Raw genomic sequence first — 93645 nt, 5'->3', positions numbered from 1 at the left:
TTGGCTACTCTTTTTTTATTCTCATGTACACGGATTTCCCGTGGTAAGCTCGATGCAACGCTAGTGACACAGCCTCCGTTATTTAGGCGAAAAGCGGCTTTTTTTCATCTTGGCGGACCGAGAATCCGTTAAGGGACGAAAAAGAAGCCGCTGGAGCGCCTGAAAGATGAAATAACGTCCTCTGTGTCCGCGAAATCTGGAAAAAGGTCCAAAATGAGAAAATAACGGATCGTCAGTCCGGCAGCTTCCGAACCCTTCGCCCCTCCGCCCCTTCGCCCCTCAGCCCCCTAGGCATTCAAAAACTCCCCCTCCGCCCCTCCAGCCCCCGTCGGCTCCCCAGACTTCCTCGACCACCTCCCCTCCCAAAAAGGTGTTAGCGCTTCCGCACAGCTATAATACAGAAATATGGAAAAGGTATAACAGCCTATATCAAAGCTCGATATGTACCTTTTTTCACAAGAAAAATCAATGCTTTTTGGTTAAAAGTGACAACTTTTTGACGGAAACAAGGAATTTTTATCACTATAACAAATGAATTTTTTCACAATGTAGGAAAACGGTTCAACATGTGGAATTGGTGAAATATGGTGATAGCGGGGGGAGAATTTCAGATGCGAAGGACAGCGCCAGCCACTATTGCAAGCGCTATCATTTTTGGAATGATTCTAATCTGAAATGCCGGGTGCGGAGGAAGAAACAAGGTTTTTTTCCCGGTATGACAAACGGAGGTGCGTCAGATTGCTGCATGTGGTGGTTTGTGTCAAGCAAGTGCCCGACAGCAGGGAAATCCGGATTGATCCCAAGAACAATACCCTGATCCGCCAAGGGGTGCCGAGCATCGTGAATTTCTATGATATGCACGGGCTGGAAGAGGCGCTTAGGATCAAGGATGAGCTGGGAGCGAGAGTAACGGTAGTAACCATGGGCCCTCCCCAAGCGGAGAAGGGGTTGAAGGAGTGTATTTCGCTGGGGGCGGATGAGGCGGTGCTGGTGACAGACCGGGCCTTTGCCGGAGCGGATACGCTGGCTACCTCCTATGTGCTGGGAGCGGCCATCCGCAAGATTGAGGCGGCTTGGGGGCCGGTGCATATGGTCTTCTGCGGCAAGCAGACTCTGGACGGGGATACGGGTCAGGTAGGACCGGGGGTGGCATGCCGGCTGGAGATGGATCAGCTCACCTATGTCTGCAAGGTAGAAAAAGTGGATGAGGAGGCAGGCCGGGTCCGGGTGCGCCGCCAGATGGAGGATGGCGTTGAGGTGGCGGAGACCTCCATGCCAGTGCTCTTGACAGTGCTGAAGGAACTGAACCGCATCCGCCGGGCCACGCTGCCGGGGATGGTACGGGCGGCCCGCTACAAGCCGGTGCAGTGGACCATGGCGGATTTTCCCGAGATGGACCGGAGCAAAATCGGGCTGAAGGGTTCGCCTACCGTCGTGGGCCGCACCTGGGTGCCGGAGATCAAGAAGGCCAATACGGTGCATATTGGCGGCGCTGCGCCGGAAGCCCAGGCGGAGGAAGTGGCCGCTGCGCTGTGGGGAGGAGAGCTGCCCCGGAAGCTGGGATGGTTATGATAATCCCCCAAAAGTGAAGTGATGCTTTGAAGCTGATTCCGGGTACTTTTGGGGAAGCCCCCATATGATCGCATAAATAGAGATATATGCTCCGGCAACGGGGCAAGAGGAGGCATGAAGCATGAGTGAGGAACGAAAGGCCGCTCCGGAGCAGGACTGGTCTGCCTATCGCGGCGTCATGATCGTCATTGAGCACCGGCGCGGTGCGGCCAAAAAGGTCTCCTGGCAGCTCCTTGGCGAAGGCCGGAAGCTGGCCGACAAGCTGGAGACCTCTTTATTGGCGCTGGTCATCGGCCATGATGTGGAGCATCTGGCGGCGGAATCCATCCAGTATGGAGCCGACCGGGTGTATCTGTGCCAGGCGCCGGAGCTGCTGGATTACCGGACCCGTCCGTACAGCCGGGTTTGTTTGTCCGCCATTCACGAGATCAAGCCGGAGATTGTGCTCTACGGCGCCACCGCCACCGGCCGGGATCTGGCGGGAGCCATTGCCACCCATCTGCCCACGGGGCTCACGGCGGATTGCACGGAGCTGGATGTGGAGTCTCATCCCTCCCGGCTTCTGATGGCCAGCCGCCCGGCATTTTCCGAGAAGATGATGGCCACCATTCTCTGCAAGCAGTACCGGCCCCAAATGGCCACTGCCCGCGCGGGAGTATTCCAGGCCCTGGCCCCGGACCCGGGGCGCACAGGCGAGGTGGTGCATCTGGAGGTGCGGGAGGATTATGCCAACACGGCCGCCCAGGTGATCGCTTTCCTGGAGGAGAAGAGCAGCGTCAATCTGGAGGAAGCGGATATTATTGTGGCCGGCGGCCGGGGACTGGGCGGGCCTGAGGGCTTCGGCCTCCTGCGTGAGCTGGCGGAGGTATTGGGAGGCGAAGTAGGCGCCACCCGGGCGGCAGTGGATGCCGGTTGGATCACCCACGAGCATCAGATCGGGCAGACGGGGCACACTGTACGCCCCAAGCTGTATATTGCGGCGGGAATTTCCGGGGCGGTGCAGCATACGGTGGGGATGCAGGGCTCCGATGTGATTATTGCCGTAAACAAAGACCCGCAGGCGCCTATTTTCCAGATCGCCCATTACGCCCTGGCGGGAGACTTGTTCCAGATCATTCCGGCGCTGACCCGGGAATTTGCCAAACGCCGGGGGATCGGGTACAAAGCGGGAGACCCGGGAGCAGACCTCCCGGACGAAGCGATGACGCAAACAGCAGCGGGAAGAGGGGTATAGGCGGCCATGAATGAAAAATTCGATGCGGTAGTGGTCGGCGCGGGACCGGCCGGCAGCTCGGCGGCGCTGACGCTGGCCCGGGCGGGGCTGAAGGTAGTGCTTCTGGAGCGGGGCGAGTATCCCGGAGCCAAGAATGTGTTCGGCGGCGTTCTGTACCGGCAGCAGATTGAAGAGCTGGTACCGGATTTTCTGGCGGAAAAGAACCCGCCTGTAGAGCGGCATATTGTGGAGCAGCGGATTTGGATGATGGGCAAGGAATCCGCCGTCACCCTAGGGCACCGGAACGAGGCGTATAAGACGCCCTTCAACTGCTTTACCGGCATCCGCGCCCGGTTTGACCAATGGCTGGCCGACAAGGCGGTGGAGGCCGGAGCTATCCCCGTCTATGAGACGGCGGCGGTGGATGTGATCCGCCAGGGCGACAAGGTAGTAGGCGTCCGCACCGACCGGGAGGACGGAGAACTGTATGCCGACGCGGTAATTATTGCTGATGGGGTAAACTCCCTTTTGGGCAAAGCAATGGGTGTACACCGGGAATGGAATCCCGATGAGGTATCTCTGGCAGTGAAGGAAATCATTATGCTCCCCCGGGAAAAAATCGAGGACCGCTTCGGACTGGAAGGCGACGAAGGGGTGACCGTGGAATTTATGGGCGAAACCTCCCGGGGCATGGCAGGGATGGGCTTCATGTACACCAATAAGGAATCCATCTCCATCGGCATCGGCGTCATGGTGAACCATTTGCGGCAGAGCGGCGCCAAACCCCATGAGCTTCTGGAGGAGGCGAAGCGCCATCCCTCCATCCGCAAGCTGATCCAGGGCGGGGAAGTGAAGGAATACGCGGCTCATCTGATTCCCGAAGGGGGCTATCACTCCATTCCTCCGCTTTCCGGCAACGGCTGGTGCATTACCGGCGACGCCGCCCAGATGGTGAATTTTGTAAACCGGGAGGGCACCAATCTGGCCATGGTCTCCGGCAGGCTGGCGGCGGAGGCCGTCATCAAGGCCAAGGAGCAGGGAGATTTCTCCGCCGCTTCCCTGAAGCGCTACGACAATGCCATCAAGAGCAGCTTCGTCATGAACGATCTCAAAAAGTACAAAGGCATGCACAGCCTGCTGAAGGAATTTGATCCGTCGCTTCTGTTTGGAGCGCTGCCCCGGGCCATCAACGAGGCCGCCTACGAGATGTTCCTGGTGAACGGCGTCACCAAGGCGGAAAAGCAGAAGAAGGCCATCCGTCTGGTGAAGCAGGCGGCGGGCGGCACGATGAATCTGATGAGGCTGGGAGCCAAAGGCTGGAGGGCGATAAACGGATGAGCACGCAAACCATGACCGACAAGCTGTTTACAATCCGCTACAAATGCGATGATGTCTCTCACCTGGCCATCAAGGATGAGGCGGTCTGCGCCCGCTGCGCCGGAAAAAACTGCAACAGCTTTTGCCCGGCGGAGGTGTACAGCTGGGATGAAGCGGCCAAGGTGAACCATGTGGCTTACGAGAATTGCGTGGAATGCGGCACCTGCCGGATTGCCTGCGCCTCGGACAATGTAGCGTGGGTCTATCCCAAGGGTGGATATGGTATATCATACCGTTTCGGATAAATATAGGTAACTCTTATAGGTAAAAAAGAGGCTGTTCCGAACGGCAGGTGATCCTGCCCTCGAAACAGCCTCTTTGCCGTGCCGCTTCACGCTTTATGCGCGGCGGCGATTACTGGATGAATCCGGTTTTCACCAGGATGCGCTTCAGGATAACGGCGGCCTCCGCGCGGTTGGCGCTGGCTGCCGGGTCCAGCTTGTTGGATTCAGCGCCTTGGGACAGACCCAAAGCTACCACTGCTCCCGTTTCAATCTGCGCCCAGACCAGCTCCTCGGCATCCTCAAACCGGGCCAGGGTTGTAGCCAATTCCACAAGGGTGAAGTCTGCCTGGCCGCCGGCAAACCGGTAAGCCCGGTAGGCCAGAGCCAGCAGCTCCTCGCGGTTGATGAAGCGGTCCGGACGGAAGGTGCCGTCCTCATAGCCTTCAATCAGCCCGGCGTTTTTGGCGGCGAAGATGTACACTGCGTGCCAGGCGTCGGGGTCCACGTCAGGGAACTCGCCCACAGCTGTCGCCGGGGGGACGGTCAGCCCCAGGCCCTTCACCAGCAGCGCCGCGAACTCGGCGCGGGTAATGGCGCGGTTGGGCTCAAAGTTGCTGGCGGCAGTGCCTTCCACGATCTCCCTGCCGTTCAGCAGCTTGCTGGCCAGAAGCTCAATGTCCGCTTCCGCCCAATGGCCGTTCAGGTCGGCGAAGACGGTATTGCGCTCCAGCACCAGATAGATGCTGTTGCCGGGACGCTGGAAGGTGGCGGTGGTGCCGTTAATTACCGACGGAACGAAGGTCAATGCATCGGTGGCAGGCAAATACTGAACTACCGTAGCCAGACCGTCGCTCTCCCTTGTCATGGTGATGGTGCGCTTCACATAAGTGCTGCCGAAATTGTCCAGGGACAGCTTCTTGCCGTCGGCGCTTACCGCCAATAGCTCAAAGCGCACCGGATCGGACAGCGCGGTGCCATTGACTCTGGCTACCGCCGCCGCGACCTGCTCCGCCTCCTCGCCTGTCACCTTGGTGACGGTCAGGCTCAGGGTCAGGCCGGCTGCGCCGGTGTTCAGCATCTTGCTGATCAGCGGCAGATTCAGAACGGAGAGCGGAAGCTCATAGGTGCCGTGATCTCCGGTCAACGAAAGCATGGTGCCGGTCCGAGCCATGGCCTCGGTCAAGCCCGAAAAGGGAATTTCCATCGCTTCTTCGAAGCGCAGGGTTACCTTGTCGGAGCCGTGGAAGGCCTCCTTCAGATCATCCGCGTCAATGACGGTGACATCCGGATCAGTTTCCCCGCCGGGTGTGGGGGATGGCGAAGGTGAGGGGGAATATGTACCGGACCCGGAACCCGAACCGGACTCAGAACCATCGGAGCCGGAATCCCCGGAGTCGGATGATTCCCGGTATACGACCTGGGATACGTTGACGCTGTACTCCTCATTGTCGTACTGGAGCTTAATCGGATTATGCAGGGAATAGTTCGGGATCGCCTTCGGGTTGAAGGCATAATAATATTTTCCCTCGCTGTACGTGGCGTACGTGGCTGTAACCGGCGTCAGGAAATTCCCTTCGTTATCATAAACGGACAGGGTAACCGGTTGTCCCGAGGCGTATACGCTTGTTCCTACCGTACCGTCAAAATAGACCTGCCCGGTAACGGTGCCGTCGGCCTGGTAGCGCAAATCCTTGAAATATGCGTCAGCCAAAGCCAGAACAGGACTGAGCAGGGAAACCACAAGCATAACCGCCGTGACGGTAGCCAATTTTCTCAAAACCGTTCTTCGCATGTCTTTTCCTCCTGTTGGTAGATTGATATAAAAATGCCTGGCCCGGCGGCCTCACCACCTTTCATACTAGGAGAAAAAGTTGGATAGTGCTGACAGTTGCCCAGCTATCCTGAGCAAATTTCCAAATGTAAGCATATTTACCCGGCGCCGCGGTTTTGAAACAACTATTTTTGAAAAGGAAATGTAAGCGCTATTGTACATTGTCACGAGTTTTTTTGGTGCATTCGCAAGTAGCTTTTGAGACGAAGATTGACTATACTGAAAGTAATCCAAAAGTAAGTCAAAGAAGAGAGTTGATGACAATGTCCAGTGAACAAAAGGATGCTTATACCGTAGGCAGTAAAAGTTTTACGGCTGTTGCCATCAATACCGCAGCCAAGGCCGGCGAATGGATTAAGAGCAAGCTGGGGGACTTCTCCAGCCTTACCATAAAAACCTCCCCCCACGATCTTGTTACGGAAGTGGACAAAGGCACCGAGATGATGATCCGCAATTTGATCATGACCCATTTCCCCACCCATTCCATTCTGGGAGAGGAAGGTGTGGAGCCGGGAGCGGCGGCCTCCATCAAGGCGCTGGAGGAAGCCAGCGAGGCCGAATATCTGTGGATTGTAGATCCGGTGGACGGCACCACCAACTTTATACACGGCTTCCCGTTTTTCAGCGTATCTATCGCATTGGCCCATAAGGGTGAAGTTATCGTCGGCGTGGTGTATGATCCCAACCGGGATGAGTTGTTCGTAGCAGAAAAGGGCAAGGGCGCTTATGTCCATGGGCGGCGCACTTCCGTTTCCAGTGAGGAGCGGCTTCTGGACAGTCTGGTGGCGACAGGCTTTCCCACAGACCGCGGACCTAACATTGCAGGCAACATGAGAGGGCTGGAAGCAGTGGTGCCGCGGGTGCGCAATGTCCGCTCCGGCGGATCGGCAGCGCTGCACCTGGCTTATGTAGCGGCCGGACGGCTCTCCGGTTTTTGGGAGCTGGGCCTGAACGCCTGGGATGTTGCGGCGGGTATGCTGCTGGTGAAGGAATCCGGCGGCACCGTAACGGACACCAAGGGCAATCCGTACCATTTGGGTGTCCGCAATATTTTGGCTACCAATGGCCGCATCCATGATGAACTGTCGCAGCTGCTGCAGGAATCGGACGCAGCCGGGCACTAAGAATGAACTGAAAAGCCGTTCGGGGGGTTGATTCCCGGACGGCTTTTTCCCTTTTATGCGATGATGGGGGCGGGGCGGTCAATCAAAGATATTGCGGATGAGGCGAAACAAACCTCTGAAAAGAGCGGGGAACAGCTCAAAAATGATTTTCGGGAACCGTTTCCCGCCAGTAGGCGGAGCGGTGTTGTTTTTTTTCTTGGGACATATGGAAAACTCCTTCGGGGAGGAATGATATGTTCTTCATACGCGTTTTATGGAAAAAGGTTTCCAAATTCTTGGCGGGGGATGACGGTTATGTTTGACTGGTATGCGTTTGCCGACTATTCGGGGGCAAGAGAAGCCTCAGCCCAGCGGAAGGCCATTGCCTGGGCGGTGGATCGTGGGGAGGGCAAGGGTATTTCCGTTGCGCAAGGCCTGACCAGGCATGGCCTGCTTCATGAAGCTGTGGGCTTGCTGCAGGAGGCGGAAAGTAAAGGGAAACGGGTGTTGTTTGGGTTTGACCATAATTACGGGTTTCCCGCGGGCTTTTATGAGGCGTTATGGGGAGCGGAACCGGATAGCTGGGAGCAAATTACGGGAGCTTACTGCGGGAGCGTGGAGCAGTTTGCAGGAGAGCGAACAGACCGTATTGCCAGAGGAAACAGCCGCGGCCGCCTTGCCGGAGAAAACGACCACGATCGCATTGCTGGAGAAAACGATCGCAGCCGCATCTTGCGCCTAGAGCAATGGTCGCTGCGGGCCTGGGCCAAGGCGGCGAATGAGCAGATTGCCCGTGGGCTGGGGGTTGCGGCGGGACCGTTTTGGGGCAGCCGGTTCGGTCCGAAGCCGGACGGCGGTTTGTTTCGGGGCTTTGCCCTGGCGGATGGGCGGCCTTTTTTCCTCCATGACCGCAGGCTGGTGGAGATGCGTTACCGCCGTTTGAAGCCAGGCTATCAGGTGGGAGGCATCGGCTCCGTGGGCCAGCAGACGCTTTACGGTATCCTGTATTTGCGGGAGCTGCTGAAGTTATGCCGGGAAGCGGGGATAGCGGTTCATGTATGGCCGCAGCATGGCGCGCAGATTCCTGCCGCCGGGGGGCATGTGGCGGTGGAGGTGTATCCCACATTATCGCTGGCTTTGGAAGGAATCCGTGGGCCGCGGACGGATGCAGGCGATGCGGCAGCCTGCGTCAGCTGGCTGTCACGGCTGGACCGGGAGGGAGAGCTGGCGCAGCTCTTGGCGCTGCCCTTTGGCGAAGAAGAATGGCAGCGGGCCAGGCTGGAGGGCTGGGTGCTGGGGGTCAAACCGAACCAAGTCTGAGCGGCGGGGCGTGGTTCGCTTCATCAGTTCATCCCCGGACTGTTTCCACCTGGTTCGCAGCATGTTGGATATTATCCCCTTGGCTCAGGGGTGGGGGAGGCTGAGATAACCTGTGGAGATGCATGTCGTCCATTATCCCATTAGCTCAGGTGCAAGGAGGCTGGGTTACCGGTAGAGGTGCATGTCGCCCGTTATCCCATTGGCTCAGGTGCAGGGAGGTTGGGATAACCTGTAGAGGTGCATGTCGCCCATTATCCCATTAGCTCAGGGGACCCGAATAGCTTGGTTCCCAGAAGAGAGAAGCGTATAAAAGCTGCGGCTGCGGAGCCTGGTTAGTCTTAGAGTTTATGCGCCTCTCCCTCTCTCCTGAACAAAGGGGATAATAGGCGAAAAGGACTCTCCGTGCCACTCCCACGCCTCCTCTAGTGGAATTTATTTCTATGATTTTATAAATACAGCCGATTTATTTTTAAAGTTTATCTACCGCCTTTTTAATGCCATTACCATATTTTGTTTCATTAATATTGGGGGTTTGGGTAGAGGATTTACCGCTATCCTTGCTATAGTAAAGTACAAGATCATTCCCTGCTTGAAATAGTAAAGGAGCATGAGAGCTAAAAAGTAGCTGATGCTGTTGAAATTGCTTAACACCAAGCATACGTGCTTCTTCTGTTAAAAAATGATACGCCTTTATCTCGTCCCCATTTTCGAGAAAGTAACTTTCAGGAATTACTCCTTCCAACTCCATCTCCTTCATGGAATTGGAGAGGGTTGTAGTTATTCCTTCGGAATTAATCAGTTCCACTACACTTTGTGGTATTGTCGAGGAATTCTGGGCTTTTGAACACGCAGCAGCTATAAATAAACAACAAAGCGAGAGAATGATCGCTGATTTATGCAATAATATCAATCCTTTCTTACATAGAGTGGTTCTGTCAAAATATAGAGTGACGCACTATACAAAATCAAAGGTTTAGATGTGATGAAGCAAGCAATTCAAAGATTTTCTTGGCATTTCTAGGCTAAAAAGTAGAAATAGGGCTGTTGAGAAACTCTCAACAGCCTGAAAACTTGCGATATACATGTGTTCTTAGCCCGTACCCTAGTTGCGCAGCAGGGACAGCTTGCCGGTCTGCGGGTCCTGCAGAATCAGGGTGCCGCTGCCCGCTGTTTCGCTGTAAAAGGAAGTTTGGCCGGAGCGCAATAGGCTGGTGACCATGGTATCGTTGAGAGTGACGCCTAGTCCGGTGTCCTTCCATAGCACGAAGGTGCAGCCCTGGCGGAAATGGGTGCAGCCGTAGCCGGTGCTGCCGAAGATAATCCGCCCGCCGCAGCCCGGCCGCGGGCAATGCCCCAGCGCCTCCCGCATGGCCGGGCGGCTCGGGGAAACCGGCGGCGCCGCTGTCCCCGCCTTGGCGGCCGTTCGGCCCGCCGCGGCTCCGGCGCCGGAGCCTGCTGCCGGCGTCCCTCCGGCAGCCTCTACCGTGGCGGCGGTCCGTCCGCTGCCGGAGACTTCACCAGCGCCTGGGGAGGCTTCCGCCTTGGCGCTGCGCCGCTTCCTCGCGGGCGCAGCGCCTTCCGCGCCGGCAGCGGCCTGGCCGGCGCCAGCACTCTTGGCAGCGCCGCCGCGCTTGCTGCCCTTGCCGCCGCCAGCCGCAGGCTCCGGCTTGGCAAAATGCGCCTTGTCCGCCCGCGCCTGCAGGCGGACCTTGTCCACGATCAGCCGCGCAAACGCCCGCACCTTTTCCATAAACGCATCCTTCGACGCCTGGCCGCGGGCGATTTCGTTCAAGCGCCGCTCCCACTGGCCTGTCATCTCCGGCGACGCCAACAGCTCCACGCCTGCGCCGCGGACCAGCTCCACCGCCGCACGTCCCTTGGGCGTAATGCTGATCCGTTTGCCCTGCATGGCCACATAACCCACCTGCTTCAGCCGCTCGATAGTGGCGGCCCGGGTGGCGGGGGTGCCCAGCCCTGAATCTTTCATCACATCCCGCAGCTCGTCGTCCTCAATGGTTTTGCCCGCGCTTTCCATCGCCTTGAGCAGAGTGCCCTCCGTAAACGGCTTAGGGGGCTGGGTTTCCTTCTCCTTCACCTCCGCATCGGCGCAAAGCACACCTGTCTGCGGGTCTACGTGGAAAGGAGTGTCCATTTCCACCTCCAGCTCGGAAGGGCCGTTGTTTTCGTCTTTATCCCCATCTTTTTCTGGACCTGCGCCTTCACCATCGCCGGATTTTCCAGCTTTGCCTTTACCTCCGCCTTTGGCGGCGGCGCCCTTCTTCTGGTCGGGATACAGCACCTTCCAGCCCAGGGAGAGCAGCTCCTTGACGGTGGTTTTAAACCGGTCGACGGTCTCCCCTTCCCCCACCTCCGTGAACACCGTATGCACCTTGTATTCCGCCGCCGGATAGAAATGGGACAGGAAACGCCGCACAATAAGATCGTAAATCTTTGCTTCGTCCGGTGACAGGCCGCTGGCCTTCTTGAAGGTAGGCAGGATGGCGTGGTGATCCTCCACCTTGGCCGGGTTGCAGACGAACTTGTTGTTTTTGTGCACCAGCTTTTTGTCCGCACCCTGGGCGAAGGAGCCGTAGTCGGCGGAGCCCTTCAGCGACTCCAGAGTTTTGTGCATGTCCGGGATATTCTCCGGATTCACGTAGTTGGAGTTGGTCCGGGGGTAGCTGATGACCTTGTGTTTTTCGTACAGGGCCTGGGCGGTGTCCAGGGTTTTTTTGGCGGAAAAGCCCAGCTTGCCGTTGGCCTCCCGCTGCAGCAGGGTCAGATCATACAGCTTGAAGGGAAACTCCTTGGTCTCCTTCACCTCATAGGAGGCAATCCGTCCCGGCTTGCCCTTAACCCGGGCCACAACAGCCTCGGCTTTGTCCTTGGCCTTGAACCGGTCTCCCTGCCACATCCCGCGATAACCTGTTTCCCCCTGCTGAAAAGAACCCTCCACCTCGAAGAATTTCTCCGAGTCAAAGGCCTCAATCTGCTTCTGCCGGTCGTAAATCAGCGCCAACACGGGAGTTTGCACCCGGCCGACGGACAATAGCTCATTGTGCCGGGTAGTGAAGGCCCGCGACCCGTTCATGCCGATGAGCCAGTCCGCTTCGCTGCGGGCTCTGGCCGCCTGGGTCAGATTTTCATATTCGCTGCCGTCCTTCAGCTCCGCAAAGCCCCGCCGGATGGTCTCCGCCGTCAGGTCGGAAATCCACAGCCGCTGCACCGGCTGGCGCAGCTTCAGATGCTGCTGGATATAGGAGAAGATCAGCTGCCCCTCCCGCCCGGCGTCGCAGGCGTTGACGATCCGGTCGCAGTCCTTGGCCACTTGGGCAATTACTTTTAGCTGATCTTTGGTTTTCACATTGGGTAAAAGCTTGAAGGTATCGGGAATAATAGGCAGGTCGCCGAGATTCCACCGTTTGTACCGATCGTCGTAATGATCCGGCTCCGCCAGCCCGATGAGATGTCCGATGGCCCACGTTATGACGTAGCGTTCGCCTTCAATGTGGGTTCGTTTGTTCGCCGCCTTGGGCTCCAGCACCGCGGCGATGTTCCGGCCCATATCGGGCTTTTCCGCAATCACAAGGGTTTTCAATGGTCAAAATCCTTTCACGGGAGAATCGGGGCGCGCCCGGTAGAGCCGAAGAAGGCCCTTTACGATATAAGGGGCAACGAACAGAATAAACAGCAGCCGAAACATCTGGTAGGACACAATAATAGACAGATCGGCGCCCAAGGTTGCCCCGGTGACGCCCATTTCCGTCATGCCGCCGGGAGCCGTGCCCAGAAATGCGGATAACAGCGACATGGGATGCCACAGGGTCAGCAGATACCCGGTGCCCAGGGAAAAGAGCACAATGCCGACGGCTCCCAGCAGGGCGTAGGGCAAAAGCCTCTTCCAATTATCCAGGGAGGACAGGCTGGTAGTGACGCCCATATGCGCTCCGATCAGCACCTGCGCCGTGACGATGGACCAATGGGGCAGGGCGGGAGCATCCAGTCCGGCTACAGACAATATGGCCGCAGCCAGCATGGGACCCAGCATGTAGGGGGTGGGCAAATGGAGCTTGGGGCCCAACAGCAGCATGACGGCAACCGCCAGCACAAACCAAAGGGTGTTCCCGGACAGCCAGGAGACCGAAGCCGCAGCCGAGGCTGCGGCCGTAGCCGCCGCGCCGCCTGCCGTACTGCCAGAAGACAGGCCGTGGAAGGCCAGAAAGGGCACGATAAACACCACCGCCATCACCCGGATGGTCTGCATGAAGGTCACCACCGTCATGTCCGCATCCTCCACCTCGTCGCAGAGGACGGCCATTTGCGACAGCCCTCCGGGTACGCTCCCCAGAAGACCGGAGGCCATGCTGATTCCGGTGCGTTTGACGGTGACCCAACCGGCCACCAGAGCAAAAGCGACTGTCAAGAGCGTCGCCGCAGCCATGGAGGGAAGCTGCACGGCAATTTGGCCCGCCACCTCCGCGTTAAAGGTAATGCCCATCATGTAGCCCAGCACGCATAAGCCGACGTTGCGGAAGCCGCGGTGCCATTCGGCCTTCTTTTTGAATACCTCCCGCCAGACCAAAAGCATGCTCATCGGCCCCAGCAGCCATGCCAGGGGAATATGAAGCAGCTGGAAGATTGTTCCTCCGGCCAAAGCCAAAATCAAGGTCTTGCCTGTCTGTAAACCCATGCTGCAAAACTCCTTTTTTTCCAAACTGTAATATCAAACAATCCGTCCGGTCTCATACCGGAAAGTGTAGCATCCTTGGCTCCGGAGCGCAATGAAGGAAGGAAAATGGCCTCCCGATCTAAAAAAAATCCAAGAAATCGTCGTAGAAATGCCTGCCGCAAAAACTTGAAAGTGTGGTACAATGGGAAGCAGGCTGTAGCAGGAAACACGGCGCAAACAAGAGCGGAACACGTGTTCAATGGCGAAAATCCGATTATATCCCGTTTTGGTCTTGCGAGAAGCGGGAGCAGTGGAGGCGTAAAGATGACACAGGCAATGAATGAGCAGCAATACATCCCGGAGGTGCTGACCTTCGGTGAATCTATGGGCCTCTTGATGTCCACCGGCAACAAGGGGATTGAATACTCCGCTACCCTGGACAAGTCCTTCGGCGGCGCGGAGAGCAATTTTGCCATCGGCGTAGCCCGTTTGGGACATCGCGTGGGCTGGTTCGGCCGCCTGGGCAAGGACCCGCTGGGGCTCATGATCCAGAAGCGGATTCGCGGCGAGGGCGTTGACGTTTCCCGTGTGGAGCTGACCGACGAGGCTCCTACCGGATTGATGCTGAAGGAAGCCATCTCCGGCAAGTCCTTCGTATACTACTACCGCAAAAACTCCGCCGCCAGCCTGATGCGCCCCGAGCATCTGGACGAGGACTACATCAAGCAGGCGAAGATTCTGCATGTAACCGGCATTACCGCCGCCTTGAGCGAAAGCTGCCGGGAAACGCTGTGGGCCGCCATCCGCATGGCCAAGAAGCATGGCGTCAAGGTTTGCTTCGACCCCAATCTGCGGCTGAAGCTGTGGAGCCTGGAGGAAGCCAGAGCGGTGCTTTTGCCCATGGCCGAGGAAGCCGACTTCTTCCTGCCCGGATTGGATGAGCTGAAGCTGATGTACGAAACCGAGGACTTCGATGAAATCGTGGCCCGGCTGTCCAAGCTTCGTGCGGTTTCCATTGTGAAGGGCGGAGACGACGAAACCTATCTCATCGAAAACGGCAAGGTCACCGCCATTCCCTTCTTCAAGGCGGAGCGCGTGGTGGATACGGTAGGCGCCGGCGACGGTTTTTGCGCAGGCTTTATCGTGGGTGTGCTGAAGGGGTATGATCTGGCTGAAGCAGTCCGCCTCGGCAGCCTGATGGGCTCCCTGGCCGTTCAGATGGAAGGCGACTGGGAAGCATTGCCCACTTGGGAAAAGGCCCAGGCGGTGCTCCAGAATAAGAAGAGTGTAGAGCGTTAAACGGCATGAACCATTAACGTCCTTGACCATTAACGGGACGAAGAAAAGGAATGTGGAGAAAACCATGAAAAAATTAAAAGTGCTCCAACAAATCGCTGAACACGGCGTTGTAGCCGTACTGCGCGCGGATACTGCAGAGGATGTTGTGCGCATGGCCGAGCAGGCCATCGAAGGCGGCATCAAGGTAATTGAAATTACCATGACCGTTCCCGGCGCGCTGCGGGCCATCGAAACCCTGGCTGCCAAATATTCCAGCACCGCCAAGGACCCGGCCCGTTTCGCCATCATCGGCGTGGGCACTGTGCTTGATCCGGAAACCGCCCGGGCCGCTATTCTGGCTGGCTCCGAATTTGTGGTAGGCCCGAGCCTGAACCCCGAAACCGTGATGCTGTGCAACCGGTACCGCATTCCGGTAATGCCCGGCTGTATGACCATCAAGGAAATCCAGCAAGCCCTGGAACTGGGCGTGGACGTAGTGAAGCTCTTCCCGGGCAACGCCTTCTCCCCGGCCATGATCAAGGCCATCAAGGGTCCTTTGCCGCAAGCCAACATCATGCCTACCGGCGGCGTGTCCCTCTCCAACCTGGCCGAGTGGATCAAAGCCGGCGCTACTGCCGTAGGCATCGGCGGCGACCTGACTGCAGACGCCGTAAAGACCGGCGACTACAGCATCATTGCCAAAAAATCCGCCGAATACGTAGCTGCCTTCAAGGCCGCCAAAGCGTAAGCGGAGCTGATATAAGAACCGTAGGGAAGCCGGTGCGCTTCCTTGCGGTTCTTTTTTGTTGCCGCGGGATGGGGGGCGTAGTTGGAGTAACTGGAGCAGTTGGGTGGGAGGGGGGAGGGGGCGCCTGGCCGGCTGAGCCAGTCTATCCCGCCCAATCTCGCGGCGGAACATGCACCATTCGCCCAGCCGTGCATACACCATGATAAGGGCGGAGGTCTGCACGGATTCCTACTCCGCCGCAGGAGGAATTATGGGCTATTATTATTTGTTTTCCTATGGAACATTCATCGACCGGGAGGTTCAGCACATCCTGTTTGGCAGAAACGTTACTGTGGGCGCGGCCGTTCTTCCCGGCTACAGCAGATTCGCTGCTGAGGACGGCTATTATTATGTGCTGCCGGCCCCCGGCTGCTGCGTAAAAGGGGAGCTGCTGTGCCTTTCTGCAGATGATCTGGTAGTGGCGGACCTGTGGGAGGATGTGCCCAAGTATGTGCGCGCCCTGAAGACGGTTTTACGGGAAAATGGAACTGCCGTCACCGCTTATGTGTATTGCCGCAGCAACCCCCAAGCCCGTAAACCCGCGCCTCCGGGCACGTTGGCTGCGATTCCCCGTTCCCGGGTTATCGCGGCGGCCAAGGAGCTGGCGGCAGAGCTGTCCCCAGGGGACAGACGGTGAGGCAGGAGAGCAGCCCCCCGTAAGGCGAAGGAAACGGCGGGGGCAATAACCTTTTACTCCAGCGGACCCGAAAGGGTCTGTTTGTTTTTGGCCGCATAACAGCTTGAGAAGCCCGGCCTGAACAGGTATGATCAGGAAAACAATACTATTTTGCCGAAAAGAGGACAGGTGTTATGACATTGCAGCAGTTGCGCTACGTGCTGGAGGTAGCGGCCCGGGGCTCCATGAACGAAGCGGCCAAGCGGCTGTTTATCTCCCAGCCCAGCCTGTCCAGCGCCATCAAGGAGCTGGAGGAGGAGATTGGCATCACCATTTTCCAGCGGACCAACAAGGGGATTATGCTCTCCAAGGAAGGGGCGGAGTTTCTCGGCTATGCCCGCCAGGTGATTGAGCAGGCGGAGCTTCTGGAGGGGCGGTATCTCAATGCCAAGCCGTCGCCCCAGCATTTTTCCGTGTCCACCCAGCATTATGCCTTTGCCGTCAATGCCTTCGTCAAGCTGGTGCGCGAATACGGGCAGGAGGAGTACGAGCTGTCCCTGCGGGAGACCAAAACCCATGAGATCATCCAGGATGTAAAGGATCAAAAAAGCGAAATCGGCGTTCTTTACATGAACGATTTTAATGCCAAGGTCATCAGCCGCCTGCTGAAAAACGCCAATCTGATGTTCAACAGCCTGTTTACGGCCAAGGCCCATATTTTTGTGAGCGCCCATAATCCCCTGGCCTGCCATCCGGTGGTGACGCTGGAGCAGCTTCGGGAGTATCCGTACCTCTATTTTGAGCAGGGGGAGTATAATTCCTTTCATTTTTCCGAGGAAATCCTGAGCACTATCGCCCGTCCCAAAAGCATCCGCGTCAGTGACCGGGCCACCCTGTTCAATCTGCTGATCGGCTTAAACGGCTACACCATTTCCACCGGCGTGCTGAGCAAGGATTTGAACGGCAATGACATTATTCCGGTGCCGCTGGCCAGCGACGAAACCATTCATGTAGGTTGGATTTGCCATCAAAATGCAGCTTTGTCCCGATTGGCGGTTGCGTATGTGGAGGCGCTGCAGGAGGCGACCCGGTAGAATGGTTATAGATTTTGGCTATATCCAGCAATAGCTTAATGGTCTTATGCTATATCCGAGTAAATATGTTATCTTTCCTGTAATAACGGATTTGCGACAAGGAGAGATGAGCGGATGAAAAGCGGCAACCTGGGATATCCCCGTATCGGACTGGAGAGACAATGGAAAAAAGCGCTGGAAGCTTATTGGGCGGGGGACCTGGCCGAGGCCGAGCTGCAAACGCGGCTGAAGGACATCCGCCTGTCGAACCTGAAGGCCCAGCAGGAGCGGGGCATTGAGATCATTCCCGTGGGGGATTTTACGTATTATGACCATGTGCTGGATACGGCAGTGATGTTCGGGATTATTCCCAAGCGGTTCGGCTATGAAGGAGGCGCGCCTTCCCTTTCGGTTTATTATGCCATGGCCAGAGGAAGCAAGGATGCCGCCGCCTGTGAAATGACCAAATGGTTCAACACCAACTACCATTACATTGTTCCGGAGTTGGCCGGGGCCCATCCGGTGCTGACGGGAAACCGGCTTTTGGAGGCATATAAGGAAGCAAAGGAAGAGTTGGGGATTGAGGGCCGGCCGGTGCTGGTGGGACCGCTGACTTTTGTGAAGCTGTCCAAGGGTTATGCTCCCCATGAGTTGGCGGATTGGACCCGGCGTCTTGTTCCCTTGTATGCGGAGGTGCTGCGGGAGCTGGCGGAGGCAGGTGTGAAGTGGGTGCAGCTGGACGAGCCGATTCTGTCCACCCATGTTTCGGCGGAGGAGCTTGCCCTGGCAGAGGAGCTTTACGGGCAGCTTGCCCGTCAGGTGCCGGAGATCCGGCTGTTTCTGCAAACCTACTTTGAAGCGGTGGATCAATATGAAGCGGTTGTGGCGCTGCCGGTTCACGGCATTGGGCTGGATTTTGTCCATGACGGCGGCCGGAATCTGGAGGCAGTGCTGCGGCATGGTTTCCCGGCAGGCAAGCTGCTGGGCGCAGGGCTGGTGGATGGGCGCAACATTTGGGCATGTGATCCGGATGAAAAGCTGAAGGTGCTGACTGCTCTTCGGCAGACAGTGGCGGATGAGTTTTTGGTGGTGCAGCCCTCCTGCAGTCTGCTGCATGTTCCGGTGAGCACGGTGAAGGAGACGAAGCTGGAATCGGTGCTCCGTCAGGCGCTGGCGTTTGCCGACCAGAAGCTGGAGGAGGTAGCGCTGTTGACCAAAGCGGGCAATCTGGGCGCGGAAGCGGTGGCGGCGGAGCTGGAAGCCCTGCGGAGCGGGCGGGCAGCGCTGGCGGCATCTCCTTCCCGGAACCGGGCGAAGGTGCGCGAACGGATGTCCCGTCTCCAGTCCCAGCCGATTACCCGCGCCAGCTCCTTCGAGGAGCGGCGGGAGCTCCAGGAGAAGCGCTGGCAGCTTCCCCTTTTGCCTACCACCACTATCGGCAGCTTCCCTCAGACGCCGGAGGTCCGCAGCGCCCGCCAAAAGTGGCGCAAGGGCGACTGGAGCGAGGAGCAGTATCAGGTCTTTATCCGGGAGGAGATCGGAAGATGGATCGGCATCCAGAAGGATTTGGGATTGGATGTGCTGGTCCACGGCGAGTTCGAGCGCAACGATATGGTGGAGTTTTTCGGGGAAAAGCTGGCGGGTTTCGCCTTTACCGGGAACGGCTGGGTGCAATCCTACGGCTCCCGCTGCGTCAAACCCCCGGTGATTTACGGGGATGTGGAGTACACGTCGCCCATGACCGTCGCGGAAACGGTGTATGCCCAATCCCTGTCGGATGCTCCCGTGAAGGGGATGCTTACCGGCCCGGTGACCATTCTCAACTGGTCTTTTGTGCGGGATGATTTGCCCCGGAGGGATGTGGCTTTTCAGATTGCCCTGGCGCTGCGCGAAGAAGTGGAGGCGTTGGAGGCGGCGGGCATTGGCATGATTCAGGTGGATGAGCCGGCGCTGCGGGAGGGGCTGCCCCTGAAGCCGGAGCAGGGCCCGGCTTATTTGGAGTGGACGGTGAAGGCTTTCCGCCTGTCCACCTCTACAGTGAAGGATGAAACGCAGATTCATACCCATATGTGCTATTGCGAATTTCAGGACATGATCGATTCCATCCGGGCTCTGGATGCGGATGTGATCTCCATCGAAACCTCCCGCAGCCACGGCGAGCTGATCACCAGCTTCGAGGAGCAGACCTATGAGCTGGGCATCGGCCTGGGCGTCTACGACATCCATAGCCCCCGGGTGCCTCCCGTTGCCGAGATGGAGGGCATGATCCGCCGGGCGTTGCAGGTGCTGTCGCCCCGCCAGTTCTGGATCAACCCGGACTGCGGGCTGAAGACCCGGCGGATGCTGGAAACCGTTGCCGCCCTCGGCAACATGGTTGAGGCGGCCAAGCAGGTGCGGGCGGAGCTGGGCAGCGCAGGCGTCCGGGCATAAGTAGCGGGATAGCTGGCAGTGCGGGCGTGGCGAGTGCAGGTTTTGAGTAACCTTAATAGTACAAAAGCATAGTTTGGTGAAGGTGCACATGGACAGTCCCCTGAGGCAAATGCTGACGGAGGCTGTTTTTGTATGGTGCGCCCGCGGGAGGGGGGGGTATCCGGACCGTGGTTCCGTTATCGCAGGGAAAATCGCCGTTTTTCCAATTTGGCGGACTATGGTTCCGTTATGTTTGGAAAACAGGGGGTGTGTGCAGCTGAAATAGGGAGATAACGGAACGTAAGTCCGCGAAAATCAAAAAAGCGGGCAATTTGGCCAAATAACGGATTCAGGGTCCGCGGGGTAGGCAAATTGCATTTTACAGGTTGTCAACGTGACACACAATGGGTGATCGTCTACATATACTGTCGTTGTAAGCAAGACAAACGCACAGGAAGGAAGATGATCATGTATCGTCAAAATCCCATTCAAAATGTGCTGGGCGGGCTGATTGGCCAGCCCGGCATACCGGGCGGCCCCGGCTTTGGCCCCGGCGGCCCCGGCGGACCGGGAGGTCCCGGGTTTGGTCCCGGCGGTCCCGGTTTCCCTGGCGGCCCGGGCTTCCCGGGAGGCCCCGGGGGTCCTGGCTTCCCGGGTGGCCCCGGCGGTCCTGGGTTTCCGGGAGGTCCCGGCGGCCCTGGCCCTGGTCCGGGTCCCGGAGGAGCTGGCGGCACCGGCGCCCCCACGGGACGCCCGCCCGGTTATATCCCGCCTAAGCCGGGCAGCGGCGGATTTTCCGTCATGGCGGTAGATCCCGGCTCCATCGCCGCCTGCCGTTTCCGGTATGTATATATTTGGCAAAGAAACGGCGACGAATATTGGGCATATCTCACCTTCGTCGGCCGCAACTCAGTTGCCGGGTTCCGCTGGATCGGCTTCACCTGGGTCTACTTTGGCCTGGATCTGCGCTTCATTGACCAGTTCGTCTGCACCTGAGCGGAAAGACTGCCCCGTTAACCATAAAGCCACAACCTGCCCGGCCATGGCGGCCAAGCGGATTGTGGCTTTATGTCCGTTGTTTAAAAAGTTACTGCCAAAGCCCCAAAATGACGCCCATAATGGGAAAAGCCACCGCATGATAGCCCGCATTGATCAGAAACAGCTTGTATTTGCGGTAATCGTCGAACAGCATGGTAATGGCGAAGGCGGAGACCAAAGCCAGCCCGGCCATCAGTCCGGCGAAGATGCCGGGAACAAAGCCGCTGACTCCGGAAATCTCGAACAGGCAAGCCAAAGCAAAGGCGGCGAACACGGTCAGGATAAAGCACAGGATATATAGAAACGGATTAAGGCCTTTTTCATCCGTTTTGCCGGTCTCCCGCTTCCAAATTTCGGCGAAGAGCACGGGGGAATACCAGACCATGCCTACAAAAAAGTACACAATGGCCGAGACGACAATGGCTAACGCATTCATATCGCTAACGGAAAATTCCATAAGGGACTGCCTCCTGTTCGGTGTTCATGATCCTGTCAACATTGTACAACATATTGTGACATAGTCAAAGAAACACTTGGGAATTTCTTCCCTGAACAAATTGAAGTCACCTTTATCATCCTTTATGTAAAATATATTTGACATAAAGTATATCAAAGTATATATTGGTATCAAAGAGGTGACCGTATGGCCAAAAATTTGCGGCTGAAGGCAGCACGCGCTTCCCTGGATCTCTCCCAGAAGGATCTGGCCGAAGCGGTTGGGGTGACCAGACAAACCATCAATGCCATTGAGAACGGGGATTACAATCCCACCATTCATTTATGCATCGCCATTTGCAAAAGACTGGGGAAAACTCTGGATCAGCTGTTTTGGGAGGATGAGGAGAATGAATAAAAGCGTCAAGGTTCTTGACGAGATGCAGGTGCAGCGCCGGGACCATATCGGCAACCAGTCGTTTATGCTGCTGTTTTACCTGCTGCTGTTGGATATCGGGCTGCGGGGCTTGGGTGTGACCTGGCTGGAATATCCGGTGAATGTATTCCTGATTATGATTGTGGTCATGGCCATTTATCTGATCCGGCTGATCCTGGCCGGGGCCTATGTGGGAACCGTAGAGAAAAAAGCCAAATCCACCCGGGCGGCGTGGATCGCTTGCGCCGTATCCCTTGTTGCATGTGTAACGGTGATCGCCTATTCCTCCAAGCTGAAGGAGGAGACAGGCGGAGATGTGGGCGCTTTGTTGCTGCTGGGAATTTCCGCAGTGGTTCTGCTTGTTACCGTCTTCGTGCAGCGGTGGAGTGAACGGAGGAATAATCAGGGCGAGGATTGAGAAAAACGCGCTTTAGTGCTGTAAAGAGGTTAAACATTCTGATGTGGTAAAAAATCCCCCTGCCTCCGGATAACCGGGGCAAGGGGCTTTTCGGCAGGACCGGCTGGAACAGCCGCCTTCCGCCGGATTACCGGTTCATCTCGCGGAAAACTTCCTCCGCGGCGGCAATGGTGGCGTCCACATCGGCTTCCGTGTGGGCGGTGGTCAGGAACCAGGCCTCGTATTTGGAGGGGGCAAGGCAGATGCCCCGGTCCAGCATGAGGCGGAAGAAACGGGCGAACCGTTCACCGTCGGTATCCTGGGCGTCTTCATAGTTGCGGACTGGATGCCCGCAGAAGTGGGTGGAGAAGGCGCCGCGGATGCGGTTCACCGTCAGCGGTTCGCCGTAAGCCTCTGCGGCGGCGGTGATGCCGGCGGTAAGGCGGGCGGCCAGCGCATCCAGCCGCTCGTAGGTGCCCGGCTCCCGGAGCACCGAGAGGCAAGCGATGCCGGCGGAGATGGAGGCAGGGTTGCCTGCCATGGTCCCGGCCTGGTAGGCCGGACCCAAGGGGGCAACCTGCTGCATGATCTCCGCCCGCCCGCCGTAGGCGCCGATGGGCAGCCCGCCGCCGATAATCTTGCCCAGAGCGGTGAGGTCGGGCTCGATGGCGGCGAAGGCCGCCTTCCGGGCGGCTTCGTCGCCGCTTGCCCGCACCGCCTCCGGCAGAAGACCCTCGAAGGTCTGGGCGGAGCCGTAGTGGAAGCGGAAGGCGGTGATCACCTCGTCATAGATGACGACGGCCCCGTGCTTCCGCGTCAGGCTGCACAGCCCTTCAAGAAACCCCGGCTCCGGCATCACCATGCCGAAGTTGCCGACAATCGGCTCCACCATAACCGCAGCCGTTTCCGCACCCCAGCGGTCCAGGGCGTCGGAGAGCGCCGTCAGGTCGTTGAACGGCACTGTGATCACTTCCTGGGCAATGGTGGGGGGAACCCCGGCGCTGTCCGGCGTTCCCAGAGTGGAGGGGCCGGAGCCCGCCGCCACCAGCACCAGGTCGGAATGGCCGTGGTAGCAGCCGGCGAATTTGATGATTTTGCTGCGGCCGGTATAGGCCCGGGCCACCCGGATGGTGGTCATCACCGCCTCGGTGCCGGAATTGACAAACCGCACCTTGTCCAGGGAGGGGATGGCCTCCTTCAGCATTTTGGCGAAGGTGATCTCCAGCTCCGTGGGAGCGCCGTACAGGGTGCCGTTGGCGGCGGCCCGGCAGATGGCTTCGGTGACAACGGGATGGGCATGTCCGGTAATAATCGGCCCGTAAGCGGCCAGGTAATCGATATAGCGGTTGCCGTCCTCATCCCAGAAGTAGGCGCCCTCCCCCCGCTTCATAAATACGGGAGCGCCGCCGCCCACCGCCTTGAAGGAACGGGAGGGGCTGTTGACCCCCCCGACGATATGCTTAAGCGCCTCCTGATAGAGGGCCTCCGAACGATTGCGTGTTGTGGTCATAAGATGCAAGCTCCTTTCCATAGCGGTCAAACGATTTTCTGAGAGATTTACCGCCGGCTGTTTGTTCACATCCGTTTATTTTACCACTTTTCTCCCCGGGGGGACAGGGCTGCTCCTGGCGCTTCTTGCGACTTACCTTCCCGCCTTAAGCCTTATGGTGGAGACCACGCTGATCATGGTTGCCTCGTCCACCGCCGCTTCATTGAAGTAAATCCCATGCGTCAAACGTTTGCCCGGATCATTCCAATACCAGCGGATTTCATCGTAATGCCAGTCCGGGTCCAACTGCGCCGCCGGTTTGGTATGCACAAGTCTGATCCGGTAGAGAGATTGTCCTGTTTGTCCTGCGGCAGGCGCGGGCATATCCTTCACCTCAACAAAATCCGTTTGCTCCGTATGATTGGGCCGCAGATGGGTCCAGCTTTCGGCATCAAACCAGTCCAGAGTTTCCGTTTCCCCCATTTTTTCCCCATTTGCCGTAAAAATCAGCTCCTTGCCGTTTGGCTCCACGCTCCATCCCTCGGGAACAGCCAGGGTCAGGAGGGAGGTTTCCGCTTGCTTGAACCCCGGCGGGACTTGAAGGGGCTCCCCCGCACCGGAGGCTGCATTCTCCCCAATTATGCGCCAAGCCAGAGCCGATAAAGCGGCTGCCAAAACCAGTCCAAGCGCCGTCCACAGCAACCATTTTTTGCTCATATCCCAAGCACCTCTCCTAAAAAAATGCCCACCCGCCTGTTCGGCACGGATGGGCTGCTTTTGTTTGGACGCGGGCCTTCCCGGAAAAGTTCAATCTGGGATGAAATCAGGCTTGCTGCGCCGGAATTTCAAAATCGGCGGAAGCCAGCCCGGCGTAATACCGCCCCTTCCGCGCCGTAAACCGGTACACGCAGTAGTCGGGATCGGTGGGCCCCAGAGAATAGTAGCGCTCATCCCCTTCGCGCCAGATCAGCTCCTTGGACGCCTGGTCATGGAGCACCTCCATGGTGCCCAGCAGCATCAGCCCGTTAAACTTCTTCTGGTCGGCAAAATAGAGGCTGGCCTGGGGCCGCTCCTGAAACTGCGCGGTGCGGCGGGAGGAGGTATTGGTGGTGAAATAGAACACGGACAACCCCTCCCGGACCCGGGCGTTAAACATCATCTTCATATTGGGGAAGCCGTCCTCCCCGATGGAGCCTACCACCACATTGGCAGTGCGTTCAACCAGACTCAGCGCTTTTTTCTCAACCTCGGTCATTTGTTCTCCTCCTCATAACGGGTTAAATTGGCCAGAATATGCCGCAAGGTTGCCTCGAACCGGTCAATCTCCTCTTCGGCGAGGCCGTCGTAGAACAGGGCGAGCATATCCCCGGAAACCTGGCGATACTGCTCCATCATGTTTTTGCTGCTGTCGGACAGGGCGACTAACGTGCTTCTTTTATCCGCCGGGTCCGCCGTCCGCTCAATATGCCCGGCCTGCTCCATCCGCTCCAGCATGCTGGACAGGGTGGTTTTGCCAAGCGCCGTCGCTTGGGCCAAACGCCGGATGGGGATGCGATCCTCCTTCCACAAGGCGAACATAATCCGTCCCTGGGCATTATTGAGATCCTCAATGCCGGCTTTTTTCAGGAGCCGGTCGAATATCCGCCCCGATAGCTGCTTTACCATGGATATCAAAAATCCGCCTTCCCGCAGTGGGGGCATACAATGGGCAGCCTCCTTCGATTTAGTTCTATATGGTACTATATTAGTTCTATATGGGACTAAGTGTCAAGCCTTTATTTATGTTGGCGGGTTTATGCAATTTGTTCCGCCAGCTTCACCGCCGCCATGTAAGATGATAGAATCAAACAAAGAGAACAGACATTAGTCGACGGGAGTGGAAGCATGAGTTATAGAATTGTATTTTTCGATATTGACGGCACGCTGCTGGACGAGGATAAAAAAATACCGGAGGATACCCGCCGCGCCGTGGCGCAGCTGAAGGCCGACGGAATTGAGCCGGTTATTGCCACCGGCAGGGCGCCGTATTTTTTTGAGCCGCTGGCCAGGGAGCTGGGCATTGAATCCTATGTCAGCTTAAACGGAGGCTATGTGGTTTACCGGGGCAAGGAGCTGTATCACCGGCATATTCCGCTTCCGGTGCTGGAGCGTCTGGTGGGGCTTGCCGCTCAAAACAGACATCCGCTGGTGTACCAGGGAAAAAGCTGCTATCACACCAACAGTGTGGAGCACGCGGCGGTTCTGGCGGCCATTGATTCGCTGAAGGTTGGTTATCCCGGCGGGCATGGGGAGTTTTGGCGGGAGGAAAGCATTTACCAGGTGTTCCTGCATTGCCGGCATGGAGAGGAGCAGCCTTATGTAGCGGAGCTGCCCGAGCTGCGCTTCATCCGCTGGCATGAGGATGCCATGGATGTGCTGCCCCTGACCGGCTCCAAAGCCGAGGGCATTCAGGTGATGCTGGACGCTCTCTCCATTCCGCGAGAGGAATCCATCGCCTTCGGCGACGGTCTGAACGACAAGGAGATGCTGCAGCTGGCAGGTCTGGGCATCGCCATGGGCAATTCCCACCGGGAGCTGCTGCCCTATGCGGATTATATCACGGCCAATGCGGACAAAGGCGGCATCCTGGCCGGCCTCCAGTACGCGGGCTGCCTGGCGTAATAGAGGCCTGCGGTGCGGCTACGCCGAGCGGGGCAGGGTGAATCTAATGGAAGCCACAGCCCTTATTCGGCGAAAAAAGCAGCCTCCCCATTAAATCACCAAAAAGAGCATCCTCCCGCAGGAGAATGCTCTTTTTTATAATAGTTGGGCGGACAGAGAATCCGTTATTTTCCGAATTTGACCCGTTTTCGGATTTATACGGACAGAGGTTCCGCTATTTTGCTCCAGAAGCATGGATTCCCCCCGCTTCTTCACATTTAACGGATCGTGAGTCCGCGGGGGAGAAAAAAAGGCGGATTTTAGCGAAATAACGGAACCAGAGTCCGCCAAACTAAACTCCGAACGTCTTGCTAAACTCATAGCGCCAAACTAAACTCCGAACGTCTTGCTAAACGCACAGCGTCAAAGGAAGCTGCAGGCGGTCTTCTTAGTCTACGCCCGGCCTACAGGCGCGCCGTCACAGCGCAGTAGTGGCCGCGGCTTCTCCCCGAGCTGGGGGCTACTTAATCTACACTCAGCTGCGCGCCCCGTCAGGACGCAACAGCAGCTAGGGTTCATCTTAGTCTACGCCTAGCCTACAGGCGCCATCACGGCGCAGCAGTAGCCGCGGCTCCATCCGCGCCGGCGTTGACGCCGCCGCTTCCGTCGCCATTGGCTCCGCCTGCTTCGCTGCCGTCAGCGCCGGCGGCTGCATCTGCGGCGCCCGTGTCCGCGCCGCCGCTCCCGGCTCCGGCGTCCTCGCCGCTTGCCGCCGGGCCCAGATCAATGATGCCGGCGTCATCCCCCGGCAGCTTCACGGCTGTGCTGGCTGCCGGCTGGGGCGTCGCCGCAGGGCTGGGCGTCGCGGATACCGCCGCCGTGGGGCTGGCCGATGCCGCAGGCTTCACCGATGCGGCCGGCGGTGCAGTTGGCTTGACGGTGGGCTTCACCGTCGCCTTGGGCTTCGTGCTGGCCTTGGGCGATGCCGTTGCCTTGGGGGAAACAGACACGCCGCCGCTGGATGGCGTATCCGCCCCCTGGCTCAGCTTCCCGCCGGAGGTCAGCGGTTTTTCCGACGGTGAGGTGGAGATTTCTCCGAACAGCTGCTTCACAAATACCTTCAGCGCCGCCGGTTCCACACCCAGCACCTCCGCGCCGCCTACCCTTTTTTCCACCAGAAGATCGGTTGGCGGGATTTGCTGGCTGACCATGCCGTCGGTTTTAACCTCAAAACCCAACGCCGCCAGCTTGATCATTTGGTTCACGTTGAGGTTGGTCTCAATATACGGGTCGATGCTGCTCAGAATGGAGGGCAGCTTCAGAAGCGAGGTGCTGGATTGCAGCTTTTCCGCCAGAGCCTGCATAAACTTCCGCTGCCGCTCCGTCCGGGTGAAATCGCTGGTGGCATCATGCCGGAAGCGCACATACTGCAGCGCCGTATTGCCGTCCAGATGCTGGTAGCCCTTCTTCAAATTAATGTCGAACTGGTGATCATCCGCGGAATCGGTGTAATACATATCCTTTTCCACTTCCAGATCAATGCCGCCCAAGGCGTCCACCAGCGCGATAAAACCCTTGAAATCCGTATATACATAATACTGGATGGGAATCCCCATCAGATTGCTTACCGTCTTCATCGCCAGCTCCGGGCCTCCCCTGGTGATGGCGGTGTTGATCCGGTCGGAGCCCTCCCCGGGAATGTCCACATAGGTGTCCCGCAGAATGGAGAACAGATAGGACTTTTTGGTGACGGGGTCGAGGGAGGCGATCATCAGCGAGTCGGAGCGGGGAATTTCATTCTTTCCCATCCCCCGCGAATCTCCCCCCAGGAGGAGAATATTCACCCGTTCCTTGCCCTCCCACTTGGGAGGTTCCAGCTCGGCACCAGTTTTGGTAAAGGTGGGGTTGTTGAAGAAAATGGAATCCTCGGGAGCGGTATGGATGTTATCGGCAAAAGAATACAAGGAATAGGCATAATAACCGGTGACGCCAAATATGATCAGCACCAGCCCCGCCAGGGACCAGAGTATCTTTTTTCGGACGCTGATGGTCTTGGCTTTGCGCATCATGAAGCCCCTTTCGTCAGGTTGTTTGGACTGCACATTCTTTTTTCAAAGGGGATGAACAGTTACATAAGAAATTCCAGTTTGCATGAAAGACTACACCATTAGACGGGAAGCGGCACAAAAAAGTTTCATTTCGGACAAACTTCCCCCCAATGCTTCTTTATTGTGCATGAAAAGCTAATACGATTATACCCGATTTGCCGAACAAAATCACAGCATGTACATGTCCGCGCCACTCCTGGAGTTTCCGTTGGCGGCGGCAAGCGCCCGACTTGCCGTTTCCTAAGCATCCATAGTAAATTAAGAAGGTTATAACCGTAAGGAGAGGAGTCTCTACCGACATGTGGGCCATCGAAGTCAACAAGCTGCGCAAGGATTTCCGCGTCCAGCAGAATAGAGAAGGGCTTGGCGGGGCGCTGCGCGACCTGTTCAAGCGCGAATATAGAAGCATTACCGCCGTCAACGAGATCAGCTTCCGGATTCCCCGCGGGGAAATCTGCGGCTACATCGGGGAGAACGGCGCAGGCAAATCCACCACCATCAAGATGCTGACGGGGATTCTGGTGCCTACCTCCGGGGAGATCAGCGTTAATGGGCTGGTGCCCTACAAGGACCGGGAGGCCTTCGTCCGGGGCATCGGCGTTGTGTTCGGGCAGCGCAGCCAGCTGTGGTGGGACATCGGCGTTATTGAATCCTTCCGGCTGCTGAAGCGGGTATACCGGGTGAATGAGCAGGATTTCCGCAAACGGCTGGATGAGCTGGTAGACCGGCTCCAGCTTGCCGATATTCTGAACCGCCCTGTGCGGAAGCTGAGCCTGGGGCAGCGGATGCGCTGCGAGCTGGCGGCTTCTCTCCTGCATAATCCTTCGATTCTATTCCTGGATGAGCCTACTATCGGTCTGGATGTGATGGTCAAGGCGGAAATCCGGGATTTCCTGAAATCCATGAACCAGCGCTACGAAACCACCATTCTGCTGACCACCCATGATCTTCAGGATATTGAAGCCCTTTGCTCCCGGGTCATTATGCTGGACGACGGGAATATCATCTATGACGGCGGCCTGGAGGAATTGAAAACAAGATGGGGCCGCGGCAAGGAGATTGTGCTCCAGCTGTCCCGACCTGCGGAGCCGGACTTCCTGTCCCGTCTGACCGTCGATCTGAATGTGGAGTGGAGCATGGAAAACGATCTGGTAGCCCATATCTGGGTCCCCTTTGGGCAAACCAATGTGTCCGAGGTGCTGGGCCGGGTGGTGGGCGCCGTGGAGATTGAGGATATCCGCATTATTGAAACCCAGACAGATGACATTATCCGGGAGATTTACAAGACGGGTCATGCGTCCGCCGACCATGCGGAGCTTGCCGCAGCCGGAGTCGATCCGCTTGCGCCGCAGAAGGCGGGGCCGTCCGCGCAAGGGGAGTCCTCGGCTTCGGCGGCACAGCCCGCCGGGCAGAAGCAGGATCTGGCTGCCGCCAAAGGGAGTGACGGGGCATGATCGGCTTGTATGCGGAGTTCATCCGCATCCGTTTTCTGTCCATGCTGGCATACCGGATGAACTATTACACGGGAATCGTGATTTATCTGGTGAATATCGGGGCCCAATATTTCCTGTGGAGCGCCATCTATTCGGGAGCCGACGGGCTGGGCGGCATGAATATGGCCCAGATGACCACTTATGTGGCGGTGGCCTGGATGGCGCGGGCGTTTTATTTCAACAATCTGGACCGGGAAATTGCCAATGAAATCCGCGACGGCAGTGTGGCAATCCAATTCATCCGGCCCTATCCGTATCTGGCGGTGAAGATGATGCAGGGACTGGGCGAAGGCCTCTTCCGGCTGCTCCTGTTTTCCACCCCGGGCATGCTGCTGGTCTGGGCGCTGTTCCCTATCCAGTTCCCTAAGGACCCGCAGGTGTGGGCGGCTTTTTTCCTGATGCTTTTCTTCAGCTTCGTAATTAACTCTCAGATTAATATTATGACAGGCCTGTTTTCATTCTTCATGGAAAATAGCGAGGGGATGATGAGGTTCAAACGGGTGATGGTGGACCTGTTCTCCGGCCTCATTATTCCCGTTTCCTTCTTCCCCGGCTGGGCGGAGACGGTGCTGCGCCTGCTGCCGTTTCAGGCCATTACCTACCTGCCCAGCGCTGTTTTCTCCGGCAAGGGCGGGGGCATCGGCATTGCCAATGTGCTGGGGGTACAGACCCTGTGGCTGATTGTGCTTTGCATTCCGATTCTACTCATGTGGCGGCTGGCCAGAACGCGGCTGTTTGTGCAGGGAGGGTGAGCGGACATGTTTTATCTGTCTCTTGGATGGGACTACTTGAAGACCTATATGAAGATTCGCCTGGCGTACCGGATGGACCTGCTGGTGGAAATCTTGTCCGACTTGATGTTTCAGGGAGTCAACCTGTTCTTTCTATTGGTGGTGTTTCTTCACACCCAGCTTCTGGACGGCTGGACGGAATCCCAGATGCTGTTTGTCTACGGGTATTTTATGGTGCCCTACGGCATTTTCAACTGCTGCTTCAATCTCTGGAACTTTACGGAGCGCTATATCGTCAAAGGGGAAATGGACCGGATTCTGACCCGTCCCGCCTATAACCTGACCCAGCTGGCTCTGGAAAATCTGGACCCGCCGTCCCTGGCCGGATCGGTGGTGGGACTGGTGATTATGGCCCTGACCTGGCCCTCGGCAGGTCTGGAATTTGCCTGGTACGACCCGTTGGTGCTGGCGGTGCTGGTGCTGGGCTCCATTATGGTATATGCCGGTATCTATATTGCTTTTACCGCCATCTCCTTTTTTACGGATGCTCCTACCGGAATTCTGCCGCTGGTGTGGAACATTCAGAATTACGGGCGCTATCCGGTGACCATCTACAACCGGGCCATTACCGTGCTGCTGACGGGGATTTTGCCCTTTGCTTTTGTGGGCTTCTATCCGGCGGCGTATTTTCTCGACCGGGCGGCCTGGGGGCATATCGCCCTGCTGACTCCGGTGGTGGGCGGCGTATTCTTCGCGGGAGCCCTGGCCTTCTGGAACTTCGGCGTCAGCCGGTACCGCGGCGCAGGGTCGTAGAGGGAAATTTGAATGAATTTATAACGTAAAAAAATTACGGTATATTCCATCTGTGGTGTATAATAATTACACGTGGGTATATGATAAATGTAGAAGGGAAGGGGTGGTGTTTACATGTTAAGAAGTATTGAAATGGAGAACTTCAGATCATTCAAGAATAGAACGAAGATTGATATGACCGCTACCGGCTACAAAAGCCTCTCAGGCACCAATGTGCATAAGGATATTGTTAAGGGATGTTTTCTTTTTGGTGCGAACGCATCAGGGAAGACTAATGCAATTCGTGCTCTTGAGATTTTGCTTGACCTTTTATTTGCTGAAAAAATATCCACCTTAACCTCTGACCGCTGTCTTTTTTCAAGGAAGAAAGAAATATTTATAAAGTATGAGTTTGATGTTGAAGGGGAAACAATCCAATATATCCTGGAATTTCATATTGAGAAGAAACATTTTATTGAAAAACTCCTTGTAGATGGAGAAACGGCAATAGATCGGATTGGAAGCAACGCCACTTCAACCATAACGGAGAATAAAGTCTTTGAAGACATAACCCCCGAAGGACTTCTTTTAAGGGAGATTTTTTTTAATACCAAATTTCGGATGCAGCCCCTTCTCAAAAAGTGGTTCGACTTTTTACTAAATTCCGTGTTTGTGGATGGGTATAAGGAAAGGGTATTCTCACCAGGAAAATTTTCTCTGAATATTACTGATTACCTGCAGGAAATCGGAGTGAAAACGATCAATCAGTTTTTCGAGCAATTTGGATTTAACCAAAGAATTGAATATGGCCAGGAAAGCAAGGGGAAGATCGTTACGATCAAGTCTGTGAATGAAGCGGAGATTTTTTTCAAGCGCGAGGGAGTAGGGGAACCCATTCCTTTTCCTTGGGAATCCTTAGGAAATCAAAAGCTGCTTCGTTTGCTGCCGCCTTTCTTCCATGTGGTTCAGAATGGGGGAATGCTAATCATTGATGAATTCAGCAGTGGGCTTCATAATTTTTTGGAGGAGCTGCTGGTCCGATACTTTATGAACAATTCCTCCAATGCGCAACTTTTTGTTGTGACTCACTCAACCAACTTGCTGTCCAACTCCTTGTTAAGACCTGATCAGATTTACGCAGTGGATTTTAATGGGATGGAAGGGAGCTCCCTTAAGCGCTTTTCTTCAGAGCAGCCGCGTGTAGCGCAGAACCTGGAGAAGATGTATACAGCAGGCGTGTTCGGAGGGGTGCCTCAATATCGTGATGACGACTATACACATACACAAGGATAAGAATATCGGGAAGATTCTGCTGGTTGTAGAAGGGGAACGGACAGAATTTTATCTGCTTCATAAGATTTTTACACAAGTTTTTGATTATCAATATGAAAAGTTGGACCGGATGAACCGGTATCAAAAATATAATGACAAGGACGGCATCCCGTCCTCCATTTTCGTCGTGAACTCGGAGCAGTCCGCACTTTCCACAGTTTCGAACAGCAACGACTATCTGGATACTCTGTTTGAACGGCTGATCGAAGAATATAAATTTCCAGTTGACCGGGCAGCCATTTATTATCTGTTTGACCGTGATGTAAAATCGAATACAGACGCCAGACATATTGCCAACCTTATCCGTTTATTGGCCAATGCAAGAGACAATGGCATGGAGCGCCAAGGGCTGCTGCTTTTGAGTTACCCCTGCATTGAAAGCTTTACGGCCTCCGCTTTTATTGATGATGTTTTTGACCAGGAATTCGAGTTGGGGAAGCAGCTTAAGCAATATTTGGATATGTGCAAGCATAACCAGAGCAGGCTGGATGAAGCTTCTTTGATTCACGCCGTTGCGGAAATGAGTAGGGCCTTTGCGCAACTGGGAATAGCAAGCTATGACCTGGATCATTTTTCCGATACGAACCTGTTTATTTTTGAGCGGCAAGAGCTGAATTATGCTGCAAATCATAAATACCGTTTATTAAGTTTATTATGTATTATGCTGCTGGATTTGGGCCTAATCGAATTAAGAAAAGATTAAGTTGTCCACTTGGCCATAGGGGAGGTGAGGCCATGAGCGGCACGGAGAACGCCCAGGAGAAAATCGGCAAGCGGGCTTGGGAGCGGGAGGCCATTCTCCTGCTGATCCGGGAGTATAACCGTCTGGGCCACGGGCCAGGCTACCGGCTGTTGTTCCAGCAGGAGCGGCCGGATGCGGTGCTGGAGGAGAAGGGGGGAGCGCGCCGCAAGCTGGGGGTGGAGATCACCCATCTGTTTGCCAGCCAGCAGGAGGCCATGGATGTGTTTAATAAGCGGATTCCCGAGCCCCGGCAGGAGGGCGTGACCATCGACCATCTTCTGAAGGAGCTGAACCATCTCATCCGCAAAAAGGTGGGCAAACGCAGCGCCTACAGCATGAGCTATCCCATTGCTCTTTTGATCCGCAACGCCTCGCCCGTCTTCGGCATGTCGGATTTCCTGCCACGGCTGACGGAGGTGGATCTGCCGGCAGGGGTGTTCACCCATATCTGGTTTTTGTCCCGGGACGGCTCCCCGGAGTGGAAGCTGGCGGAATTGTTGTAAGATCAAGCCCCACCTGCGAAAATTTCGCATGGTGGGGCCTTTTTGCAGCTCAATGCCGGGGGAAGGGCGGTTTGCTAGTGCGGCTCCTCAGCCAGATGGTCCTCGATCAGAAAAACCGCAATCCGGCCGGGGCCGTGAACGCCGATGGTCAGATCCATCTCGATGTCCGAGGTGCGGCTGGGGCCGGTGATGATGTTGACGCAGCTGTAGTCCAGGGCCCGGCCGGGCAGACCGGCCAGCACCTGGGTAATCCGCGGCACCACGGTGCTGCCCCGCACCGCCACCAGGAGCTGGTTGGGCAAAAGGCTGACCACCCGGCCCCGGTCCCCGCGGTTGTAGAGGACAATAGACCCTGTCTCGGAGATGCCGTGAGCCGCATACACCAGCCCGGCATGGGCGGACTCCGCGGCGCGGACCAGGCTGTCCCGGTCCCCAGCGGCGCTCCAGCGGGTTACCTCATACCCCTGCTCCGCGAATACGTCGGCCGGCTCGCCGCCGTCCAGCTCCTCCCCTGCGGGCCATACGATCAGCTTCTTGAATTCGGCCTCTGTCAGATAAGCATTGACAGCCTTGGGCAGCAGCTTCCCGTTGGCTACGGGAATTACCACGCCGCCCAACTTCATCAATTCGTCGGCGAATTGGGCCACCAGCCCGGCTTGATCCAGGTCCTTGTGAAGATGGTCCCAAGGCTGGGTGTCCCAGCGGGGGCGGGGAGCCTCATACATCCGCTCCCGTCCCAGCTTGTTTGCCAAACGCTGCAAAAACTCCTCCTTAGCGGCCATCCGCATCCCCTCCTTTTGGCCTATCGCCTTCCTGTCTGTGGCTCGGCCCGTTAAGCGGTTCGGCCGGTTCATCCTTGCCTGCCGCTTCACCCTTGCCCTCCCGTTCCCACCACTCCCGGAAGCTCTCCATGGGAGGGGCAGGCAGATCCCGGGCTTTGGTCCACTTGCCCAGCAGGCTCGGCCCCTTGCGGATGAAGCCGTCCTTGGACAGGGGCTTCAGCCCGTACTTGGCCAGCTTCAGCCCGGCGCGGTACACCCAGGGGTTGGCCATGGCAGCACCGAAGCCCTTGAAGATTACCTGCTCCACCGGATGGGTCCGCTTCTCCTCCACCTCGTCCTTGCGCAGCTCCAGGAGATAATCGTGGAGGGGTATCCGCACGGGACAGGCATCGGTGCAGGCGCCGCAGAGGCTGGAGAGATAAGGCAGCTTCTCCCAGCTCTCAAAACCCTTCAGGATGGGAGTCAGCACCGCGCCGATAGGTCCGGGGTAGACGCTGCCGTAAGCATGGCCGCCGATATGCCGGTAGACGGGGCAGACGTTCAGGCAGGCGCCGCAGCGGATGCAGTTGAGAATCTTCTGGTATTCCGTGCCCAGGGCGTTGCTGCGCCCGTTGTCCACGATGACCACGTGCAGCTCCTCGGGGCCGTCCACGTCATCGCTTTTGCGCGGGCCGGTAATGGCTGTGACATAGCTGGTGATCTTCTGCCCGGTGGCGGAGCGGGGGAGCAGGGAGAGCACCGTGTCCAGCTCCTCCCAGCCCGGGACAATCCGCTCCATGCCCATTAGGACCACATGGGTTTTGGGGATGGAGGTGGACAGGCGGGCATTGCCCTCATTGGAAACCAACACCACAGAGCCGGTCTCCGCTACCGCGAAGTTGCAGCCGGACAGCCCGATGTCGGCGTTCTGAAATTTATCCCGCAGCACAGTGCGGGCGTAGCGGGTGAGCTCCGTGGTATCCTCCGGCAGAGGCTTCCCTGATACCCGGGAGAACAGCTCCGCCACCTGCTTCCGGTTCTTGTGGATCGCCGGGACAATAATATGGGAGGGGGTTTCTCCCGCCAACTGGATAATGTATTCCCCCAGGTCCGACTCGATGGCCTCCACGCCGATTTCCGCCAGCCGGTGGTTCAGGTGGATTTCCTCGGAGACCATGGACTTGGCCTTGATGACGGTTTTGGCGTTTTTGGCTTTGGCCAGATCAAGAATGTACTGCACCACTTCCTCATCGCTCTCCGCAAAAAACACCTTGCCCCCGTTTTTCTCCACATTCGTAGAGAACTGGTCCAGGTAAGCATCCAGATGGGCCACCGTATGGCTGCGGATGGCCTCCGCCCGCTCCCGCCATTCCTCGATGTTGCCCAGCACCTGGGCGGCATTCGCCTTGTTCATCCGGAAGCGCTCCTGGGCTACGGCCAGGGACCGCTTGAGGAAAGGGTCCTTCACGGCGTGCTCTACCCGTTCATCGAGAGTTGGCTGCATGTCTGGCTTCATAGCGCCTCACTCCTTCCTCCAGCAGCTCGGCTACATGGTACGCCTTGATAGGAGAACCCAGCCGGCGCAGCCGCCCTTCAATATTCATCAGGCAGGCCATATCCGAGCCCAGCAGCACGGTGGCCCCGGTGTCCATAACCCGGTGGGCCTTCTCATCCACCATTTCCCCGGAGATTTCGTGCATCTTCACCGCAAAGGTGCCGCCGAAGCCGCAGCAGTCCTCCTTGTAGGGCAGCTCCACGTACTCCAGCCCTTCAATGCGCCGGAGCAGCTGAAGGGGCTCCTCGGTCACGCCCAGACTGCGGGTCATATGGCAGGAGCAGTGGTAGGTTGCCGTGCCCTGAAACTCTGCCCGCAGAGCATCCACACCCGGCGTCCGGACCAGGAACTCGGAGAATTCATAGGTTTTGGCGGCCAACTGCACCGCCTTCTCATGCCATTCCGGCTCATCCGCCAGTAGAATCGGGTAATGATGCCGGATCATGGCGGCGCAGGAGCCGGAGGGGGTCACCACATGCTCCGATTGGGCGAAGGCCCGGATCAGCTGCTTGGCGGCTTTTTTGGTATCCTCGTGATAGCCGCTGTTGTAGGCCGGCTGGCCACAGCAAACCTGGCCCTCGGGAAAATCCACGGTACAGCCGCATTGGCGCAAAAGGCGGACCACCGCTTTGCCCACCTGGGGATACATGGCATCGGCCACACAGGTAATAAACAGGGAAACCCGCATATCCAACTGCTCCTTTCATTAAATAAATGTCTGCTGCAGTGCAAGTCATCTGATGACCTGATGACTTTGGGGGGATCAATCCGTTGTTTCGTCCGGCCAATGGCGGAGGAGGAGCTGCTCCACCTTGGACAGATGGGCCAGCATCAGCTGTCCGGCCAAAGGGGCGTTGCCTTCCTCGATGGCATCAAATATGGCGCTGTGCTCCTTGTGCAGCCTCTCCAGCGTCCGGTCCTCGGAAAACAGCCATAAACGCCGGCTTTCCTTCATGGTCGCCTGGAGGGTATCGGAGATTTGCAGCATCAGCCCCGCCAGCATTCGGTTCCCGGTAGCGTCGGCTACCGCCAGATGAAACTGGGCGTCGGCCTCCTCGCCCAGATGGTCATCCCGGACGGCGCTCTGCATGGCTTGCAAAGCCTCCTTCATGGCCGCCAAATGCTCCGGCGTCCGTTTGGCTGCGGCGGCGGAGGCGGCCCCCGCTTCCACGATTTTGCGGACCTCGAAAAATTCCAGCACCTCCTGCCGGGTAAGACCCGCCACCAGCCGCAGCGGCCCGGGCCCTTCAAGGGATTCCGCCTTGGCGACAAAGGTGCCTTCCCCTTGGCGAATTTCCACCAGCCCGGTGGCGCGGAGGGCGGATAAGGCCTCACGGATGGTGGAGCGGCCTACCTGAAAGCGTTTGCCCAATTGCTCGACGGAATCCAGCCGCTCTCCCGGCTTTACCAAACCGTTCTTAATGCTCTCCTCGATCTGCTCCGCTACCAGCTCACAGCTTTTGCGGCGCTGGACCCGGGAATATGGCATAAGCTCACCCCGCTACATATATAGACTGCCATCCAATAATCCGGTCATCAGATGGGTTTATATTTAAGTATATATTCATTCACAATTTCGTCAATAATAATTCTAACAATTAAATAAAAATATTTTTGGCATAGCTTGTTTCAAATAACCCCGGGAGAGGTATATGAACTCTTGTAATAAAACAAATGTCTATTCCCAGTGGGCGCCGGAAGTGGAGGGGGCTACTTCTGCAGAAAGGTCCCCCGGAAAGCGTTTTCTGCAACGAACAGGACGCAAAAGCATTTCTTCATGGAATTGTCGAAGGACTTGGATAGGGGTCGGACAATACTCGGGGAATTTTAAAAAATGGAGCAATCCTGTGTCGAAATGTGGATAAATAACAGAAGGGGATACTCATTATCAATAACGAAATATAGCCTTTTAATAATATATATAAGCATTTTTTCTATATAGAACAAGGGTTTTGAACAAAGTCCAATAAAAATCTGGGTATTCGACAAAATGAGGCGGTTTACAGGTTCGTTTTAACGAAGTATAATCAAAAACGTCAAGAAAAATTCATAATTGATCGCGACAGCAGGAGAAGCTTGACTTTTACAGTGCGAGGATCTTTGAAAAGGACGGAGCGCTGATGAATCTGTGAAGAGGAGCGGTTAGTTATGAAGATGGTTCTTGATCTGGATCATATCGTCAGGGAGTTGGGTATCTCCCAAGACGCCTTTGCACAGTGGAAAGCCGCCAACCTCGAAAATGCCTCGGCTAGCGGCTCTGCGTCATGGTCAGCGCTGGAAGAAAGCGGGTTTCACGGCAAAAGCTACTCTAAAGCGGCGGATTTGATGACCGGCTGAGTATGAAAAAAGAAATTTAGCGATTCATGGAACGGTCAGCGCGGATAAAGGCGATGAAACGTCTTGATTCTTCCGGGGTAAGCTTTCTTCCGTCGACGGTAAAGGAGAACTTATCCAGAAGCTGCTCGTCTGACAGTTCCAGATTTTCGCTGAAATCCCGGATGGCCATATCCGTAACTTGAGTAGGTTCGGAAGTGCGGCCCAACAGATAGTCGACCGATACATGGAAGAAGTCGGCCAATTTGGTCAGGGTGGTATAATCCGGTTCGCGGCGGTTTTTCTCATAGTGGGAAAGAGAAGCCCGGGATATGCCGATTTTGTTGGCCAAGTCCTCCTGGGTAAGTCCCCGTTTTTCCCGTAACAAGGCGATTTTATCTCCACATGTAAACATGAAATAGCTCCTTTTTCCTCGGTGTGCCTCGCTTTTTACAGGACCCTTTGTAAGATACATTATGAATCATAACCGATTTTTTTTCAATGATACGTTACATTGTGTATCTTAATTTTGGCGGATAACCTTTTTAGGCAAATTTTAACGGAAATTATCATAATGATTTGGAAATATTATTTATAAAATGTCACATAATGTAACCATTATGGGCGAATGTCAGGAAGGGGGAACTCTATGGCAAACCGGGATCGGCGTTCTCCTTCACGGCCTGCGCAGGAGAAGTCTCTCCACATCGGCCAGAAAATCCGGCAGATGCGGCAGGAACGGGGGCTAAGCCTAACGGCCTTGGCGGCGCGGGCGGGCATTGCCAAATCCTATCTTTCCAATATTGAGCGCCGGGTCCAGTCCAATCCGTCCATGCTGTTTTTGGAGAAGCTCAGCCGGGTTTTCGGCGTTGAGGTGGAAACCTTCGTCAAGGATATGGGCATCCGGCCCGAGTTGGACGGGGAATGGGTGGAGCTGGTGCAGGAGGCCGTAAAGGCAGGGGTGGAGAAGCGGGAGTTCCGCACCCTCATCGAATTCAAGAAATATCTGAAGCAAACCGACAGCAGCTCCTGATCACCACCGGTACACCCGGCAGCCCATCGGCAAAGCAAATGATTGCGGGGCTGCGGCGGGAGCGCCTTTTTTTTTCTTTCCTCCCCTCCCGGGGGAACCCGGCTCTCCTCGGCTCTCCCCGAACTCCGGCTCTCCACCAACTGCGTCCCCCCAGTAACCGAGTTTAGTCTTATGGCCACGCGCACCCAGCCTTCTTGGCTGCTGTAACCTCCCTGAAAGTAACCCCTTTTTTGTAACGGAACTATTCGGACCTTATGAGGCAAAATCAGGCGTTGTCTGCTCCTTGCGGAACTGAGCGACGCTTATTCCGGCTGACAACGCTGGAAACGGCTAAAAGTGGCGGTATCCCCTCCCCCAAGAGCTTCTCAGTTCCGTAAGCGCGCCAAACATGTGTTCTTAGGCTCATAAGCGTCGTTTAGTTCCGTTAGCGTAGAGAGCCCCAGGAAGATGGCGGACGAGCGCCCCCATAGGGATTTGGAATTGAATTGGCTTGCCGGATTCTGGTATGATCGTCACAAAGCGGCGCCGGGTGCTCCTTCGGGAGCAGCTTGGTCCACGGGGAATTTTTCTCATAAACCGAAGAGGGAGTGTTGGCAAGTGGCGAAGGACGCTAAAGCAGATAATGAGGCCAGGACGGGAGCCGAGACTAGAGCGGAGACTGGAACGGAAGCTGTAACGGAGACGGGGGCCGGGACTGGAGCAGAAACGGGAGCGGAAGCTGGAGCGAAGGCCCCGGATTTCCGCCTGGAGGCGGCTGACGGCCGGGAATACAGTCTGCAGGATTATGCGGGGAAAATGGTGGTGCTCTATTTTTATCCCAAGGACAGCACGCCGGGCTGCACCCAGGAGGCTTGCGATTTCCGGGATTATAACGGAAGGCTCACAGCCGAAGGCGCGGTAATCCTGGGCATCAGCCCGGACAGCGTAAAGTCCCACGGGAAATTTGCGGACAAGCACAGCCTGTCGTTTCCTCTGCTGTCCGATCCGGAGCATGAGGTGTGCCAGCGCTACGGGGTTTGGCAGCTGAAGAAAATGGCCGGGCGGGAGTACATGGGCGTGGTGCGGACTACGTTTCTCATTGACGGAGAGGGGCGCATTGTCCGGGAGTGGCGCAAGGTGAAGGTAAACGGCCACGTAAACGAGGTGCTGGAGGCTATTCTGGCGGTGAAGCGGGAGCAGTACTGAAGGCAAGTTTCTATGGCGGGGATGCGGCCTGTGTCCGGATAGCGCGCACAGTCCCGGATTTCGGAAGGCGAGTACGGCTTGTCCTGTCGAATATGGTTTGTCATAAGGGTAGAAGGCCTCCCATATACTCTATCAGAACGATCTGGTAGAAATGACGGGAGGCCTTTTGCATGGCGCATAAAGAGTTGCTGATCAGAGGTATGCAGAGCATGGGACGGCGGGGCCGGAAACGGGCAGGCTGCCTTCTGGCGGCCGTATGGCTATGGGTTGAACTGACGGGCGCTGCCGCAGCCAATGCGCAAGCGGCTCCGGCAGACCAGGCCGAGGCGTATGCCATTCTGGCAGGGGGCAGCCGCATCCGGGCGGAGCGGGAGTACACCGTTCCGGACCAGCCTACGGTGTATCTGACCTTTGACGACGGGCCCAGTAAATATACGGAGCAGGTTTTGGATATTTTGCAAAAGGAAGAGATCAAAGCGACGTTTTTTGTGGTGGGGCAGCTTGTCCCGGACCGCAAGGACGTGGTGGCCCGCATCGCCCGGGAGGGCCATGCCATTGGCAATCATACCTATAACCATGTATACAGCGAGCTGTACAGCAGCTTTCAGGGGTTTTGGAGCCAGACGGTGAAAACAGACAATGCGCTGGAGGAGGTTCTGGGGGAAAAGCCGTTTTTGCTGCGGGCGCCCGGGGGAACCGCCACCAATTTCGATCCCTTCTATTTCTATTATCTGGAGCAGGCGGGGTATACCATTGTGGACTGGAATGTGGATTCCCGGGACGCCATCCGGCAGGGGGTTCCGGCGGAGGAGATTGTGGCCACGGTCAAAAAAAGCCCCCTCAAGCACCAGCTGACCGTGCTGATGCATGACGGGGCGGGACACGGGGAGACAGTCAAGGCGTTGCCGGAGATTATCGCCTATTACCGGGAGCAGGGGTATGCCTTCGCCGCGCTGGACAGAAGCGTAAAGCCGGAGCAATTCTCCCTCTACCGCAGCAAATGGGCCAGAAGCTATTCCGCGGAAAGCTTCGTGGACTCCGCCGCCCTTGCCGCCGGGCGCCAGGAGAAGGTACGCCACGCAGAGCAGGAGCGGCTCCTGGCGGAGCAGACCCGGCTGGCGCAGGAGGAGGCAGCCGCGGCGCTGGCTGCCCTGGCCCGGCAGCGGGCGGAGGAGGTTCCCCTGTCGGTAGCGTTTGCGCCGGACAGGGAATGGGTGCTTGCGCCGGGCGGCTACTCCTTTGACCACGGCCGGTTTGCCGTGCCTCTCCGGGGGCTGGTGGAACGGCTGGGCGCCCAGGTGGCCTGGGATGAAACCAAACGGACGGCCACAGTCCGCTTGGGGCTTCTAACCGCAGAGATCGACCCGGTGCGGCGGACCATCACGGAAGCCCGGCCGGGCCGCATGCCTGTCGTTCGTTTCCTGGCGGATGTCAGTCTGACGGACGGTGAAATCCGCATTCCCCTCCGGTACGGCGCGGGACTTCTGGGCAGCCGGGTGGAAAGCTATGATCTGGACCCGGCAAACCGCAATGTGCAATTAGCTTCAAAAAGCGGCGGGCCTGCCGCTATTCTTCACCCTTTTGCCGGCTGGCCCCGGGTCTAAATCTCTTACTTGCATGTCTAAAACACTAGGAATCCGGAAAAACTAGAGATACAAGAATCCGGATTTGGAGGTTTTATTCATGTCAAGCTTGTCCCATAGCATGCCGTTTGAGGAGCCGCTTCTGCAGTTGGAGCGTGTGATCGCCAATATTGAAAAAGTAATGGTCGGCAAACGCCGTCCCGTAGAGCTGGTTTTGACATCGCTGTTGTGCGGCGGCCATGTGCTGCTGGAGGATGTTCCCGGCGTCGGCAAGACCATCCTGGTCAAAGCGCTGGCCAAAACGGTGGATGCCGGCTTCAGGCGCATCCAGTTTACCCCTGATCTCCTGCCCTCGGATGTAACGGGCGTGTCTGTCTACAACAGGGGACTGTCGGCGTTTCAGTTCCGACCCGGCCCGCTTTTTACCAACATTGTCTTGGCCGATGAGCTGAACCGCACCTCCCCCAAAACCCAAGCCGCACTGCTGGAGGCCATGGAGGAGCGGCATGTTACCGTGGATGGGGAAACCTACCCCCTGCCCCGCCCCTTCCTGATTCTGGCCACCCAGAATCCGCTGGACCATGCAGGCACCTACCAGCTGCCGGAGGCGCAGCTGGACCGGTTCTTCATGCGTATTCGGCTGGGGTATCCCGACCGCGGGCATGAGGTGGAAATGATGGGCCGGATGCAGGAGACCTCGCCCTTGGACACCCTGAAGCCGGTGCTGATGGTGGAGGAGCTGCAGGTGCTCCAGCGCCAGGTGCGCCATGTCCATGTGGACGAATCGCTGAAGGAATATATGGTGGAGCTGGCCGCAGCCACCCGCAAGCACAAGGATGCCGTGCTGGGGGCAAGTCCCAGGGCGGTGCTGGCGCTGATGCTGGCTGCCCAGGGCACGGCCTACCGCAAGGGCCGCAGCTATGTGGTGCCCGACGATATCAAGGATATGCTGGAGCCGGTGCTGGCCCACCGGATTCTCCTCACCCAGGAAGCCCGCATGGCCGGACGCGTCTCCGAGCTGATCCTCCGGCAGGCGATTGCCGAGGTGCCGGTGCCGGGTCTGCGCTATGCGCCGGGTTCGTAGGGGCGTGAGGGGCATGATGATCCGCAGCCTATACCGGCTGGCGTTTTTTTTGCTGTTGGCCGCAGGCGCTGCCGCTCTGGCCGCGCTGCGGGGCGGGCAGGCGGCCTGGTTTTTGGCCTGGCTGCTGACAGGGGCGGGAGCGGTGTCCCTGTCCGTCTTTTTGTTTAGCTTAATGAAGGCGGAGGTTGTCCGCAGCGGAGACAACCAGACCCTGTTTCCCCGGGACGAGCTGACGGTGGAGCTGAAAATCCGGCATATGTCCCTTTTGCCCGTGCTGTGGATGTCCGTGGCCGACCGCTTCGTCCGGGAGGCGGACGGGCAGCTGTATACGGTGCGGAAGCGGGTGTATCCCGGGTGGAGGGGGCGCTTTACTGTACGCTACCGGATTTCCGGCTTGGAACGGGGAAGCTACCGCTATACGGGAACGGAGCTGCTGGCAGGGGATTGCTGGGGGCTTGTCCAAAAAAGACGCCTTCTTCCCGGCTCCGGGGGTTTTACGGTGCTGCCGGAGGGAAGGGCCGTTCTGCCCGTTGGCCTTCCCAAGGGGGCAGGCGGCGATGAAACGGAAGGGGCCTCTCCCTTCCGGCCTTCCATCCCCGGGCATGGGGTCCGCCCGTATGAAAACGGCGATCCGCTGCACCGGGTTCACTGGAAATCCACCGCCCGCCGGGACGGGCTGATGACGCGGGTGGACGAGCCTGCCCTGGAGCGGCGGTTCCAGGTTATGCTGGACGGGAGCGCGTCCGCGTATCAAGGACGGCCTGAGCTGTTCGAGCAGGCCATCCGCTGGGCGGCGGGGATTCTCCAGGCGGCGGGGGACATCCGGGCCATGGCGGGTTTGGCCTGCAACGGCAAGCAGCCCATCCGGCTGCCGCCCCATCTGCCGGACAACGGCCTGCCGGCGCTGCGCCTGCTTGCCGTGCTGGAGACCGGCGGGGAGCAGTCCTTCGCCGAGCTGCTGATGGACTGCGGCAGCCGTCCAGGGGGCAGAGACGATGCGGTGGTGGCCGTGACGCCGGTCATAGATTTTGCGGTGGAGCGGGCTTTGGCCCAGCTCTGCCAGGGAGGCCGGCAGGTATTCGTCTATCATCTGCTGGGAGCCCGTTTGGCGGGAGAACGGGAGCTGGAGCAGAAGCGGCGGCTGGAGTCGGCGGGCTGCCGGGTGCATCAAATCCGCGAAGCCCGCATAGAGAGGACGGTGAGGCTTCATGCCGAATCGGAAGGAGCTTGAAGCTTTGCGGCTCCGGCGGCGTGGCGTGGCGGCATCCGGCGGTTCCTATAGCGGAGGCGGTTTTGCAAGCCCGGAGCCGGATGCAGCCTCGTCGGCCTCTTCAGCCCCGTCGGCATCCGCTGCCCCCGCTGCGCCTGCGGCCGTGGCGGACCACGGGCCGCCCCCGGCCTTGCCCGCTACCCGGTGGGCGGCAGGCTTGCTGTTCCTGGTGCTGCTGTGGGCGTGGATCAAGCCCATTGCCATGCTCTCCGGCTGGACGGAGCCGGATAAGCTGTGGCCGCTGCTTGCGGCAGTGGGCATCTGTGTGCTTCTGGATGTGGCCAATATTTCCGCCTGGGCAAGTGTGCCCTTGAAGGGACTGGCCGCCTGGCTGGCGGCGGGCTGGATTTTCTATGAAGGCGGCGGAAGCGCATCCTTCCTTCCCGGCTGGCTCCGGCAGTATGGCGGTGTGCTGAGCCGGGATGCGGAGGCTTTTCTCTCCGGAAATGCCGCAGCCATCAGCGGGGAGCACCGGACCCTGATCTTTCTGGCAGGCTGGATGGTGCTGGCGGGGGTGGTGCAGGCCCTGCTTCTGCACAGCAGAAGGGCATTGTGGCTGTTGGCCGTCACATGGGCATATCTGGCCGGGCTGCAGCTTTGGCCAGGGACGGACACAACTGGGGAGCTGATGGCCTCCGGTGCGGCGGGGCTGGCTTTGTTGGCCATGCTGAATCTGGACCGGATCGGCACAGCAGGCAGGCCGGAATTAACCCGGACGGCGCCGATTAACCGGCTGTCCGGCATGGCGCCGCCGCCCCCGGCAAACCCGGACGCTTCAGAGACTGCGCCAAATCAGGCAAGCCCGGCGGCTTCCCCGGCAGGTTCGGCGGCAAGCCAGGCCGCTCCGCCTTCGCCGGGCAGCCCGGTGCGAATCGCCTACGACCGCAAAGGGAATCTGTATGTACCCCCCTGGGCATACAGTTTGGCTCTTACGCTGACCCTGGCTCTGTTTCTGGCGGCATGGATCGGCAGCAGCGGGCAAAAGGACGCTTTACGCCCGCTGGATGCAGGATATTTGAACAAATGGGCGCAAACCCTTGTATCCTTGTGGTCCGACCGCGGAGAAAGCGGCGCGGATGCCAGAACCGTCTTCGCCGGCGGGGGCGGCGTCACCGGCTACAACAGCGGCGATTACCGGTTGGGCGGACCGCTGGAATTGCGGGATGAGCCGGTGTTTGCCGCCCGTTCTCCCATCAGCACCTATTGGCGGGGAGAGAGCAAGGACTATTATGACGGCACCGGCTGGAGCAGCCGCTCCGGCAGCGCCGGCGAAGCTGCGGATGGGCAACCGGCAAGCTCCGCCGCACTCACCGTTACCCAGGAGCTGCTTTACAGCGGGCGGCAGGAGATGAATCTGCTGTTTGCCGGAGGAATAATCGAACAGGTGGAAGCCCTGTATGCTGCCGACGGCAGTCTGGTCTCTGCCAACAGCGTGTCCCGGGATGAACGCTCCGGCAAGTATGAATTTCTTTCCTCCGGCAAGCAGCTGGGTTATGCCCGTTTTAAGGCCACGCTTAACGGTTATTCCGAAGCGGAGCTGATGAATGCGGCAGGAGACATTCCCCCGGGGATTGCCGCCGCTTATCTGCAGCTTCCCGACAAGCTCCCGGAGCGGGTCAGAGAGCTGGCCCTTGCCGTCTCCTCCCCGGGAGCAACGCCTTACGCCAAAGCGGTTCTGCTGCAAGCCTATCTCCGGGAGCACTACCGCTACAGCCTGACAGAGGTGGCTATGCCGGCCAAGGGCCAGGATTTTGTGGACGCCTTCCTGTTCGGCTCGGCGGGAGGATATTGCGACTACTTCTCCACCTCGCTGGCGGTTCTGCTTCGGGCCTCCGGGGTTCCTGCCCGCTGGGTCAAGGGCTTTGCCCCGGGGGAAGCGACCCCGGACGAAAACAGCGCTGTCCAGACCATTGCCGTCAGCACCCGGAACGCCCACTCCTGGGTGGAGCTGTATGTTCCCGGCGCAGGCTGGGTAGCCATGGACCCCACTCCGGGTTTCGCCGGATTCCGGCTGGCAGATTCCTCTGCCGCTCCGGCGTTGGCTCTTGCGGATAATGAAGCGGGAGCACAAGCAAAGTCGCCGAATGGACCGGACAGCAGCCTCTTGTCCCGTTTGGAGAATAGCTTCAGGCAGCTTACCCAAGCCGTTGGGGAGCCGGCCTCCCGCTGGAGCAGCCAGGCGCTGAACACCCTGCAAAAGCATAGCCCCACCGCTGCTCTCCTCACAATGGCCGCCGCACCGGCGATATATGGGATATTCCGCCGCCGCCATCTGCTCCGGCTCATGTTCAGCCTGCGCTTCCGCTCCCGCGGGCGGAAGGGGGGCGAGATCGGGCAGCGGTTAGTGGAGCGGCTGTGGCAGCGGGTTTTTCAGCTTTACGGCTCCCCGTTGCCCGGTCAGACCCTGCGGGAATATGCCATGGAAACAGGCCGGCGCGCTCCGGGACAGGCCGATGCGCTCTGCGAGCTGACGGATCTGGCGGAGAAAATGCAATTTTCCCGCGAAGGCCCCGCCTGGATCAGCGGCAGAAGGCTGGAGCGGCTGTGGCGCACATTCTTCGGACCGCCCGGCGCTGCTTCCGCAACGAAGCATCCGGTTTCCGGACAGCCGGGAATGGAGCCTCCCGTCTCCAACTAGAAACGATTCCCTGGGTAAAACGCTATCCTTTCGCCCATGGCGGAGGATAGCGTTTCTACATTTTGGAGAAAATCAATATGGAGAGCCTCTATCTTGATAAAAGGGTGGTCATATATGGCAATGCTGCTTGATTGGATTCTGTTTTTGCCCCCTTGGCTGCTGCTGGCCTTTCTTAAGCCGGAGCGGAAAAGGCGGTTTATGTCCGGCACCTTTCTGGTTATTGTGCTGGCTGTGATTTGTTACGAAATATCTGAAAAGCTGGATTGGTGGAGAGTTAAGGAAAGCACCCTTTTCTTTACCAATATCTCCTCCTTTGTGTTTGGCTTAATGCCTGTGGTTGCGCTGTTCGTATTTTACCTGACCTTCCCCAACCCATGGCTTTACTTTGGCGCGAACCTCATCCTTGATGCGTTTCAATGCTTCATTTTCGCTCCGTATGTGCTGGAAAAAGCAGGCTTGTACGAAATGGGAACCATGAGCTATTTCGAGGTGTATCTTTTGCAGACGGCGGTTGCCGCCGCTATATATTTTTATCAGAAATGGTATGAGCACGGCATGTCCTATGACACCGAGGCCCCGCTGGAAAGGTGGTTCCGCAGCCTGAATTTCCGGCAAAAGGCCAGGTAAGGCATTGCATACGAATAGAATAGAGAGGTGAGGTGCAACGTGTCTACATGGCTTGCATGGCTTTTATTTTTGCCGCCTTGGCTGCTGCTAGTGTTTTTGGAGCCGGAACGGAAACGGCGGTTTATTCCTGTTGCGCTTCTGTCCTGCCTGATTTCCACAATTCTTTTCCAAATGGCGGTGAGTCTGAACTGGTGGTCGGTGACCAGCAATATCTTTTATTTCACGCACATATCCGCCTTCGTATATGGTTTTCTGCCGGTGGGGGCGTTGATCTCCTTTTATTGGACCTACCCCAATCCATGGATTTATTCGGGTTCAATTTGGTTATCGATGCTCTGCAAGCGTATGTGATCAGCGTGTATATCTTTGAAAAAGCAGGCTTTTACCAACTGACCGGAATGAACCATACCGGCCTGTTTGCACTGCAAACCATTTTCTCCATTATATTGTATGCTTTCCAAATGTGGCTGGAGCGCGGCCGGCAATTGGACAATGAGGAGGTGCCCATGGCCAGGTGGCTGGGCAGATGGTTTTTCCGGACGGGGGCAAGATAAGCAAATTGCCCTTATTTTGCAGCGGACAGCCCCTTTACAAGCTTGCTATGGAACGTTTAGAATATTAGGCATCAAATATGTGGGCGCTGCCGTGTTGGACGGGCGTCCTGGAAAGCGCAGGTAAATGATGAAGCCGAATGAAATCGTTGTCGTGCTGGACTTTGGCGGCCAATACAACCAGTTGATTGCAAGACGTATCCGGGATTTGGGAGTGTACAGCGAGCTGCTGCCGTACAATGTTTCGCTGGACAGGCTCAAGGCGCTGGCGCCCAAGGGCATTGTATTCTCCGGAGGACCTTCCAGCGTATATGCGGAGGGAGCGCCTCATGTGGACCCGGCTATTTACGATCTGGGCATTCCGGTGCTGGGGATCTGCTATGGCATGCAGCTGATGGCATTCCAATTGAACGGCAAGGTGGAACGGGCCGCCAAGCGGGAATACGGCAAGGCCGACGTGGAATTCGCCGCCGGCAACAGACTGGCGCAAGGGCTGGAGCAGAAGCAGACGGTTTGGATGAGCCACGGAGATATGGTATCCCAGGTTCCGGAGGGCTTCGTCATTGATGCTTTTACCGCACATGCCCCGGTGGCCGGCATGAGCCACGCGGCGCGCAATATGTACGCCGTGCAGTTCCATCCCGAAGTGGTGCATTCCGTTTACGGCAATGAGCTGATTCATAACTTCCTTTATAATATTTGCGGCTGCCATGGCAATTGGAGCATGGAAACCTTTATCGAAGATACGGTAAAAAGCATCCGCGAGCAGGTGGGCAGCGAAAAGGTGCTGTGCGCCCTCTCCGGCGGCGTGGACTCTTCCGTAGTCGCCATGCTGATCCACAAGGCCATCGGCGACCAACTGACCTGTATGTTCATTGACCACGGCCTGCTCCGCAAGGATGAGGCGGAAAGCGTCATGGAAACCTTTGTCGGCAAGTTCGATATGAAGGTTGTGAAGATTGACGCCAGGGAGCGGTTCCTGGGCAATCTGGCGGGTGTGGACGACCCGGAGAAGAAGCGGAAGATCATCGGCAACGAGTTTATCCGCGTGTTCGAGGAGGAGTCCGCCCAGTTTGACGATTTCGCCTATTTGGCCCAAGGCACCCTGTATACGGATATTATCGAAAGCGGCACGGCTACGGCCCAAACCATCAAGTCCCACCACAACGTGGGCGGGCTGCCGGAGGATATGAAGTTCAAGCTGGTGGAGCCCCTGAAGGAGCTCTTCAAGGATGAGGTGCGCAAGGTAGGCGAGGCCTGCGGTCTGCCCAAGGCTATCGTGTGGCGCCAGCCGTTCCCGGGTCCGGGTCTGGCCATCCGGGTGTTGGGTGAGGTTACCGAGGACAAGCTGCACATTGTGCGGGAATCCGACGCCATCCTGCGGGAAGAGATCGCCGCGGCGGGTTTGGACCGGGAAATCTGGCAATACTTCACCGCGCTGCCCAACATGAAGTCCGTAGGCGTCATGGGCGACGAACGCACCTACTCCTACACCATCGGCATCCGCGCCGTCACCTCCATCGACGGTATGACCGCCGATTGGGCCCGCATCCCCTGGGACGTGCTGGAGAAGATCAGCGTACGCATCGTCAACGAAGTCGAAAACGTCAACCGCGTGGTCTACGACATCACCTCGAAGCCTCCGGCTACCATTGAGTGGGAGTAAGTAGTCAAAAGCTGTAAAACCTTGCTACAAGCGAGCTTTCGGTGCGTCTAATCGGTCATTGATACTGATTTGATACTAACTTTTATCCCGTGGTAAATTTTGACAGAGTGAAAACTCCCGTCTGAACGTTAAGTTCAGACGGGAGTTTTTTGCGTTTGTTTTGAAAGGGGTTATTTGTCAGATAGATTTTCTTTTTCGTCTCGTATCTTGTCAAGCGCGGCTTTTGTCCGCTCGACTTCGCTTTTTGGGTAGTTGTATCGCCAAGCGTTGTATTCGTCCTCCGTGATTTCGCCGCTTTTCAACTTTTCGGATTCGTTGTGCCACGCGCTGAACATATCAACATGGAGGGATATGATGTACCTTTGGATTTATCAAGTGTTATGCAAAACTCACTTTAGGCAAGTTATGTGGCTGCCCTTTTCAAAGGGCAATGAGCATTGGGGAACCGTCCACAGATGGCGGGGCAAAGCCCCTTCTACCCCGTAGGAGCGCAATGCGTTTTTGATACGGAGTGTCAAAAGTGCTTTTGCGTTACTTTTGACGAAAGCAACAAAATCCTGGCTTGCGCCGGATATGCCACTCGAAAAAGAAATGAGGGCGAAAACTTTGCAACGGACAATCAGCGTTATGGTAGGAAAAGGCTCGGTCAACCACAATAGCCGCCAATTCCACGCCGCCAATACAGCCCCTGAGCGTTCCGGCATAAACCGTTCCTATTGCATCGAAAATATACGGCAGGTCTATAATGAAATGTTTGAAAGTGCGGTCAGCCGTCACAACGACAAGCAGACCCTAAGTGACCGCATGATTGATGATTATTACGAAAAATACGCTCCGGCAAACAGGAAAAACCGTTTGACGAAATCATTTTGCAAATCAGGAACAAAGATGAGATGAACGCTCAAACCGAAAGCGGCGAACTTGCCACAAAGGTGCTTGATGAATATAATGCAATCGTTTCAATCCCGCAATCTGAACGGGTACGGAAAGTGGCTGGGCGAGGAAAAGACAGACAAGCATTATTAGCAGAGCAAAAGCGGAGGAACAGGCGTAAAACGCCATGTGAGGTCAAGAGATTATATTATGAAAGATAGTCCCCTTCAAATATTTGAGAGGGACTATCTTGGCTTCATCAAAAAAATCATTTATACTATCAATGTGAGTTTTTATTTGAACGAGGTGGTGCGTATGACAGTTTCAGAACAGATAAAAATATTGTGTGTGCGTTCAAATATCAGCGTTGCTGAGTTAGCGCGCAGAATTGGAAAAACCCCACAAGCATTAAATTCAAAGATGAAAAGGGACAGCTTTACTATTGAAGAATTAGAAATTATTGCTGACGCTGTACACGCGAAATTTAAGCGGGAGTTTGTTTTATCAAGTGGCGATTCGATTTAGCAAAGGTGGTGAGGGCTGTGACTTACAAGCAATACTACAAAAATAGAGATGTCATTTCCTTTTTTTCAGGCGCGATGGGCTTAGACATCGGATTACAAAATGCTGGACTGAATGTGAAAATCGGGCAGGATTTTGATATGGCTTGTTTGGACACCATGCAAGCAAATGGTCATAAGGTAATCGGCGGCGATATTCGCAATATCGCACCGGAGGATATGCTGAACGCCGCAGGACTTTCCATAGGCGAACCGTTTTTAGTTTGCGGCGGCCCACCTTGCCAGCCGTTTTCTACTGCGGGAAAACGGTTAGGAATTAACGATCCGCGCGGCAGCTTATTTATGGATTTTATCCGTATGATTGATTACATACGCCCTCGTTTTTTTATCATGGAAAATGTAAAGGGATTGATGTCCGCACCGTTAAAGCATATTCCTCATGCGGACAGGAGCAACGATAAAATCACCGATGAGGAAAGATTGGGAACGGTTTTAGATGTTGTTTTGGGAGAGTTTAAACGCCTTGGATATAAAACTGTTTATGGAATTTTAGATGCTGTGAATTATGGCGTTCCGCAGTTTCGTGAGAGATTTGTCCTTATAGGCAGCCGGGATAGCGAGGAAATTTTCCTACCAATTCCCACACACTTTCAATTCCATCAAGATAGGCAGTATCAATGGATAACATTAAAAGAGGCTATTGGGGATTTGGAGAATGAAACCGGGGAATGTGCCAGTTTCGGTGCAGAGCGCACACGCTTGTTAGAGTTAATTCCGCAAGGCGGTAATTGGCGCGATTTGCCGCTTGATTTGGTTGAACAGGCAATGGGCGGCGCATATCAATCCGGCGGCGGCAAGGTTGGATTCTATCGGCGTTTATCTTATAGCCAGCCAGCTCCCACGCTTGTGACTTCACCGATACAGAAAGCTTCCATGCTTTGCCACCCTACGCAGAATCGTCCCTTATCAGTAAGGGAATACGCAAGGATTCAGCAATTCCCCGATAACTGGCGATTTACAGGAACGGTTGCGGCAAAATACCGCCAAATAGGGAACGCTGTACCTGTGGGTTTGGCAAAGGCACTTGGACAAGCGATTTTATCCGTTGCGGACGAAACCGCAGAAATAAAGACAAAACGGGTTCGCGGTACAGATGTACACAATAAAATCAAGCAAGCAATGGTATTGGGAGGGTATGCAAATGCCAATTAATGAATCATACAGCGAGGAAGCGGTTGTTTCTGCAATCGCAACAGCATTGGATAATTTTTACACGACCTTGATTTCTAAGGTGGATAATATCAATATCAGAAATATCATGCGCCGGAAAAATCCGTATCTTTTCCGCGCAAAGGCAATGAACGGCGCGGCGCAGATTGTTGAGGCGATTTTAGCCGCATTTATTTCTTCTTCCGAGGAAACGGTTTTTGGTAATGTGTTTTTTGAGCCGATTGCCACCGCCGCAGGGCAAGGGCAAAAGGCACTTGCCGAGGGTGTTGATGTTATGGCAGAGCGCGGCGATACGATTTATGCGGTTGCGGTGAAATCCGGACCGAGCGTATTCAATGCCGACAGCAAGAAAAAGCAAGAGCAAAATTTTATGGCTGCTGGAAAATTGGCGCAACAGGCAAAGAAACGGTTTGTGCCTATTATCGGGTACAGTTACGGCAAGAAGAAGTCTACGGGCAGGGGCTTGCCGAAATTCTATACGGAATGGGCGGGACAGCAATTATGGTATGAGCTTACGGGCGATGACCAGTTCTATGTAAAACTGATTCGGTTTATGGACAAGCTGCCGGAAAAGTATGCTGAGGATTTTGAGCAGGCGTATCAAAAGGCGTCTAATCGGCTTGTAAAAGAGTTCACCAATGAATTTTGCCTTGAAGATGGCAGCATTGATTGGGAAAAGCTTGTAGAGTTTAATTCGGGGAGATAAGGAGTACTTTGCCATGATTCATCATGTTGAAAAACACGGGGAAGTGATTCCACAAGACACAAGAGATTTATTGGCGTTACGTTATCGCACGGTTACGAGCACTATTAACCGTGATTTTTGGAATGTTCAAAGTGAAACACAACATAGCTTGCTTGTTGGCTCTTATGGACGAGGACAGCTATAAGCACAAGTGATAGTCAATTACAAAAAGAAAGTCAATTACTCAAATATTAAGCCCCAGGCTATGCTTGGGAGAACTGAACAGGAAGAGCCGTGAGGGGTGATGAAAAAAAGTCTCCGTTTGCTATACTGAGAAGTGGTTTCGCCAGCCACATTCGTAAGCAAAGGGGGACGGTACCCATGGGGATAGCAGTCTAGCCCGAACCCGGTGGGATTGTAGTTATCATATCATATTCATCCCGAAACAACGCCGAAAAATCTTTTATAAGGAGATCAGGAAAGAAGTCGTGGAAATTCTGAGGACATTATGTGAGTACAAGAATGTAGAGTTGGTAAAAGGGAGCATCAGTGCAGACCATGTACATATGTACGTGAAGATCCCTCCGAAACTGAGTGTGTCCGAATTTATGGGGTACCTCAAAGGCAAAAGTGTCCTGATGGTGTTTGACCGCTTCCCACAAATGAAGCAAGGGAGCGGGAGACATCTGTGGGCAAGGGGATATTTCGTAAGTACGGTCGGTGTCAATAAAGATGTGATTCGAGAGCATATCCAGAAGTAGGAAGAAGCGGATATCATCGAAGACAAGGCAGAGAAGTAACCCTTTCAGGGGTAGCCAGTGATCAGGGCTGGCGAAACCGCGCCTTTAGGCGCAGCCAGTACCATGCCCCTTACAGGGGAGCGATATCAAGCCACCCGTTGAACGGGTGATCCTGTGACTGGAGCGGATTGGAAAATGGGCTGACGTGTCTCAAAGTAAAACCCCTGCATCCATTGGACAGGGGCTTTAGCTTTTACCCGGGGGAGGTTATTCGAACTGGCTCGCCGGGATTGCAAATTCTGGGAAGCCGGCGGCATAGGCCGTATATTCGTAAGGCTCGAAGTAGACGACAATGTCGTTATTCTGCAGAAAGTACGGCTGATCCGCGGAGATGGATTCAAAGGGTGCCAGGACCATCTCCCGCGTGGCAAATTCCTCCTTGACAATCATGTTAATAATGGCGGCGTAATCCGGGTTATTCCCGGCTGCTTGCTGCAGCGTCAGCGTATCTCCAGTCGTCAGGTCAAAGGTCAGCGGAACCCGCCCCGGCATGCCGTGGGCCCCGCCGGTATAGAGGTAGGATTGCAGGTAAAGGCTGAGCTTGCCGCCGCTGTTCTGCTTGACGAAATAATAGACGGTGTAGCCGTTGGGTATGGTTCTTTCGCTGTCGCCGGCCTGCTCCAGATCCTTGCGCGCTGCTTCGGCCAGCCGGGTTATCTCCGTCTGGATGGTGCCGTTTATTTTATCCTGGACCGCCTTGTCGGCCAACCCGGCAATCTGCGGATACTGAAGCTTGAACTCCAGCTTGTCGGTGGTTTCGTCGAGGATTCCGGTGGTGATGGTCAGCGCATTTACGGGCAAAGCTGTAATTGCAGTTACGCCGGTTGCTTCATCGGTGACAGCGGTATAACCAAAGGTATCCAGGAAAAATAAGGCCGGGAGATAGGTGGTGCCATCTACCAGCAGCGGCTCGGCTCCGTATAGCTTTTGTCCATTGATGGTATAGGGCTCCGGATTACTTACTTTGGTGACAAGGGTGACGTTGCGGCCGCTCACTGTGGAGGCTTCATTCTGAGGGTCCCAGGCTACCTCCAGCCCCAGCTTTTCGCTAAGCGTGCGGATGGCTACATAAGTTGTTCCGCCGTCAGGGGAAACAGCGCCGGGTACAGATTCTTGCTGCCCGTTTATCTCCATTATGAAGGATTTGAATAACGTGGTCTGCTCCGCTTGCTGTTGGGCTTCTGCGGCATAACCGGAGGCTTCGGCTTGCGCAGCCGGAACGGCTACGGGGAGCAGGGTAGTACCCGCCAGCAAAACGGCGGCAAGAGGCAATGTGATAAACCGTCTGGCGCTCGGTGCCAAACGGGGGACGGAGACGGCGGCAGTCTGGTTGGGATTAGGTTTCATAAAGCTTCAGCTCCTTTTTGTGTCAGAGATGATGAATATATACCCGCTTTTTCTCCAGGGTCAATCATAAAAATAGACGGCAGGATGCGGAAAATGGTTTAAAAAGGTTAAAACGGATTTGTCGATTCGGTCGGAAATAGAATTGGGATTAGAATTAGAATCCGGAATTAGTACCAAGTTCTAATACTAAGTGCTATAATAATCACAATAGCTCTTATGAGGGGCAACTTGGGGAGGGATCATAACCATGCTTCAATCCAAATCGAAAATAACGGCTTTGGGAGCGTATGTGCCGGAGCGGATTCTAAGCAATGCCGATCTGGAAAAAATGGTGGATACCAACGATGAATGGATTGTGCAGCGCACGGGGATGAGAGAGCGGCGGATTGCCGCAGAGGGGGAATATTCCTCCGAGCTGGCCGTTCGGGCAGTGGAGGATTTGGTCCGCCGTTATGGGGCTGCGGTGGAGGATGCGGATATGATTCTGGTAGCCACCAGCACACCGGATTATACCTGCCCCAGCACAGCCTCCCGGGTGCAGGCGGAGCTTGGCATTCCCCATGCCGGGGCGCTGGATATCAATGCCGCATGCGCCGGGTTTGTGTATGGGCTGCAGCTTGCCGACGGAATGGTGAGCGGCGGCATGTACCGCAAGGTGCTGGTGATTGGCGCGGAAGCCTTGTCCAAAATCACCGACTATACGGACCGCTCTACCTGCATCCTGTTTGGGGATGGCGCGGGTGCCGTTCTGGTGGAGCGGACGGAGGGGGAAGGCGAGTTTGCTGCTGCTTTATCCGGCACCTTCGGGGAGGGGGGCATCCATGTTTACGGCAGCGGGCTGTCCTCCGAGCTGATGGGAGTTCCCCTGCTGGGCGGCGGCTGCCTGGTGCAAAACGGCAGAGAGGTCTATAAGTGGGCGGTGCGGACGGTGCCGGAACAGCTGAGGGCGCTTCTGGAGAAAGCCGGGTGGGAGGCAGAGGAGGTGGATTGGTTCGTTCCCCACAGCGCCAATTTGCGGATGATCGAGGCGATTTGCGAACGTGGCCCTGTCCCTATGGAGCGCACATTGACCAGTGTGGAATTTCGGGGAAACACCTCAGCGGCCTCCATTCCGCTGGCCTTGCAGCTTGCTTTGGACGAGGGCAGGCTGAAGCAGGGGCAAAGGCTGGCGCTGCTGGGCTTTGGCGGAGGGCTGACTTATGCCGGTTTGGCGCTGCGGTGGGGTGCCCCGGGGCAATGAAAGCAATAGGGCCTGATCCAAGACGGCTGATCCGAGTGTTTCGGAGGGGCTTGACTATTCTGGCAATGCCAAGGTATAAACAGAATTAACCGGTCTTTGAGCAAAATGGACTGCTAGTCTGGAGGAGAATGAGCCATGAAACAGCTTTTGGAATCCGTAAAATATAATAACCGCCGCTTTCCCAAGGATCAGCTTCTGCAAATTATCGAGCGAAGGGAAGAGGCCGTTCCGCATTTATTGGAGATTGTGAAGGAGTTCCTCCGTGAACCGGAGGCGTATAATGCGGAGGAGAGCCGCATCGATTTGCTGTACGCGTTGTACCTGCTGGCACAATTCCGGGAAAAGGCGCTTTTTCCCGATCTGCTTCAGATCCTGCAGCTGCCGTCGGAAACCCTTGACTTTGCGCTGGGAGATACGGTAACGGAAGGCGCGGGGAGGATGCTGGCCTCCGTTTTCAATGGAGATGTGCAAGGCCTGCATCAACTGGCCGAGAATACCGGCGCGGATGTATACGCCCGGGAGCAAGGTCTGGTGGCCTTGGTGTCTCTGGTGCTGTGCGGAGAGCTTGAACGGGGCGGGACGGTTGAATATTTGGGCAGTTTGTTAACCGGGGACAAGCTGAACGCGGAGGATTATACCTTCAATGCGTTTGTGGTGCGCTGCTGCAGGGATTTGCATCCGGCAGAAAATGCCGCTGTCATCCGGGCTGCCTTTGAGAAGGATGCCGTAGATCAATTTTTGATTGGTCTTAAGAACGTGGAGGCCGAATTAAGCCGTTCTATGGACGAGGTGCTGGAGGAAAGCAGGCAGGATATCAACTACCGGCTTATTCTGGACACTATTGAAGAGCTAGAGCATTGGGCTTGCTTTCAAGAAATCTCCTCCGATCAACCCTTTTCGGATTTGTTTGGCACTAGCCGTATGAAACCGGTCCCTGTGGTAAGCCCGCCGAAAATAGGCCGCAACGATCCTTGCCCCTGCGGCAGCGGGAAAAAACATAAAAAATGCTGCGGCAAATAGCCAGCTGCGGATATCGGCCGGCTGGGGGCATAAGCGGCTAAACGGCTGGAAAAGGGAGACAGCCTATCCTCAGACAGAGAGGCCGAGTGGGCAGCGGCAGGAAGGCCGGGAAGGCCCGCCTGGCCAGGCGGCAGATCAAGACTCGCACCAGGCCAGAGCGGGGGCCGGGCATCAGCCCTGCCGCGCCGCTCCCGCCGCCAGCTCCAGGGCCAAGGCGGCAGCGCCCGCCGCGGCATGGAGGCGGGGCGGCACAATGTGCATCTGCGGCAGTGCTTCCGCCAGCTGCCGGTCGAAGGCTGCGCGCACATACGGGTTGCGCAGCAGCACGCTGCCCGACAGGGCCAGCGGCCCCGACCGCATCGCCAGGCGGGCCGCCAGGGCCGCAACCAGCTCCACCAGCGCGGCGGCGCTCTCCGAAGCAAGCCGGAGAGCGGCTTGGTCGCCTAACATGCAGGCCTCCTCCAGAAGGGGGGCCAGGGCGGCAATGTCTTTTTTGCCTGTAGCCGGGTCATAGGCGAAGCCGACAATTTCTCCCGGCCCGGAGAGCTGCTGCCGCTCCCGGAGCAGGCGGCTGATGACCGTGGGCGGCTCCCGGCCGTCCCAGGCCCGGACCGCTGCGGCAAGCAGGCCGCGGCCGATGCTGTAGGCGCTGCCTCCATCATCGATGAGGTGGCCGAAGCCTCCGGCCCGGCCTGTTTCTCCGGCAGCGTTGCGGCCGAAAGAGACAGAGCCGGTTCCGGCGATGAGGAGCAGCCCCGGACCGCCGCCGAAGGCGCCGTGGAGGGCGGCTTCGTGGTCGCCGATAATGCGCAAGGGTCCTTCGTAGCCATTGCTGCGGACAGCGGCGGTGAGCCTTCCCGGTATAGCCGGGTTGCTGACGCCTGCCGCACCGATCACCATGTGCCGGATTTGCCCCAGGCTCCCGCAGTTGGCGGCCAACTCCGCGCAGATGCCATGGAGCGCCTGCTCCACCTCGGTTTCTTTCCGCCCATTGTAGTTGATGCCGCCGGCGGTAAACTCATGGACTGTATTCCCCTGCGCATCCATAACCGTTACGGTGGTTTTGGTGCCTCCTCCATCCATGCCTGCCACAAAGCCCGGTAGTAGATTTTTCCCCAAGCGGCTGTTTTCCTGGTTGGTCCTCATGCCCTCACCCTTTATACAAATGGTAAATGCTCTTTTCCCCGGCAAAAGCTGCACTTTCCTCCCGAAGCTGGTCCAGCAACTCCTCCACCCGGAAAGCTCCTTCCCGCAGCACACTGTCTCCCCAGAGAAGATCCATAAAGGGACGGCCGCCCTCCCGGACAGGCGGCAGGAAGGCAAACTCCTCCCAATTCCGCCGCAGGGTGTCGATGAGCCGGATGCCCGTTTCCACAGGCCGCAGGGTCCGCAGGTCAGTAATATGAAGCTGTACGCCGTGGCACAGCTCTCCTTGGTGCTTGGAGGCAGCTGGTTTAAAATGTGCGGGCCGGAACCGGACTCCCGGCAGCGAGAGCCGGTTCATCTCCGAGGCCAGCCGGTCTGCGTCCAGGTAAGGCGCGCCGATCAGCTCGAAGGGCAGGGGAGTGCCTCTGCCCTCGGACAGATTGGTGCCCTCGATGAGACAGGTGCCCGGATAGAGCAGCGCTGTCCCGAAGCGCGGCAGCCCCATGGACGGCGGCACCCACAGCTGTTCCGTGTCGGGAAACAGCATGCTCCGGGACCAGCCCTTCATTTGGACCACATGCAGCTCCGCATTGAGCTTTAATTGGTCGTTGGCCATCAGTGCCAGCTCTCCGGTGGTCAAGCCGTAGCGGATGGCGAGGCCGGGATAATTGCCCACGAAGGAGCGGAAAGGGGCCTTGAGGCGGTTGCCCTCCACTACGGCGCCGCCCAGCGGATTGGGCCGGTCCAGCACCATGAAGGCTTTGCCGGCCTTGGCGCAGTCCTCCAGCGCATACAGCATGGTATAGATGAAGGTGTAGAAGCGGGCCCCTGCGTCTTGAATATCATAGACCACCATATCCACCTGCTCCAGCATCTCCGGGATCAGCCGTTTGGAGTCCTGTCGGTACAGGCTGTAGACGGGAACTCCGGTCCGCGCATCCCGGTAGTTTTCCACCAGTCCTCCCGCCTCCTGGTCTCCCCGCACCCCATGCTCGGGGGAAAACAGCGCCGCCAGATGGAACTGCTCATGCAGCAGATCCACCGTCGAAACGAAGTCCCGGGTCAAGCCGGTGGGCGAGGTGATCAGGCCCAGCCGTTTGCCCTTCAGCAGATGCTGCCGCTCCTGCAGAGTTTCCACGCCGCATTGCACCATGCTATAGCTCCCCTTGCCGCAGCCGAAGGGCTTCCTCCGGGATCATGAAGGTTTCCGCATATTGCTTGCGGGCCTCAATGCCCCGGACTCTGGCCAAATGCTTGTAGTATTCCAGATAGGGGAAGGATTTGCTTCCGGTCACGAACCAATGCAGGGACACCGCCTCTACCCACAGATCATAAGCCTCCGGGGAAAAATCCACATATACATAAGGCCGGTAGCCTACGGCGTCCTCCCAATTTTCCGCATAATACAGCTTTCCGGCGAAGGCGGCGGGCAACTCACGCTGGAAGGAGGCCAGCCCGGCAAAGAAACGGGCATCGTTCACAATCCGGTGGGTGGTGCTATGATCCTTGTGCATGCTGTTTTTGAAATGGGTGATGAGAATGGAGGGACGGACACGGCGGATGATGTCGCAGACCTGAAGCCGCACCTCCATGTTGTCCGGCAGTTCCCCGTCGGCATAGTCCAAAACAATGGCTTCCCCGTTCAGCTTGGCGGCAAACGCCTCCGCCTCCCGGACCTTCTGGGCCCGGTAATCCGCCATTTCCTGCCCGGCTGGAACACCGCGTTCCCCGGCGGTCAGCGCCAGCGTAACAATCCGGTCGCCCTTCAGGGCGTGGCTGGCCAGCACCCCTCCGGCGGTCAGCTCCATATCTCCCACGTGGCCGCCGATGGCCAGAATGGTTTGCGGTTGTGATTGGGATTGAGATTGCGTCATGACTGATGCAGCTCCTTTGCTCGTTTGTCTAAGTCCTTCCGCAGCACGCCAAACTGCTTGACCGTGCGGAACCCGGCTTTATGGTAAATCTTCAGGGCAGGGTTGGTTTCCCCGGTAAACAGGGACATGTACTCCGTTCCGATCCCCCGGAAGGCTTCGCATAGCCGGAAGAAGAGAATGGAGCCCAAGCCCTTTCCTTCATCTTCCGGATTCACGCCGATTCCGGCAAAATACCCCCGCCCGCTTGGTTCCCTTATGACCGGTCCGGCAAAACCTGCCGCCCTGTCCAAATGGGCCGCCACCAGGAAGGGGATTCCCTCGTCTGCGCACCGGCTTATTTCTTTTTCCCAGGCGGGGTTGCCCAGGGCGGCAAGCAGCTCCTTGAGCCCGGTGTGCCGCTTCCCGTCGAACCATTCTACACGGTAGCCCAGCCTGGCTGCCTGGTTTTCCTTCTCTTGGATGTCGGTCGGAATGGTGAATCCGGCCAAATCCAGATACATGCCGTTCTGCCGGGACCGCTCCGCATACCCCTGCTTCAGGAGAAAACGGTGCAGCGCGCTGTCCACGGGAATGCCCGGGGCATTGTTGTGCTCATGGCCGGGAGTTTCGGGAATGAGCCAAGGCAGCCGCATGGGATTGAAAAACAGCGCCTCCGCCTGCTTCTTGCCCAGGTCGCGGAAGCGCTGCTCCACAACGTCCAGCAAGACGGAATAGTGGTGATCGTCAGCAATGTCTTCATCCAGCAGCAGAATGGTCAGGTACCCGGCATCGGCCCCCAAGGGCAGGTCCCCGCCGGTTACTCCGCAGGCGAAGCCGCGGACAGTGGGGGAGGCGGAGGAGGCGCTGTTGCTGGCAAAACCCTCACTCGTCTTGTCCCCCGCTATGCTCCAATCGGGTGTTATCTCTCCCGCTTCCGCTTTTGTCTCCTCCTGTGCCTCCGTCCCTGCAGCCGCCGCGGTTTCCAGCAAGAGAAAGGTGCAGGCCGGGTCAAAGTAAGGGTTTTGCAGGATGATCGAGCGGAAGGAGGAGGCGGTCATCTCCTTGTAGCCGTCTTTTACTGCGGCGCGGTTCCATAGGGCCACTGTTGACTCCAGGGCATGATCTTGCCAACTGCTAAGTGTAAGCTTAAGCATAGGATGGCATCCTTTCTTTTTGAAAAGATACGGCTTTGGCGGCGGCGGATTTATACGAAAATGTGATGCGTACGCTTGGCATTTTCAATTCCTGCTGTCCGAACGGGCCTAAACGGACACAGAATCCGTTATCGGCCCCCGAAACGGCGCTTTTTCAACTGAGCGGACAGAGGAGCCGTTATTTGCCGGTAAAGAGCCGGTTTGGGCGGAGTGGGGAGGAGATAACGGAACGTGTGTCCGCGAAATCGGCAAAAGTGCCTATTTTGGGAAAATAGCGGCTCCCCGGTCCGGATAACCGGATGTCCAGCAGCAGAGTAGGGCAGCACGGCAGCTCAGCCTGGAGTTCCGCAGCAGAATAGGGCAGCGAGGCGCTCAGCCGGGAGTTACGCAGAGAGAATCGGGCGGCACGGCAGCTCAGCCGGGAGTTCCGCAGTGGAATCGGGCAGCGCGGCAGCCCAGCCGGGTGTTCCGCATCAGCCGGCTCAGCCCCTACGGCCGCTGCCGATAGGGCAGGGACAGCTTGCCCAGCACCGCCGGGTGGCGCGCGCCCGTCACTGCCGGGAGGCTGCCGGGCAGCCCGGCCCGGGTGCAGTCCGCAAGCAAAGCGAAGGCCACCGCCTCCTTGGCGTCGCTGTTCAGGCCGATTTCCTCCTGGGTAACCACCGGCACAGGAGCCAGCTCCTCCCGCAGCTCCCGGAGCAGCGTCGGATTGTAGCTGCCTCCGCCGCCCACGATCATCCGGTCTGCCGGATGGCGGTCCCGGATGAAGCGCCGGTAAGCGTCGCCGATGGACCAGGCGGTGAGCCGCGTCACCGTGGCAGCCAGATCGGCGCCGCTTACTTCAAGCTCCTCCCGCCAGCCCATCAGCCGCTCCACATAGCCGTCGCCGAACAGCTCGCGGCCTGTGGATTTGGGCGGCGGCAGGCGGTAATACGCCTCCGCCTGGAGCCGCTTCAGCAGCTCCGCGCAGCAACGGCCGGAGGCAGCCATTCGCCCGCCTTCATCCATCCCGATCCGTCCGCCTCTGAGACAGCGCATCACGCCGTCGATGAGCATATTGCCGGGACCGGTGTCGAAGGCGAAAACCCGGCTGCTGTCCGCTCCCGCGGGAATGACGGTAATGTTGCCGATGCCCCCGATATTTTGCAGCAGCAGGGTTTCTGCCGGATTGCGGTACAGCAGGTATTCCGTATACGGCACCAAGGGTGCGCCCTGGCCTCCCGCGGCCAAATCAGCGGGGCGGAAGTCGGAGACGCAGGGAATGCCGGTCAGCTCGGCGATGACGGAGCCTTCCCCGATCTGGACGGTATATCCCTGCTCCGGCGCGTGCCAGATGGTCTGTCCATGGGAGCCGATGACGCTGACCGCTTCCGGGGAAATCCCCGCCTCCGCCGCTACGGCCAAAGCAGCCTCCGCATAAAGCCTGCCCAGCCCCACATTCATTTCGCCTACCCGATCCACGGTAGCCTGCCGGGGATCGAAGAGGCGGAAGATAGCTTCCCGGGTTTCCTCCGGATAGGGCAGGTTGAGGAAGGCCAGGAGCCGGACGGACAGTCCTTCATCCCCAGGCTCGCCTTCCTCTGCACTCCTGCTGCCGCCTCTGCCTCTGTCGGTGTCATCGCCTATACAGCTGTCATCGTCGCTGCCCCTGTCGCCAGCATTGCCGCCGTCGCTGCCGCCAGTCCGGTGGCAGTCCTCCCCCGGACGGCCCGCGATCTCCACCAGCGCGGCATCGATGCCGTCCACGGAGGTGCCGGACATGAGCCCGATGGCGTAGCGCCTGCCGCAGTTCTCTGCCGCCCGCTCCGCAGTGTTCCCTTCCCTGGTATGCCCGTTTCCTTGTCCTGCTTCAGCCCGCCTGCTTCTCCACTTTTCAGCTGCAGCCTGTTCCCTGCGCCTCCTCATCCCTTCACCGCGCCGACGGTGACGCCCTCCAGGAAGTAGCGCTGCAGGCTGAAGAACAGGATGAACATGGGCAGCGCGGAGATAGTCGCCCCCGCCATCATGGGCGAGAAGTAGGTGGTGTTGGCGAAGCGGAAATTTTTTAGCCCCACCTGAATGGTTTGCATATCCATGGTCTTCGTCACCAGAAGCGGCCAGAAGAACGTATTCCAACTGTCCATAAAGGTCAGAATGGCAATCACCGCCATGACCGTCTTCGAAAGCGGCACAATCACCCTGAAGAAAATCATGAACTGGCTGGCCCCCTCCACCTTGGCGGACTCGATGATTTCATTGGGAATGCTGCCCATAAACTGCTTGGCCAGGAAGATGTTGTACACCGTAACCAGGCTGGGCAGGATGAGAGCGGTGTAGGTATTTTCCATTTGGAACATGTTTACCACCAGAATGTACAAGGGCACCTGGGTCACCTGATAGGGAATCATCATGGCCGCCAGAAGAATGGTGAACAAGAGCGCCCGCCCCTTAAACCGCACCTTGGAAAAGGCATACCCCGCCATAGTGGCAAACAGCACGTTGGTCACCGTAATGCTTCCCGCCACAACCAGGGAATTGAGTATCCAGCGGTACGAATATTTGCTGTACTGGAAGAAGAAGACGAAGGAATCCAACGTAATTTTACCGGGTAAAAGAGAGTAATTCACCGCACCTGCCTCCACCGGATCGCCCAGGGAGGAGATCAGCATGAAGTAGATGGGAAACAGCGTCGCCAAAGCAAATACCAGAAGGAAGAAGCTTAAGACGCCATTGCGGGCCACGCGAACTTTGGGATTGCCGATATGATTGTTGTATAAGGCCACGGTGGGCTCCTCCCCTCTAGTATTCGATCTCTTTGCCCAGGAATTTGAACTGGATCAGGGACACCAGCGCGATAACGGCGGCCAACACCAGGGATTGGGCGGCGGCGCGGCCGAATTCGAAGTATTTGAAGGCATTGTCAAAAATCAGGAGACCGACCATGGTAGTGGAATGGTTGGGGCCGCCCCCTGTCATCAGGTAGGCGTTCTGGAACACCTGGAATGATCCGATCACCGCCGTAACCAGCAGGAACAGGATAGTGGGTTTTACAAAAGGAACCACAATATGCCGCAGCTTTTGCAGGAAAGTGGCCCCGTCCAGGTCTGCCGCTTCATAATAGCTGTTGTCAATGCCGATAAGCGCCGCCAGGAAAATAATAATCGCCGAGCCGTGGCTGGACAGCCAGCTCATCATGACCAGGGCCAGCATGGCGGTGGAGCTTGCGCCCAGCCAGTTCTGGTTGGAGATGCCGAAGAAGCTGATGAGTCTGTTGAAAATCCCTGCAGGCAGCGGATCATAAATCCACAGCCAGACTACGGACAGGGCTACGCCCGAGGCAACAGTGGGCAGGTAGTAGATGCCCTTGAAGACATTCTGCACCTTCTTGCGCAGAGGCAGGATCATGATGGCAATGATGAAGGAAAGGAATAAATTGAAAGGCACGGTCAACAGAGTGTACATGATGGTGTTGCGGATGGACTTCCAGAACAGGGAGCTTTCGAAGGTCGCCGCATAGTTTTCGAATCCGATATAGGTGGAGCCCAGCGGCTTGTAATCCTGAAAGCTGATGATAAAGGCCTTGATGACCGGATAGGCGGTAAACAGCGCGTACACCACCAGGGCGACGGCAATGAAGACATAACCGGGAACATTATCGGTGTGCTTCCTCCGTCTTCCCGCCGGTTTGGCTGCACGTTCGTTGGATGTGGACACGGCCATGGCGAAACTCCCTTCTCTTTCATGAAGCTGGTCAAAAAAGCCGGGGAGAGGCCCCTGCGCCGGACCGCCTGCGAGGCAAACGGTCCGGATGCGCGAAGCGGGGCGCTCTGCCCGCGGGCGGATTAATCCTTGACGACGCCGGTGTCTCCGAAGGCCTTGACAGCCGCTTCGGTAATCGCCTTGTGCATGTCTTCCGGCGTGATTTCCCCGGCCAACAAAGCCTGCATCTTGGGAATGATCACCTCATTCTCCAGCTTGGTGGCCTTGGCGCCCAGCTCTACCGGAATGTCCGGACGGGCGGGAGCGGCGTGGGAGAGCAGGACCTTAACGGCGGCTTCGTTCTCCGGGCTGCGGGTGATGGTGATGCTCTTGGCGGCTTCGGCGGCGGTTTTGCTGATTTGGGCCACGAACAGCTCGCTGTTGGTTTCGGCGGCTACCTTGCCGCTGGCCAGGAAGTAGGCGGCTTTTACCACGTTGGCTTTATGCTCGGCGGTGGGCTCTTTTTTGCCGCGGAAGGTGACATAGCCGTCTACGACAGTGCTGGAAACCGCGGGCTGGCCCAGGAAGCTGGGCACCGGCAGCACGATGTAATCCACCTTGATGCTGTCCTTGACGGCGCTGCCGTCCTTGGCGTCGATCTTGGCATTGTTGGTTTTGGCGGAGTTTTCAAAGGTGGCCAGACCCTTGCCGGTAATCATGGTTTGGCCGGTCAGGAACATGTTCCAGCGTTTGCCGGCATCGATGGAGCCCAGCTCCTTGGGCATGGAGCCGTCGTCGATCATTTCACGGACGGCCTTCAGGACGCCCAGGTAGTTTTTGCTGGTATAGGCGTATTTCAGATCCTTGGTGAAGGGGGAGGGCATGCCGGCGTTTTTCACCAGAATGCCCAGATAGTCCTTGGAGGCCACGCCCGAGGTGGCGAATACGAAGCCGTAGCGCTTGGTGGCGCTGCCGTCCTTCACGACGCCCTTCTTGATGGCCTCGCGGAACTCTTCATAGGTCCAGCCGGATTGCTGCACTTTTTTCCAGTCGATGCCTGCCGCCTCCAGAAACTCCCGGTTGCCGCCGATGGCATGGGCCTCCATGTAAGCGGGGAAGCCGTAAAGGCTCTTGCCGTTCTTCATATATTCCAGAGGCACCGGATCAAAGTCGGATACCATGCTGGCGTCGGCCAGGTCCGTAATATCCATGAGCATGCCTTGCTGCACATACTTGGAGATGCCGTCGGAGCCGATAAAGGCAATGTCCGGCGGGCTGCCCGCGTTGACCTGGGTGTCCAGCTTCTGGGTCATATCCTCCCAGCTGGCCGGTTCGATTTTCAGAGTCAGATTGGGGTAAAGGGTGTTGAAATCCTTGGCCATCTGCTCGAATTTCTTCTGGAAGTTGGCCGAAACCGGGGGAAGCAGGGCGGTGATGGTGTCCTTCTCGCCGGAAGCGGCGGCGGTTGCGGCGGGAGAGCCTCCGGCAGATGCGGCTGGAGCGGGAGAAGAGGCGTTTTCCTTACCGCCGGAACAGGCGGCCAGGGGCGCCAGGGATAAAACGGCGGCTAACATGAGGGGGATGGACTTTCTTTTTGTAATCATACCTTGCTTCCTCCTTTAATGGTTAAAAGTATGGGATAAATCAGAACTTCCTGCTGGAGCCCAATGGGGGCTGCCGGGAGATGCGGCGGTGCAGCGGATGCCGGTTCTTACAGCGAAACTTCCTGCGGCCGGAAAAAGCTGCTTTCTCTATTGGGCGGTGTCGCTGCCCTGGTGCTTGCGGATGGCCTGCTTCAGCATCCCTTTGGTTTCAGCCAGAAGCTGCTGTCCGGCTGCGGCGTCCAGCCCCGCCGCCAGCATCAGGATGGCCAGCTTGCAGCTGCCTTCGGCTTCGGCCAGCGCTTTGGCCGCTTCCGCCTCCCCGGCTCCGCAGGCGGCGGTAATGATCCGCACCGCCCGGTCCCGGAGCTTGGCGTTGGTGGCCTTCAGATCCACCATGAGGTTGTCATAGGTTTTGCCAAGCTTGACCATGACGCTGGTGGTGAGCATATTGAGCACCAGCTTCTGGGCTGAGCCGGACTTCAGCCGGGTGGAGCCCATGATCACCTCCGGCCCCACCACCGGAGCGATGGTGACCTGGCAAACCTCTGCCAGCCTGGAGCCTTGATTGTTGACGACGCCGATGGTGGCGGCGCCCAGCTCTCCCGCCTTTTTCAAGGCGGCGATGACGAAGGCGGCGCTGCCGCTGGCGGAGATGCCCACCACTGCATCTTGGGCGGTGACGCCGCAGCGTTCCACGAGGGCGATGCCCTCCTCGGCCAGATCCTCGAAGCCCTCCACCGCTGTGCGGAGGGCGGTATCTCCTCCGGCGATATGCCCCTGGATCAGCTCCGGCTCCACGCCGAAGGTAGGGGGGCATTCGGAAGCGTCCAGCACCCCCAGCCGCCCCGAGGTTCCTGCTCCGATGTAAAATAATCTGCCGCCGTTCTCCAGACGGCTGTGGATCATGTCCACGGCTTGCGCAATGCGGGGAATTTCCTCCGCCACTGCCGCCGGCACCTTGGCATCCTCCCGGTTCAGAAGCGCCAGCATCTCTTCCGTTGTGCATTCGTCAATGGTCCGGGTTGCCGGATTGATCTTCTCCGTCGTTAGGCCCGCCAAATATTCATTCATGCGCATTCTCCTACCTGGTTGTGTGTTAGGCCGTGTCTGAAAACCCGCTTGAGGGCAGCCTTCACCGCCTTTTCGCCCCATGCTGCGTTACTTCCGCTTGACGTACCTCCGGTACGCCTTCACGAAAGTGCCTTGCCTGGAACGAAAATTCTGCAAAATCTGCTCCCCTCGGAGTTATCAGACACGCCCTAGTTTTCAGCATAGCGGATGCTTGCGAAGCTGGATTTCCTTTGGAAAGCTCTTAAGCGTTAGGGATAGTTTCTTTGTTTGTTAGATTATCTGTCATGTGGTTGTTTTAAGCATAGTACCATCACGGGGATTCGTCAATCACTTTTTGAAATAAAATTTCGGATTAAAAAAATAAATTGATGGTTATGCTCCAAAATTATATGGGAATTGGAGAAAAATATTCCTTGAAAACGATATCTTTATGAGCCGGACAAGACCTTATATCAAAACATATATTGTTCGATGGGGTGGGTTATGTCCGGGGCGGTGTGCGGAGGCGCAAAAAAACGGCGCTTTCACTTGGAAAGCGCCGCGGCAGCCGGTGAGAGGGGGGCTTAGCCCCTTCTGTGTTTGGAAGAAAGAATGTTGTGGGTTTTCAGAAGGTATTTTTTGATGGAGGCATACTCGGCGCTGGCGACGCCGGCAAAAAGAATGTCAATCACGGTAAGCATGGCAATGCGGGAGCCCATGGCTCCGCTGCGCATGGTCACCTCCTGGGAGGAGAAGGTCAGCACAATATCCGAGCGCTGGGCCAGCTCGCTTTTGCCGAAGCGGGTCAGGGCAATGGTGGTGGCGCCGTTCTTAAGGGAGATGTCCAGTGCGTCGAGTATTTCCTCCGTGTCCCCCGAATTGGAGATGAAAACTGCCACATCCCCGCGCTCCAAAAGGGTGGCGGCAGTAAGCTGGCTGTGCCCGTCCGTATAGGCATGGCACATTTTGTTGATCCGGGAGAATTTCTGCTCCCCGTCCCGGCATACCAGGCCGGAGGCGCCTACTCCGAAGAAGACGATGCGGTTGGTTTCCCGCAGGGCTTTCACCGCTTTGCCCACCTCATCGCGGTCGATAATGGCCAGGGTGTCGTCGATGGACTTGGCATTGTTGCGGGATACGTTGGAGATAATCACGTCCAGCTCGTCGCCGGGCTGGATGTCGGAATAATGGGCCGGCTGCTCCTCATCATGGGAGCCTAAGGCGGCGGACAGGTTGACGATGAAGCTGCGATAGCCGTTGTAGCCCATGGTTTTGCAGAAGCGGAGCACCGAGGCGTCGCTGGTGCGGCTGAACAGGGCCAGGCTTTTGATGGAGAGGTGGGGGATCTCTCCCGGGTTGGCAAGGATATACTCGGCGATCAGCCGCTCCACGGGGGTCAGGCTTTCCTGCACATCCCGGATTTTGAGCAAAAGATTGTTCTGGATGGCCATAAAGGGTACCTGCGCATTCTTTTTGGATTTACTTACATAGTAAAGGCGGCGGATAAGGTTGGCAAGCATTGGAATATAACGGATAATTTAAAATATATTTTCGTTGTTATTATATCATTCTGAAATAAAATTTTAAACAACGTATTGTTGTTTGGAAAGCCCGATGCTATAATGGCGGCAAATACGGACAAAAGTTTTAGGGTTTATGTCATATAATATAACATTTGATTTGGGGGGTGTGAAATGGAATTGCTCACTCATACTGCTTTACGGGAGCAAATCGGCCAAATGGTTATGTGCGGCTTTTCCGGAAAAGCGCCTACGGAGGACATTTTGCGGCTCATCCGGGAGTACAGTCTTGGCAACGTGATCTACTTCCGGGATAATATCGGAACGCCGGAGGAGGTGCGGGAGCTGTCCGGCATGCTTCAGGAGGCGGCAAAGCAGGCGGGGACCGGCCCCCTGTGGATTGCCGTTGACCAGGAAGGCGGCATGGTGGCAAGAATCGACCGGCAGGTTGCCCTGATGCCGGGGAATATGGCTCTTGGCGCGGCCGGTTCTCCGGAGCTGGTATATGAAACGGCCCGGATTTCGGGGGCAGAGCTGCGGAGCCTGGGTATTACTCTGAATTTCGCGCCCTGTGTGGATGTGAACAATAACAAGGCCAATCCGGTGATCGGCGTTCGCTCCTACGGCGAGGATTCCCATATGGTTGGGATCATGGGGGCCCAGGCGGTGCGGGGTTATCAGGACTCGGGGGTCGGCGCCTGCCCCAAGCATTTTCCCGGCCACGGCGATACAACGGCGGATTCCCATCTGGAGCTGCCACTGGTGCCCCACAGTGTGGAGCGGCTCCGCCGGATAGAGCTGCCGCCTTTTCGGAGCGCCATTGCCGCCGGTGCGGATGTGGTGATGACCGCCCATGTGCAATTTCCCGCTTATGACTCCAGCGGATTGCCGGCCACGCTGTCCCCGGCTGTGCTGGAGGGACTCCTTCGCCAGGATTTGGGCTATGACGGCGTAATTGCCACGGATTGTCTGGAGATGAAGGCTATCTCCGGCACGGTAGGCGTTGGCCGTGGAGCCGTTCTGGCGGTAAAAGCGGGGGCGGATCTGGTCCTGGTCAGCCACACGCCTGAACTCCAGCTTGAAGCGCTGGAGGCTTTGTACCAGGCTGTGCTCTCGGGAGATCTGCCGCAGGACCGTGTTGCGGTCTCCGCCCGGCGCATCCGGGAGGCCAAGGCCCGCCGGGAGGAGAGCTGGCAGCGGCTGGTCCGCGGGAAGGGACTGCCGGCGGTGGGCAGCCGGCAGCATGTGAAGGTTGCGGAGCAGGCCGCGGAACGGGCGGTGACGCTGGTGAAGGCGGAGCCGGATTCCCTTCCCCTGGATGCTGCCGCGCCAACGCTGGTGATCTGGCCCCGGGTTGAAGCCCGGACGGATGTGGAGGAGGCTATCCGCCAGGAAATAACCCTGGGCAAGGCCTTGAAGCCCTATCTTGCCGATGTGCAGGAGCTTGAGGTGGGCCTAACGCCGGAGGTGGCCGAGGTGGAGGCGGTTATGGCGGCGGTATCGGCCGGGCGCCTGCAGATTGTGGCGGGCACCTACAACGCCGCCTTCAATCCGGGCCAGGCCCGGCTGGTGCAGGAGCTGCTCGGGGTGCCCGGCGCCAAAGTAACTGCGGTGGCCCTCCGCAGCCCCTATGATTTGCTGGCCTTTCCCGGAGTGCATGCGTATCTGGCCTGCTACGAAAACCGGCCCCTGATGCTCCAGGCTGCCGCCAAGGTGCTGACGGGCCGATTGCCTGCCATGGGCAGGTTGCCGGTGACGCTGTCGCCGGACTATCCGGCAGGTTGGGGCTGTACCCTCTGACCCTTGGAGCTGCATACAATAGGTCTTTGACCACAAGCCAGTCTTTACTTCCTGACCTTGACATCAGGCAGCGCAATAATGCTATGATGAGGTGAACTGATACCGGCAAGCGGAGCACCTGTGGTCTGCCGCTTCATTAAATGGAGGTTATTTCATTGAGCCAGGAAATTTTGTCTGTGATCCAGCACTATACTCCCGCTTACCTCGCTACTGTCGATGATGGCAAGCCGAGAGTACGGCCCTGGGGCCTTCCCCATCTGGATGCCGAAACCGGCAGACTGTACTTCAGCACGGCCAGCACCAAAGCGGTGTATGAGCAGCTGCTGGCGGTTCCCTATGTGGAATATTCCCAAACCTCTCCCGACAATGTGTGGGTGAGAATCAGCGGCACCGTCCAATTCGACGAATCCCCGGAGGCCAAGGAAGCGCTGTTCAAACATGAGCCCCAACTGGCCAACATCTACAAAACCCCGGATAATCCGGTGTTCAAAATTTTCTACCTGGAGGAAGCGCGGGTTACCGTGGATGATTACTCCCCCAACCCGCAGCGGGTGTACGAGTTCAAAAACGGCAGCTTCACCCTGCTGGCGTAACATAATTCCCAAAGCAGGCAAAGCTGCTTGGGGCAAGGCTCGGGTGTCGAGATTGGCAGAGCAGATTAGTTGAACAGATGGTTAAGCAGGTTGGTTGAGCAGATTGGTTAAGCAGATTAGTTGAGCGGTACGGTCCATTAGACTGGTGCAGCAAATATAGAGGACGGAACCTGCCAATGGCGGGGGACCCAGGCCACGGCGCTTATTCGGCCGGGCCGGGGTTCCGCCGGCCGTTGGCGGGTTTTTGTTTTGCGCTGAGGCGGAAGGCGGCACAGTGGCGGAGACGAGGGCTGCTACAAATCTTGGTGCTGTCACGAATCCGCCGCTGTTGCCACGAATCCTGCTACTACTGTCCCCAATCCCGTTATTACCGCGCCCCTCGCTGTTGCCACGAATCCCGCCACTGTTGCCAATCTCGCTACTGCCATGAATCCCGCTGTTTCACCCACTCTAGCCTCCCGTTGCGGAACTCAGCGACTCTTACGGCGGCAAAAGCGCTAATTTGGTTTTTTTGCGGAACTCAGAAGCGCTTATGTGCCTCGTGAGGCGAAAATAGAAGCGAAATGAGGCTGCGGCGGGGAATAAGCGCTTCTCAGTTCCGTTGCGATGCGAATTGGCTGCAAAAGCGGCTTTAAGAGTCGCTCAGTTCCGTTGCGCTCCTTCGGGCACAAGGCTAAGGCAATCAGGGAAGTCGGCAACTTCCGGGCGCCAGGCTAAGGCAGCCAGGGAGGCGCCGCACCAGGCCGCGCCCGTCCACTCGCCCGCATCCAGCATCGCCCACTCGCTCTACACCAGCATCGCCAACAGGCGCCGCACCAGGCCGCGCCCGTCCACTCGCCCGAAGGCAGCATCGCCTACTCGCTCCACACCAGCTCCGCCAATAGGCGTCGCACCAGGTCATCCGCCGCCTGGGCGGCTTCCTCTACGGGGATCTTCATGCTGACGCTTTTGTCCCGGGCAACGATCTCGCAGCAGCCGGTCTGCAGATTCCGCGGGCTGACGATAACCCGGACGGGAACGCCCAGCAGGTCTGCGTCGGAGAACATCACCCCCGCGCTGACGGTCCGGTCATCATAGATGACCTCGATGCCCAGCCGCTGCAGCTCCCGGTACAGCTCATCGGCGCAAGCCCGGGCCGCCGCATCGTCCGCCCGCACACAGCACAGCTGCACCTGCCACGGCGCAATGGAGATGGGCCAGATAGGCCCGTGCTCATCCCGGTGAATCTCGCACACGGAAGCGGCCAGCCGGCCGATGCCGATGCCGTAGCAGCCCATCAGGGGATAGCTCAGCCCGCCGGATTGATCTGCCGCCTGCATCCCCATGGCGCGGGTATATTTGTCCCCGAGCTGAAAGATATTCCCCACCTCGATGCCTCTGGAAAGGGTGATGGTATGTTTGCCGCAGGCCGGACAAATGCCGCCTTCCTTAATTTTGGCCAGATCATGATATTCCGCCCCGCTGCAATCCCGCTCCATGTCCAGACCGGTGTAATGGTGATCCGGCTTATTTCCGCCGCAGCACAGCCCCGCCGCCCCTTGCAGCGAACGGTCGAACAGCACCGCAGCTCCTTCCCCGGGCTCCGCCAACCCTACCGGACCGATAAATCCGGCAAACAGCCTGCCATCCGCCTCCAGAACGGCAGGGCGCACATCGCCGCCCAGCAGATTGGTCAGTTTGGTTTCATTCACCTCCAGGTCGCCCCGGATAAAAAGAATCACCAGCCGCCCGTCGGCTTCCGTCCGGTACACCACCGCCTTGCAGGATTGCTCCTCCCGCAGTCCGAGAAACCCGCACACCTCATGGATGGTATGCATGCCCGGAGTATGGACCAACGCAAGCTTCCCGCTGCCGGAGCTTCCTTCCCCAACCGGCGCAAAAGGCTCCACCACATTTTCCGCCGCCTCCATATTGGCCTTGTAGCCGCACTCGGGGCATAGCGCCAAGGTGTCCTCCCCCACAGGCGTCGGCAGCATAAACTCATGGGAGACATTTCCGCCCATCATGCCCGAATCCGCAGCAATGGCAATCACCTGGGGAAGCCCGACACGTGCGAAAATCCGCTCATAAGCGCGGTAACATTGGCCGTAATAATCGGCCAGATCCTCCGGGGAGAGGTGGAAGGAATAAGCATCCTTCATGGTGAATTCCCGTACACGGATCAATCCGCCGCGGGGACGGGCTTCATCCCGGAACTTGGTCTGGATCTGATAGACCATAAAAGGATAACGCAGATAGCTGCTGCCGTATTCCCGCACCAGCTGCACCGCCGCCTCCTCGTGGGTCATCCCCAGCAGGTGGGGGCTGCCATGCCGGTCCCGGAAGCGCAGCAGCTCGCTGCCGACGCTGGCCGCCCGGCCAGATTCCTGCCACAGGCTCTCCGGCATCACCACAGGCAGAAGTACCTCCTGGCCGCCGATGGCTTCCATTTCCTCCCGGATAATCTCCTCGATTTTCCGGATGATCCGGCGAAGAGGGGGCGTCTGGGTATAAATCCCGCTGCCCACAGCCTTCATATATCCTCCGCGGACCATCAGCGCATGGCTGTCGATCACGCAGTCGGAGGGCCTTTCCCGGAACCGCTCGCCTACAAGCTTTGCCATTTTCATAGATGCAGCCTCCTTAAGAAAATAAAAAAGCCCCAAGCCGAAAAAACGGCTTAGGGCCTGTCTTCAAACCCGCTTGAGGGCATCTTTCACCGCCTTTTCGCCCCATGCTTCGTTACTTCCGCTTGACGTACCCCCCGGTACGCCTTCACGTAAGTGCCTTGCCTGGAACGAAAATTCTGCAAAATCTGCTCCCCTCGGAGTTTGGAGACAGCCCCTAGGGCGAACAGACAGTCCGCGGTACCACCTAAATTCCACAGAACATCACTGCTCTGTGCTTTTCAAGTACGGGGCTCCGTTAAAGCCCGATACCTTTCCCTTGTGACGGAGGGAATCCGATAAGCCCTACTACAGCATGATTCAGGCCACAGCTCCAAGAGGGGGTTCCGCATCCTGTCCGTGAAGATTCGCACCAACCATCTTCTCTCTGGGACATCCAGCATGCGTACTGGTTCTTTTCATCGCTTTTGATATTCAGTTACGTGGAAGTGTAGCAAACTTCCAGCTGGCTGTCAATTGGGAAACGGCAACCGGAGTTTATTTTTTGCCGGATATTCGCGGCGCTGGTCGGGACGCCGATCATGGCCTATGTGACCCGGCGCAAGCTGGAATTTGCCTTGTATGACCTGTCCCAGGGCAGGAAAGTCATTGATGTGGCAATGGATTACGGGTTCGGCACCCACGCCGGCTTTACCAAAGCATTCAAAAAATGCTTCGGCTATCCGCCATCCCTATTCCATATGCATGTCAGCGCCCAACCGCCGGGCAAGCCGGCTATAGGGTTAATCCAATCCAACATCGGAGGAATGAAGAATATGCATGTGCAAATTGTGGAAAAGGAATCCTTTCTGGTGGTCGGCTTCGAATCCCGCCACACCATGCCGCAGGTCAAGCGGGTCAGCGACATCCCCGCTTTTTGGAACACGCTGTCCCTGGAATTTGGCCCGCTCCTGTCCCGCCTGCACCACACCTTTACCCTGTCGGAGCACTGTGAATACAGCGTTTGTTATAACGTGGATGAGAGTACAGGGGAGTTCTCCTGGTTATTGGGGGTGGGAGTGGACAACCGGGAGGACCTGGGGAAGATAGAAGCGGATATGCGCCAAAAGGAAATGCCCGGCGGACTGTATGCCGTATTCACCACGCCGAGGGTTCCCGAGCAGGAGTATCCGCAATCCATTGCCGATACCTGGCGGGAGATTCTGACAAAATGGCTGCCCGATTCCCCCTATGAATACGATGAGTCCAGGTTGGATTTTGAACGGTATGACGAGCGGGACCACGCTTGGCTGCATGAGGGCACCTGCCAAATGGAGATTGCCATACCTGTCCGCAAGCGGTCGTAACGGCAGCGGTTTGTGAAGAATCGGCCAAAGCCGGGTATAATGAAGTATTATACCGGCAAAGGATGATGGCAATGCTCTATGAGTACAGGCTGAATACGGATGCGGAAAATTTCGTCGACATTACGGCGATGGTTCGGGAGGCATTGGCCAAAAGCGGCGTGCGGGACGGCGCCTGCCTCGTCTACTGCCCCCATACCACCGCCGGAATCACCATCAATGAAAATGCCGATCCCGATGTGGTGCGGGATATGCTTCTGGGGCTGGCCAAGGCATTCCCCGACCGGCCGGAATTTCGCCATGCGGAGGGCAATTCTTCCGCACACTTGAAGGCAAGCTGCGTAGGCTCCAGCGCAACCGTCATCGCCGATGGCGGAAGGCTTCTGCTGGGCACCTGGCAGGGAATTTACTTCTGCGAATTCGACGGTCCGCGCTGCAGAAGCTTTTATGTGCAGATCACCGGGCAATAATCCGGGAAAACAGGGGAATAATAGACATAAAATGTCTATCTTCCCCTGTTTGAGTGCCGCAAACTGATTATTTATGGAAAATTACGAACAAGACAAAAAATTAACCTCTGAAATATTCGGATTTTTATTGACACTGTTCGACCCGCGTTTTACAATAATGAACGTCAAGGCAAACTAACAACAAATGTTACTTCGTATAAATCCGGGGATTGGCCCGGAAGTCTCTACAGGATCACCGTAAATGATCTGGCTACGAAGGGAAACACCACTACGGCAGCGCAAGCGGGCCGCCAGGAGCATCTTGCCTGGCCGGATTCCCATGCACCGCCGGGCGTTGTCTTTCCTGAAGAGCCGGAGTCGAGGACTCCAGGCTTTTTTTTGTTGTTGCAGCCGCGCATGAAAAAAAAGGAGGAAGCAAGCAGAATGGAACGTTTTTTCAAGCTGAAGCAAAGCGGCACCACGGTTAGAACGGAAATTATGGCCGGTTTGACCACGTTTATGACCATGGCCTACATTCTGGCGGTCAATCCGGACACCCTGCATGCCTTCGGACGGACCGGGATGGATTGGTATGCTGTGTTCCTGGCTACTGCCATCGCCGCAGGTATCTTTACCATCGCTATGGGCATCTTCGTTAATTTTCCGGTGGCGCTGGCGCCGGGCATGGGGCTGAACGCCTATTTTGCCTCGGTTGTGCTGTCCTCCGCTGCAACGGACAAGCCTTTTACCTGGCAGATGGGTCTGACCGCGGTATTTATTTCCGGCATCATCTTTATCATTCTGACCGTGACCAAGGTCCGGCAAATGCTGATTGTCGCCATTCCCGACAGTCTGAAGCACGCCATTACCGTGGGGATCGGCCTGTTCATCACCATCATCGGCCTGAAGAACAGCGGCCTGCTCACTGTTGGCGTAGAAACCCTGAACAATGTGGAAAAGGGCAAATACACCGACCTGCTTTCCTTTGAAACCATCTTCCATCTGGGCAGCCTGGAAAACCCGACTGTACAGCTGACCATCATCGGTCTGGTGCTGATCGCCGTCCTGATGGTGCTGGATGTGCCGGGAGCCATCCTGTTCGGTATTCTGGGCACAACTGTAATCGCCATGCTGATGGGCCAAGTGAACTTCGACGTGCTGACCGGCGACAAAACCCCCTGGGTTCCGGATCTGGGCCAGCTGCAGTTTATGGCCTTTGACTGGGATGGCGTTATCCATACCGGTATTATCTCCGTCATTGTTACCTTTACCTTCGTTGAATTGTTCGATACCTTCGGAACGCTGGTGGGCACCGCCAACCGCGCCGGATTCATGAAGAATCCGGAAGAAGGCAGAAAGCGCGTGGGCAAGGCCATGTTCGTGGACGCCATCGGCGTTGGCGGCGGCGCTATGCTAGGTACCTCCACCATTACCGCTTATGTGGAAAGCGCCGCGGGCGTTGCCCAAGGCGGACGCACCGGTCTGACCTCCGTAACCACCGGCGTATGCTTCCTTCTGTCCCTGTTCCTGGCTCCTGTAGTGGCCCTGATTCCGGGCTCCGCTACTGCGGCGGCTCTGATCGTCGTCGGCGTGCTGATGATGCAGTCCGTCAAGGATATCGACTTCCAGGACATGGTAGTGGCGATTCCGTCCTTCCTGACCATTACCTTCATGCCGTTTACCTATAACATTGCCAACGGGATTTCCTTCGGTATCTTCTCGTATGTGATCCTGGCCTGCGTGGCCAATATAGCCGGCAAGAAAAAATACAATATTCACTGGCTCATGTGGATTCTCGCCGTTCTGATCATACTCCGTTATGTGCTGGTCGGCAGCCAGGGCTAAGAAACGCATCTGCCGCGGCAAAGCGCCTTCCCTTCATCGGGGAGGCGCTTTTTTCCGTTTCCATTCCCCCCGTTTGGCCTTATAATGAAGGCGACGGACGATCAGAGGAAATAGGGGGAATTATATGAGGTTGTCCAAACAGCCCTGGAAAAAAGCCACGTTGACGCGGCTGATTTTTTCGCTCATTTGCATCATGCTGCCCATGTATATCCTCAGCGCCATTATGAACAATTGGAGCATCCGGACCCTCCAGTCGGAAATCTCCAAGTCCATGACCTCGCAGGTATCCCAGTATCTCGCCGATCTGGAGAAGGAGTTTCAGCGAATCCAGACCTTGCAGTACGACTGCCTGAATGACGAAAATCTGAACCGGCTGGCCGGCATCCCCGAATCCTTGGACGACATCGACAAGATGCAGAACATTCTGCGGCTGCAGCAGCGGCTCAACGCCATCAAAAACAGCAGCGCCTACATTCAAGATGTATACGCTTTCATTCCCGGTATTGACAAGAATGTGTCGGCCATTACGATAAACTCCTTCGACCGTCAGGAGTATGTGGCGTTGATGAACAGCCCGCTGTCCTTTGAATCCCGGGTAAGAGTGGTAAAAAACAAGCTGTTCCTGAGCGTGGCGTATCCGTTCAGCCTAAGCGGCAAACGGGAGCCGCTGTTTCTGATCGCCGTGGAGCTGTCCCTGGACAAGCTGGAGGACACGCTGCAGTCCATGAAAAACTCGGCAGACGAGGGCCTGATTCTGACCAGTCCCCAGTTTACCCTCAGCACCGGCGGGGATGCCGCTTTCGACTCGCAATTGGTGGAGCTTCTGGGCAAGCCGCAAGGTAAAGCCGGCGCACAAACGGTGGACATTAACCGTAATTCTTATCTGGCGGTTACTACCTCATCGGATTTTTTCGGAGCGGTGCTGAGCAAGTATGTGCCCGAGGATGCGGTGTTCCAGCCGCTGGCCCAATTCCGCAGATGGTTCTTTACCCTGGCGGGTATAGCTCTGGTGGTTATTATTGTCTATTCCCTTTATGCTTATAAATATATCCACAAGCCCCTGACCAAGCTGGCCAAGGCCTTCCGCAAAATCGAATACGGCGATTTCAGCGTCATCATCGGCCATAAGCAAAACGACGAGTTCCAGTACATTTATACCCGGTTTAACGGCATGGTGGAAAAGCTGAACTCCCTCATCGACCAGGTGTACAAGCAGCAGATTCTCACCCAGCGGGCGGAGCTGAAGCAGCTCCAGTCCCAGATTAATCCGCATTTTTTGTACAATAGCTTTTTTATGCTGAATACAATGACGCGGGTGGGGGATTATGAACAGTTGGAGCAGTTCACCAACCAATTGGGGGAATATTATCAGTTTATTACCCGCAGCAGCTCCGATGAGGTGCCCCTGGTCAAAGAAGTGGGCCATGCCAAGGTGTACACGGACATTCAGGCCATGCGCTTTTCCAACCGGATCAAGGTAAGGTTTGGGGAGTTGCCGCCGCAGACGGAGCATATTATGGTGCCACGGCTGATCCTCCAGCCCATTATCGAGAATGCCTTCGAGCACGGGCTGGAGAAGAAGCGGTCCAACGGGCTTTTGTGCGTGAGCTTCGAAAAGGACGGGGACAGGCTGCTGCTGATCGTGGAGGACAACGGGGGGCAGATGGACGACCTCCAGGCGGCGGCCTTAAACCGCGAGCTGAACAGCCATGACGGAACGGTGGAAACCACGGCGCTGCTTAATATCCATCAGCGGATTCGGATGAAATTCGGCCCCCGGAGCGGCCTGCATTTGGAGGCGGGGGAGCAGCAGGGCTTGCGGGTAATCATGACCATTTATCCAAAGGATGGGGGAAGCTAGGATGTACCGGATGCTGATCGTGGATGACGAGGCGATTATAACCGACGGTTTGTATGAGGTGTTTGAAAATTTGCAGCATCTGGAGCTGGACCTGTACAAGGCTTATTCCGGCCCGGAAGCGCTGCAGCTATGCCATCGGATGCGTCCGGATATTGTGCTGAGCGATATCCGCATGCCGGAAATGGACGGCCTGCAGCTCCTGGAGCGGATTCGCGCCATGTGGCCCAAGTGCCGGGTGATTTTTTTTGACGGGACATAACGAGTTTTCGTATATCTACACCGCCATTCAGTACGACAGTGTGGGCTACCTGCTGAAAACCGAAGGCTACGACCGGATTATTCAGGTGGTGGAGCAAACCCTGGCGGATCTGGATTCGGAGCTGAAGGCGGAGGCGCTTCTGGAGCAGGCGGAGGACCGGCTGAGCGCGGCGCAGGAGCTTCTGCAGCGGGACTATCTGCACGGAATTGTCAAAGGGCTGCACCACAGGAAGGATATCAGCCGGGAGCAATTCGCGGAGCTGGGCATTCCCCTTGATGCCGACCGCCCGGCGCTGATGATGCTGGGACGGCTGAACAGCCTCCCCGACGGGCTTTCCTATTCGGAGAAATCCCATCTCCTGTTCGGCATCCGGCTGATTGCCGAGCAATATTTATCCGCCCGGGCCAAGCTGGCCCATGTGGCGGTGGATAACACCGATCTGGTCTGGCTGATTCAGGAGCGCCGGGACAGTGGCCAGACGGCTGGGCTGGAGGAGGGCTGGGAGGCGCTTCGCGTGTTCGTGACGGGGAATGTGGAGCTGATTCAGGCGGCCTGCCGGGAATCGGTGGGGGCGCTGATCTCCTTTGCCCTGGACGACAGCCTGGTTCACCTGGATCAGGCGGGCGAGCGTTTCTCCATGCTCAATATGCTGGTCAATTACCGCATTGGCCAAGGCAGCGGCATGCTGCTCCTGGACAAGCATATCCTGGAGCGGGAGCTGCAGCGTCCGGCCCAGCATCCGCGGGAGATGAAGCATGTGCGGCTGGCGCTTCTGGACAAGCTGTCCGATGCCCTGGAGCATGGGCAGAAGGAGGAATTTGGGCGTCTGCTGGCTGAGCTGACGGACGGCCAGGCGGAAATCGACATGCAGCATATTCCCAGCCAGGAGCTGTACTTCTCCATCGCTTTAATCTGCCTGTCCTACATGAACCGCTGGAATCTGGCGGAGCGGGCGGCCGCCCATGCGGAGCTGAACCGGCTGATGAAGCCGTGCAGCCACAGCTCCTGGCCGGATGCGGTCCGGTATCTGGCCTCCGTCGGCAATATGCTGTTTGACCTCCAGGACGTGGAGCAGGAGCGCCGCGCCAAGACCATCATCAGCGCTGTCCAGCGCCATGTCCAGCAGCATCTGGATAATCCCGACGAGCTCTCCCTGGTCCGTCTGGCGGAGCTGGTTTACTTCAATCCCTCCTATCTTTCCCGTCTGTTCAAGCAGGAGACGGGGCTGAATCTGTCCGATTACATCAACTCCTCCCGCATGAACAAAGCCATGGAGCTGCTCCGCAATCCCGATGTGAAAGTTCAGGAGGTGGCCGAGCGGGTAGGGTACAATTCCGCGGCCAATTTCACCCGTTCTTTCCGCAGATATACCCAAATGACCCCCCAGGAATATCGGACTTCGTTAACAAGTCAATAGCGGAATGGAATGTCAACAGGTGATTGTTGTGGCGCCGGCCGGAGGGGACGTATGATGAAAGTGTCACCACTACACATGAATTGGGGAGGTCAATAACAAATGGCAAACAAAACGAAACCGATTGCACTTGCCGCCACGGCAGGGCTCCTGCTTCTGAGCGCCTGCGGCAAAAGCGACGGGGAAGGCAAGTCGCCTGCCGCTTCCTCCGGCGCTTCCGCAGCTCCTGCGCTGGATATCAGCAAGAAATATGAGCCGCCCGTAGAGATTAGCGCCTGGCGCTATACAGAGGCCAGCTACCAGTATGAAAACGGCGACACCATCGACAACAATATTTACACCAAAATGTACGAAGACGAGCTGGGCATCAAGCTGAAATACAAATGGACGGTTCCCGTGGAGCAATTTGACCAGAAGCTGAGCGTCTCCATTGCCTCCGGCGATACAGCCGACATTATGTGGCTGAAGAACAAGCAGCTGACGGATCTGGCGGAAAACGACATGCTTTATGATCTTACCGATTTATTCGAAAAATACGCTACCCCCATTACCAAGAGCATTCTCCAGCAGGACATGAAAAGCTTCAATACCGCCAAGATCGGCGGCAAGCTCATGGCCATTCCGCAAACGGCCTCTGCCGTAGACGGCCTGCCCATCCTGTATGTGCGCACCGACTGGCTCACCAAGCTGGGGCTGTCCGAACCCAAAACCCTGCAAGACGTATTCGCTGTTGCGGAAGCGTTTACACAGAAGGACCCGGACGGCAACGGCAAAAACGACACCTTTGGCCTGGCCTTCACCAAAACCTTCCTGACGGATTCCCACTTTGGCACCTCGGGCTTTTTCTCCGGCTATCATGCGTATCCCGGCAAGTGGGTGAAGGATGACAAGGGCAATTTGGTTTACGGAAGCACCCAGCCCCAGGTGAAGGAAGCGCTGCGCCAGCTCCAGACCATGTATAAGCAAGGTTTGCTGGATAAGGAATTCGGCATCAAGGACCGGGCCAAGGTGACAGAGTCCGTTGTCGGCGGCAAGGTGGGCATTTTCTACGGCTCCATGTCCGCACCCCTCTCTATTACCCAGAAGAATATCGACAATGATCCCAAGGCCGAGTGGAAGGCCATTCCGCTGGTTTCCATTGACAGCAAGAAGGCTGTTCCCATGGGCAAAATGCCGGTTACCATCTACTACGGCGTCAGCAAAAACAGCAAAAATCCGGAGGCCATCATCAAGATCCTCAACTCGGTTATGGCAGGTTATGATCCTGCTATTCCCGCCAGGCCCGAATTTAGCCACAGCAAGACGAATGTTCCGGTTTGGCTTTACGGGATTCTGCTTCCCCAACCGGCCAACAAGAATCTCATCGCCCACCAAAATGTGGTGAAATCCCTCAGCTCCAAGGATGCCTCCAAGCTCAGCGCGGAGGAAAAGGGCTATTATGACAAGGTGCTGGATTTCCGCCAAGGCAACAAGGCTAACTGGGGTACGGAGCGGGTATTCGGCTCGCCCAGCAGCTTTGAAGTCATTGAGCAGTACGTGAAAGAGGATAATTATTTGCTGGATGCCTTCTACAGCTCGCCGACGGCTACCATGGTGGAGAAAAGCGCCACTCTTCAGAAGATGGAGGAGGAAGTGTTCACGAAGATCCTCATGGGCGAATCCGTAGACTCCTTCGACAAGTTCGTGGATGACTGGAAGAAGCTGGGCGGCGATCAGATCACCAAGGAAATCAACGAATGGGCCGCCAAAAACAAATAAAGCTTGCCGGATGCGAATAAACGGTTGCGGAGGGGAACAGTTCCGGTTCCCCTCCGTCTCTTCACAACGGCAAATACGGATGGAGGGAGCCATATGGCAAGCAATACCCGCAAAAAAAGGCTGCAGGAACTCCCGCTGCATATTATGCTGCTGCCCGGTGTGATCCTGTCGGTGCTGTTCCACTATATCCCCATTGGCGGCATCGTGATTGCCTTCCAGAAATTCATACCGTCCAGAGGAGTCTTCCGGTCCAAATGGATTGGCCTGGACAACTTTCATTATCTTTTTAATCTGCCCAATTTCACCAGTGTCCTCTGGAATACCGTCTTTATCGCCGTGATGAAAATTATCGCAGGACTGATCGTGCCGATTATTGTGGCTTTGATGCTGAACGAGGTGATCAGCAACTCCTTTAAGCGGACGATTCAAACCATTATCTACTTTCCGTATTTCCTGTCATGGGTTATTCTCGGGGGTATCCTGATTGATATATTGTCGCCTACCAGCGGTATCGTCAACCAGGCCTTGGGGTTCTTCGGCATTGAGCCGATCTTCTTTCTCGGCAATGAAAACTGGTTTCCCTTCACGCTGGTCCTCTCCAACACCTGGAAGGAATTCGGCTACAGCACCATTGTGTATCTGGCGGCGCTTACGGCTATCGACCTCCACCTGTATGAAGCGGCCATTGTGGATGGGGCCAACCGCTGGAAGCAGACCCTGCATGTCACCCTTCCCGGCATTATGCCGATTGTGACCTTGATGGCCGTGCTAAGTCTGGGGAATGTTCTGAACGCCGGCTTTGACCAGGTGTTCAACCTCTACAGCCCCATGGTATACAGCACAGGGGATATTCTGGATACCATGGTATACCGGATCGGCCTGATCGACGCCCAGTACGGGGTAGCCACGGCAGTAGGCCTGTTCAAATCGGTGATTGCCCTTGGGCTGATTACCTTATCCAATTTCCTGGCGGGCAAATATGCCGGCTACCGGATCTTTTAGGAGGGGGGGAGAAACGTGCACAAGCTGACGGCTGGCAGAAGGGTTTTTCTTGTATTCAACTGTGTGGCATTGGCCGTTATGGCCATCGCGTGCATCCTGCCGCTTATTAACGTGCTGGCGGTTTCCATGAGCGCGAGCAGCTCCGCCGCCGCAGGAGAGGTGAAATTGTGGCCGGTGAACTTCACCATGGCCTCCTACAAGCACGCTCTGGGCAAGGCTGAGTTTATGACTGCCGCTTTTGTATCGGTGCAGCGGGTGGCCTTGGGTTATGTCATCAGCATTGTCGTAACGGTGCTGACGGCATTTCCGCTGGCCAAGGAAAAGCGGGCTTTTGGCTCGCGGACGGTGTACGCGTGGTTCTTCATTGTTACGATGATGTTCCACGGGGGGCTGATTCCCTCCTACATGACCATCAAGGCGCTGGGAATGCTGGATACCATGTGGGCCTTGGTGCTGCCTGGGGCGCTTTCGGTCTTTAATGTGATCCTCCTGATGAACTTCTTCCGGAATTTGCCCAAGGAAATCGAGGAGGCCGCTTATATCGACGGAGCGGGACACTGGAGGGTGCTGTGGAATATTTATTGCCCCTTGTCCAAACCGGCCATCGCCACCATTACCCTGTTTATGATCGTGGGCCACTGGAACTCCTGGTTTGACGGCCTGATTTATATGAACTCGCCGGCCAATTATCCGCTGCAAAGCTATCTGCAAACCATTGTCATCGGCAATGACCCCAGCATGATCCCTACCAATGAGCTGCTGGATATTTCCAAAATCTCCGACCGCACCTTTAAGGCCGCCCAGGTGTTCCTGGCCGCCTTCCCGGTTCTGGTGCTGTATCCCTTCCTGCAAAAGTATTTCATGAAGGGTTTGGTCATGGGCAGCGTCAAGGGATGAAGCAGATGGGAGGATTTGCAGCATGAATGAGAGTATATTGAAGCGGCTGCGGGAGCTGTCCGTGGAAGAGCGGTTGGGCAGCCTGCCGAAGGCTTCGGACAGGCAGGTGCTGGAGGAGTGGCTGCTGTCCGGAGTCGGATTCGCCGCTGCGGGCGGCCCTCTGGAGGATGCCTATTACCGGGCGCTCCGCAAGCTTTTCGATTGCATTGCGCCGATGGTGGATGAATCGCCGGTGCTGTTTGAGGGGGGCGGCTATTCCGGCTGCTGGATGGAGAGCACGGGGACCATCAACAGCGAGCTGCTGTCCCGGTTTGTGCCGTCTGTGGCCCGGGAAAGCTTCCTGCTGTTCGCCCGCTACCAGAAGGAGGACGGCCAGCTGCCGTATAAGGTGACGGCGGCAGGTCCGGCTTACCGGCAAATTCAGATGGTGACGCCGCTTGCCCGGTCCGTGTGGAACCACCATGAGCTGAACGGGCGGGATGACGGATTTCTGCGGACCATGTACGAGGCCATGGCGCGGTATGATGAGTGGCTTGCCGCATACCGGAATACCCGGGGCAGCGGCTGTGTGGAGGCCTTCTGCACCTTTGACACGGGACATGATCTGTCCCCGCGCTTCTGGCATGTGCCCGACACCTGCCATCAGGATGACGCCCGGCAGGTTAACCCCGACTCGCCGCTGGCGCCATACCTGGCGCCGGATTTGACGGCCAACGTATATTGCCAGCGCCTGTATCTGGCGCGGATGGCCCGTTGGCTGGGAGAGGCAGGGGCAGATGGCGGCGGGGAGGAGAAGGCAGAGGAGTGGAAAGGGAAGGCGGAGGAGTGGGAAGGGAAGGCAGCGGAATGGGAGAGTAAGGCGAGGGAATGGGAGAGCAAGGCCGGGGAGACGCTAGAGAGTCTCTACCGCTGGTGCTTTGATGAGACGGACTGGTTCTTCTATGACCGGGACCGCCAGAACCGCTTCGTCCGGATTCAGTCGGATGTATTGCTGCGAGTGCTTGCCTGCGAGGTGGGGGACCGGGAATTTTTCGACGGGATGCTGGAGCGTTATCTGCTTAACACCCGCAAGTTTTTTGCCAAATACCCCTTTACCTCCATTGCCATGGATGATCCCCGCTTTGATCCTTTTTCCGGCTACAACAGCTGGGGAGGCACCTCCAATTTCCTGAGCCTGATCCGCGCTCCCCATGCCTTCGAGCATCATGGGCGGTTTGTGGAGCTGACCTGGGTGCTGAATCCCATTGTGTCCGCTCTGACGCGGATGGACCGTTTTCCCCAAACCTTGAGCCCGTGGACCGGGGAGGCGGGTTTTACCGAGACCTATTCCCCGTCCATCCTTTGCCTGCTGGATTATGTGGAGCGGCTGTGCGGGATTATGCCCCGGCCGGATGGTGAGTTATGGTTTACCGCTTGTCTGCCCTATCCCCAGGATCACGGCGGGACGGTTGCGGCGGAAACGGCTTACCGCCGGAGAGTGGATGGGGTCTTGTACGAATGGACGGTGACCGTGGAAGGCGGGACGGCTTACCGGAATGGTGAACCGCTGCTGAGTATTCCTGCCGGAACAAGAGCGGTAACCGACCGGCAGGGCAAATTGAAGCGTGTGGTCGGCATGAGTGTGCGGCCTGTGGAGGGGCATGTGCGCTGCCAAGGGATGGAGCTGCCGCTTGCTATTGAAGGCAATGAGCAGTTGGAGCTTTCGGAGGAAGGACTTGTGCGTGTGTTGAAGCCGGGCATTGTATTTCCGGCGTATGGATAATTCCGGGAGGTGGATGTGGAGTTGACGATGCGGACGGAAGAAATTCAAATCCGGGACCCGTTTGTGGTGACTGTCCCGGAGGAAGGACGTTATTATTTGTTCGGCAGCACAGATTCCAATATATGGGGAAAAGGCACAGGCTTCGACATGTACACGGGCCGGGATTTGCAGACCTGGGAGGGTCCGGTTCCCGTGTTCCGGCCTGAGCCGGGATTTTTTGCCGAGCGGAATTTTTGGGCGCCGGAGGTGCATCTATACCGCGGGAGGTATTATATTCTGGCGACCTTCCGCAGGGAAGATAATAATCTGCTGGGAACGGCGGTGCTGGCCGGAGACAGTTTGGCGGGCCCTTACCGCCTGCACAGCAGCGGTCCGGTTACGCCGGAGGGCTGGTGCTGCCTGGATGGCACCCTGTTTATAGATGAAGAAGGTTTACCCTGGATGGTATTCTGCCATGAATGGCAGCAGGTGACCGATGGGGAAATCTGCGCCGTCCGGCTGACGGAGGACCTGCGGGCTGCCACAGGGGAGCCGGCGCTGCTGTTCCGGGCGTCAGAGGCGGGGTGGCCCACTCCTTACCGCTCGGAGCGGTTTCCCGGCAAGGACAACTATGTAACCGACGGTCCCTTCCTGTACCGGGCCGCAAGCGGGGCGCTCCTGATGCTGTGGGCCAGCTTTATCGGCAACACCTATGCCCTGGGCGTGTCCCGCTCTGCGTCCGGGAGTGTGCTGGGGCCCTGGGAGCATGAGGAGGAAGCCCTGTTCAAAAGCGACGGCGGACACGGCATGCTGTTCCGCACCCTGGACGGCCGTCTGATGCTGACGGTTCATTCACCCAACAAGACTCCCCATGAGCGCCCCTATTTTCTGGAGGTGGAGGAGCGGGACGGTTATGTGCGCCTGCTTGGGGAGAAAGGAGTGTAGAGATGCCTGCGAATATGTTCTTTAATGCCCACCATTCGCCGGTTGGCGCCTTCGCCAGCTTCACCCTGGGATTTCCCGGAAGTGGGGGAGGCCTGGAAATGGAGCTGGGACGCTCTCCCCGGCAGAATGTGTTTATCGGGGTGGAATCGGCGGAGAAGCAGGGTATCTATGATGTGCTGCCCTTCTTCAAGCCGCGGGAGGATGACAGCAAACGCTACGATGTGGAGAATGCCCAGAAGAAGCCGCAAAAGCCCCAGCTGCTGTTTTCTTTCCCCAAGGAGGCGGTGAAGCGTGACTTCCGCCTGTCCACGGACACGTGGCGGGCAGGGGATTTGACGTTTACGGTCTACACGCAGACGGAACCGGTTCCCGAGCCTGAGGTGTGCGCTGCCGAGGAGCTGAAGCGGGTGATTATGCCCGCGGTGCTGGCGGAGCTGACGGTGGACAATACCCGGGGGAGCTATGCGCGCCGCGCCTTTTTCGGCTATCAGGGCAGCGATCCCTATACCTCCATGCGGCGGCTGGACGATACCTGTACGGAGCTTGCCGGGGTGGGGCAGGGACGGATGACCGCCATCGTGTCGGATGACCCGGAGGTGCAGTCGGCCCTTCACTTCAGCATGGAAAGCATCCTGTCCGCGCCGCATCGGGAAAACTGGGGCTTCGGCCTTGGCCCGGTGGGGGCGCTGGTGGCGGAGGTGCCTGCGGGGGAATGCCGCACCTACCGGTTTGCGGTGTGCTTTTATCACGGGGGCACGGTTACGGCGGGATTGGACGCCTCCTATTATTACACTGGCTTTTTCCGCAATATTGAGGAAGTGGGCATGTATGCGCTGAAGCAGTTTGACCGGGTGGCCCGTCTGGCGGAGCGGTCCAACGGTATGCTGGAGGAAGCGTCCTTGTCGGAGGACCAGCGGTTTATGATGGCCCACAGCATCCGCAGCTACTACGGCAATACCCAGCTGCTCCGGACTGCGGACGGCCCCTTCTGGGTGGTGAACGAAGGCGAATACCGGATGATGAACACCTTCGATCTGACGGTGGACCAGCTGTATTATGAGCTGCGGATGAACCCCTGGACGGTCCGCAATGAGCTGGACATGTTCGTCAGCCGGTACAGCTACCGGGATACGGTCCGTTTTCCCGGGGATGATGCGGAATATCCGGGGGGCTTGAGCTTCACCCATGACATGGGAGTGGCCAATACCCTGTCGCGGCCCGGCTTTTCTGCTTATGAGCTGTTCGGCCACAGCGGCTGCTTCTCCCACATGACCCATGAGCAGTTGGTCAACTGGATTCTCTGCGCCTCTGTGTATGTGGTCCACACCGGGGACCGGGAATGGTTCGGGAGGCATGTGCAGATATTCCGGGATTGCCTGGAGAGTATGCTGAACCGGGACCACCCGGACCCGGCCCGGCGCAACGGCCTGATGGGGCTGGACAGCAGCCGGGTGATGGGCAAGGCGGAGATTACCACCTACGACTCTCTGGATGTTTCTCTGGGGCAGGCGCGGAACAATCTGTATCTGGCCGGCAAATGCTGGGCCGCCTATCTGGCGCTGGAGCAGCTGCTGGGTGATGCCGGCTGCGGGGAGCTGGCCGCTCTCGCGGGGGAGCAGGCGGAGCGCTGCGCCCGGACCCTGGCCGGGCATCTGCGGGAGGACGGCTTTATTCCGGCGGTGCTGGAGGAGGGCAATGAATCGCGGATTATCCCCGCTATTGAAGGGCTGGTCTTCCCCTATTACATGGGGCTGACGGAGGCTCTGGACCCGCAGGGCCGCTTCGGCGGCTACATCCGGGCGCTGGATACCCATCTGGCCACGGTCCTGACGGAGGGGGTATGCCTGTTTGCCGACGGCGGCTGGAAGCTCTCCTCCACCAGCAACAACTCGTGGCTCAGCAAGGTGTATCTGTGCCAGTTTATCGCCCGCCGGATTCTCGGCAGGGAGTGGGGGGAGCAGGGGGCAAGGGCGGACGCCGCCCACGCCGCGTGGCTCACCCACCCGGAGCTGTCCGTCTGGAGCTGGAGCGACCAGATCATCTCCGGCGAAATCGCGGGCAGCAAGTATTACCCGCGGGGCGTCACCAGCATCCTGTGGCTGGAAGAATAAAGTGAAGCAGGGGCGGAGCAGCCGAGGCGGAACAAGCGGAGGCTGCTCCGCCCCTTGCCGTCTGCGGAGCGGCTGCAAGTTGAGGAGCTGCGGGCAGGGCGAGGGTTAGTGCAGAAGCTGGCGGGTAGGACCAGCGTGCTGGAGGAGGAACAGGATTTGGCGGCAAGAGCCACTGTGCCGGGGGAGGGTATAGAGTAGAGTTGGCGGTAAGAGCTAGTATTTTGGGAAAATAGGGTTTGATGCGGGACCGGTGTGCTGTGAGGAGAGGAGGGGGAGTGGCAGGAGCTGTTGGCTGAGGAAGAGTTGGCTTGTGGGCAGCAGGGAGTCGGCGGGAGATAGCATGGTTGATCGGAACGGGGCACTCGACTCTCTGGAGAGGCTGAGCGGACAGACGATCCGTTATTTTTGAAAAATTGCCTCTTTTTGGAATTCCGCGGACACAGGATGCGCTATTTCACCAATTGGGTGCCTGCGCCGCTGGTTTTTATTTTCATAACGGATTTTCTGTCCGCCCAGCTGGAAAAATGCCGTTTTTTCACTAAATAACGGAACCAGAGTCCGCGTAGCTTGCCTTCCTGGCCCATACAAATCAAACGGTGCCCGCCTAGCCCGGGGCGCACATCCGCACAGGCTCAAGCCATGGCCGGCTTCGCTCAGCTCGCTTACCGCGCCAGCCCCTATGCCAACAAGCGCCTCCCGGATGGGGAGGCGCTTGTTGGCATAGGCTATTGGCGGCCTCTGCTTCATGCCCTTCAGCCGCCATCCCGGGCTGCCGCTTGCGCGGCGCTGCCCCCGCCTGCACTGAACCATTCCGCCATAAATTGGCGGATGGAGGCCTGCCGTCCGCTGCGCTCCGGGCAGACCGCCCTTGCCGCAACCTCATACAAATCCCCGTTCAGCGGCCAGCCCTCCCGCGTCCGGTCATTCCCGGCAAACAGCACGAAGGCGGTTGCCCCCATCAGGTAGACGTTGGTCACCTCGTCGATGGCTGCCCCCAACTGGAACTCCTCCGGCGCCATAAACCGGGACGACCCCCACATCCGGCCCATCCGGTTGGTATACGGCCTCTTGGCGTACACGTCAATATCGCAGATGACGGTTTTCCCCAGGGAAAAATCATACATGATGCTGCCGTCATAAAAATCGATGGCAACATACCCTTTTTCCGCCACATGGGCATGGAAGTCCAGAATATCGGCAAATACGGACAGCCGGGCTTCCGGGGTCATCTGCTGGAACCTTTTCCTGGACCGGGGGTATTGCCTGCTCATACATTCCGCGCCGCTCCATTCAAAGACCGCCGCATACCCCCCGCCGATTTCCTCCGCCCCCAGCAAACGCACCAGATGAGGGTGGGCCAGGTCCTGATATACCGGCACAGTGGCCTTCAGCCTGCCGATGGCGTCCTCCGGCTCTCCGTCATACCGTTGCGTCGGCGCCCCGGCATATTTTATGAACAGCCGCTTTCCGTCCGTTTCCACGCCAAAGCAGATATTCCCGGAATCCTGATCATCGAAAATCTTGAACACCCGCCCGTATCCGCTGACAAAAGACAGGTCAAAAGGAGTCTTCAGCCGGTAAGGCAAGCCGTCCAGATACTGGATGCAGGGCTCCCCCAAATACCATGCGGGCACAGGGTTGCCCATTCCATCAAACCAGGCCAGCACCTGCCCGGCCTGCTTGAGCATAACGGCTACCTCCTCTTCGCCGAAGGGCATGGCCCAAGGGACGGAGGAAAGGGTGTTGACGGCAATATAAAGCGCCAGCAGGCGGAAAAACTCCTCCGGCGGCCTGCCGCCGAAATAACCGTTCAGCTGCCCTGTGGCAAAATGCGGGCTGATATGCGCACTCCATACAATCCGGTTGAACTCCTCCCACGGATCGCCGAAATCGCTCCGGTCGAAGTCGATGACCGACAGGCCCAGCTCCGGGGAGATCACCATATTGCCCACATGATAATCCCCGTGCTGGTAGCATTGGGGGCGGTTGGCCAGAAGGCGGAGGTTTTGCTCAATGTAAGCCATGACCTCCCCGTCTCCGTCGAACCGGATGCCGCAGGCCTGGTACTTTTCCACTTTGCTTCTGATTTTACGGCCAAAACGGTGCTCCCACTCCTCCAGCTCCGCCGGGGCGGGGATGGAATGGAGGCGCTTCAGCATTTCCCCGGATTGCCAGCCCAGCACATACTGCTCCGTATCCGTCAGCTCCGGCAAAACCGCCTCCGCATCCTCCCCCTCGCACCAGGAGAACAGGGTGTAGACACTTTGTCCGCCATTGCAGGTTCCGAACTCCAGCGGCTGCGGCATAGGCACTCCCAATGCGGCGGCCTTCCGCATCATGTCGTATTCCGCTTTTCTGCGGGGGCCGGCAGACTGATCGGCAATGCGCAGCAGAAGCACTTTGCCGTCCGCATCCTCGGCTACATATTTTTTATCGCTGGACCAGCCCTTTTGAAGCGGCTCCATTTTGACAAACCTGCCTTCAAAGCCTGTGCATTCCTCCATCCAATCCGCCTCCTTAAATTGCTTCCCATGTCTATGGTCAACGCTCCGGACAGTCAGTTTGCTGATTATACCATATTGCGCAACCGGGAGAGGATAGTATACTTTTTGTATAGCGAAATAATAGGGGATGGACGCAACAAGGAGGCCGGCAAAAAGAATGAGCAACTGGCATCGGGTAATTTGGATCGACGGAAGACTGCGGGCGGAGGCTTATCCCAACTGTCAGGCGATTGCCGAGGCGTTTAATATTTCCCTCCGGCAGGCGGCCCGGGATGTGGAATATCTGCGGGATTCCCTGGGAGCGCCGGTGGAATACTGCCGCAAAAACAAGGGCTACCATTATACGGAGGCTACCTTTGCCCTGCCTGCTATGCTGCTGACGGCTTCCCAGGCGCGGAATCTTTCGTACTTATCGTACCGTTACGAAAAAACCGGGGACCCCGAGGCGCTGGGGTTGGCGGAATTGTTCCAGAAGCTGGCGGCCGGGGAGCTGCGCAAGAGTGAGGGCGCGGAGGAGACCTGCGGACTGCTGGACAAGCCGATCCCCGTGCATACGGTTCAGGCGATTGAAACGGAGAAATTCCAACTGCTGGCCCGGGCCATCCGCCTGCAGATCAAGGTCCGGCTGGATGTGATGGAGGAGGGGGAGATCAGGAGGCTGGAGCATTTTGCGCCGATGCAGCTGTTTCCGTACGATTCCGAAAACTGCCTGCTGGGCTTCGACGAAGCCGCCGGCATGATCCGGCTGATGTTTCTCCGAACGGTCGCCAATGTGTCCCTGCGCGGAGAGCGGTATGCCATCTCGCCGTTGATGGGGGCCGGGGAAGTGGTGCCCGTGGCGGAGGAGGAGCCTTATTGTATACGAAAACCCCCAGTTCGACTGGGGGTTCTAAAAAGCTTAAAGCTATGAGTAGTCCATCTT

The 93645-nt window shown here is 57.2% G+C and carries 83 protein-coding genes, 2 pseudogenes, 1 riboswitch and 1 other annotated feature; of the genes and pseudogenes, 56 read left to right on the top strand and 29 right to left on the bottom strand.

Annotated features, from left to right (window positions below; translation table 11 throughout):
* The first annotated feature begins 747 nt into the window (after positions 1-747).
* The 4 genes from DQG13_RS19600 (at position 748) to DQG13_RS19585 (ending at position 4407) form a co-directional block, all read left to right on the top strand.
* A complete protein-coding gene (locus tag DQG13_RS19600; protein WP_258525772.1) occupies positions 748-1572 on the top strand; it encodes an electron transfer flavoprotein subunit beta/FixA family protein in 825 nt (274 codons plus the stop codon).
* A 121-nt stretch (positions 1573-1693) separates the two neighbouring features.
* Entirely contained in the window at positions 1694-2806 is a 1113-nt protein-coding gene (locus tag DQG13_RS19595) for an electron transfer flavoprotein subunit alpha/FixB family protein (protein WP_113021479.1), read from the top strand.
* 6 nt (positions 2807-2812) lie between these two features.
* Entirely contained in the window at positions 2813-4123 is a 1311-nt protein-coding gene (locus DQG13_RS19590) for an FAD-dependent oxidoreductase (RefSeq protein ID WP_113021478.1), read from the top strand.
* Positions 4120-4407 (top strand): ferredoxin family protein, encoded by a 288-nt coding sequence (locus DQG13_RS19585; RefSeq protein ID WP_113021477.1) that lies wholly within the window; start codon positions 4120-4122, stop codon positions 4405-4407. The genes DQG13_RS19590 and DQG13_RS19585 overlap by 4 nt, the downstream gene beginning before the upstream one ends.
* 109 nt (positions 4408-4516) lie before the next feature.
* Here the strand turns inward: DQG13_RS19585 and DQG13_RS19580 are convergent, their stop codons facing one another.
* Positions 4517-6178 carry an S-layer homology domain-containing protein gene (locus DQG13_RS19580; protein WP_113021476.1) on the bottom strand — a complete coding sequence of 554 codons (1662 nt, stop codon included), beginning with the start codon at positions 6176-6178 and terminating at the stop codon, positions 4517-4519.
* Positions 6179-6480: 302 nt separating this feature from the next.
* On the opposite strand from DQG13_RS19580, the gene DQG13_RS19575 reads away from it, so the two are divergent.
* Positions 6481-7341 (top strand): inositol monophosphatase family protein, encoded by an 861-nt coding sequence (locus DQG13_RS19575; protein WP_113021475.1) that lies wholly within the window; start codon positions 6481-6483, stop codon positions 7339-7341.
* Between the two features lie 294 nt (positions 7342-7635).
* Positions 7636-8640 (top strand): hypothetical protein, encoded by a 1005-nt coding sequence (locus tag DQG13_RS19570; protein WP_113021474.1) that lies wholly within the window; start codon positions 7636-7638, stop codon positions 8638-8640.
* 469 nt (positions 8641-9109) lie between these two features.
* Here the strand turns inward: DQG13_RS19570 and DQG13_RS19565 are convergent, their stop codons facing one another.
* From DQG13_RS19565 to DQG13_RS19555, 3 genes are all read right to left on the bottom strand, one after another.
* Positions 9110-9382: a hypothetical protein gene (locus tag DQG13_RS19565; RefSeq protein WP_146767177.1), complete on the bottom strand. Its 273-nt coding sequence runs from the start codon at positions 9380-9382 to the stop codon at positions 9110-9112.
* A 360-nt stretch (positions 9383-9742) separates the two neighbouring features.
* Complete coding sequence (locus DQG13_RS19560; protein ID WP_113021472.1) at positions 9743-12238, bottom strand: DNA topoisomerase 3; 2496 nt, start codon at positions 12236-12238, stop codon at positions 9743-9745.
* 3 nt (positions 12239-12241) lie between these two features.
* A complete protein-coding gene (locus DQG13_RS19555) occupies positions 12242-13330 on the bottom strand; it encodes an AbrB family transcriptional regulator (RefSeq protein WP_113021471.1) in 1089 nt (362 codons plus the stop codon).
* Positions 13331-13633: 303 nt separating this feature from the next.
* Here DQG13_RS19555 and DQG13_RS19550 point away from each other — a divergent pair, with 303 nt between their 5' ends.
* The 7 genes from DQG13_RS19550 (at position 13634) to DQG13_RS31750 (ending at position 20468) form a co-directional block, all read left to right on the top strand.
* A complete protein-coding gene (locus DQG13_RS19550; protein WP_113021470.1) occupies positions 13634-14608 on the top strand; it encodes a sugar kinase in 975 nt (324 codons plus the stop codon).
* Between the two features lie 64 nt (positions 14609-14672).
* A complete protein-coding gene (locus DQG13_RS19545; protein ID WP_113021489.1) occupies positions 14673-15335 on the top strand; it encodes a bifunctional 2-keto-4-hydroxyglutarate aldolase/2-keto-3-deoxy-6-phosphogluconate aldolase in 663 nt (220 codons plus the stop codon).
* A 250-nt stretch (positions 15336-15585) separates the two neighbouring features.
* On the top strand, positions 15586-16011 hold the full coding sequence (locus DQG13_RS19540) for a gamma-glutamylcyclotransferase family protein (RefSeq protein ID WP_181592854.1): 426 nt from the start codon (positions 15586-15588) through the stop codon (positions 16009-16011).
* A gap of 173 nt (positions 16012-16184) precedes the next feature.
* Entirely contained in the window at positions 16185-17084 is a 900-nt protein-coding gene (locus DQG13_RS19535) for a LysR family transcriptional regulator (protein WP_113021468.1), read from the top strand.
* Positions 17085-17198: 114 nt separating this feature from the next.
* Positions 17199-19493 carry a 5-methyltetrahydropteroyltriglutamate--homocysteine S-methyltransferase gene (metE, locus tag DQG13_RS19530; protein WP_113021467.1) on the top strand — a complete coding sequence of 765 codons (2295 nt, stop codon included), beginning with the start codon at positions 17199-17201 and terminating at the stop codon, positions 19491-19493.
* A gap of 562 nt (positions 19494-20055) precedes the next feature.
* A complete protein-coding gene (locus DQG13_RS31755) occupies positions 20056-20283 on the top strand; it encodes a hypothetical protein (protein WP_309472247.1) in 228 nt (75 codons plus the stop codon).
* Complete coding sequence (locus tag DQG13_RS31750; protein ID WP_309472246.1) at positions 20274-20468, top strand: hypothetical protein; 195 nt, start codon at positions 20274-20276, stop codon at positions 20466-20468. Before DQG13_RS31755 ends, DQG13_RS31750 begins: the two co-directional genes overlap by 10 nt.
* A 91-nt stretch (positions 20469-20559) precedes the next feature.
* Here the strand turns inward: DQG13_RS31750 and DQG13_RS19520 are convergent, their stop codons facing one another.
* On the bottom strand, positions 20560-20967 hold the full coding sequence (locus DQG13_RS19520; protein ID WP_113021465.1) for a DUF1761 domain-containing protein: 408 nt from the start codon (positions 20965-20967) through the stop codon (positions 20560-20562).
* 186 nt (positions 20968-21153) lie between these two features.
* Here DQG13_RS19520 and DQG13_RS19515 point away from each other — a divergent pair, with 186 nt between their 5' ends.
* Both DQG13_RS19515 and DQG13_RS19510 read left to right on the top strand, forming a co-directional pair.
* Complete coding sequence (locus DQG13_RS19515) at positions 21154-21363, top strand: helix-turn-helix transcriptional regulator (RefSeq protein WP_113021464.1); 210 nt, start codon at positions 21154-21156, stop codon at positions 21361-21363.
* A complete protein-coding gene (locus tag DQG13_RS19510; protein WP_181592852.1) occupies positions 21356-21799 on the top strand; it encodes a DUF6773 family protein in 444 nt (147 codons plus the stop codon). Before DQG13_RS19515 ends, DQG13_RS19510 begins: the two co-directional genes overlap by 8 nt.
* Positions 21800-21926: 127 nt before the next feature.
* Here the strand turns inward: DQG13_RS19510 and DQG13_RS19505 are convergent, their stop codons facing one another.
* From DQG13_RS19505 to DQG13_RS19490, 4 genes are all read right to left on the bottom strand, one after another.
* Entirely contained in the window at positions 21927-23288 is a 1362-nt protein-coding gene (locus DQG13_RS19505) for a glutamate-1-semialdehyde 2,1-aminomutase (RefSeq protein ID WP_113021462.1), read from the bottom strand.
* A gap of 132 nt (positions 23289-23420) precedes the next feature.
* A complete protein-coding gene (locus DQG13_RS19500) occupies positions 23421-23984 on the bottom strand; it encodes a hypothetical protein (RefSeq protein ID WP_113021461.1) in 564 nt (187 codons plus the stop codon).
* 106 nt (positions 23985-24090) lie between these two features.
* The gene (locus DQG13_RS19495) at positions 24091-24522 is read right to left on the bottom strand and encodes a pyridoxamine 5'-phosphate oxidase family protein (protein ID WP_113021460.1); all 432 of its coding nucleotides are present in this window, start codon (positions 24520-24522) and stop codon (positions 24091-24093) included.
* Complete coding sequence (locus tag DQG13_RS19490; RefSeq protein WP_113021459.1) at positions 24519-24968, bottom strand: MarR family winged helix-turn-helix transcriptional regulator; 450 nt, start codon at positions 24966-24968, stop codon at positions 24519-24521. The genes DQG13_RS19495 and DQG13_RS19490 overlap by 4 nt, the downstream gene beginning before the upstream one ends.
* Before the next feature lie 183 nt (positions 24969-25151).
* Here DQG13_RS19490 and DQG13_RS19485 point away from each other — a divergent pair, with 183 nt between their 5' ends.
* Complete coding sequence (locus DQG13_RS19485) at positions 25152-25928, top strand: Cof-type HAD-IIB family hydrolase (protein ID WP_113021458.1); 777 nt, start codon at positions 25152-25154, stop codon at positions 25926-25928.
* A 929-nt stretch (positions 25929-26857) separates the two neighbouring features.
* Here DQG13_RS19485 and DQG13_RS19480 read toward each other — a convergent pair.
* Positions 26858-27976: pseudogene (locus DQG13_RS19480) on the bottom strand (LCP family protein); the annotation flags it as partial.
* A gap of 338 nt (positions 27977-28314) precedes the next feature.
* On the opposite strand from DQG13_RS19480, the gene DQG13_RS19475 reads away from it, so the two are divergent.
* The 6 genes from DQG13_RS19475 (at position 28315) to DQG13_RS19450 (ending at position 33608) form a co-directional block, all read left to right on the top strand.
* Positions 28315-29469: an ABC transporter ATP-binding protein gene (locus DQG13_RS19475; protein WP_113021457.1), complete on the top strand. Its 1155-nt coding sequence runs from the start codon at positions 28315-28317 to the stop codon at positions 29467-29469.
* A complete protein-coding gene (locus tag DQG13_RS19470; protein ID WP_113021456.1) occupies positions 29466-30260 on the top strand; it encodes an ABC transporter permease in 795 nt (264 codons plus the stop codon). Before DQG13_RS19475 ends, DQG13_RS19470 begins: the two co-directional genes overlap by 4 nt.
* 6 nt (positions 30261-30266) lie before the next feature.
* The gene (locus tag DQG13_RS19465; protein ID WP_113021455.1) at positions 30267-31052 is read left to right on the top strand and encodes an ABC transporter permease; all 786 of its coding nucleotides are present in this window, start codon (positions 30267-30269) and stop codon (positions 31050-31052) included.
* Positions 31053-31166: 114 nt separating this feature from the next.
* Positions 31167-32324: an AAA family ATPase gene (locus tag DQG13_RS19460; protein WP_113021454.1), complete on the top strand. Its 1158-nt coding sequence runs from the start codon at positions 31167-31169 to the stop codon at positions 32322-32324.
* Complete coding sequence (locus tag DQG13_RS19455; RefSeq protein WP_146767176.1) at positions 32293-33066, top strand: hypothetical protein; 774 nt, start codon at positions 32293-32295, stop codon at positions 33064-33066. The genes DQG13_RS19460 and DQG13_RS19455 overlap by 32 nt, the downstream gene beginning before the upstream one ends.
* A 32-nt stretch (positions 33067-33098) precedes the next feature.
* A complete protein-coding gene (locus DQG13_RS19450) occupies positions 33099-33608 on the top strand; it encodes a hypothetical protein (RefSeq protein WP_113021452.1) in 510 nt (169 codons plus the stop codon).
* 74 nt (positions 33609-33682) lie between these two features.
* Here DQG13_RS19450 and DQG13_RS19445 read toward each other — a convergent pair whose 3' ends face one another.
* From DQG13_RS19445 to DQG13_RS19430, 4 genes are all read right to left on the bottom strand, one after another.
* The gene (locus tag DQG13_RS19445) at positions 33683-34390 is read right to left on the bottom strand and encodes a LutC/YkgG family protein (protein ID WP_181592851.1); all 708 of its coding nucleotides are present in this window, start codon (positions 34388-34390) and stop codon (positions 33683-33685) included.
* Entirely contained in the window at positions 34380-35885 is a 1506-nt protein-coding gene (locus tag DQG13_RS19440; RefSeq protein ID WP_258525770.1) for a LutB/LldF family L-lactate oxidation iron-sulfur protein, read from the bottom strand. Before DQG13_RS19440 ends, DQG13_RS19445 begins: the two co-directional genes overlap by 11 nt.
* The gene (locus DQG13_RS19435) at positions 35854-36612 is read right to left on the bottom strand and encodes a (Fe-S)-binding protein (protein ID WP_113021450.1); all 759 of its coding nucleotides are present in this window, start codon (positions 36610-36612) and stop codon (positions 35854-35856) included. Before DQG13_RS19435 ends, DQG13_RS19440 begins: the two co-directional genes overlap by 32 nt.
* A gap of 75 nt (positions 36613-36687) precedes the next feature.
* A complete protein-coding gene (locus DQG13_RS19430) occupies positions 36688-37413 on the bottom strand; it encodes a FadR/GntR family transcriptional regulator (protein ID WP_113021449.1) in 726 nt (241 codons plus the stop codon).
* A 659-nt stretch (positions 37414-38072) separates the two neighbouring features.
* Between DQG13_RS19430 and DQG13_RS19425 the strand changes: the two genes are divergently transcribed.
* Positions 38073-38261: a hypothetical protein gene (locus DQG13_RS19425; RefSeq protein ID WP_113021448.1), complete on the top strand. Its 189-nt coding sequence runs from the start codon at positions 38073-38075 to the stop codon at positions 38259-38261.
* 16 nt (positions 38262-38277) lie between these two features.
* Here the strand turns inward: DQG13_RS19425 and DQG13_RS19420 are convergent, their stop codons facing one another.
* The gene (locus tag DQG13_RS19420; RefSeq protein ID WP_113021447.1) at positions 38278-38652 is read right to left on the bottom strand and encodes a helix-turn-helix domain-containing protein; all 375 of its coding nucleotides are present in this window, start codon (positions 38650-38652) and stop codon (positions 38278-38280) included.
* A gap of 234 nt (positions 38653-38886) precedes the next feature.
* On the opposite strand from DQG13_RS19420, the gene DQG13_RS19415 reads away from it, so the two are divergent.
* From DQG13_RS19415 to tnpA, 15 genes and pseudogenes are all read left to right on the top strand, one after another.
* On the top strand, positions 38887-39270 hold the full coding sequence (locus DQG13_RS19415; protein WP_113021446.1) for a helix-turn-helix domain-containing protein: 384 nt from the start codon (positions 38887-38889) through the stop codon (positions 39268-39270).
* 597 nt (positions 39271-39867) lie between these two features.
* On the top strand, positions 39868-40455 hold the full coding sequence (bcp, locus tag DQG13_RS19410) for a thioredoxin-dependent thiol peroxidase (protein WP_258525769.1): 588 nt from the start codon (positions 39868-39870) through the stop codon (positions 40453-40455).
* 170 nt (positions 40456-40625) lie between these two features.
* Positions 40626-42059 (top strand): polysaccharide deacetylase family protein, encoded by a 1434-nt coding sequence (locus DQG13_RS19405; protein ID WP_113021444.1) that lies wholly within the window; start codon positions 40626-40628, stop codon positions 42057-42059.
* Positions 42060-42138: 79 nt separating this feature from the next.
* Positions 42139-43122, top strand: a complete 984-nt coding sequence (locus tag DQG13_RS19400) for an AAA family ATPase (protein WP_113021443.1) — start codon at positions 42139-42141, stop codon at positions 43120-43122.
* A gap of 13 nt (positions 43123-43135) precedes the next feature.
* Positions 43136-44353 carry a DUF58 domain-containing protein gene (locus DQG13_RS19395; protein WP_181592850.1) on the top strand — a complete coding sequence of 406 codons (1218 nt, stop codon included), beginning with the start codon at positions 43136-43138 and terminating at the stop codon, positions 44351-44353.
* Entirely contained in the window at positions 44331-47030 is a 2700-nt protein-coding gene (locus tag DQG13_RS19390) for a DUF4129 domain-containing transglutaminase family protein (RefSeq protein WP_113021441.1), read from the top strand. The genes DQG13_RS19395 and DQG13_RS19390 overlap by 23 nt, the downstream gene beginning before the upstream one ends.
* A 114-nt stretch (positions 47031-47144) precedes the next feature.
* On the top strand, positions 47145-47657 hold the full coding sequence (locus DQG13_RS19385) for a hypothetical protein (protein WP_113021440.1): 513 nt from the start codon (positions 47145-47147) through the stop codon (positions 47655-47657).
* Between the two features lie 56 nt (positions 47658-47713).
* Positions 47714-48211, top strand: a complete 498-nt coding sequence (locus tag DQG13_RS30565) for a hypothetical protein (RefSeq protein ID WP_146767174.1) — start codon at positions 47714-47716, stop codon at positions 48209-48211.
* A 124-nt stretch (positions 48212-48335) separates the two neighbouring features.
* Positions 48336-49874 (top strand): glutamine-hydrolyzing GMP synthase, encoded by a 1539-nt coding sequence (guaA, locus tag DQG13_RS19375; protein ID WP_113021438.1) that lies wholly within the window; start codon positions 48336-48338, stop codon positions 49872-49874.
* A 501-nt stretch (positions 49875-50375) separates the two neighbouring features.
* Positions 50376-50771, top strand: a complete 396-nt coding sequence (locus tag DQG13_RS19370) for a hypothetical protein (RefSeq protein ID WP_113021437.1) — start codon at positions 50376-50378, stop codon at positions 50769-50771.
* 186 nt (positions 50772-50957) lie between these two features.
* On the top strand, positions 50958-51272 hold the full coding sequence (locus DQG13_RS19365; RefSeq protein WP_258525768.1) for a helix-turn-helix domain-containing protein: 315 nt from the start codon (positions 50958-50960) through the stop codon (positions 51270-51272).
* A 17-nt stretch (positions 51273-51289) separates the two neighbouring features.
* Complete coding sequence (locus DQG13_RS19360) at positions 51290-52480, top strand: DNA cytosine methyltransferase (protein WP_258525767.1); 1191 nt, start codon at positions 51290-51292, stop codon at positions 52478-52480.
* Positions 52470-53204: a PmeII family type II restriction endonuclease gene (locus tag DQG13_RS19355; protein ID WP_181592849.1), complete on the top strand. Its 735-nt coding sequence runs from the start codon at positions 52470-52472 to the stop codon at positions 53202-53204. Before DQG13_RS19360 ends, DQG13_RS19355 begins: the two co-directional genes overlap by 11 nt.
* Positions 53205-53217: 13 nt before the next feature.
* Positions 53218-53388, top strand: coding sequence for an SMODS domain-containing nucleotidyltransferase (locus DQG13_RS30865; protein ID WP_181592848.1), 171 nt, complete (start codon positions 53218-53220; stop codon positions 53386-53388).
* 181 nt (positions 53389-53569) lie between these two features.
* Positions 53570-53941: pseudogene (tnpA, locus tag DQG13_RS19350) on the top strand (IS200/IS605 family transposase); the annotation flags it as partial.
* A 249-nt stretch (positions 53942-54190) separates the two neighbouring features.
* On the opposite strand, the gene DQG13_RS19345 reads toward tnpA, so the two are convergent.
* Positions 54191-55330 carry a PdaC/SigV domain-containing protein gene (locus DQG13_RS19345; protein ID WP_113021434.1) on the bottom strand — a complete coding sequence of 380 codons (1140 nt, stop codon included), beginning with the start codon at positions 55328-55330 and terminating at the stop codon, positions 54191-54193.
* A 247-nt stretch (positions 55331-55577) separates the two neighbouring features.
* Here DQG13_RS19345 and DQG13_RS19340 point away from each other — a divergent pair, with 247 nt between their 5' ends.
* Positions 55578-56570 (top strand): ketoacyl-ACP synthase III, encoded by a 993-nt coding sequence (locus DQG13_RS19340; RefSeq protein ID WP_113021433.1) that lies wholly within the window; start codon positions 55578-55580, stop codon positions 56568-56570.
* Positions 56571-56705: 135 nt separating this feature from the next.
* On the top strand, positions 56706-57590 hold the full coding sequence (locus tag DQG13_RS19335) for a DUF1186 domain-containing protein (protein WP_113021485.1): 885 nt from the start codon (positions 56706-56708) through the stop codon (positions 57588-57590).
* A 171-nt stretch (positions 57591-57761) separates the two neighbouring features.
* Here the strand turns inward: DQG13_RS19335 and DQG13_RS19330 are convergent, their stop codons facing one another.
* From DQG13_RS19330 to DQG13_RS19285, 10 genes are all read right to left on the bottom strand, one after another.
* The gene (locus DQG13_RS19330; protein WP_113021432.1) at positions 57762-58736 is read right to left on the bottom strand and encodes an N-acetylglucosamine kinase; all 975 of its coding nucleotides are present in this window, start codon (positions 58734-58736) and stop codon (positions 57762-57764) included.
* A gap of 4 nt (positions 58737-58740) precedes the next feature.
* Entirely contained in the window at positions 58741-59889 is a 1149-nt protein-coding gene (locus DQG13_RS19325) for an exo-beta-N-acetylmuramidase NamZ family protein (RefSeq protein ID WP_113021431.1), read from the bottom strand.
* A gap of 1 nt (position 59890) precedes the next feature.
* Complete coding sequence (locus DQG13_RS19320; protein WP_113021430.1) at positions 59891-60610, bottom strand: PIG-L deacetylase family protein; 720 nt, start codon at positions 60608-60610, stop codon at positions 59891-59893.
* Positions 60607-61743 (bottom strand): GNAT family N-acetyltransferase, encoded by a 1137-nt coding sequence (locus DQG13_RS19315; protein WP_258525766.1) that lies wholly within the window; start codon positions 61741-61743, stop codon positions 60607-60609. Before DQG13_RS19315 ends, DQG13_RS19320 begins: the two co-directional genes overlap by 4 nt.
* Before the next feature lie 489 nt (positions 61744-62232).
* Positions 62233-63648: an anhydro-N-acetylmuramic acid kinase gene (locus tag DQG13_RS19310; protein ID WP_258525765.1), complete on the bottom strand. Its 1416-nt coding sequence runs from the start codon at positions 63646-63648 to the stop codon at positions 62233-62235.
* Positions 63645-64505: a carbohydrate ABC transporter permease gene (locus DQG13_RS19305; RefSeq protein ID WP_113021429.1), complete on the bottom strand. Its 861-nt coding sequence runs from the start codon at positions 64503-64505 to the stop codon at positions 63645-63647. Before DQG13_RS19305 ends, DQG13_RS19310 begins: the two co-directional genes overlap by 4 nt.
* Before the next feature lie 16 nt (positions 64506-64521).
* Positions 64522-65442, bottom strand: a complete 921-nt coding sequence (locus DQG13_RS19300; RefSeq protein ID WP_113021428.1) for a carbohydrate ABC transporter permease — start codon at positions 65440-65442, stop codon at positions 64522-64524.
* A 122-nt stretch (positions 65443-65564) separates the two neighbouring features.
* Positions 65565-67025, bottom strand: coding sequence for an ABC transporter substrate-binding protein (locus DQG13_RS19295; protein ID WP_113021427.1), 1461 nt, complete (start codon positions 67023-67025; stop codon positions 65565-65567).
* A gap of 147 nt (positions 67026-67172) precedes the next feature.
* Positions 67173-68096 carry an N-acetylmuramic acid 6-phosphate etherase gene (gene murQ / locus DQG13_RS19290; protein ID WP_113021426.1) on the bottom strand — a complete coding sequence of 308 codons (924 nt, stop codon included), beginning with the start codon at positions 68094-68096 and terminating at the stop codon, positions 67173-67175.
* Between the two features lie 563 nt (positions 68097-68659).
* Positions 68660-69526 (bottom strand): MurR/RpiR family transcriptional regulator, encoded by an 867-nt coding sequence (locus DQG13_RS19285; protein WP_113021425.1) that lies wholly within the window; start codon positions 69524-69526, stop codon positions 68660-68662.
* A gap of 243 nt (positions 69527-69769) precedes the next feature.
* Between DQG13_RS19285 and DQG13_RS19280 the strand changes: the two genes are divergently transcribed.
* The gene (locus DQG13_RS19280) at positions 69770-71395 is read left to right on the top strand and encodes a glycoside hydrolase family 3 protein (protein ID WP_113021424.1); all 1626 of its coding nucleotides are present in this window, start codon (positions 69770-69772) and stop codon (positions 71393-71395) included.
* 155 nt (positions 71396-71550) lie between these two features.
* The gene (locus DQG13_RS19275; RefSeq protein ID WP_220094419.1) at positions 71551-71988 is read left to right on the top strand and encodes a pyridoxamine 5'-phosphate oxidase family protein; all 438 of its coding nucleotides are present in this window, start codon (positions 71551-71553) and stop codon (positions 71986-71988) included.
* An 854-nt stretch (positions 71989-72842) separates the two neighbouring features.
* Here the strand turns inward: DQG13_RS19275 and DQG13_RS19270 are convergent.
* Entirely contained in the window at positions 72843-74597 is a 1755-nt protein-coding gene (locus DQG13_RS19270; RefSeq protein ID WP_113021422.1) for a proline--tRNA ligase, read from the bottom strand.
* 212 nt (positions 74598-74809) lie between these two features.
* Positions 74810-75065 (bottom strand) — a binding site (T-box leader).
* A gap of 38 nt (positions 75066-75103) precedes the next feature.
* Between DQG13_RS19270 and DQG13_RS19265 the strand changes: the two genes are divergently transcribed.
* From DQG13_RS19265 to DQG13_RS30860, 13 genes are all read left to right on the top strand, one after another.
* The gene (locus tag DQG13_RS19265) at positions 75104-75940 is read left to right on the top strand and encodes an AraC family transcriptional regulator (RefSeq protein ID WP_309472248.1); all 837 of its coding nucleotides are present in this window, start codon (positions 75104-75106) and stop codon (positions 75938-75940) included.
* A 71-nt stretch (positions 75941-76011) separates the two neighbouring features.
* Complete coding sequence (locus tag DQG13_RS19260) at positions 76012-76407, top strand: secondary thiamine-phosphate synthase enzyme YjbQ (RefSeq protein ID WP_113021420.1); 396 nt, start codon at positions 76012-76014, stop codon at positions 76405-76407.
* Positions 76408-76579: 172 nt separating this feature from the next.
* A riboswitch (purine riboswitch) is annotated at positions 76580-76680 on the top strand.
* 150 nt (positions 76681-76830) lie between these two features.
* On the top strand, positions 76831-78231 hold the full coding sequence (locus DQG13_RS19255; RefSeq protein ID WP_113021482.1) for an NCS2 family permease: 1401 nt from the start codon (positions 76831-76833) through the stop codon (positions 78229-78231).
* A gap of 124 nt (positions 78232-78355) precedes the next feature.
* On the top strand, positions 78356-80092 hold the full coding sequence (locus DQG13_RS19250; RefSeq protein ID WP_113021419.1) for a sensor histidine kinase: 1737 nt from the start codon (positions 78356-78358) through the stop codon (positions 80090-80092).
* 1 nt (position 80093) lies between these two features.
* A complete protein-coding gene (locus tag DQG13_RS19245; protein WP_181592847.1) occupies positions 80094-80351 on the top strand; it encodes a response regulator in 258 nt (85 codons plus the stop codon).
* Positions 80338-81768 carry a response regulator transcription factor gene (locus tag DQG13_RS19240; RefSeq protein ID WP_113021417.1) on the top strand — a complete coding sequence of 477 codons (1431 nt, stop codon included), beginning with the start codon at positions 80338-80340 and terminating at the stop codon, positions 81766-81768. The genes DQG13_RS19245 and DQG13_RS19240 overlap by 14 nt, the downstream gene beginning before the upstream one ends.
* 99 nt (positions 81769-81867) lie before the next feature.
* Entirely contained in the window at positions 81868-83523 is a 1656-nt protein-coding gene (locus tag DQG13_RS19235) for an extracellular solute-binding protein (RefSeq protein ID WP_113021416.1), read from the top strand.
* Positions 83524-83616: 93 nt separating this feature from the next.
* Positions 83617-84525 (top strand): ABC transporter permease, encoded by a 909-nt coding sequence (locus tag DQG13_RS19230; protein WP_113021415.1) that lies wholly within the window; start codon positions 83617-83619, stop codon positions 84523-84525.
* A gap of 15 nt (positions 84526-84540) precedes the next feature.
* Entirely contained in the window at positions 84541-85422 is an 882-nt protein-coding gene (locus tag DQG13_RS19225) for a carbohydrate ABC transporter permease (RefSeq protein WP_113021414.1), read from the top strand.
* Between the two features lie 22 nt (positions 85423-85444).
* Positions 85445-87184, top strand: coding sequence for an MGH1-like glycoside hydrolase domain-containing protein (locus DQG13_RS19220; protein ID WP_113021413.1), 1740 nt, complete (start codon positions 85445-85447; stop codon positions 87182-87184).
* A 27-nt stretch (positions 87185-87211) separates the two neighbouring features.
* On the top strand, positions 87212-88108 hold the full coding sequence (locus tag DQG13_RS19215; protein ID WP_113021412.1) for a glycoside hydrolase family 43 protein: 897 nt from the start codon (positions 87212-87214) through the stop codon (positions 88106-88108).
* 2 nt (positions 88109-88110) lie between these two features.
* Complete coding sequence (locus DQG13_RS19210) at positions 88111-90219, top strand: glycoside hydrolase family 52 protein (RefSeq protein ID WP_113021411.1); 2109 nt, start codon at positions 88111-88113, stop codon at positions 90217-90219.
* 54 nt (positions 90220-90273) lie between these two features.
* A complete protein-coding gene (locus DQG13_RS30860; RefSeq protein WP_181592846.1) occupies positions 90274-90417 on the top strand; it encodes a hypothetical protein in 144 nt (47 codons plus the stop codon).
* Positions 90418-90618: 201 nt separating this feature from the next.
* Here the strand turns inward: DQG13_RS30860 and DQG13_RS19205 are convergent, their stop codons facing one another.
* Complete coding sequence (locus DQG13_RS19205; RefSeq protein WP_113021410.1) at positions 90619-90966, bottom strand: hypothetical protein; 348 nt, start codon at positions 90964-90966, stop codon at positions 90619-90621.
* 5 nt (positions 90967-90971) lie between these two features.
* Complete coding sequence (locus DQG13_RS31540; protein ID WP_258525764.1) at positions 90972-92723, bottom strand: phosphotransferase; 1752 nt, start codon at positions 92721-92723, stop codon at positions 90972-90974.
* Positions 92724-92880: 157 nt separating this feature from the next.
* Here DQG13_RS31540 and DQG13_RS19190 point away from each other — a divergent pair, with 157 nt between their 5' ends.
* Positions 92881-93633, top strand: a complete 753-nt coding sequence (locus DQG13_RS19190; protein WP_113021409.1) for a helix-turn-helix transcriptional regulator — start codon at positions 92881-92883, stop codon at positions 93631-93633.
* The last annotated feature ends 12 nt before the right edge of the window (positions 93634-93645 follow it).

This window comes from Paenibacillus sp. YN15, from assembly GCF_003285005.1.
Lineage (GTDB): Bacteria > Bacillota > Bacilli > Paenibacillales > NBRC-103111 > Paenibacillus_AR.
Note: the sequence above shows the minus strand (reverse complement) of the source record. Positions and strands in the feature narration are given on the sequence as shown.

Excerpts from the sequence above, each read along its gene's own strand:
- DQG13_RS19310 (WP_258525765.1), bottom strand. The coding sequence starts at position 63,648 with ATGAGGAGGCGCAGGGAACAGGCTGCAGCTGAAAAGTGGAGAAGCAGG.
- DQG13_RS19540 (WP_181592854.1), top strand. The coding sequence starts at position 15,586 with ATGGGCTATTATTATTTGTTTTCCTATGGAACATTCATCGACCGGGAG.
- DQG13_RS19220 (WP_113021413.1), top strand. The coding sequence starts at position 85,445 with ATGAATGAGAGTATATTGAAGCGGCTGCGGGAGCTGTCCGTGGAAGAG.
- DQG13_RS19280 (WP_113021424.1), top strand. The coding sequence starts at position 69,770 with ATGGAATTGCTCACTCATACTGCTTTACGGGAGCAAATCGGCCAAATG.
- DQG13_RS19300 (WP_113021428.1), bottom strand. The coding sequence starts at position 65,442 with ATGGCCGTGTCCACATCCAACGAACGTGCAGCCAAACCGGCGGGAAGA.
- DQG13_RS19425 (WP_113021448.1), top strand. The coding sequence starts at position 38,073 with ATGAAGATGGTTCTTGATCTGGATCATATCGTCAGGGAGTTGGGTATC.
- DQG13_RS19285 (WP_113021425.1), bottom strand. The coding sequence starts at position 69,526 with ATGGCCATCCAGAACAATCTTTTGCTCAAAATCCGGGATGTGCAGGAA.
- DQG13_RS19295 (WP_113021427.1), bottom strand. The coding sequence starts at position 67,025 with ATGATTACAAAAAGAAAGTCCATCCCCCTCATGTTAGCCGCCGTTTTA.
- DQG13_RS19485 (WP_113021458.1), top strand. The coding sequence starts at position 25,152 with ATGAGTTATAGAATTGTATTTTTCGATATTGACGGCACGCTGCTGGAC.
- DQG13_RS19245 (WP_181592847.1), top strand. The coding sequence starts at position 80,094 with ATGTACCGGATGCTGATCGTGGATGACGAGGCGATTATAACCGACGGT.
- DQG13_RS19270 (WP_113021422.1), bottom strand. The coding sequence starts at position 74,597 with ATGAAAATGGCAAAGCTTGTAGGCGAGCGGTTCCGGGAAAGGCCCTCC.
- DQG13_RS19545 (WP_113021489.1), top strand. The coding sequence starts at position 14,673 with ATGAAAAAATTAAAAGTGCTCCAACAAATCGCTGAACACGGCGTTGTA.
- DQG13_RS19415 (WP_113021446.1), top strand. The coding sequence starts at position 38,887 with ATGGCAAACCGGGATCGGCGTTCTCCTTCACGGCCTGCGCAGGAGAAG.
- DQG13_RS19585 (WP_113021477.1), top strand. The coding sequence starts at position 4,120 with ATGAGCACGCAAACCATGACCGACAAGCTGTTTACAATCCGCTACAAA.
- DQG13_RS19215 (WP_113021412.1), top strand. The coding sequence starts at position 87,212 with ATGCGGACGGAAGAAATTCAAATCCGGGACCCGTTTGTGGTGACTGTC.
- DQG13_RS19445 (WP_181592851.1), bottom strand. The coding sequence starts at position 34,390 with ATGGCCGCTAAGGAGGAGTTTTTGCAGCGTTTGGCAAACAAGCTGGGA.
- DQG13_RS19440 (WP_258525770.1), bottom strand. The coding sequence starts at position 35,885 with ATGAAGCCAGACATGCAGCCAACTCTCGATGAACGGGTAGAGCACGCC.
- DQG13_RS19470 (WP_113021456.1), top strand. The coding sequence starts at position 29,466 with ATGATCGGCTTGTATGCGGAGTTCATCCGCATCCGTTTTCTGTCCATG.
- DQG13_RS19330 (WP_113021432.1), bottom strand. The coding sequence starts at position 58,736 with ATGAGGACCAACCAGGAAAACAGCCGCTTGGGGAAAAATCTACTACCG.
- DQG13_RS19475 (WP_113021457.1), top strand. The coding sequence starts at position 28,315 with ATGTGGGCCATCGAAGTCAACAAGCTGCGCAAGGATTTCCGCGTCCAG.
- DQG13_RS19570 (WP_113021474.1), top strand. The coding sequence starts at position 7,636 with ATGTTTGACTGGTATGCGTTTGCCGACTATTCGGGGGCAAGAGAAGCC.
- DQG13_RS31540 (WP_258525764.1), bottom strand. The coding sequence starts at position 92,723 with ATGGAGGAATGCACAGGCTTTGAAGGCAGGTTTGTCAAAATGGAGCCG.
- DQG13_RS19490 (WP_113021459.1), bottom strand. The coding sequence starts at position 24,968 with ATGCCCCCACTGCGGGAAGGCGGATTTTTGATATCCATGGTAAAGCAG.
- DQG13_RS19365 (WP_258525768.1), top strand. The coding sequence starts at position 50,958 with ATGAAAGATAGTCCCCTTCAAATATTTGAGAGGGACTATCTTGGCTTC.
- DQG13_RS19580 (WP_113021476.1), bottom strand. The coding sequence starts at position 6,178 with ATGCGAAGAACGGTTTTGAGAAAATTGGCTACCGTCACGGCGGTTATG.
- DQG13_RS19465 (WP_113021455.1), top strand. The coding sequence starts at position 30,267 with ATGTTTTATCTGTCTCTTGGATGGGACTACTTGAAGACCTATATGAAG.
- DQG13_RS19520 (WP_113021465.1), bottom strand. The coding sequence starts at position 20,967 with ATGGAATTTTCCGTTAGCGATATGAATGCGTTAGCCATTGTCGTCTCG.
- DQG13_RS19325 (WP_113021431.1), bottom strand. The coding sequence starts at position 59,889 with ATGGTGCAATGCGGCGTGGAAACTCTGCAGGAGCGGCAGCATCTGCTG.
- DQG13_RS19420 (WP_113021447.1), bottom strand. The coding sequence starts at position 38,652 with ATGTTTACATGTGGAGATAAAATCGCCTTGTTACGGGAAAAACGGGGA.
- DQG13_RS19335 (WP_113021485.1), top strand. The coding sequence starts at position 56,706 with ATGAAACAGCTTTTGGAATCCGTAAAATATAATAACCGCCGCTTTCCC.
- DQG13_RS19260 (WP_113021420.1), top strand. The coding sequence starts at position 76,012 with ATGCTCTATGAGTACAGGCTGAATACGGATGCGGAAAATTTCGTCGAC.
- DQG13_RS19515 (WP_113021464.1), top strand. The coding sequence starts at position 21,154 with ATGGCCAAAAATTTGCGGCTGAAGGCAGCACGCGCTTCCCTGGATCTC.
- DQG13_RS19395 (WP_181592850.1), top strand. The coding sequence starts at position 43,136 with ATGATGATCCGCAGCCTATACCGGCTGGCGTTTTTTTTGCTGTTGGCC.
- DQG13_RS19315 (WP_258525766.1), bottom strand. The coding sequence starts at position 61,743 with ATGCTTAAGCTTACACTTAGCAGTTGGCAAGATCATGCCCTGGAGTCA.
- DQG13_RS31750 (WP_309472246.1), top strand. The coding sequence starts at position 20,274 with ATGGCGGTAGATCCCGGCTCCATCGCCGCCTGCCGTTTCCGGTATGTA.
- DQG13_RS19390 (WP_113021441.1), top strand. The coding sequence starts at position 44,331 with ATGCCGAATCGGAAGGAGCTTGAAGCTTTGCGGCTCCGGCGGCGTGGC.
- DQG13_RS19355 (WP_181592849.1), top strand. The coding sequence starts at position 52,470 with ATGCCAATTAATGAATCATACAGCGAGGAAGCGGTTGTTTCTGCAATC.
- DQG13_RS19345 (WP_113021434.1), bottom strand. The coding sequence starts at position 55,330 with ATGAAACCTAATCCCAACCAGACTGCCGCCGTCTCCGTCCCCCGTTTG.
- metE (WP_113021467.1), top strand. The coding sequence starts at position 17,199 with ATGAAAAGCGGCAACCTGGGATATCCCCGTATCGGACTGGAGAGACAA.
- DQG13_RS19235 (WP_113021416.1), top strand. The coding sequence starts at position 81,868 with ATGGCAAACAAAACGAAACCGATTGCACTTGCCGCCACGGCAGGGCTC.
- DQG13_RS19595 (WP_113021479.1), top strand. The coding sequence starts at position 1,694 with ATGAGTGAGGAACGAAAGGCCGCTCCGGAGCAGGACTGGTCTGCCTAT.
- DQG13_RS19460 (WP_113021454.1), top strand. The coding sequence starts at position 31,167 with ATGTTAAGAAGTATTGAAATGGAGAACTTCAGATCATTCAAGAATAGA.
- DQG13_RS19190 (WP_113021409.1), top strand. The coding sequence starts at position 92,881 with ATGAGCAACTGGCATCGGGTAATTTGGATCGACGGAAGACTGCGGGCG.
- DQG13_RS19575 (WP_113021475.1), top strand. The coding sequence starts at position 6,481 with ATGTCCAGTGAACAAAAGGATGCTTATACCGTAGGCAGTAAAAGTTTT.
- DQG13_RS19230 (WP_113021415.1), top strand. The coding sequence starts at position 83,617 with ATGGCAAGCAATACCCGCAAAAAAAGGCTGCAGGAACTCCCGCTGCAT.
- DQG13_RS19320 (WP_113021430.1), bottom strand. The coding sequence starts at position 60,610 with ATGACGCAATCTCAATCCCAATCACAACCGCAAACCATTCTGGCCATC.
- DQG13_RS19495 (WP_113021460.1), bottom strand. The coding sequence starts at position 24,522 with ATGACCGAGGTTGAGAAAAAAGCGCTGAGTCTGGTTGAACGCACTGCC.
- murQ (WP_113021426.1), bottom strand. The coding sequence starts at position 68,096 with ATGAATGAATATTTGGCGGGCCTAACGACGGAGAAGATCAATCCGGCA.
- DQG13_RS19450 (WP_113021452.1), top strand. The coding sequence starts at position 33,099 with ATGAGCGGCACGGAGAACGCCCAGGAGAAAATCGGCAAGCGGGCTTGG.
- DQG13_RS19385 (WP_113021440.1), top strand. The coding sequence starts at position 47,145 with ATGGCAATGCTGCTTGATTGGATTCTGTTTTTGCCCCCTTGGCTGCTG.
- DQG13_RS19205 (WP_113021410.1), bottom strand. The coding sequence starts at position 90,966 with ATGAAGCAGAGGCCGCCAATAGCCTATGCCAACAAGCGCCTCCCCATC.
- DQG13_RS19535 (WP_113021468.1), top strand. The coding sequence starts at position 16,185 with ATGACATTGCAGCAGTTGCGCTACGTGCTGGAGGTAGCGGCCCGGGGC.
- DQG13_RS19340 (WP_113021433.1), top strand. The coding sequence starts at position 55,578 with ATGCTTCAATCCAAATCGAAAATAACGGCTTTGGGAGCGTATGTGCCG.
- DQG13_RS19500 (WP_113021461.1), bottom strand. The coding sequence starts at position 23,984 with ATGAGCAAAAAATGGTTGCTGTGGACGGCGCTTGGACTGGTTTTGGCA.
- guaA (WP_113021438.1), top strand. The coding sequence starts at position 48,336 with ATGATGAAGCCGAATGAAATCGTTGTCGTGCTGGACTTTGGCGGCCAA.
- DQG13_RS30865 (WP_181592848.1), top strand. The coding sequence starts at position 53,218 with ATGATTCATCATGTTGAAAAACACGGGGAAGTGATTCCACAAGACACA.
- DQG13_RS19590 (WP_113021478.1), top strand. The coding sequence starts at position 2,813 with ATGAATGAAAAATTCGATGCGGTAGTGGTCGGCGCGGGACCGGCCGGC.
- DQG13_RS19555 (WP_113021471.1), bottom strand. The coding sequence starts at position 13,330 with ATGGGTTTACAGACAGGCAAGACCTTGATTTTGGCTTTGGCCGGAGGA.
- DQG13_RS19400 (WP_113021443.1), top strand. The coding sequence starts at position 42,139 with ATGTCAAGCTTGTCCCATAGCATGCCGTTTGAGGAGCCGCTTCTGCAG.
- DQG13_RS19405 (WP_113021444.1), top strand. The coding sequence starts at position 40,626 with ATGGCGCATAAAGAGTTGCTGATCAGAGGTATGCAGAGCATGGGACGG.
- DQG13_RS19210 (WP_113021411.1), top strand. The coding sequence starts at position 88,111 with ATGCCTGCGAATATGTTCTTTAATGCCCACCATTCGCCGGTTGGCGCC.
- DQG13_RS19435 (WP_113021450.1), bottom strand. The coding sequence starts at position 36,612 with ATGCGGGTTTCCCTGTTTATTACCTGTGTGGCCGATGCCATGTATCCC.
- DQG13_RS19510 (WP_181592852.1), top strand. The coding sequence starts at position 21,356 with ATGAATAAAAGCGTCAAGGTTCTTGACGAGATGCAGGTGCAGCGCCGG.
- DQG13_RS19505 (WP_113021462.1), bottom strand. The coding sequence starts at position 23,288 with ATGACCACAACACGCAATCGTTCGGAGGCCCTCTATCAGGAGGCGCTT.
- DQG13_RS19250 (WP_113021419.1), top strand. The coding sequence starts at position 78,356 with ATGAGGTTGTCCAAACAGCCCTGGAAAAAAGCCACGTTGACGCGGCTG.
- DQG13_RS19255 (WP_113021482.1), top strand. The coding sequence starts at position 76,831 with ATGGAACGTTTTTTCAAGCTGAAGCAAAGCGGCACCACGGTTAGAACG.
- DQG13_RS19430 (WP_113021449.1), bottom strand. The coding sequence starts at position 37,413 with ATGCCATATTCCCGGGTCCAGCGCCGCAAAAGCTGTGAGCTGGTAGCG.
- DQG13_RS19550 (WP_113021470.1), top strand. The coding sequence starts at position 13,634 with ATGACACAGGCAATGAATGAGCAGCAATACATCCCGGAGGTGCTGACC.
- DQG13_RS30565 (WP_146767174.1), top strand. The coding sequence starts at position 47,714 with ATGGCTTTTATTTTTGCCGCCTTGGCTGCTGCTAGTGTTTTTGGAGCC.